This is a genomic window from Roseateles saccharophilus, from assembly GCF_031458095.1.
GTDB classification, from domain to species: domain Bacteria; phylum Pseudomonadota; class Gammaproteobacteria; order Burkholderiales; family Burkholderiaceae_C; genus Pelomonas; species Pelomonas saccharophila_A.
Genome location: NZ_JAVDXU010000005.1, coordinates 1 through 113,322, shown reverse-complemented (window position 1 = coordinate 113,322; position 113,322 = coordinate 1). Strand labels below are relative to the sequence as shown.

The 113,322-nt window shown below is 68.0% G+C and carries 99 protein-coding genes (1 of these 99 only partly in view); 46 read left to right on the top strand and 53 right to left on the bottom strand.

Going from position 1 to position 113,322, the window contains the following annotated elements; translation table 11 throughout:
* The 6 genes in view from hisH to J2X20_RS25875 are tightly spaced (at most 58 nt apart) and all read right to left on the bottom strand, a layout consistent with a single transcriptional unit that may run on beyond the window.
* Positions 1–399 carry the 5' portion of an imidazole glycerol phosphate synthase subunit HisH gene (hisH, locus tag J2X20_RS25900; RefSeq protein WP_310271800.1) on the bottom strand. It extends 249 nt beyond the left edge of the window, so only the first 399 of its 648 coding nucleotides appear in the window; the start codon lies at positions 397–399; the stop codon falls past the left edge of the window.
* On the bottom strand, positions 396–992 hold the full coding sequence (hisB, locus tag J2X20_RS25895; RefSeq protein WP_310271797.1) for an imidazoleglycerol-phosphate dehydratase HisB: 597 nt from the start codon (positions 990–992) through the stop codon (positions 396–398). Before hisB ends, hisH begins: the two co-directional genes overlap by 4 nt.
* Positions 989–2,071, bottom strand: coding sequence for a histidinol-phosphate transaminase (gene hisC, locus J2X20_RS25890; RefSeq protein ID WP_310271795.1), 1,083 nt, complete (start codon positions 2,069–2,071; stop codon positions 989–991). The genes hisB and hisC overlap by 4 nt, the downstream gene beginning before the upstream one ends.
* Complete coding sequence (locus tag J2X20_RS25885; RefSeq protein ID WP_310271792.1) at positions 2,068–2,499, bottom strand: PIN domain-containing protein; 432 nt, start codon at positions 2,497–2,499, stop codon at positions 2,068–2,070. The genes hisC and J2X20_RS25885 overlap by 4 nt, the downstream gene beginning before the upstream one ends.
* Positions 2,496–2,714, bottom strand: coding sequence for a CopG family transcriptional regulator (locus J2X20_RS25880; RefSeq protein WP_310271789.1), 219 nt, complete (start codon positions 2,712–2,714; stop codon positions 2,496–2,498). The genes J2X20_RS25885 and J2X20_RS25880 overlap by 4 nt, the downstream gene beginning before the upstream one ends.
* A 58-nt stretch (positions 2,715–2,772) precedes the next feature.
* A complete protein-coding gene (locus J2X20_RS25875) occupies positions 2,773–3,624 on the bottom strand; it encodes a substrate-binding periplasmic protein (protein ID WP_310271787.1) in 852 nt (283 codons plus the stop codon).
* Positions 3,625–3,713: 89 nt separating this feature from the next.
* Here J2X20_RS25875 and J2X20_RS25870 point away from each other — a divergent pair, with 89 nt between their 5' ends.
* On the top strand, positions 3,714–5,015 hold the full coding sequence (locus J2X20_RS25870; RefSeq protein ID WP_310271784.1) for a GNAT family N-acetyltransferase: 1,302 nt from the start codon (positions 3,714–3,716) through the stop codon (positions 5,013–5,015).
* Between the two features lie 167 nt (positions 5,016–5,182).
* Here the strand turns inward: J2X20_RS25870 and hisD are convergent, their stop codons facing one another.
* The 5 genes from hisD to J2X20_RS25845 all read right to left on the bottom strand — a co-directional run bounded on the left by hisD (position 5,183) and on the right by J2X20_RS25845 (position 9,127).
* Positions 5,183–6,490, bottom strand: a complete 1,308-nt coding sequence (hisD, locus tag J2X20_RS25865; protein ID WP_310271780.1) for a histidinol dehydrogenase — start codon at positions 6,488–6,490, stop codon at positions 5,183–5,185.
* Positions 6,487–7,143 (bottom strand): ATP phosphoribosyltransferase, encoded by a 657-nt coding sequence (gene hisG, locus J2X20_RS25860; protein ID WP_310271777.1) that lies wholly within the window; start codon positions 7,141–7,143, stop codon positions 6,487–6,489. The genes hisD and hisG overlap by 4 nt, the downstream gene beginning before the upstream one ends.
* Positions 7,140–7,379: a BolA family protein gene (locus J2X20_RS25855; RefSeq protein WP_310271774.1), complete on the bottom strand. Its 240-nt coding sequence runs from the start codon at positions 7,377–7,379 to the stop codon at positions 7,140–7,142. Before J2X20_RS25855 ends, hisG begins: the two co-directional genes overlap by 4 nt.
* A gap of 75 nt (positions 7,380–7,454) precedes the next feature.
* Positions 7,455–8,210 carry an ABC transporter permease gene (locus J2X20_RS25850; RefSeq protein WP_310271772.1) on the bottom strand — a complete coding sequence of 252 codons (756 nt, stop codon included), beginning with the start codon at positions 8,208–8,210 and terminating at the stop codon, positions 7,455–7,457.
* Entirely contained in the window at positions 8,207–9,127 is a 921-nt protein-coding gene (locus J2X20_RS25845; RefSeq protein ID WP_310271769.1) for an ABC transporter ATP-binding protein, read from the bottom strand. The genes J2X20_RS25850 and J2X20_RS25845 overlap by 4 nt, the downstream gene beginning before the upstream one ends.
* Positions 9,128–9,188: 61 nt before the next feature.
* On the opposite strand from J2X20_RS25845, the gene J2X20_RS25840 reads away from it, so the two are divergent.
* The 5 genes from J2X20_RS25840 to J2X20_RS25820 all read left to right on the top strand — a co-directional run bounded on the left by J2X20_RS25840 (position 9,189) and on the right by J2X20_RS25820 (position 12,043).
* Positions 9,189–9,851 (top strand): TetR/AcrR family transcriptional regulator, encoded by a 663-nt coding sequence (locus J2X20_RS25840; RefSeq protein WP_310271767.1) that lies wholly within the window; start codon positions 9,189–9,191, stop codon positions 9,849–9,851.
* A gap of 13 nt (positions 9,852–9,864) precedes the next feature.
* Positions 9,865–10,638, top strand: coding sequence for a tetratricopeptide repeat protein (locus tag J2X20_RS25835; protein ID WP_310271763.1), 774 nt, complete (start codon positions 9,865–9,867; stop codon positions 10,636–10,638).
* 138 nt (positions 10,639–10,776) lie between these two features.
* Positions 10,777–11,115, top strand: a complete 339-nt coding sequence (locus tag J2X20_RS25830; protein WP_310271761.1) for a hypothetical protein — start codon at positions 10,777–10,779, stop codon at positions 11,113–11,115.
* Positions 11,116–11,233: 118 nt separating this feature from the next.
* Entirely contained in the window at positions 11,234–11,578 is a 345-nt protein-coding gene (locus tag J2X20_RS25825; RefSeq protein WP_310271759.1) for a hypothetical protein, read from the top strand.
* A gap of 108 nt (positions 11,579–11,686) precedes the next feature.
* Positions 11,687–12,043, top strand: coding sequence for a hypothetical protein (locus J2X20_RS25820; protein WP_310271757.1), 357 nt, complete (start codon positions 11,687–11,689; stop codon positions 12,041–12,043).
* A 158-nt stretch (positions 12,044–12,201) separates the two neighbouring features.
* On the opposite strand, the gene J2X20_RS25815 is transcribed toward J2X20_RS25820, so the two are convergent.
* Positions 12,202–13,602: a wax ester/triacylglycerol synthase family O-acyltransferase gene (locus tag J2X20_RS25815; RefSeq protein ID WP_310272561.1), complete on the bottom strand. Its 1,401-nt coding sequence runs from the start codon at positions 13,600–13,602 to the stop codon at positions 12,202–12,204.
* A 119-nt stretch (positions 13,603–13,721) separates the two neighbouring features.
* Between J2X20_RS25815 and J2X20_RS25810 the strand changes: the two genes are divergently transcribed.
* Positions 13,722–13,973: an acyl-CoA-binding protein gene (locus tag J2X20_RS25810; RefSeq protein WP_310271754.1), complete on the top strand. Its 252-nt coding sequence runs from the start codon at positions 13,722–13,724 to the stop codon at positions 13,971–13,973.
* Between the two features lie 172 nt (positions 13,974–14,145).
* Here the strand turns inward: J2X20_RS25810 and J2X20_RS25805 are convergent, their stop codons facing one another.
* Entirely contained in the window at positions 14,146–14,475 is a 330-nt protein-coding gene (locus tag J2X20_RS25805) for a polyhydroxyalkanoic acid system family protein (RefSeq protein WP_310271752.1), read from the bottom strand.
* A gap of 133 nt (positions 14,476–14,608) precedes the next feature.
* On the opposite strand from J2X20_RS25805, the gene J2X20_RS25800 reads away from it, so the two are divergent.
* The 3 genes from J2X20_RS25800 to J2X20_RS25790 are packed head-to-tail and all read left to right on the top strand — an operon-like array spanning position 14,609 to position 16,664.
* Positions 14,609–15,376 carry a tetratricopeptide repeat protein gene (locus J2X20_RS25800; RefSeq protein ID WP_310271749.1) on the top strand — a complete coding sequence of 256 codons (768 nt, stop codon included), beginning with the start codon at positions 14,609–14,611 and terminating at the stop codon, positions 15,374–15,376.
* Positions 15,377–15,378: 2 nt separating this feature from the next.
* Positions 15,379–16,341 carry an aldo/keto reductase gene (locus J2X20_RS25795; RefSeq protein WP_310271746.1) on the top strand — a complete coding sequence of 321 codons (963 nt, stop codon included), beginning with the start codon at positions 15,379–15,381 and terminating at the stop codon, positions 16,339–16,341.
* A 5-nt stretch (positions 16,342–16,346) separates the two neighbouring features.
* A complete protein-coding gene (locus J2X20_RS25790; protein WP_310271743.1) occupies positions 16,347–16,664 on the top strand; it encodes a hypothetical protein in 318 nt (105 codons plus the stop codon).
* Between the two features lie 5 nt (positions 16,665–16,669).
* Here J2X20_RS25790 and J2X20_RS25785 read toward each other — a convergent pair whose 3' ends face one another.
* From J2X20_RS25785 to J2X20_RS25770, 4 genes are all read right to left on the bottom strand, one after another.
* Positions 16,670–17,203, bottom strand: coding sequence for a GNAT family N-acetyltransferase (locus tag J2X20_RS25785; RefSeq protein ID WP_310271740.1), 534 nt, complete (start codon positions 17,201–17,203; stop codon positions 16,670–16,672).
* Positions 17,169–18,257, bottom strand: a complete 1,089-nt coding sequence (locus tag J2X20_RS25780; RefSeq protein WP_310271737.1) for an aminopeptidase — start codon at positions 18,255–18,257, stop codon at positions 17,169–17,171. The genes J2X20_RS25785 and J2X20_RS25780 overlap by 35 nt, the downstream gene beginning before the upstream one ends.
* Before the next feature lie 43 nt (positions 18,258–18,300).
* Positions 18,301–20,286 carry a M30 family zinc metallopeptidase gene (locus J2X20_RS25775; protein WP_310271734.1) on the bottom strand — a complete coding sequence of 662 codons (1,986 nt, stop codon included), beginning with the start codon at positions 20,284–20,286 and terminating at the stop codon, positions 18,301–18,303.
* A 167-nt stretch (positions 20,287–20,453) separates the two neighbouring features.
* Positions 20,454–22,460 carry a molybdopterin-containing oxidoreductase family protein gene (locus tag J2X20_RS25770; RefSeq protein ID WP_310271731.1) on the bottom strand — a complete coding sequence of 669 codons (2,007 nt, stop codon included), beginning with the start codon at positions 22,458–22,460 and terminating at the stop codon, positions 20,454–20,456.
* Between the two features lie 245 nt (positions 22,461–22,705).
* Between J2X20_RS25770 and J2X20_RS25765 the strand changes: the two genes are divergently transcribed.
* From J2X20_RS25765 to J2X20_RS25720, 10 genes are all read left to right on the top strand, one after another.
* A complete protein-coding gene (locus J2X20_RS25765) occupies positions 22,706–23,896 on the top strand; it encodes a methyl-accepting chemotaxis protein (protein ID WP_310271728.1) in 1,191 nt (396 codons plus the stop codon).
* A gap of 11 nt (positions 23,897–23,907) precedes the next feature.
* Positions 23,908–24,276 carry a response regulator gene (locus J2X20_RS25760; RefSeq protein WP_310271725.1) on the top strand — a complete coding sequence of 123 codons (369 nt, stop codon included), beginning with the start codon at positions 23,908–23,910 and terminating at the stop codon, positions 24,274–24,276.
* Between the two features lie 73 nt (positions 24,277–24,349).
* Positions 24,350–24,670 (top strand): STAS domain-containing protein, encoded by a 321-nt coding sequence (locus J2X20_RS25755; RefSeq protein WP_310271723.1) that lies wholly within the window; start codon positions 24,350–24,352, stop codon positions 24,668–24,670.
* Positions 24,660–26,861 carry a chemotaxis protein CheA gene (locus tag J2X20_RS25750; protein WP_310271720.1) on the top strand — a complete coding sequence of 734 codons (2,202 nt, stop codon included), beginning with the start codon at positions 24,660–24,662 and terminating at the stop codon, positions 26,859–26,861. Before J2X20_RS25755 ends, J2X20_RS25750 begins: the two co-directional genes overlap by 11 nt.
* Positions 26,862–26,886: 25 nt before the next feature.
* A complete protein-coding gene (locus J2X20_RS25745) occupies positions 26,887–28,530 on the top strand; it encodes a methyl-accepting chemotaxis protein (protein WP_310271717.1) in 1,644 nt (547 codons plus the stop codon).
* Positions 28,531–28,549: 19 nt separating this feature from the next.
* Entirely contained in the window at positions 28,550–29,068 is a 519-nt protein-coding gene (locus J2X20_RS25740) for a chemotaxis protein CheW (protein WP_310271714.1), read from the top strand.
* Positions 29,065–29,868 (top strand): CheR family methyltransferase, encoded by an 804-nt coding sequence (locus J2X20_RS25735; RefSeq protein ID WP_310271711.1) that lies wholly within the window; start codon positions 29,065–29,067, stop codon positions 29,866–29,868. The genes J2X20_RS25740 and J2X20_RS25735 overlap by 4 nt, the downstream gene beginning before the upstream one ends.
* Before the next feature lie 4 nt (positions 29,869–29,872).
* The gene (locus J2X20_RS25730; protein ID WP_310271709.1) at positions 29,873–30,364 is read left to right on the top strand and encodes a chemotaxis protein CheD; all 492 of its coding nucleotides are present in this window, start codon (positions 29,873–29,875) and stop codon (positions 30,362–30,364) included.
* A complete protein-coding gene (locus tag J2X20_RS25725; RefSeq protein ID WP_310271705.1) occupies positions 30,361–31,458 on the top strand; it encodes a protein-glutamate methylesterase/protein-glutamine glutaminase in 1,098 nt (365 codons plus the stop codon). The genes J2X20_RS25730 and J2X20_RS25725 overlap by 4 nt, the downstream gene beginning before the upstream one ends.
* Positions 31,458–32,687 (top strand): EAL domain-containing response regulator, encoded by a 1,230-nt coding sequence (locus tag J2X20_RS25720; RefSeq protein ID WP_310271702.1) that lies wholly within the window; start codon positions 31,458–31,460, stop codon positions 32,685–32,687. Before J2X20_RS25725 ends, J2X20_RS25720 begins: the two co-directional genes overlap by 1 nt.
* 13 nt (positions 32,688–32,700) lie before the next feature.
* On the opposite strand, the gene J2X20_RS25715 is transcribed toward J2X20_RS25720, so the two are convergent.
* The 3 genes from J2X20_RS25715 to J2X20_RS25705 form a co-directional block, all read right to left on the bottom strand.
* Positions 32,701–33,456, bottom strand: coding sequence for a substrate-binding periplasmic protein (locus J2X20_RS25715; RefSeq protein WP_310271699.1), 756 nt, complete (start codon positions 33,454–33,456; stop codon positions 32,701–32,703).
* Positions 33,457–33,553: 97 nt separating this feature from the next.
* Positions 33,554–34,942 carry a sensor histidine kinase gene (locus J2X20_RS25710; protein ID WP_310271697.1) on the bottom strand — a complete coding sequence of 463 codons (1,389 nt, stop codon included), beginning with the start codon at positions 34,940–34,942 and terminating at the stop codon, positions 33,554–33,556.
* Positions 34,939–35,595: a response regulator transcription factor gene (locus J2X20_RS25705; RefSeq protein WP_310271695.1), complete on the bottom strand. Its 657-nt coding sequence runs from the start codon at positions 35,593–35,595 to the stop codon at positions 34,939–34,941. The genes J2X20_RS25710 and J2X20_RS25705 overlap by 4 nt, the downstream gene beginning before the upstream one ends.
* 77 nt (positions 35,596–35,672) lie before the next feature.
* Here J2X20_RS25705 and J2X20_RS25700 point away from each other — a divergent pair, with 77 nt between their 5' ends.
* From J2X20_RS25700 to J2X20_RS25690, 3 genes are all read left to right on the top strand, one after another.
* Complete coding sequence (locus J2X20_RS25700; protein ID WP_310271692.1) at positions 35,673–36,908, top strand: ABC transporter substrate-binding protein; 1,236 nt, start codon at positions 35,673–35,675, stop codon at positions 36,906–36,908.
* A complete protein-coding gene (locus J2X20_RS25695; RefSeq protein WP_310271689.1) occupies positions 36,905–37,966 on the top strand; it encodes an ABC transporter ATP-binding protein in 1,062 nt (353 codons plus the stop codon). Before J2X20_RS25700 ends, J2X20_RS25695 begins: the two co-directional genes overlap by 4 nt.
* Positions 37,967–38,068: 102 nt before the next feature.
* Positions 38,069–38,959: a DUF4394 domain-containing protein gene (locus tag J2X20_RS25690; protein WP_310271684.1), complete on the top strand. Its 891-nt coding sequence runs from the start codon at positions 38,069–38,071 to the stop codon at positions 38,957–38,959.
* Here the strand turns inward: J2X20_RS25690 and J2X20_RS25685 are convergent.
* Positions 38,956–40,485 carry a hypothetical protein gene (locus J2X20_RS25685; RefSeq protein WP_310271681.1) on the bottom strand — a complete coding sequence of 510 codons (1,530 nt, stop codon included), beginning with the start codon at positions 40,483–40,485 and terminating at the stop codon, positions 38,956–38,958. The genes J2X20_RS25690 and J2X20_RS25685 overlap by 4 nt on opposite strands.
* 205 nt (positions 40,486–40,690) lie before the next feature.
* On the opposite strand from J2X20_RS25685, the gene J2X20_RS25680 reads away from it, so the two are divergent.
* The 3 genes from J2X20_RS25680 to J2X20_RS25670 all read left to right on the top strand — a co-directional run bounded on the left by J2X20_RS25680 (position 40,691) and on the right by J2X20_RS25670 (position 45,031).
* Complete coding sequence (locus tag J2X20_RS25680; RefSeq protein WP_310271677.1) at positions 40,691–41,758, top strand: PEP-CTERM sorting domain-containing protein; 1,068 nt, start codon at positions 40,691–40,693, stop codon at positions 41,756–41,758.
* Between the two features lie 166 nt (positions 41,759–41,924).
* Positions 41,925–43,595 (top strand): GH39 family glycosyl hydrolase, encoded by a 1,671-nt coding sequence (locus J2X20_RS25675; protein ID WP_310271673.1) that lies wholly within the window; start codon positions 41,925–41,927, stop codon positions 43,593–43,595.
* 17 nt (positions 43,596–43,612) lie between these two features.
* Entirely contained in the window at positions 43,613–45,031 is a 1,419-nt protein-coding gene (locus J2X20_RS25670) for a c-type cytochrome (protein WP_310271670.1), read from the top strand.
* Here the strand turns inward: J2X20_RS25670 and J2X20_RS25665 are convergent.
* From J2X20_RS25665 to J2X20_RS25640, 6 genes are read right to left on the bottom strand one after another with little or no spacing between them, the layout of a single operon-like run.
* A complete protein-coding gene (locus tag J2X20_RS25665) occupies positions 44,985–45,542 on the bottom strand; it encodes a hypothetical protein (protein ID WP_310271667.1) in 558 nt (185 codons plus the stop codon). The genes J2X20_RS25670 and J2X20_RS25665 overlap by 47 nt on opposite strands.
* A 14-nt stretch (positions 45,543–45,556) precedes the next feature.
* Entirely contained in the window at positions 45,557–46,480 is a 924-nt protein-coding gene (locus J2X20_RS25660; protein WP_310271664.1) for a glycoside hydrolase family 16 protein, read from the bottom strand.
* Between the two features lie 41 nt (positions 46,481–46,521).
* Positions 46,522–47,859, bottom strand: coding sequence for a GH1 family beta-glucosidase (locus J2X20_RS25655; RefSeq protein ID WP_310271662.1), 1,338 nt, complete (start codon positions 47,857–47,859; stop codon positions 46,522–46,524).
* Positions 47,860–47,869: 10 nt separating this feature from the next.
* Complete coding sequence (locus J2X20_RS25650) at positions 47,870–48,751, bottom strand: carbohydrate ABC transporter permease (protein WP_310271659.1); 882 nt, start codon at positions 48,749–48,751, stop codon at positions 47,870–47,872.
* Positions 48,748–49,644, bottom strand: a complete 897-nt coding sequence (locus J2X20_RS25645; RefSeq protein ID WP_310271656.1) for a carbohydrate ABC transporter permease — start codon at positions 49,642–49,644, stop codon at positions 48,748–48,750. The genes J2X20_RS25650 and J2X20_RS25645 overlap by 4 nt, the downstream gene beginning before the upstream one ends.
* Positions 49,644–50,912 (bottom strand): ABC transporter substrate-binding protein, encoded by a 1,269-nt coding sequence (locus J2X20_RS25640; protein WP_310271653.1) that lies wholly within the window; start codon positions 50,910–50,912, stop codon positions 49,644–49,646. Before J2X20_RS25640 ends, J2X20_RS25645 begins: the two co-directional genes overlap by 1 nt.
* A 325-nt stretch (positions 50,913–51,237) precedes the next feature.
* Between J2X20_RS25640 and J2X20_RS25635 the strand changes: the two genes are divergently transcribed.
* From J2X20_RS25635 to J2X20_RS25570, 13 genes are all read left to right on the top strand, one after another.
* The gene (locus J2X20_RS25635; RefSeq protein WP_310271650.1) at positions 51,238–53,016 is read left to right on the top strand and encodes a glycosyl hydrolase family 18 protein; all 1,779 of its coding nucleotides are present in this window, start codon (positions 51,238–51,240) and stop codon (positions 53,014–53,016) included.
* A gap of 80 nt (positions 53,017–53,096) precedes the next feature.
* Positions 53,097–54,713, top strand: coding sequence for a chitinase (locus J2X20_RS25630; protein ID WP_310271647.1), 1,617 nt, complete (start codon positions 53,097–53,099; stop codon positions 54,711–54,713).
* Between the two features lie 299 nt (positions 54,714–55,012).
* Positions 55,013–56,665 carry a carbohydrate-binding protein gene (locus J2X20_RS25625; RefSeq protein ID WP_310271642.1) on the top strand — a complete coding sequence of 551 codons (1,653 nt, stop codon included), beginning with the start codon at positions 55,013–55,015 and terminating at the stop codon, positions 56,663–56,665.
* 45 nt (positions 56,666–56,710) lie between these two features.
* Complete coding sequence (locus tag J2X20_RS25620) at positions 56,711–58,114, top strand: carbohydrate-binding protein (RefSeq protein ID WP_310271639.1); 1,404 nt, start codon at positions 56,711–56,713, stop codon at positions 58,112–58,114.
* A 316-nt stretch (positions 58,115–58,430) separates the two neighbouring features.
* Positions 58,431–59,480, top strand: a complete 1,050-nt coding sequence (locus J2X20_RS25610) for a LacI family DNA-binding transcriptional regulator (protein WP_409034205.1) — start codon at positions 58,431–58,433, stop codon at positions 59,478–59,480.
* A 639-nt stretch (positions 59,481–60,119) separates the two neighbouring features.
* Positions 60,120–63,152 (top strand): TonB-dependent receptor, encoded by a 3,033-nt coding sequence (locus J2X20_RS25605; RefSeq protein ID WP_310271636.1) that lies wholly within the window; start codon positions 60,120–60,122, stop codon positions 63,150–63,152.
* Positions 63,153–63,323: 171 nt separating this feature from the next.
* Positions 63,324–64,856: a tryptophan halogenase family protein gene (locus tag J2X20_RS25600; RefSeq protein WP_310271634.1), complete on the top strand. Its 1,533-nt coding sequence runs from the start codon at positions 63,324–63,326 to the stop codon at positions 64,854–64,856.
* On the top strand, positions 64,853–65,563 hold the full coding sequence (locus J2X20_RS25595) for a SapC family protein (RefSeq protein WP_310271631.1): 711 nt from the start codon (positions 64,853–64,855) through the stop codon (positions 65,561–65,563). Before J2X20_RS25600 ends, J2X20_RS25595 begins: the two co-directional genes overlap by 4 nt.
* A gap of 4 nt (positions 65,564–65,567) precedes the next feature.
* Complete coding sequence (locus J2X20_RS25590; protein WP_310271628.1) at positions 65,568–66,575, top strand: cupin-like domain-containing protein; 1,008 nt, start codon at positions 65,568–65,570, stop codon at positions 66,573–66,575.
* Positions 66,572–68,116, top strand: a complete 1,545-nt coding sequence (locus J2X20_RS25585; RefSeq protein WP_310271626.1) for a tryptophan halogenase family protein — start codon at positions 66,572–66,574, stop codon at positions 68,114–68,116. Before J2X20_RS25590 ends, J2X20_RS25585 begins: the two co-directional genes overlap by 4 nt.
* Positions 68,117–68,452: 336 nt before the next feature.
* The gene (gene fusA, locus J2X20_RS25580) at positions 68,453–70,468 is read left to right on the top strand and encodes an elongation factor G (RefSeq protein WP_310271623.1); all 2,016 of its coding nucleotides are present in this window, start codon (positions 68,453–68,455) and stop codon (positions 70,466–70,468) included.
* A gap of 231 nt (positions 70,469–70,699) precedes the next feature.
* Entirely contained in the window at positions 70,700–72,568 is a 1,869-nt protein-coding gene (locus J2X20_RS25575) for an alpha/beta hydrolase family protein (protein ID WP_310271619.1), read from the top strand.
* Positions 72,569–72,810: 242 nt separating this feature from the next.
* Positions 72,811–73,314 carry a hypothetical protein gene (locus tag J2X20_RS25570; RefSeq protein ID WP_310271616.1) on the top strand — a complete coding sequence of 168 codons (504 nt, stop codon included), beginning with the start codon at positions 72,811–72,813 and terminating at the stop codon, positions 73,312–73,314.
* 6 nt (positions 73,315–73,320) lie between these two features.
* On the opposite strand, the gene J2X20_RS25565 is transcribed toward J2X20_RS25570, so the two are convergent.
* Positions 73,321–73,596, bottom strand: coding sequence for a hypothetical protein (locus tag J2X20_RS25565; RefSeq protein ID WP_310271614.1), 276 nt, complete (start codon positions 73,594–73,596; stop codon positions 73,321–73,323).
* A gap of 166 nt (positions 73,597–73,762) precedes the next feature.
* Here J2X20_RS25565 and J2X20_RS25560 point away from each other — a divergent pair, with 166 nt between their 5' ends.
* The gene (locus J2X20_RS25560) at positions 73,763–75,898 is read left to right on the top strand and encodes an acyl-CoA dehydrogenase (protein WP_310271612.1); all 2,136 of its coding nucleotides are present in this window, start codon (positions 73,763–73,765) and stop codon (positions 75,896–75,898) included.
* A gap of 1 nt (position 75,899) precedes the next feature.
* Here J2X20_RS25560 and J2X20_RS25555 read toward each other — a convergent pair whose 3' ends face one another.
* The 7 genes from J2X20_RS25555 to J2X20_RS25525 form a co-directional block, all read right to left on the bottom strand.
* A complete protein-coding gene (locus J2X20_RS25555) occupies positions 75,900–76,760 on the bottom strand; it encodes a spherulation-specific family 4 protein (protein WP_310271609.1) in 861 nt (286 codons plus the stop codon).
* Positions 76,761–76,775: 15 nt separating this feature from the next.
* Positions 76,776–77,648 carry a spherulation-specific family 4 protein gene (locus tag J2X20_RS25550; RefSeq protein ID WP_310271606.1) on the bottom strand — a complete coding sequence of 291 codons (873 nt, stop codon included), beginning with the start codon at positions 77,646–77,648 and terminating at the stop codon, positions 76,776–76,778.
* Between the two features lie 23 nt (positions 77,649–77,671).
* Positions 77,672–79,615 carry a DUF4832 domain-containing protein gene (locus J2X20_RS25545; protein WP_310271603.1) on the bottom strand — a complete coding sequence of 648 codons (1,944 nt, stop codon included), beginning with the start codon at positions 79,613–79,615 and terminating at the stop codon, positions 77,672–77,674.
* A gap of 122 nt (positions 79,616–79,737) precedes the next feature.
* The gene (locus J2X20_RS25540; RefSeq protein WP_310271600.1) at positions 79,738–81,618 is read right to left on the bottom strand and encodes an NPCBM/NEW2 domain-containing protein; all 1,881 of its coding nucleotides are present in this window, start codon (positions 81,616–81,618) and stop codon (positions 79,738–79,740) included.
* Complete coding sequence (locus J2X20_RS25535; RefSeq protein WP_310271598.1) at positions 81,615–84,287, bottom strand: alpha-galactosidase; 2,673 nt, start codon at positions 84,285–84,287, stop codon at positions 81,615–81,617. The genes J2X20_RS25540 and J2X20_RS25535 overlap by 4 nt, the downstream gene beginning before the upstream one ends.
* Entirely contained in the window at positions 84,284–85,381 is a 1,098-nt protein-coding gene (locus tag J2X20_RS25530) for an amidohydrolase family protein (RefSeq protein WP_310271595.1), read from the bottom strand. Before J2X20_RS25530 ends, J2X20_RS25535 begins: the two co-directional genes overlap by 4 nt.
* Positions 85,381–88,197, bottom strand: a complete 2,817-nt coding sequence (locus J2X20_RS25525) for a TonB-dependent receptor (RefSeq protein ID WP_310271594.1) — start codon at positions 88,195–88,197, stop codon at positions 85,381–85,383. The genes J2X20_RS25530 and J2X20_RS25525 overlap by 1 nt, the downstream gene beginning before the upstream one ends.
* Positions 88,198–88,581: 384 nt before the next feature.
* On the opposite strand from J2X20_RS25525, the gene J2X20_RS25520 reads away from it, so the two are divergent.
* Genes J2X20_RS25520 through J2X20_RS25495 form a run of 6 tightly spaced genes read left to right on the top strand, consistent with a single transcriptional unit; the run spans position 88,582 to position 94,266 of the window.
* Positions 88,582–89,493, top strand: coding sequence for a DMT family transporter (locus J2X20_RS25520; protein WP_310271591.1), 912 nt, complete (start codon positions 88,582–88,584; stop codon positions 89,491–89,493).
* Entirely contained in the window at positions 89,490–90,773 is a 1,284-nt protein-coding gene (locus J2X20_RS25515; RefSeq protein ID WP_310271588.1) for a D-tagatose-bisphosphate aldolase, class II, non-catalytic subunit, read from the top strand. The genes J2X20_RS25520 and J2X20_RS25515 overlap by 4 nt, the downstream gene beginning before the upstream one ends.
* Positions 90,774–90,775: 2 nt before the next feature.
* A complete protein-coding gene (locus tag J2X20_RS25510; protein WP_310271586.1) occupies positions 90,776–91,969 on the top strand; it encodes an SIS domain-containing protein in 1,194 nt (397 codons plus the stop codon).
* Positions 91,966–92,922 (top strand): N-acetylglucosamine kinase, encoded by a 957-nt coding sequence (locus tag J2X20_RS25505; RefSeq protein WP_310271583.1) that lies wholly within the window; start codon positions 91,966–91,968, stop codon positions 92,920–92,922. The genes J2X20_RS25510 and J2X20_RS25505 overlap by 4 nt, the downstream gene beginning before the upstream one ends.
* 44 nt (positions 92,923–92,966) lie before the next feature.
* Positions 92,967–93,773, top strand: coding sequence for a DeoR/GlpR family DNA-binding transcription regulator (locus J2X20_RS25500; RefSeq protein WP_310271579.1), 807 nt, complete (start codon positions 92,967–92,969; stop codon positions 93,771–93,773).
* A gap of 37 nt (positions 93,774–93,810) precedes the next feature.
* The gene (locus tag J2X20_RS25495; protein ID WP_310271577.1) at positions 93,811–94,266 is read left to right on the top strand and encodes a DUF3592 domain-containing protein; all 456 of its coding nucleotides are present in this window, start codon (positions 93,811–93,813) and stop codon (positions 94,264–94,266) included.
* A 348-nt stretch (positions 94,267–94,614) separates the two neighbouring features.
* On the opposite strand, the gene J2X20_RS25490 is transcribed toward J2X20_RS25495, so the two are convergent.
* The 18 genes from J2X20_RS25490 to J2X20_RS25405 all read right to left on the bottom strand — a co-directional run.
* Positions 94,615–95,028, bottom strand: coding sequence for a RidA family protein (locus J2X20_RS25490; protein WP_310271575.1), 414 nt, complete (start codon positions 95,026–95,028; stop codon positions 94,615–94,617).
* On the bottom strand, positions 95,025–95,462 hold the full coding sequence (locus J2X20_RS25485) for an acyl-CoA thioesterase (RefSeq protein ID WP_310271572.1): 438 nt from the start codon (positions 95,460–95,462) through the stop codon (positions 95,025–95,027). Before J2X20_RS25485 ends, J2X20_RS25490 begins: the two co-directional genes overlap by 4 nt.
* On the bottom strand, positions 95,462–96,163 hold the full coding sequence (locus tag J2X20_RS25480; RefSeq protein WP_310272557.1) for an ABC transporter ATP-binding protein: 702 nt from the start codon (positions 96,161–96,163) through the stop codon (positions 95,462–95,464). Before J2X20_RS25480 ends, J2X20_RS25485 begins: the two co-directional genes overlap by 1 nt.
* A gap of 5 nt (positions 96,164–96,168) precedes the next feature.
* Positions 96,169–96,954, bottom strand: coding sequence for an ABC transporter ATP-binding protein (locus J2X20_RS25475; protein ID WP_310271569.1), 786 nt, complete (start codon positions 96,952–96,954; stop codon positions 96,169–96,171).
* Positions 96,914–97,864 (bottom strand): branched-chain amino acid ABC transporter permease, encoded by a 951-nt coding sequence (locus J2X20_RS25470; protein WP_310271566.1) that lies wholly within the window; start codon positions 97,862–97,864, stop codon positions 96,914–96,916. Before J2X20_RS25470 ends, J2X20_RS25475 begins: the two co-directional genes overlap by 41 nt.
* Positions 97,857–98,777 carry a branched-chain amino acid ABC transporter permease gene (locus J2X20_RS25465; RefSeq protein ID WP_310271564.1) on the bottom strand — a complete coding sequence of 307 codons (921 nt, stop codon included), beginning with the start codon at positions 98,775–98,777 and terminating at the stop codon, positions 97,857–97,859. Before J2X20_RS25465 ends, J2X20_RS25470 begins: the two co-directional genes overlap by 8 nt.
* 631 nt (positions 98,778–99,408) lie before the next feature.
* Positions 99,409–100,575, bottom strand: a complete 1,167-nt coding sequence (locus J2X20_RS25460; RefSeq protein ID WP_310271561.1) for an ABC transporter substrate-binding protein — start codon at positions 100,573–100,575, stop codon at positions 99,409–99,411.
* A gap of 23 nt (positions 100,576–100,598) precedes the next feature.
* A complete protein-coding gene (locus J2X20_RS25455; protein WP_310271558.1) occupies positions 100,599–102,203 on the bottom strand; it encodes an AMP-binding protein in 1,605 nt (534 codons plus the stop codon).
* Between the two features lie 3 nt (positions 102,204–102,206).
* Complete coding sequence (locus tag J2X20_RS25450; RefSeq protein WP_310271555.1) at positions 102,207–103,343, bottom strand: acyl-CoA dehydrogenase family protein; 1,137 nt, start codon at positions 103,341–103,343, stop codon at positions 102,207–102,209.
* A 2-nt stretch (positions 103,344–103,345) separates the two neighbouring features.
* Positions 103,346–104,185: an enoyl-CoA hydratase family protein gene (locus J2X20_RS25445; RefSeq protein WP_310271551.1), complete on the bottom strand. Its 840-nt coding sequence runs from the start codon at positions 104,183–104,185 to the stop codon at positions 103,346–103,348.
* Positions 104,182–104,664 (bottom strand): MarR family winged helix-turn-helix transcriptional regulator, encoded by a 483-nt coding sequence (locus J2X20_RS25440; RefSeq protein ID WP_310271548.1) that lies wholly within the window; start codon positions 104,662–104,664, stop codon positions 104,182–104,184. Before J2X20_RS25440 ends, J2X20_RS25445 begins: the two co-directional genes overlap by 4 nt.
* Positions 104,664–105,395, bottom strand: coding sequence for an SDR family NAD(P)-dependent oxidoreductase (locus tag J2X20_RS25435; RefSeq protein WP_310271545.1), 732 nt, complete (start codon positions 105,393–105,395; stop codon positions 104,664–104,666). The genes J2X20_RS25440 and J2X20_RS25435 overlap by 1 nt, the downstream gene beginning before the upstream one ends.
* The gene (locus tag J2X20_RS25430) at positions 105,392–107,725 is read right to left on the bottom strand and encodes a bifunctional salicylyl-CoA 5-hydroxylase/oxidoreductase (protein ID WP_310271542.1); all 2,334 of its coding nucleotides are present in this window, start codon (positions 107,723–107,725) and stop codon (positions 105,392–105,394) included. The genes J2X20_RS25435 and J2X20_RS25430 overlap by 4 nt, the downstream gene beginning before the upstream one ends.
* A 77-nt stretch (positions 107,726–107,802) precedes the next feature.
* Entirely contained in the window at positions 107,803–108,510 is a 708-nt protein-coding gene (locus tag J2X20_RS25425; RefSeq protein ID WP_310271539.1) for a polysaccharide deacetylase family protein, read from the bottom strand.
* 2 nt (positions 108,511–108,512) lie between these two features.
* On the bottom strand, positions 108,513–109,823 hold the full coding sequence (locus J2X20_RS25420) for an MFS transporter (protein ID WP_310271536.1): 1,311 nt from the start codon (positions 109,821–109,823) through the stop codon (positions 108,513–108,515).
* Positions 109,820–111,367, bottom strand: a complete 1,548-nt coding sequence (locus J2X20_RS25415) for a hypothetical protein (protein WP_310271534.1) — start codon at positions 111,365–111,367, stop codon at positions 109,820–109,822. The genes J2X20_RS25420 and J2X20_RS25415 overlap by 4 nt, the downstream gene beginning before the upstream one ends.
* An 18-nt stretch (positions 111,368–111,385) precedes the next feature.
* A complete protein-coding gene (locus J2X20_RS25410) occupies positions 111,386–113,080 on the bottom strand; it encodes a glycoside hydrolase family 9 protein (protein ID WP_310271530.1) in 1,695 nt (564 codons plus the stop codon).
* Positions 113,080–113,322, bottom strand: a 243-nt coding sequence (locus J2X20_RS25405; protein ID WP_310271527.1) for a hypothetical protein, incomplete at its 5' end; no start/stop codon positions are given. The genes J2X20_RS25410 and J2X20_RS25405, both read right to left, overlap by 1 nt.

Here is a 113,322-nt window from a genome sequence, read left to right as displayed (position 1 = left end):
CCAGCCCATCTGCGGCACCTTGTAGCGGCTGCCGTCCTCCTGCAGCCGGCCTTCCAGGCGGAAGCGCTGCACTCGCCCCGGAATGAGGCCCAACCCAGGGGTGTCCTGCTCCTCGCTGTGGTCCAGCAGCATCTGCATGCCCACGCAGACACCCAGCAGGGGCTTGGTGGCGGCGGCCTCCAGCACGGCCTCCTTGACGCCGGAGTCGGCCAGCTCGCGCATGCAGTCGCGCATGGCGCCCTGGCCCGGCAGCACGACGCGCTCGGCGGCACGCACCACCTCGGGGTCGCAGGTGATGGCGACGTCATAGCCCTGGCCCTCGGCGGCATGGATGACGGCCTGCGACACCGAGCGCAGATTGCCCATGCCGTAGTCGACGACGGCGACGGTTCGGCTCATAGCGAGCCCTTGGTCGACGGGATGACGCCGGCCGAGCGCGGATCCGGCGTCGTGGCCATGCGCAGGGCGCGGCCGAAGGCCTTGAACATGGTCTCGGCCTGGTGGTGGGCGTTGTGGCCCTTCAGGTTGTCGATATGGATCGTCGCCAGGGCCGCGTTGGCAAAGCCCTGGAAGAATTCGAAGGTCAGCTGGGTGTCGAAGGCGCCGATGCTGCCGGCCGTGAACTTGCAGTCCATGTGCAGGCCGGGGCGGCCGGACAGGTCGATGACGACGCGCGACAGGGCCTCGTCCAGCGGCACATAGCTGTGGCCGTAACGCGTCAGGCCGGCCTTGTCGCCCACGGCCTTGGCCACCGCCAGACCCAGGGTGATGCCGACGTCTTCCACCGTGTGGTGGCCGTCGATGTGCAGATCGCCCTCGCAGTGGATGTCCAGGTCGATGAGGCCGTGGCGGGCGATCTGGTCCAGCATGTGGTCGAAGAAACCGATGCCGGTCTGCAGCTTGGACTGGCCGCTGCCGTCGAGGTTGATGCGCGCGGTGATGCGCGTCTCGCGGGTGTTGCGGGTGACTTCGGCAGTTCGGGGAGTGGTCATGACAGACAGCTCGGGAGTTCAGCCAGCAGGCGGGTGTTTTCGTCGGGCGTGCCGACCGTGAGGCGCACACAGTTCGCGAGCAGCGGGTGCATGGCCGAGACGTTCTTGATCAGCACGCCGCGGGCCTTCAGCGCCGCGAAGGTGGCGGCCGCGTCCTGCACCCTGGCCAGGATCATATTGCCCTGGCTGGGCCAGGGCGTGATGCCGGGCATGGCCTGCAAGGCTTTGAGGAGGCGCTCACGCTGCTGGCGCAACTCGGCAGCCTGGGCGGCATAGACCTCGGCATGCTCCAGTGCAAAGAAGGCCGCCTCGGCATTCAGCACGCTGATGTTGTAGGGCGGGCGCAGCTTCTCGACCTGCTCGACCAGTTCCGGCGCGCCCAGCAGATAGCCGATGCGCACGCCGGCCAGGCCGAACTTGCTCATGGTGCGCATGACCAGCACATTCTTCTGGCGGGCCATCAGGGCGAGGCTGTCGGCGCTGGCGAAGGGTTGGTAGGCCTCGTCCATGACGACGATGCCAGGCGCAGCTTTCGCAATGCGCTCGATGACGGCCGCGTCCCACAGGGTGGCGGTCGGATTGTTGGGATACGCCAGATAGATCAGCGCCGGCTGGTGCTTGGCGATGGCGGCCAGCATGGCGGCCTCGTCCAGCTCGAAGTCGTCGGCCCGCAGCGGGACGCCGATGAAGTTGAGCTGCTGCTGGCGTGCCAGGGCTTCGTACATGACAAAGCCGGGCAGGGGCGCCAGCACCGTGGCGCCGGGCCTGGCGACGGCGATGGTCAGCAGGCCGATCAGCTCGTCCGAGCCATTGCCCAGCGTGACGCCGACGTCGTCGCCCACGCCGGCGTGGCGGGCCAGAGCGCGCCCCAGCTCGGCGGTGCGCTCGGCCGGATAGCGATTCAGCGCGACGGCGCCCAGGCGCTCGCCCAGGGCCTGCTGCAGCTCGGGCGGCAGCCGGTAGGGGTTCTCCATCGCGTCCAGCTTCAGCAGGCCATGGCTGGGCTGCACCACATAGGCATGGGCCGCGCGCACGTCGGGGCGGATTTGGGCGAGAGCTTGGTCCAGGGCAGGGGTCATGGCGCGGAGACAAGAGGGTTGAGGACTTGCACGCTGTCGTAGACGGCGTCATGCGGCAGGGCCAGGCTGAGCAGGCGGGTGCAGCCCTGGGCCTTGGCGCTGGCGACGACGAGGGCGTCGGCGAAGGGCAGGCCGAAGCGGCTTTCCAGCGACCAGGCGGACTCCACTGTCGCCTGGTCGGGCGACCAGGGCCGCCAGTGCTGGTAGCGCCGCACCTCGGCCCGCACATCGCCCTGGGGCATCGGGGGGCTGATCTGGCGCGTGGCCAGCAGATAGAAGTCGTTCAGCACCTGCACCGAGACGCGGCCGGTGCGCGTGGCCCACAGCTGGCGCAGCCAGGCGAGCACCTGCTCGCGCTCGGCCGGGCGGGCACCGTCCTCGCTGAAGAGCAGCACCGAGGTGTCGACAAAGACGGGCTCCGGCTTCAAACCACACCTCGCCCCGGGTAGGGCTGGCCGTCAGACGCCCAGGAGCGCTCGCGGTGCAGCCAGTCCTGCAGGGCGCGCTCGTAGGCATCGTCGTGCTGCATCTTCTCGGCCAGCAGCTCGCCGAGCAGGCGGGAGACGCTGGTGTTGCGCCGCGCCGCCTCCAGCCGGGCCCATTCGGCCACGGCGTCATCCATGGACACGGTGACGTTCTTCATGGGCCGAAGATTACACGAAGTTCGTGTTCCACGAACTTCGTGTCGAAATAACCCGCACTTACGGCCGGTACCAGAGCTCGGGCTTGTCCAGCGGCGTCGACGACGGCAACAAGGGGTTGCGCAGCCCGATGATGCGCCTCGATCCAAGCCCGGCGCGGCCCAGATCGTCTCCGTGGTACTTCATGAACAGGCTGTCGAAGGCGCCGCTGGCGCGCAGGCGCTTCAGGCCCAGCTCGATGGCGGCAGCCAGCTCGGGCTCCTCGTAGGCGACGAAGTAGTAGATGGCGGCCGGGTAATGGAGGCAGAGATGGGGCACGACGGTCAGGCCCTGGCCGTAGCGGTCCAGCTCCCACCAGATCTCCTCGACCGAGCGTGGGAAGGCGTCGGCCCGGCCCAGGCGCAGCTGCTTGAACATGGCGTCATAGCTGGGCGACACGACGACCTTGAGGCCGTTGGCCTGCAGGATGCCGGTGTCGGGCCATTCCAGGCCCTGCACCATGGAGAACTGCTGCAGCTCGTTCAGCGTCTGCACCTCGCGCATGCGCGTGGCCACCTCCGGCGTGGCCAGCAGCAAGCGCCAGCCGTACAGGCCCTTGAAGAGGGGCACGCGGATGGGCTGGGCCTGCTGCTCGCGCTCGACCGAGGTCATGGTCCAGAGCACGTCCAGACGACGGTGCCGGCCCAGCTCCTGCAGGGCGCGGTTCTGCGGGATCAGCTCGGGCGTGGGTTCCAGCGTGACCGGCGTGCCCGCCGCGGCCAGGGCCTGCTCCAGCAGCACCGCGGCATAGCTGCTCTGCAACTCGGCCTTGGGCGAGACATGGGGGATGCGCAGGCGGCGCGGCGCGCCCTGGGCGGCGGCCAGGGGAAGGACGGCCGAGGACAGCAGCAGATCGCGGCGACGCAGGGGCATGCACCAGCGTAGCCGAAGCGACGCAGCCCATCCAATCACCTCGCTGTCGACTGCGTTAGCCTTTGCATCCCGTCGTCACCCCTTCATCGATGCCCATCCCACCTCTCGCCAAGAAGCCCCTGCAAGCCACCGTCGCCAAGCTCAAGCGCACCGGTCGGGCCCTGGGCAAGCTCAAGCCCCAGCCGGTCAACCCCGTCCAAGCCCTGCAGGACATCAAGGCCAGGCGCGTCGCCCGGCGGACGACCTCGGGCCTGCAGCTGGTGCTGGCCGACCGTATCGACTTCGTGAACCCGCTGCACTGGGACGCCCTCGCGGCCCAGACGGTCTTCCTGTCGCGCGACTACCTGCGCGTGCTGGAACAGCATGCGCCCGACAACCTGGAACCGCGCTATGCCATGGCCTACGCCGACGGCGAGCCCGTCGCCGCGATGCTGCTGCAGCGCGTGGCCGTCGGCGGTGCCCAGCTGCGCAAGCCCGGCAATAAAAAGTTGGTCGACGCGCCCATGGCCGGGCTCAAGGAGCATCTGCTGGTCTGCGGCAATCTGCTGGTCTGGGGCGCTCGCGCCATGGCGCTGGCACCGCATGCCGACGAAGGCCAGCTCTGGCATGGCATCTGCGAAGCCATCTACCGCCTGCGCCGCGCCGACAAGCTGGACGGCCAGTCCGATTTCGCGCTGATCAAGGATCTCGGCATGGCCGTTGGCGATGTACCGCCGGCGCTGCGCCTGCTGGGCTACCGCAGCGTCGAGACCGAGCCCGACATGGTGCTGACGCTCAGGCCAGAATGGCGCAGCTGGGACGACTACCTGGCGAGCATGACCTCGGGCTATCGCAGCGCGGCCAAGAAGTTGATCAAGGACTGCGCCGCCGCCGGCCTGACCCTGCGCGAGGCCGGTGCCGAGGAGATGGCGGCGCGCGCCGACGAACTGCACGCCCTCTACGGGCAGGTGCACCAGGCCCAGGGCCTGCGGCTGGCGACGCTGACACCCGGCTATCTGCCGGCCATGGCGGCCGCGCTCGGCCCGCGCTTTCGCTGCCGCGTCGCCGAACATGCGGACGGCCGCTGGCTGGGTTTCGTCACCAGCGTGCACGACGGCGCGACGGCCCTGGGCTACTACATCGGCTACGACCGCGCGGCGAATGCCGATGCGCCCATCTATCTGTCGCTGCTGCAGTCCACCGTGCAGGACGCCATCGCCTTTGGCTCGACGCGGCTCAGCCTGGGCCGCACGGCGCTGGAACCCAAGGCCAAGATGGGCTGCAAGCCCGAGCCGCTGAGCTGCGCGGTGCGCCATCGCGTGTCGGCGCTGAACTGGATCACCACGGCCCTGACCAAGACGGCCGAGCACGACGAGCCACCGGAGCGCAGCCCGTTCAAGGCCGTGGCCTGAGAGCCCCTCGCCCAGTGCGCCGCGCTGAACGCGGGCACCCTGGTCGGTCCCCCGAGGGGACGACGATGCTCGCCGGATCGACCGGCAAGCACATCGTCAGAGCGGGCCGGCTAGGGAGCGGCCCGGCGCTCGGCCCGCGCACAAGCGCGCGGACACGTGTGCGCCGCTCACTTCAAGCGGAGTTCGGCTGCACGGGCGTGGGCTTGCAGGCCCTCGCCGTGGGCCAGCACGCTGGCGATGCGGCCCAGTTCCTGGGCACCCTTCTCGCTGACCTCGATGAGACTGCTGCGCTTCTGGAAGTCGTAGACGCCCAGCGGCGACGAGAAGCGCGCCGTGCCGGCGGTGGGCAGCACATGGTTGGGGCCGGCGCAGTAGTCGCCGAGCGACTCGCTGGTGTAGGCGCCCATGAAGATGGCGCCGGCGTGGCGCAGCAGCGGCTCCCAGCGCTGCGGCTCGGCGGCGCTGATCTCCAGATGCTCGGGCGCGATGGCGTTGCTGATCTCGCAGGCCTCTTCCATTGAGCGCGTCAGGATCAGCGCGCCGCGGCCCGCCAGCGAGGCGCGGATGACGGCCTCGCGCGGCATTTCCTCGACCAGGCGCTCCATACTGGCACTGACGGCATCCAGGAAGGCAGCGTCGGGGCTGAGCAGGATGCTCTGCGCCAGCTCGTCATGCTCGGCCTGGCTGAACAGGTCCATGGCCACCCAGTCGGGCGGCGTCGTGCCGTCGGCGATGACGAGGATCTCGCTGGGGCCGGCAATCATGTCGATGCCGACCTGGCCGAAGACATGCTTCTTGGCCGAAGCCACATACGCATTGCCCGGGCCGGTGATCTTGTCGACACGCGGGATGGTGGCGGTGCCCTGGGCCAGGGCCGCGACGGCCTGCGCGCCGCCGATGGCGAACACGCGGTGCACACCGGCCACCGCGGCGGCGGCCAGCACCAGCGGGTTGCGCACGCCCTCCGGCGTGGGCACGACCATGATGATCTCGCCGACGCCCGCGACCTGTGCGGGAATGGCGTTCATCAGGACGCTGCTCGGATAAGCCGCCTTGCCGCCCGGCACATAGATGCCGACGCGGTCCAGCGGCGTGACCTTCTGGCCGAGCAGGTTGCCTTCCTCGTCGCGGTAGCTCCAGGAGAGGCCGCAGGCCTGCAGCTGGCGCTCGTGATAGGTCCGCACGCGCTTGGCGGCGGCCTGCAGCGCATCGCGTTGCCCGGGCGTGATCGAGGCCAGCGCCGCCTGCAGTTCGGCCTGGCCGATCTCCAGCGCGGCAACGCTGTCGGCCTGCACGCGATCGAAGCGGGCGGTGTAGTCCAGCACGGCGGCATCACCCCGCTGACGCACATCGGCCAGGATCTCGGCGACGCGGGCTTCGATGGCGGCGTCGTCGGCAGCCGACCAGTAGCGCAAGCGCTCGAACTCGGCCGCGAAGTCGGCGTCGGCCGTGGAGAGTTGGCGAACGAGCTTCATGCGATGGCCCCGGCAAAGGCGTCGATGAGGGGCCGCAGCGCGGCGCGCTTCAACTTCAGCGCGGCCTGGTTGACGACGAGGCGCGAGGAGATGTCCATGATCTGCTCCACCTCGACCAGCTTGTTGGCGCGCAGCGTGCCGCCGGTGGAGACGAGGTCGACGATGGCCTCGGCCAGACCGGTCAGCGGCGCCAGCTCCATGGAGCCGTAGAGCTTGATGAGGTCGACGTGCACGCCCTTGTCGGCGAAATGCTGGCGGGCGATCTCGGTGTATTTGGTGGCGACGCGGATGCGCGAGCCCTGCTTGACGGCGGCGGCGTAGTCGAAGTCGGCGCGCGTGGCCACGCTCATGCGGCAGCGCGCGATCTTCAGGTCCAGCGGCTGGTACAGGCCATGCGAGCCGCCCTGGGCCAGGGCCTGCTCGTGCAGCACGTCGCGGCCGGCCACGCCGAGGTCGGCCCCGCCGTATTGCACATAGGTCGGCACATCGCTGGCGCGCACCAGCACCACACGCACGCCCTCACGGTTGGTCGGCAGGATGAGCTTGCGCGAGGTTTCGGGGTCTTCCAGCACCTCGATGCCAGCGGCGCGCAGCAGCGGCAGCGTCTCTTCGAAGATGCGGCCCTTGGACAGGGCCAGGGTCAGGCCGGTCATTGCGCCCACTCCTCGGGTGCCAGCGTCTTCATGGACAGCGCGTGGATCTGCTCGCGCATGCGCTCGCCCAGGGCGGCGTAGACGCGCTGGTGCCGCTTGATGCGGGACAGGCCGACGAATTCGCTGGAGACGATGGTGGCGAAGAAATGGCGGCCGTCGCCCTCGACTTCCAGATGCTCGCAGGGCAGGCCTGCGGCAATGAAATCGCGCACTTCTTGCGGGGTCGGGTCGGCCATCACTGTCCTTCTGGAAAACCCCACATTTTAGGGAAGGGTGGGCGCGGCCCCCTTCGGGGCTGCGAAAACCATCCTTTAGGAGCGGATCTTGTAGCCCCGCTTCAGCAGCGATAAAGCGAGGCCCGCCGTGACCGCGAAGCTGGTCGCGACCACCGCCAGGCTCAGCCACGGCGACACGTCGCTGACGCCGAAGAAGCCGCGCCTGAAGCCGTCGATCATGTAGAAGAAGGGGTTCAGGTGGCTGATGCCCTGCCAGAAGCCCGGCAGGCTGTGCACCGAATAGAAGACGCCCGACAGGAAGGTCATGGGCATGATGATGAAGTTCTGGAAGGCGGCCAGCTGGTCGAATTTCTCGGCCCACAGGCCGGCGATGAGCCCAAGCGTGCCCATCAGGCCGGCGCCGAGCACCGTGAACAGCAGCACCCACAGGATGTTGTCCAGCCCCGGCGGCGCAAACCAGGCGGTCACCAGCAGCACACCGGCGCCCACCGCCAGGCCACGCACGATGGCAGCGCCCACATAGGCGACAAACCAGGCCGTGGGCGACAGCGGCGTCAGCAGCAGGAAGATCAGGTTGCCGGTGATCTTGCTCTGGATCAGGCTGGACGAGCTGTTGGCGAAGGCGTTCTGCAGCACGCTCATCATCACCAGGCCGGGGATGAGGAACTGCGTGTAGCCCACTGTGTCGTAGACCTTCACATGGTCTTCCAGCGTGTGGCCGAAGACGAGCAGGTACATCACCGCGGTCAGCACGGGCGCGCAGACGGTCTGGAAGGCGACCTTCCAGAAGCGCAGCACTTCCTTCTTGAAAAGGGTGGAGGCGCCATTCATGCGTGCTCTCCCTGCATGATTTCCAGGAACACGTCCTCGAGGTCGGCACGGCCGATCTCCAGGTCTTCGACGGGCACGCCCGCGGCGCGCAGCGTGGCCAGCGTGGTCTCCACCTCGGCGGCGTCATGCGCCGTCACCTGCACGATGCGCCCGGTCACCCGGGCTCGTGCCGCAATGTCGGGCGGCAACCCCACGTCGGTCTTGAAGCGCAGCATGGTCGAGGCCGTGCCGGCGAGCAGCTGCGAGGTGCGGTCAAGTGCCACGATGCGCCCCTGCTTCAGCATGCCGATGCGCTGGCACAGGGCCTCGGCTTCCTCCAGATAGTGCGTGGTCAGCAGCACCGTGTGGCCTTCCTTGTTGAGACGGGCGATGAACTGCCACAGGGTCTGGCGCAGCTCCACGTCGACGCCGGCCGTGGGCTCGTCCAGCACGATGACGGGCGGGCGGTGCACCAGGGCCTGGGCTACCAGCACGCGGCGCTTCATGCCGCCGGAGAGCTGGCGCATATTGGCGTTGGCCTTGTCGGCCAGGCCGAGGTTGCTCAGCAGCTCGTCGATCCAGTCGTCGTTGCGGTGCACGCCGAAATAGCCGCTCTGGATGCGCAGCGATTCGCGCACGCTGAAGAAGGGGTCGAACACCAGTTCCTGCGGCACCACACCCAGGGCCTTGCGGGCGGCGGCGTAGTCGTCGACAACGTCGTGGCCCATGACGCGCACCCGGCCTTCGGTGGCCTTGGCCAGGCCGGCGAGCACGCTGATCAGGGTCGTCTTGCCGGCGCCATTAGGGCCGAGCAGGCCGAAGAACTCGCCGCAGTGGATGTCGAAACTGACGCCGTCCAGCGCCCTGACCTGCCCTCCCCGGTATGTTTTCTTGACGTTCTCGAAGGAGATGGCAGGCGGGGAGGTCTGATTCGGCATGGGGCGTCATTCTAAAAGTTGACCCTATTTCGGTGCAGATCGCTGCCAGAATGACCCGCGCATGCCCACGCCCAAACGCCCCCGCCGCACCGCCGAGCGCATCCTGGAGGTCACCCTCGACCTCTTCAACGCGTTTGGCGAGCCCAATGTGTCGACGACGCTGATCTCGGCCGAACTGAAGATCAGCCCGGGCAATCTCTACTACCACTACCCGGCCAAGGACGAACTGGTCAACGCCCTGTTCGGGCGCTACGAGGCCGAGCTCAGCGAGCTGCTGGCCGCGGCCGACAACGTGCGCAACGTGGAAGACGCCTGGCTGTTCTTCCACATGCTGTTCGAGCTGATCTGGAAGCACCGCTTCCTGTATCGCGACCTGAACGACCTGCTGTTCAAGAACCGCCGCCTGGAGACCCATTTCCAGAGCCTGCTGGCCGCCAAGGAGCAGGCCATGCGCCATGTGCTGTCGGGCCTGCACCTGGGCGGGGCGCTGAAGATGGAGCTGCGCGAGGCCGCGCCGACGGCCAATGCCATGGTCGTGGTGGTGAGCTACTGGCTGAGCTACGAATACGTGCGCGACCCGCGCCACGCGCTGGAGCCCGGCCGTGCCGGTGCCGCCCTGATGCGCGGCGCCTTCCACGCCCTTTCCCTGCTGCTACCCTACCTCGAGCCTGCGTCCAAGGACCACCTCTTCAAGCTCGCCGGCCAATACCAATCAACACCCTGAAGGAGACAACGCGATGGCCAAGTGGACCGCCTTTCCCTACGACAACAGCGCCTTTGTCTACACGCCGGCCACGCTGAAGAAGCACTGGGCCCGCCTGCATGCCGGCGATGCCGAGCCCTTCCCCAAGGACGCCGACGTCGTGCAGGCCTGGATCCACTTCCATGCCGGTGATTTCCAGGCCGCCTATGACGCCGGTCTGGCCGCCGGCGGCGCGGGCATCACGGTCGCCAACAAGGCCCAGGGCATCTACGCCAACTACCTCGAGAAGAAGGAGAAGGCGAAGCTGGAGATGTTCCTGGAGATCTCCGAGCGCGCGGAAGCCCAGCAGGGCGAAGAGCCCAAGAACGCCAACGCGTACTACTGGCAGGCCTATGCCCTGGGCCGCTACGGCCAGGGCATCAGCGTCGCCAAGGCGCTGGCCCAAGGACTGGGCACCAAGGTCAAGGGCGCGCTGGAAACCACCATCGAGCTGGCCCCCAAGCACGCCGATGCCCACATCGCCCTGGGCGCCTTCCACGCCGAGGTCATCGACAAGGTCGGCAAGCTGCTGGGCCGCACCCAGGGCGCCGACACGGCCACCGGGCTGAAGATGTTCGAGCAGGCCCTCAAGCTGAACCCGACCAGCGCCATCGCCATGATCGAACGCGCCAACGGGCTGGTCATGCTGGAGGGCGACAAGCGCATGAAGGAAGCCGAGAAGCTGTACGCCGACGCGGCCGCCTGCGAGGCCATGGACGCGATGGAGCTGCTCGATATCGAGCTGGCCAAAGAGGAGCTCGAGGAGTAATCGAGCAATAGTTCACGGCCCGCCGACCGGGTCGTGAACTCCGTCACGACCCGATCTCCCGCGCCTCCGGGGGTGCAAGCCGGCACATCGCGGCGTAAGCTTCGTCCCCATCACTCACCCCCCACACGAGACCGCGCCATGAAGTTCCTGATCCCCGCTTTCGCTGCCGTCACTGTCTTCGCCGCCCAGGCCGCGAACAACGCCACGCCCGAGCAGGCCGAACTGCGCGCCGAGTGCGCCAAGAGCTACACCGAGACCAGCAGCATCGCCACGCCGGTCGCGGCCAACGAATACCAGTTCGTCTACGCCAACGGCAAGTACAAGGGTGAAGCCAAGCCCGGCAAGCTGCTGGCCTGCACCGAGCAGCAATACGCCGCCTACCTGGACAAGGCCGACCCGGCCAAGGTGATGGCCGCCTACCCGACCGCCGCCGGCCGCCCGACCGCCAAGAAGAAGGCCGAGCCCTTCCGTCTGTAAATCAAGCCTGGACGTTTCCAAACGTCAGCCGACCAAGGCGCTCTTCGGAGCGCCTTTTGTTTTTGCGGCGCAGCCGACCTAATGTTCAAACTCACCGGACATTCCAAGGAGACATGCCGTGAAGATCCTTCTCGCCACCCTCGCCTGCCTGAGCTGCATTCCCGCCCTCGCGGACGATGCCGACATGCACAAGGCCCGGCAGGAATTGCGCGCCGGCTGTGCGCAGAGCTACGCCAGCTTCATTGCCCATCATCCAGCCGGCAACGCCCCCGAGTACCGCGGTGACAAGCAACCCGGCGACAGCAGCTACTACGCCGACGCCAAGCCCTGCAGCGAAGCGCATCTCGCTGCCTATCTGGACAAGGCCGACCCCGCCCTCGTAATGCGCGCCTATCCGAGCGCCGCCGGCCGGCCCAAGGCCAAGACGCCAGCCACCAGCGCATCGGCACCCGCCAAGCCCTGAGTCGACGCCAGGCGCCCGCGGGCGCTTTGCAGATTGATGCAGTGCGGCGTGCATTTGCTTGCACTTAGGCGTAGTCTTTCACCACCTTCAGCAGCAAGGAGGTCAGCCATGAGAACCCTCGCAGTCGTCATTGCGTCTCTGGTTGCCGCGCTGCCGGCCCTTGCGGCCGACACCCCGGCCACCCACGCCCAGGCTGTGTTGCGCGACGGTTGCGCCCAGGCCTATGCCAGCCACATCGCCACCTACTACGCCGCGGGCGCGGTGGCGCCGGCCTTCGCAGGCGAGCGCGCCAAGGGCGACAACCGCTATTACAACGACGCCAAGCCCTGCGACGAAGCGCAGTACGCGAGCTATCTGGAAAAGGCCGACCCGGCCACGGTGACGATGGCCTACCCCACCGCCGCCGGCAAGGCCAAGCCGAAGAAGCCCTCGACCAGCGCCACCGCCACGACGAAGTCCAAGTAAGGTTGGCGCTCCGGTTTTGCGGGCCGAGCGCCGGGCCGCTCTCTAGCCGGTCCGCCCTGGGGCGATGTGCTTGCGGCTCGATGCCGCAAGCATCGCCGTCCCTTCGGGCGACAGAACACAGTTGCCCGCGTTCAGCCAGGCAAGACTGGGCGAGGGGCTCAGTTTTCCCAGGGCATCATCAACGACAGCAACAAGAGCTTCTCGAACTCCGGTGCGAAGTTGGCGATGATGGCCTCGGGGTCGGGGCACAGGCCCGTGTCGGTGATGAGGCCGAACTGCACGCGGCCGGCATAGGTCAGGATGCTGACACCCATGCCGATGTCGCCTGACTGCGGCACCCAGAACATCACCTTTTCTACCGTCGAGCCGCAGAACTTCAGCGCCTGGGCCGGGCCGGGCACATTGGTCATGACGGCCGTCGCCTTCTTGGCGAAGAGGTTGAGCATGGCGTGCTGCACCGGCTTGATCAGCAGGCCGGCCACCGACAGCAGGCCGAAGGCCATCACCGGCTGGAAGCTGCCCTTGAGCTCGCTCATGCGCGCCCGCACCGCGAACAGCCTCTCGATGGGGTTGGCGATGCCGATGGGCAGCACCAGCGGCACCAGGCCGAAACGATTGCCGAGCTGCCAGGCCTGCTCCAGCGGCCGCAGGTTGACCGGCACCATGGCGCGGATCTCCTTGCCCGCCGGGTCTTCGCCCTTGTCGGCGAGGTACTTGCCGATGGCGCCGGCCGCGCAGGCCAGCAGTACGTCGTTGATGGAGGCGCCCAGGGCCTTGCCCACCGCCTTGACCTCATCCAGGGCCAGGCTGTCGTCCCAGGCCACGGTCTTGCCCACGCCGGGCTTGCCCTTGAGGCGGGTCGGCGAGTCGTCGGGCATCAGCGCGAAGGCGGCCACGTCGGACACGGCCTGATAGCCCATGCGGGCCATCTCCAGGGATGAATCCATGGGCGTGTCGCCGCGCATCGCCAGGTCCACCCCCTTGGCCACGCCCTTGCCCGTCATGCCGATGGCCTTGACGGTCAGGTTGGTCATGGGGCGCAGGAAGGCGTCGAGCAGCCAGTCGGCCTCCTCAGGCTCCTTGGGCGCGCGCTTGGGTGGCGCCTTGCCGCCGTCGGTGATGGACAGCATGACGGCGATCAGCGCGATGCCATCGGCAATGCAGTGGTGGATGCGGGCGATCAGGGCGCTGGTGCCGTCGCCCATGTCCTCGATGAGCTGGAACTGCCACAGCGGGTGGGCCGGGTCCAGCGCTTCAGAGCACAGTTCGCCGACGCGCTCGCGCAGCACCTCATCGCGGCTCTGGCCACGCAGCGGCAGCGGCACCTCGGCAACGACATGGCGAGCGATGTCGAAGTCCTTGTCGGCCACCCACTCGGCGCCGATCAGCGCGTCCTCGACGACCTTCTGCCGGAAGCGCGGGTATTGCAGCAGCCGCTCGGCCACGCGCTCGCGCAGGGCGGCCAGGGTGATGCCGGGGCGGATGGACCAGACCCCGATGATCATCATCAGGTTGGCGTCGGTATCCATGCGCAGCCAGGCGGTATCCACCTTGGACATGCGTTCGCTGTGTGGGGCCAAATCGGTCTCCTCGATGCCTTCTTTTGCGGGCCTAAACTCCGTGGCCCGTCGTTCGATTGTCACCAGTCGAACCCCTCGAATCAGCCCTGGAGAACCCCGTGAGCCTGAAAGACCAATTCGAAGCTGCCGTCGCCGATTCGAAGAACCTGCCCGAGCGGCCGGACAACATGACGCTGCTGAAGATCTATGCCCTGTACAAGCAGGGCAGCGCCGGCGATGTCGACGGCAAGCGTCCCGGCTTCACCGACATGGTCGGCCGCGCCAAGTGGGATGCCTGGAACGAGCTCAAGGGCACGTCGACCGACGACGCCATGCAGCAGTACGTCGACCTGATCGAATCCTTGAAATAGTGGCCCCTCGCCCAGTCTGGCCGCGCTGAAGGCGGGCCAGCCTGGTCGGTCCCCCGAGGGGACGGCGATGCTTGTCGGATTGACCGCCAAGCACATCGCCAGAGCGGTCCGGCTAGGGAACGGCCCGTCGCTCGGCCCGCGGTTCAGGCACTACGCTCCCCAACAAACCGGCTCAGGCCGGTTTCTTTTTGGCCGGCGCCTTCTTCTTGTTGTTGGCGGCCAGCAGGGCGTCCAGTTCCTTCTGGATTTCGCCCTCGATGGTCTTCTTGAAGGCGCCGAGCAGGAAGCCCAGCTGGGCCACCAGCTCAAAATGGTCGGGCGCCACCGTCAGCTCGCCCTTCACGCCGCTGCGCGTGAACTCCACCGTGTCGCTGAATTCACCCTCCAGCACCGTGCATTCCATGTCGAACTTCTCTTCGACCTGCTCGGCCCATTTCCAGGCGATCTCGCGAGCCTTCTTCAGGCCCAGTTCGTGGTCTCGGTGAATGCGGATCTCGGCCATCGGGGGCTCTCCTTTGTCTCGTGCACCCCACTCTAAGCGAGAAGGCCTGCGCCGCCTGCAGCGAGCCGTTTGCACGCATACTCCCGCCGCGAATAAGCCTGGCGCCAAGCCAGCTGAAGTCCAGGGAGGATCCATGCGCCTTGCCGACCCCGACCCGCTCGTCCTCGACCCGCTGATGGAGGGGCTGTTGCATTTCCGAGCGCCCGAGCCCGACCATGAGCAGGCGGTCTACTGGTTCCGCGTCGCCGCCGACGCCGGGGACGCCGAGGGCATGGCCATGCTGGCCTTCTGCCAGCTCGAGGGCACCGGCCTGCCGCGCGACCCCGAGCAGGCCCGCGAGCGCCTGGAGCGCGCCAGCGCCGAGGGCAGCCTGACCGCCAAATTCCATCTCGGCCGCATCCTCGTCGCCGGCTGGGGCGGCGCCCCCGACGCGCCGCGCGGCGTGGCCCTCTATACCGCCGCCGCGGCCATGGGCCATGCCGACGCCACCTTCAACCTGGCCAGTTGCCTGGAAGCCGGCTGGGGCTGCCAGCCCGACCGCCTCGCCGCCAAGGCCCTCTACCTGCGGGCCCGCGCCATGGGCAGCCCGCTGAAGGCGCCGGGCCTGCGCATCCGCGAGCGCGAGCTGGACGCGGTGCGCGAGCTGGCGCGGCGGCTGGAAAGCGGCAGCGAACTCGCCCGCATCATCGAAGAGCGCCAGCACGAGATCATGCTGATCCACGACCTTGCCGAGAACCCCAAGCGCAAGGCCATGCTGAGCGCCAGGCAGCGGCGCCGACTGCTGCACCTCGCCAGCATCACGGCCGTCATCGCCGGCATCGCCGCGGCCCTGGCCGGCCTGTTCGGCTGGCGCAACAACCACCCGCTGGCGCATGATTCCGGTCCTACATCGATAGCTTGAACATGACCCGACCCCTGCCCCTGAACGCCCATCTGATCGACGTCGGCCCGCTTGTCTACGGCTGCATGGCCTTGGGTGGCGACTGGGGCGGCGGCCCGATCACGGAGGCCGACATCGCCCACGCCCACGCCGCCGTCGAAGCCGCCCTGGACATCGGCATCAAGCTCTTCGATCACGCCGACATCTACCGCCGCGGCAAGGCCGAGGCCGTCTTCGGCGAACTGCTCAAGCGCGATGCAGGTCTGCGCGCCAAGGTACGGCTGCAGAGCAAATGCGGCATCCGCTTCGCCGACGATGCCAACCCGGGCCGCTATGACCTGAGCGCCGGCTATATCGAGGAAAGCGTCACCGGCATCCTGCAGCGCCTGGCCGTCGAGCGCATCGACATCCTGCTGCTGCACCGCCCCGATGCGCTGATGGAACCCGGCGAGATCGCCCGCGCCTTCGGCCGGCTCAAGGCGGCGGGCAAGGTCGGCCACCTGGGCGTGTCCAATATGCATGCCGGCCAGATGCGCTGGCTGCAGATGGCCCTGCCCGAGCCCCTCGTCGCCAACCAGCTGGAGCTGAGCCTGGCCAAGCTGGACGCCATCGAGGTCGGCACCACCTTCAACGACCCGCAGGCCACCACGCGGCCCGGCTGCGTCGCCTGGGCCGGCACGCTGGAATACGCCCAGCGCCACGGCGTGCAATTGCAGGCCTGGGGCTCGCTGGCGCAGGGGCGCTTCAACGATCCAGCAGCCTCGCCGGCAGCCAAGGTCGTGCACGAGATTGCCGAGGCCCACTGCACGACGGCCAACGCCGTGCTGCTGGCCTGGCTGCTGCGGCATCCGGCGGGCATCCAGCCCGTCATCGGCAGCGGCAATGCGGAGCGCATCCGGGCTTGCGGCGATGCGACGCGGATTCAGCTGAACCGGGACGAGTGGTACCGGCTGTATGTGGCGGCACGGGGGCAGGCGTTGCCGTGACGCGCATGGCTCGCGCTTACCCCGTTCCGACTTTGGCGACCCAGATCGAAACGGAATGGGCCGCAGAACTCGCCTCGCACTTTGGCCGCACCGCAGCCGAGATACTGCAACCACTCCGGCCTTGGTTCGACTTTCCGCAAGGGCAGTTGCGCATTGAACTGATGGATGGTTCCACCATGCAGTTCGTCCACGCATTCCACCTCGTCAACGAGCCCAAGCGGACGATCGCGGTTTTCACCGAGCACTGCGGCCACCATCTCTATCCGTACCACGAGGCACGCATCTTCAGGGACGATGTACTGATCTACGCGCAGTCGACTTGACGGCATCAGCCGGGCGCCGCGCGTACCAACGGCTGCCTCGGATGCAGCCTCGCCATCGCCAGCGCATCCACATAGACGCCATCGCGCAGCGCATAGGCCTTGTGGCGCCCCTCATGCTCGAAGCCATACCGTTCGTACAGGCGGATGGCACGCTCGTTGTCGCTGAAGACCGTCAGCTCGACGCGCAGCACCTGCGCCCAGTTGTCGGCATAGTCCAGCAGCGCCTTCATCAAGGCGCTGGCCACGCCCTGGCCCTGGGCTTCCGACAGCACCGAGATGCCCATCATCATGGCGTGGCGCCGGCGCAGCTGGGTGGCCGCGGGATGCAGGCCGGCGCTGCCGATGACGCGGCCTTCGCGCTCGGCGACCAGGAAGAGTTCGGCCGAGCCCGCCACCGGCGGCGTGTTCAGGCGCTGCTCCCACAGCTCCACATGCGCATAAGGCACCTGCAGCAGGCCAGGAAAAATCTCGGGGTCGGCCAGTTGCTCGGCGACCGCCTGGGCGTCACTGGGCCGTGCGCGTCTGAGGATCAGGGACATCGGAACCTCCTTGGCCCCGCAATGTAGCCCGGCGCTCCTCGCGTTCCAGCGGCTTGAGCTTCTCGACAGCGGCGTGAAACTTCACCCAGTCGCCGCCCTCGCGCTCGAACAGGCGCATGAAGGCCGGCACCAGGTCGTCATAGGCCGACAGGATGGCGAAGCTGGCGTTGTTGGCACGCTGGAACCAGGCCTCGTAGCCCGGCGCCTCCCGAGGCGCACGCTCGCGCAATTCGGCCATGACGGCGGCCTTGGCCTCGGCACGCAACTCGGCCGGGCCGGCATAGACGGCCTTGAGCTTGTCGCGCCCCTCGCGGGCCAGTGCCAGGAAGCGCGCCCGCCTGGCGCGGCCCGCCTCGAAGGCGGCCAGGGCCTCGGGCTTGGCCGCCAGCCATTGGCGGGCGCCGAGCATCTCGACGGCGCTGGCATAGGCCTCGTTGAAGCCGGTGTCGTCGCTGGTGTAGACGCGCTGGTGGCTGAGCTCGTGGAAGATCATGGCCGCCAGCTCGCCTTCGGGGTAGCGGATGAAGGTGTTGAGCAGCGGGTCGCCGCCGAACCAGCGGCTCCAGCCCAGCGTCGAATAGGCGGGAATGGGCTGGACCTGCACCTCCCAGCCCTCGGCCTTCAGCTCGTCGGCATGGCGCTGGGCGGCGTCGCGGTCGAACCAGCCCTGGTAGCCGGCGCAGCCCATGATGGGATAGCACCAGGTCTTGAGCTGGAAGCCGAACTCGGGTGCGGCGACGATGTTCCAGACCACCGCCGGGCGGCCGAGGTCGGCATAGCGGCGGTAGCTGTTGTTGTCGGGCAGGGCCAGCTGCGCACTGGCGAAGTCGCGCATCTGCTGCGACATCCTCAGGCGTTCGGCCAAGTCAGGGGGCGTGGCCGGATCGGCCAGCCAGACCGGCACCGGCTTGGCGGCACGGATGATGCCCAGGTGGCCGCCCGCGGCCTGGCCCCAGTGGCCGACGACGCTGCAGCCGCTCAGGGACAGCGAGGCAACGGCAATCAGCAATGGGCGTGCAGAGATCAAGCGCAGCGTCGATGCGGGTGGAGCCACGATTGTCACCACCCGCGCCGGTTGCGAAAGTAACCGCCCGTCCTCAGCGCACCACCACGGTCAGCACCGTGCCGGCAGGCACGCGCACGCCGCGACGCACATAGCGCGTCGCGCCGGCGGGCACCACGTCGTCCAGATAGCTGTGGCTGGTGCTGCCGAAGCGGGTCAGGCCGTTGACGGGCGCCAGCTTGCGCGACCCGGCCAGCTGTGCGGTGTCGGTCCCCATCAGCCAGAAACCGTCCCACTGCACCTGCGGGAAGCCATAGCCCCAGGGCGCGTGGCGCTGCGGCATGCCGCCGAACAGGCTGCTGCCCAGGCGCTCCCATTCATCGGCCAGCCCGGCGCTGCCGGCGCGCTTAAGCAGCATGTCCAGGCAGCTGTAGCTGTCGTCACCGCATTCGCTGACCAGCTGCTTGATCCAGCCGCTGCCATAGCGCCGGTTCAGGAAGGCTGCCAGGCTGCCGCCGGCACCGTAGTCGGTGCTGCCGGCACTGTCCAGCCAGTCGATCATGGACGTGATGCCACCGGAACGCAGATAGCTGGGCAACCGCAAGTTGATGATCTTGTTGACGCCCGGCGTGATGGTCTCGGCCAGCAGGTCCTCGATGGCCATGGCCGACGACTCCTCCAGCCAGACGTCATGCAAGACGTTGCGCTGGATGGTGCGCTGGTGGTAGTTCACCATGTGGGTGAGCTCGTGAACCAGCGTGGAGGCGTAGTAGCTGGGATTGCTGGCCAGGCCCGTGCCGCTCATGAAGAAGGCCAGCGCCTCATTGGAATTCGCATAGCGCGCGCCGCGCCAGCGGTAGGAGTTGTTGAGGCCGTAGAAATAGCCGGCGAGGGAGGCACTGTCCGCACCCATGTGGTTGGTGACCACGATGTTCACGTCCTGCGGCTGCGCGGCGCTTTCCTGGATCAGCCACGACCGCCTGGCCACTTCGGTGCCGCCCCAGACATCGCCCATCAGCGCGATGACGCGGGCAAAGCCGCCCTGGTCACCGCAGAAGCTGCGCTTGAGCGGCTCGACCTGGGCCGCCTCGACGGTGCGCGCGGTGGTCAGTTCCTGGTCCACCCAGAAGACGAGGCGACGGTTGGTCCCGGTGCTGCAGGTGCTGAGCACGGTGGCGGTGAAAGGCACCGGCTTGGTTTCATCGTCGTAGAGGTCGTTCCAGACCCGCTTGCTGCCGACGTCGGCGGCCGCGAGCGCGCGGCGCAGCGGCTCGGCGGCACGGGGTGCCTGTGGGCGCCGCTGCTCGTCGCGCAGGTCGTCCTGCCATTGCTGGCGCAGCTGGCCCAGCATGCGGGCGTGCTGGGCGTCCTGAGCGACCTCGCCGGCCGCACCCTGCGGCTCCTGGCCTGCCTGGATGCGGGCGCTCGGCGCTGCACCCAGGCTCGCCAGCAGCGCACTGCCGCTCTTGGGCAGTTCGGCGGCATCCTTGCTCTCGCCATTGCTGAAGACCAGCGTCACCGCCTGGCCGGCCTGCACATTGCCGATGTCCACGTCGATCAGCTGGGACGTGGCGCCGTCGTTGCGCAGGCGCCAGACACCCACACCGCTGCCGGCATAGCGCCCGTCGGCGGCCACCGCGCAATGCAGGCCGCTGCAGCCTGGCTGCAGCGTCGTGCCGGAGGCTCGCGCCACCGGCGCGGGCGCCGCCTCGACCTGCACGCTGGTGCTTGCACGCACCGTCACGCCGGCGCTGTTCTGGGCCACGGCCGTGGCGGTGAAGTTGCCCGTCTGGGCCAGCCGCCTCTCCACGCTCAAACCTTCGGCCGTCGTGCCGTCGCTGAACTCCCAGCGCCAGCTGACGCCGCTCTGCAGGTCGCCCGCGGTGAACTGCACATATTCGCCCGCATAGAGCTGGGTGGCCGAGGCGCTCGGGTGCACGACCGGATCGGGGATGACGGGCGCGGGCGGCGGCGGCGGCGTGCCACCACCCCCGCCGCCTCCACCGCCGCAGGCGGCCAGCAGCACGAGTGCACAGGCCGCCGCCACATGGCGCAGCCCACCGTTGAAACGGCTTTTCATGGTTCTCCCTGTCCTGGATCTTCTGGGCGCTCCAGCCTCGTGCCGGCGCCAAGGCGCGGATTGTGCCGGCCCGCGGCCGCCGCGCCGCCCCGCGCACCGCCTGGTTCAGGGGTTAAGAATCACCTCTAGACAAACGCCTCTAAACCCGACTTTGGCGAGGCCCCGGCTCAGGCGGCCTCGACCTGCACCAGGCAGTCGTAGAAGGCCGGCGCATTGCCCATGTCGGTCAGACGCTGGTGGGTGACCTCGTTGACGTTGGTGCCCTGCGTGCCGAGCTTGCGCCACCACACGCCCAGGCCGTTGACGACGCCGGGCCGCGCGCGCGGGCTCACCTTGAGCCTGGCGACATAGCGGCCACGGTCGTTGAAGGCGGCCACCAGGGCGCCATCGGCCAGGCCGCGCGAAGCCGCATCGTCGGCATGCATCTCGATCAGCGGCTCGCCCTCGATGTCGCGCAGGCTCTTCACGTTGACGAAGCTGCTGTTCAGGAAGTTGCGTGCCGGCGGCGAGATCATGGCCAGCGGATAGCGGGCGGCCAGCTCGGGCGAGGTCTGCACGCTTTCGTAGTTGGGCACGAAGTCGGCGCCGCCCGCCTGGGCGCGGCCATTGGGGGTGCGGAAGCCCCCTTGGGCAAACGGCGCCTCGGCGATGGGCAGGGGCTGCCAGCCTTGCTCGCGCAGCAGGCCCATGTCGATGTCCGACGTGAAGGCCTGGGCAGCCAGTTCCTCGTCGGTCTCGCTGAATGCAGGATCGGTCAGGCCCAGGGCCGCGGCCAGCTCGCGGAAGATCTGCGTGTTGGTCTTGGCCTCGCCCAGCGGCTGAATGGCCGGCAGGTTCATCAGTACGTCGGTGTGGCCGTAGGAGGTGTGCACGTCCAGGTGCTCGAGCTGGGTCGTGGCCGGCAGCACATAGTCGGCCAGGTCGGCCGTGTCGGTCATGAAGTGCTCGAGCACGACGGTGAACAGGTCCTCGCGCTGGAAGCCCTTGACCACCTTGGGCGACTCGGGCGCCACGGCGACCGGGTTGCTGTTGTAGACGATCAGGGCCTCGATGGGTGGGTCGGCCTGCAGCAACGCGTCGCCTATGGTGCTCATGTTGACCATGCGCGGCATCTTGTGACCATGGCCGGCGAGCAGGTCGGGGCGCTCCAGGTTGGCATTCTTGAAGGGCGCGTTCCAGCCCGAAGCCGACAGCAGCACGCCACCGCTCTGGTGGCGCCAGGCGCCGGTCAGGCAGGGCAGCAGCGCGATCAGCCGCACCGCATTGCCGCCGCCGCGCACGCGCTGCAGGCCGTAGTTCATGCGGATGGCAGCGGGCTGGGTGGTGGCGTAGTCGCGGGCCAGGCCGCGCACCTCGTCGGCGCTGATGCCGCAGACCTCGGCGACGCGCTCGGGCGGCCAGGCCAGGGCCTTGGCGCGCAGCTCGTCCCAGCCGTCGACGTAGTTGTCGATGTAGGCCTGATCCAGCCAGTCGTTCTGGATCAGCTCATGCATCAGGCCCAGCGCCAGCGCGCCGTCGGTGCCAGGCAGCACGGCGATGTGCTGGTGGCATTTGTCCGCTGTCTCGGTCTTGCGCGGATCGATGCAAACCAGCTTGGCGCCTTCGCGCTTGGCCTGGTTGGCATAGGTCCAGAAATGCAGATTGGACGTGATGCTGTTGCTGCCCCAGATGATGATGAGCCGGGCGCCGGCAAAGTGGCGCGTATGCATGCCCAGCTTGTGGCCATAGGTGGCCGCCAGGCCGGCACCGCCGGCGGAGGCGCAGATGGTGCGGTCCAGGCGCGCCGCGCCCAAGGCATTCCACAGGCGGCCGGCCATGGCTTCGCCCTGGATCAGGCCCATGGTGCCGGCGTAGCTGTAGGGCTGGATAGCCTGGGGGTCCTTGATGGCTTTGAGCTTGGCGGCAATGTCGGCGATGGCCTCGGCCCACGTCACCTGCACGAACTGCGGCGCCTCGGTCTTTTTGCTGACTCTCTTGAGCGGATGCAGCAGGCGCTCGGCGTGATAGGTGCGCTCGGGATAACGCGATACCTTGGTGCACAGGGCGCCATGGGTGCTGGGGTGCTCGTGGCGCCCCTGGACCTTGATGACGCGCTCGTTCTCGACGGTGATCTGCAGCGCGCAGGTGTCAGGGCAATCGTGGGGGCAGGCGCCGAAGACGGTACGGGTGGTCATTTCAGTCGCAAGGTGAAGAACGGTGATTGTCGCAAGTCGTTGAAAGACCCGCACAGGGCGGGCCCTCGCCGTCCGTCCAGCATGGGAGCGCCGCTTGCCGCATCGCCTCGGGCTAACCCTGCAGGGAAATGGACGGATTGCGCCTGAAGATTCACATGTTGGCGATCCCGACTGCCGCTAAGCTGGCAGCTGATTCCAAGACCAGGCCGGAATTTACCGAGCGGGCAAATCAACGGAGGCGGTGCATGCAAATTCACGACAGCCCGGCCCATGTCATGGCGTCCGCGCCGGCCGCCTGGCAGCGCTGGGCGCCGCTGGGTCTGGGTGTGGTGGCGGCAGTGGCCGTGCTGGGCATCGGCGGCCTGGGCTTGCTGCCTGCCGGCGTGGCCCTTGTGCTGCTGGCCGCCGGCTTCGCGCTGACGCGCAGCCTCACCCAGTGGCAGGCCGGCCTGCGTGCCGAAGTCCAGGCTCATCTGGAAGGCGAGCGCCAGCTCGGCGAGACCCTGCTGCCGGTCTGGAGCGGCCACATCGAATCCAGCCGCACCCAGGTCGAGACGGCCATCTCGGCTCTGGCCGAGCGCTTTGCCGGCATCGTGCAGCAGCTCGACGAGACGGCCCGCCTGTCCGACATGGCGGCCGACTCCATCGCCAGCGGTGATGGCGGCCTGGTCGCCGTCTTCGCCCAGGGCGAGCGCGATCTTGGCCAGGTCGTCAGGTCGCTGGAAGTGGCCATGGGCGCCAAGGCCGAGATGCTGGGCAAGATCCAGGCGCTGGAGCAGTACATCGACGAGCTGCAGGGCATGGCGGCCGACGTGGCCCGCATCGCCCAGCAGACCAATCTGCTGGCCCTGAATGCCGCCATCGAGGCCGCAAGGGCCGGCGAGCAGGGCCGCAGTTTCGCCGTCGTGGCGCAGGAGGTCAGGCAGCTGTCCCAGGCCTCCGCCGAAACCGGCCGCCACATCGCCGCCAAGGTGACGACGATCAGCGAGGCCATCACCGCCACCAGCAAGGCTGCCGTCCAGTCGCGCGTGCAGGACGATGCCGCCACCAAGCAGTCGGCCGAGATCATCGACGGCGTGTTGCAGCAGTTCCGCCGCTCCACCGACGCCCTGGTCGAGTCCGGCAGCCACCTGAAGAGCGGCCGCGACTATCTTCAGCAGGAGATCAGCGAGGCCCTGGTGCATCTGCAGTTCCAGGACCGCATCAGCCAGGTCATGAGCCATGTGCGCGACAGCATCGATGCCGTGCCAGCGGCCCTGCACGAGCTGCTGCAGGACTATGAAAGCAGTGGCAGATTGCGCGCCCTCGATGCCCGTGCCCTGCTGACGGCCCTGGAGAAGACCTATGCCATGGCCGATGAACGCAAGATTCACCGCGGCCAAGGCGCTGCCGGCGCGCCGGCGCCGGCCGCCGCGGACGAGATCACTTTCTTCTAGGAAGGCCCAGCATGAGCAAGACGATCCTGGTGGTGGATGACTCCGCCTCGCTGCGACAGGTGGTGGGCATCGCGCTGAAGGGCGCGGGCTACACGGTCATCGAAGGCTGCGACGGCAAGGATGCGCTGTCCAAGCTGAACGGGCAGAAGATCCACCTCGTCATCAGCGACGTGAACATGCCCAATATGGACGGCATCAGCTTCGTCAAAGCCATGAAGGCCATGCCGGCCTACCGCTTCACGCCGGTCATCATGCTGACGACGGAGTCGGCCGAGGCCAAGAAGGCCGAGGGCCAGGCGGCGGGCGCCAAGGCCTGGGTGGTCAAGCCCTTCCGGCCCGAGGTCATGCTGAACGCGGTGCAAAAGCTCGTGCTGCCATGAGCGCCACGCCGGGCCGCCCCAGGCAAGCGCGCCCCCGCCTGGTGGGACGGCGCGCAGCGCGAAGGGGGCATCCATGAGCGCTGCCACCTTGGCTCTCGACGGCGAGCTGAGCATCTACCGCGCCGCGGAGCTCAAGCCGCTGCTGCTGCAGACGCTGGCCAAGGCCGATGCCGGCCTGGAGATCGACCTGTCCGGCGTCACCGAATTCGACACCGCCGGCCTGCAGCTGTTGATGCTGGCCAAGCAGCAGGCCCGCGCGCTGCAGCGCGAACTGCACCTCGTCGGCCACAGCCCGGCCGTGCTGGAAGTGTTCGAGCTGCTCAATGTCGCCACCTTCTTCGGCGACCCGCTGATCGTGGCCGCACCCGCGGCGGGAGGCCGACATGGATCTTGACGCCGCCCTGCAGACCTTCATCGTCGAGTGCCGCGAGCTGCTAGCCGACATGGAGAGCGCCCTGCTCGGCATCGAGCAGTCCAGCGCGCCCGACGAAGCGGTCAACGCCATCTTCCGCGCCGCCCACACCATCAAGGGCTCGGCCGGCCTGTTCGGCCTGGACCATTTCGTCAGCTTCACCCACGTCGTGGAGAGCCTGCTGGACGAGGTCCGCGACGGCAAGCTGGTCATCAATGACGAGCTGGTCGTGCTGCTGCTGTCCTGCTGCGACCATCTCACGGTGCTGATCGACCGCCTGGAGGCCGGCCACACCGACGAGGACGCCGCCAGCGCCCAGAACGCCCAGTTGCTGATGGCCCAGCTGCGGCGCTGGATGGAGCCCGGCACGCCAACTTCTTCCGGATTGGCCCTGGACGTGCCGCTGGCCGAGGTCGAGCGCATCCACCGCCACGACGGCGCGAGCGCGACGACGGAGGAGCTCTGGCACCTCTCGCTGCGCTTCGGCCGCGACGTGCTGCGCATGGGCATGGACCCGCTGTCCTTCATCCGCTACCTGGGCCAGATCGGCCGCATCGCCGCCCTGGTCACGCTGGCCGACGCCCTGCCCGCCGATGCCGACGAGATGGACGCCGAGAGCTGCTACCTCGGCTTCGAGATCGCCCTGCAGAGCAGCGCCGACAAGGCCGCCATCGAGGGCGTGTTCGAGTTCGTGCAGGACGACTGCAGCCTGCGCATCCTGCCGCCCAACAGCCGCATCGAGGACTACGTCGCCCTCATCAAGGGCCTGCCCGAGGAACCGGCGCGGCTGGGCGAGATCCTCGTCAGCTGCGGCAGCGTCACCGCACGCGAGCTGGAGGCGGCGCTCGCCGCCCAGGCCGAGGCCAGCGCCGCCGGCAGCACGGAAAACAAGCTCGGCGCCATCCTCATCGAGCAGCAGGCCGTGCCGCCGGCCGTCGTCGACGCCGCCCTGGCCAAGCAGCGCCAGAGCACCGAGACGCGCAGCCAGGAAAGCCGCTCCATCCGCGTCGATGCAGACCGGCTGGACCACCTCATCAACCTCGTCGGTGAACTCATCATCGCCGGCGCCAGCGCCGACCTGCTGGCTCGCCAGGTGCAGTACCCCGAGCTGCAGGAGAGCACCTCGCGCATGGCCGGCCTGGTGCAGGCCGTGCGCGACGGAGCCCTGCAGCTGCGCATGGTCAAGATCGGCGCCACCTTCAACAAGTTCCAGCGCGTCGTGCACGACGTGTCCCGCGAGATCGGCAAGGACATCGCCCTGCAGGTCAGCGGCGAGGACGCCGAGCTGGACAAGACCGTCGTCGAGAAGATCGGCGACCCCCTGCTGCACCTGGTGCGCAACGCCATCGACCACGGCATCGAGCCGGTCCAGGCGCGCATCGCCCGCGGCAAGCCGGCCAAGGGCCTGGTCAAGCTCAATGCCTTCCACGACTCCGGCAGCATCGTCATCGAGGTCAGCGACGACGGCGGCGGCCTCAAGCGCGACCGCATCCTGGCCAAGGCCCTGGAGCGCGGCCTGGTCGACCCGGGCGCCAGCCTGAGCGACTCCGAAGTCTTCGAGCTGATCTTCGAACCTGGCTTTTCCACCGCCGAGCAGATCACCAACCTGTCGGGCCGCGGCGTCGGCATGGACGTCGTCAAGCGCAACATCACCGCCCTGCGCGGCACCGTCAGCATCCGCAGCACCGAAGGCCTGGGCACCACCGTCAGCGTGCGCCTGCCGCTGACGCTGGCCATCATCGACGGCTTCCTCGTCAAGGTCGGCGACTCGGTCTTCGTCGTGCCGCTGGACCTGATCGAGGAGTGCATCGAGTTCAGCGCCGAGACCGGCCACGACTACTGCAATCTGCGCGGCGAAGTGCTGCCCTTCGTCAGGCTGCGCAGCTTCTTCGACATCGACGCCCCCGTGCCGCGGCGCGAGAGCGTCGTCGTCATCCAGCACGCCGGCCAGCGCGCCGGCCTCGTCGTGGACGCGCTGCTGGGCGAGTTCCAGACCGTCATCAAGCCGCTCTCGCGCGTCTTCCAGCAGGTCAAGTGCATCAGCGGCTCCACCATCCTCGGCAACGGTGCCGTCGCGCTGATCCTGGACATCGCCGCCCTGCTGCACCAGACCGGCCAGCGCCACGCCCATCACGCCTCCTCCCACGCAGTACCCGTCTCCCGAGCCCACTGAGTCGCCACCTTCGAAAGGAAGACAAATGCTCAACAAGATGACCGTCGCCATGCGACTGGGCCTGCTGGTCGCCGTCATGGCGATTGCGATGCTGCTGATCGGCCTGGCCGGTCTGCGCGGCATGGAGTTCAGCAATGCCAAGCTGAAGACGGTGTACGAGGATCGCACCGTCGCCCTGGTGCAGCTCAGCAAGCTCAGCGACGCGGCCTACCAGATCCGCATCAATCTGCTCAAGCTGGCGCGCGTCACCAGCGCGGCCGATGCCGAGCCGCTGCTGCAGCGCATTGCACGCGAGGACGGCGTGTTCGAAAAGAACAGCAAGGCCTATCTCGCCACGACGCTGACCGCCGAGGAAAAGAAGCTGGCCGACGAGTTCATGCCCGCCTGGACCGCCTACCGCGAGGCCGGCGGCCGCGCCATGACCCAGCACAGGGAAGGCAACAATGCCGCCGCGCTGGAGACCGTCTCCAAGGCCGACGACCAGTTCCGCGTCGCCCGCGGCTTCCTGGGCAAGCTGCAGGAGCTGCAGGAGAACGTGGCGGAAGCGGACTTCAACGAGGCCACGGCACAGGCCGCGTCGACCACCAGGATGAACATCGGCCTCATCATCGGCGGCCTCGTCATCGGCGTCGCGCTGGCCTTCGTCATCATCCGCAACCTGCTGGCCCAGCTCGGCGGCGAGCCGGACTACGCGGCAGCCATGGTCACCGAGGTGGCCGCCGGCAATCTGACGGTGGACATCCAGACCAAGCCCGGCGACACCAAGAGCCTGCTGGCTGCGATGAAGGCCATGGTCGAAAAGCTCAGCCAGGTCGTCTCCGAGGTCAGCAGCGGCGCCGAGGGCATCACCGGCGCCGCCGAGCAGGTCAGCGCCACGGCCCAGTCGCTGTCGCAGGCCACCAGCGAGCAGGCCGCCGGCGTCGAGGAGACCAGCGCCTCCGTCGAGCAGATGACGGCGTCCATCGCCCAGAACACGGAGAACGCCAAGGTCACCGACGCCATGGCCAGCAAGGCGGCCACCGAGGCGGCCGAGGGCGGTGAGGCGGTCAAGTCCACCGTGTCGGCGATGAAGCAGATCGCCAAGAAGATCGTCATCATCGACGACATCGCCTACCAGACCAATCTGCTGGCCCTGAATGCCGCCATCGAGGCCGCCCGCGCCGGCGAGCATGGCAAGGGCTTCGCCGTCGTGGCGGCCGAGGTGCGCAAGCTGGCCGAGCGCAGCCAGGTCGCGGCCCAGGAGATCGGCGAGGTCGCCAGCAGCAGCGTCGAGCTGGCCGAGAGGGCCGGCCAGTTGCTGGACGCCATCGTGCCCAACATCAAGAAGACCTCCGACCTGGTGCAGGAGATCACGGCCGCTTCCGAGGAGCAGTCCAGCGGCGTGGCGCAGATCAACTCCGCCGTCGGCCAGCTCAGCCAGACGACGCAGCAGAACGCCGCCGGCTCCGAACAGCTGGCCGCCACGGCCGAGGAGATGAGCAGCCAGGCCGAGGAACTGCAGGCCACCATCGCCTTCTTCCGCGTCGAGGGCGCCGGACGCGGTACGCCCCTGCGGCGCCGCGCCCCGGCGCCGGCCAGGCGGGCGGCCGCGCGGCCCGGCCAGCCGGCCGAGGCCAAGGGAGGCTTCAGCGACGCGGAGCCGGACGAGTCCCTGTTCGTCAAGTATTGATACCCGCTGAATCGCGCCCATGAACGCCCTCGTCCCCCAGGCCGGCGGCCGCTCCGCCACCACGGAACCGCAGCAATACCTGACCTTCATGCTTGGCGGCGAAGTCTTCGCCATCGGCATCCTGGCCATCAAGGAGATCATCGAGTACGGCGGCATCACGCCCGTGCCGATGATGCCCAGCACCATCCGCGGCGTCATCAACCTGCGTGGCGCCGTCGTGCCCGTCATGGACCTGGCCGCGCGCTTCGGCCGGCCCAGCGCCGAGGTCAGCAAGCGCACCTGCATCGTCATCGTCGAACTGCGCCTCAATGACGAGCAGCAGGTCATCGGCGTCATCGTCGACTCGGTCAACGCGGTGCAGGAGATCGCCCCTGCCGACATCGAGCCCGCACCCGGCTTCGGCATGCGCGTCGCGCCGCAGTTCATCGCCGGCATGGGCAAGGTGGGCGGCAAGTTCGTCATCCTGCTGGACATCGAGCAGGTGCTGTCCCTGCACGACATGGAGCAGCTGCAGGCCCTCACCGCGGCAGGTTCATGATCGAACTGGGCGACCAGGAATTCGCACGCTTCCAGTCCTTCATCTACGAAGCGGCCGGCATCAGCCTGTCGAACAGCAAGAAGGTGCTGGTCAGCGGCCGACTGGAAAAGCGCCTGCGCCACCACCGCCTCAACAGCTACGGCGACTACCTGCAGCTGATCAGCCAGCCCGGCCAGGCGGCGGAACGCCAGGTCGCCATCGACCAACTGACGACCAACGAGACCTATTTCTTCCGCGAGCCGCGCCATTTCGAGCTGCTGCGCGAGTGGGCCGGGGCGGCGCGCGACGCCGGGCGCGGCCTGCGCGTCTGGAGCGCCGCCTGCTCCAGCGGCGAGGAGGCCTACAGCATTGCCATGGTGCTGGCCGACTGCCTGGGCGAGAGCCGCCCCTGGGAGGTCGTGGCCTCGGACATCAGCAGCCGGGTGCTGCAGCGGGCGCGCTTCGGCCACTACCCGGTCGAGCGCACCACCCACATCCCGCTGGCGTATCTGCAGCGCTTCTGCCTGCGCGGCACCGGTCCGCAGGCGGGCACCCTGCTCGTGCAGCGTTCGCTGCGCCAGCGCGTGCAGTTCACGCAAATCAACCTCGACCAGACCCTGCCGCCCCAGGCTCACTTCGACCTGATCTTCCTGCGCAACGTGATGATCTACTTCAGCAACGACACCAAGCGGCGCGTCGTCTCGCGCCTGGTGGGCCAGCTGAAGCCCGGCGGGCATCTGCTGATCGGGCATTCCGAGACGCTCAACGACGTCAGCAGCCAGGTCCGCCCGGTGATGCCTTCGGTCTACCGCAAGCCCTGATGCCATGCCGGACGCCAAGACCATTGTTCTCCTCCCCGGCCAGCATTTCGCCGGAGACGAGCGCTACCGCATCAGCACCCTGCTGGGGTCCTGCGTGTCCATCGTGCTGTGGGAGGCGCAGCGGCGCCTGGGTGCGATGTCCCACTTCGTGCTCGCCGGCGGGCCGTCCTCCTCACCCGATCGGGGCCTGAGCGGCCGCTACGGCGACGAGGCGCTGGCCTTGATGCTCGCTGATCTGCAGGCCCTGGGCGTCACGCCGGCGGACTGCGTGGCCAAGGTCTTCGGCGGCGGGGCGATGTTCGAGCCCGGCAGCGGGCTGCCCGACGTCGGCCGCCAGAACGGCGAGGCGGCACGGACCCTGCTGCACCGCCATGGGATTCCCATCGTGTCCGAGAGCCTGTTTGGCGGCGGCCACCGGCAGATCATCTTCAGCATCCGCACCGGCGAAGTCTGGATGCGCCACGCCAGGCAGACCGCGGGGAGAGCCATGACATGAGCATCAAGGTCATGGTGGTCGACGACTCCGCCGTCGTGCGGCAGGTGCTGTCCGGCCTGCTCAACGCCGCGCCCGGCATCGAGGTGACGCATGCCGTGGCCGACCCCCTGCTGGCCATGGAGCGCATGAAGACCGTGTGGCCCGACGTCATCGTGCTGGACGTCGAGATGCCGCGCATGGACGGCATCACCTTCCTGCGTCAGATCATGGGTGAGCGGCCGACGCCGGTCGTCATCTGCTCGACGCTGACCGAGAAGGGCACGCAGACGTCCATGGATGCGCTGGCCGCCGGCGCCGTGGCCATCGTCACCAAGCCCAAGCTGGAGCTGAAGAAGTTCCTGCAATCCAACGCCAGTGAACTCGTCGGCGCCGTGCGTGCCGCGGCGGCGGCCAATGTGAGCCGGCTGGCCCCGCGCGCGGCTGCCGCCGTGCCCGTCCCCCGCGTCAAGCTGACGGCCGACGCCGTGCTGCCGCCGGGCGAGCCACGCGCCATGGCCCAGACCACCGAGCAGGTCGTCGCCATCGGCACCTCCACCGGCGGCACCCAGGCCCTGGAGGAAGTGCTGACCGCCCTGCCCCGCGTCTGCCCCGGCATCGTCATCGTGCAGCACATGCCCGAGAAGTTCACGGCCGCGTTCGCCGCCCGCCTGAACTCGCTGTGCGAGATCGAGGTCAAGGAGGCCGCCAGCAACGACCGCGTGCTGCCCGGCCGGGCCCTCATTGCGCCTGGCGGCAAGCACATGATCATGCGCCGCAACGGCGCCCAGTATTTCGTCGAGGTGGCCGACGGGCCGCTGGTCAACCGCCACCGGCCGTCGGTGGACGTGCTGTTCCGCTCCGTCAGCCGCTGCGCCGGCGCCAATGCGCTGGGCATCATCATGACGGGCATGGGCGACGACGGCGCCAACGGCTTGCTGGAGATGCGCCAGGCCGGCGCCCGCACGCTGGGTCAGGATGAGCGCAGCTGCGTCGTCTACGGCATGCCCAAGGAGGCGGTCAAACGCGGCGCCGTCGAGCGCAGCCTGCCGCTGAGCGCCATCGCCGCCGAAATCGTGCAGCAGATGTCGCGCACCGGCGGGCGGGGAGAGTCCTGATGACCGACGAAGCCCTGCGCCAGCTGGTGGCCCTCGTCGTCGAGGACAGCGCCGTGCAACGTGGCCATCTGGTGTCGCTGGTGCAGGAGCTCAAGATCGGCAAGGTGCTGCAGGCCGGCGACGGCCTGGAGGCCTTGCGGCTGCTGGAGCAGCAGCCCGGGCAGCGCATCTTCCTCGTCATCACCGACATCGACATGCCGGGCATGGACGGCATCGAGCTGATCGGCCGCCTGGCCGAGGGTCGCCAGGTCGAGAACCTCATCGTCACCAGCGCACGCGACCCACGCCTGCTCGAGACCGTCGAGAGCATGGGCGCCGGCGAAGACCGGTTGAAGCTGCTCGGCACCCTGCCCAAGCCGGTCACGGCCGCGGCGCTGGCGCGCCTGCTGGAGCAGGCCCAGCCGCGCAAGGGCGGCGGCGGGCCGAGGCCGCAATTCGAACCCGACGAGGCCGAGATCTGCCGGGCCCTGGGCGCCGGCGAATTCATCCCCCATGTGCAACCCAAGGTCGGCATCGCCACCGGCCTCGTCAAGGGCGTCGAGGCGCTGGCGCGCTGGCAGCACCCCGACCACGGCCTGCTGGGGCCGCAGACCTTCATCCCGCGCATCGAGGGCACGCCGTTGATGGCGCGCTTCACGCTGTCCATGGTCGACCAGGCCCTGCGCCATCTGCGGGAATGGACGCGCGCGATGCCCGCGCTGACGCTGTCGCTGAACCTGTCGGCCGACGACCTGGCCGAGCAGGCCTTCATCGACCGGCTGACCGAGCTCGTCGCCCAGCACGGCGCCGCCCCAGCCTCGGTGATCTGGGAGGTCACCGAGACCATGATCATGAACAGCCACTCCCTGGCCAACCTGGCGCGGCTGGGGTTGAAGGGTTTCGGCCTGTCGATGGACGACTACGGCATCGGCTACTCGTCGATGCAGACCCTGTCGCGCAGCCCCTTCACCGAGCTGAAGATCGACCGCATCTTCGTCAACGGCGCCAGCGAGCGCAGCAACCGCCGCGCCATCCTCAACAGCTCGCTGGACATGGGCAAGCGCCTGGGTGTTTGCACCGTGGCCGAGGGCGTGGAGACTGTCGAGGACTGGAAACTGCTGGCCGAACTGGGCTGCGACGTCGCCCAGGGGTATCTGATCGCCAAGCCCATGCCGGCGAATGAGCTGATCGGCTGGTGCCGCAGCCAGCGCGGGCGGCTGCGGGCGCTGGCGGCCGGCAAGGCGGTTTAGGGCCTGGCCGGGCTCAGGGTTGCTGGTGGTAGTGGCGCACGATGGCCGCCAGTTCGCCGCTGGCCTCCAGGCGCTCAAGCCCGCGCGCGATGCCTTCACGCTGCGCGGGCGACAGCTGCTGGCTGGCCCACAGGTAGATGGGTTCTTCGGCAAACACGGTGGGCAGCAGGCGCAGGCGCTGCGTCAGCTGGGCCTGCTGAATGCTGCGCCACAGCGCCTGCTCGCCGCCGTAGATGAAGCGCGCGCGACCGGCCAGCAGCTTGCGCAGATTGGCCTGGTAGTCGCCGGTCGAATCGTCGACCTTGAACCCGGCCTCGCGCAGCATGGCCGGGTAGGCCGACCCGCGCGTCACGATCACCGCCTGGTCGCCCGACAGCACCAGCAGGTCCGCCAGCGACCGCGGGTTCGCTTCGTCGTCGGCACGCACCGCAACCCGATGCCTCACGCGATAGAGCGGCGGCAGCAACCGGGTCGCATAGGCATGGCGCTCCGCACGCTCAAGCAATCCGCAGGCCGCGCCGACATTGCCGTTGCGCAGGCCAACGTCGATCAGCGGCAGCGACAGCGCGCTGCCATAGCCGTGGAAGCGCAAACCGGGGTCGAGGCGTTCCAGCGCGCGCAGCAGGTCCGGGCAGATGCCGCTCGGCTGCGGGCCGTCAAGGATGAACTTGTGCGGCGCCTTTTCCTGCGCCGGCACATGGATGGACGGCGCGGCCTGCGCAAGCTCCAGCAGGCCGAGCAAGGCCCAGCAATACAGAACGGTGCGCAAGGCGGCGGTCATTGAGGTCCCGGGCTGGGACCTCCAACCTTACCGCAGCTCGTCACAAGCGCGAAGCGCAGGAGGACCAGGTCGACGGCGTCGGCCGCTAGGTTTGAAGGATGGGCAGGGTCAGCCGCGCGATGCAACCGTGGGGCGCGGCTGGCAGCAGTTCGGCGCTGCCGCCATGGCGCTCGGCGATCTCGCGAGCTATGGCCAGGCCCAGGCCGCAGCCTTCGCCCGTCGTCGCGCCCCGCACGAAGCGCTCGAAGACGCGTTCGCGCAGCCCGGGTGCCAGGCCGGGGCCGTTGTCCTCGACGTCCAGCCACACGTCGTCGCCGGCGCGGCGCAGCTTGACGGTGATGGTGGCGGCTTGCCCGGCGTAGCGCAGGGCGTTGTCGATGAGGTTGACCAGGGCCTCGCGCAGCAGCAGCTCGACGCCCTGCACCTTCAGCCCTTCGTTGACGACGTCCACGCCGAGGTCGCAGCCGGCGGCCAGCGCGCGCGGCACCCAGTCGGCCGTCACCTCGTGCACGAGCCGGTCGCAGTCCACCGTCCCCCAGCCCTGGGCGGTGAAGGCCTCGGGTTCCGCGCGGGCCAGCACAAGCAATTGCGACACCAGCCGCGCGCCGCGCACGGCGCTCTCGTGCACGCGCTCCAGGCGCTGGCGCAGGGCCGGCTCGGTGGTCGCATCCAGGGCCAGCTCGGTCTGGCTCTTCAGCCCGGCCAACGGCGTGCGCAGCTGGTGGGCGGCATCGCTGATGAAGCGGCGCTGCGTGGCCAGGCTGTGCTGCACCTGGCCCAGCAACTCGTTGACGGCGCCGGCCAGGGCGCTGACCTCGGGCGGGGCGGCGCGCAGCTGCACCGGGTCCAGCGCATCGGCACGCCGACCCTCGACCTGCTGCTGCAGCTCGGCCAGCGGCTTCAAGCCCCTGCGGATGCCGGCCCAGACCACCATGCTCATCAGCGCGATCAGCAGCGACAGCGGCAGGGCCGTGTCCAGCAGCATGCGCCGCGCCAGCAGCTCGCGCGGTGCGCTGGAGCGGGCGATCTGCACGCGCAGCGTCGAGTCGGCCGCGCCGGCGGCGCCCAGGTGCAGGTCCAGGGACACGACCCGCATCGCCTCGGGCACCGTGGCATTGAAGAACACCGGCTCATTGAGCTCCGGCGTGCCCGGCGGCTGCGGCAGGCGCGCGTCGCCCAGCAGCAGCTGGCCCGGCGGCGAGCTGACCATGTACATCACGCGGTCGTCGGGGTCGGCGGCCAGGATGTCCTGGGCCGAGCGCGGCAGGTCGACGAAGAGGCCGCTGGACGTGGGCTTGATCTGCCGAGCCAGCGCGCGGGCGGCCTGCAGCAGGCTGGCATCGACCAGCTCGTCGGCATGCTTGCTGGCCAGGCGATAGGCGCCAAAGGCCGCCACCAGCCACAGCACGATCTGCGGCAGCAGCAACCACAGCAGCAGTTGCCGGTGCAGCGAGCGGCCGGCCGGCGTGGTCACGATGAGCTGGCTTCGAGCAGATAGCCCAGGCCGCGCACCGTGCGCACGGCCAGGCCCGAGCCTTCGAGCTTCTTGCGCAGGCGGTGGATGTAGACCTCGATGGAGCCGCCCTCGTCGGCGCCCCAGGCCTCGACGATCTGGGCCTTGGTGACGACGCGATCGCGCTCGGACACCAGCAGATCCAGCAGCGACCACTCGCGCGGGCTCAGCTCCAGGGCCTCACCACCGATGCTGGCGCGCCGCGCCGTGCGGTCCAGGCTCAAGCGGCGCAGCTGCTGGCTCTGCGAGGCCGGGCGGCCGCGGCGCATCAGCGCATGCAGGCGCGCCTCCAGCTCGGGGAAGTCGAAGGGCTTGGTCAGGTAGTCGTCGGCACCGGCCTGCAGGCCGGCGACGCGGTGCTCCAGCGCGTCCAGGGCCGTCAGCACGAGGATGGGCAGGGTCCGGCCCGCCTCGCGCACACGCTTGAGCACGGTCAGGCCGTCCACCATGGGCAGGCCGAGGTCGAGGATGGCGACGTCGAAGTCCTGCTTCTTCAGCAGGTACTCGGCCACGGCGCCGTTCTCGGCCCATTCGACCTTGAACGAGGCATTCAGCAGCTGCTGCTGCAGGGCGTCGGCCAGCAGGGCGTCGTCTTCGGCAAGCAGCAGGTTCATGGCTTGCGACTTTAGCGGCGCCCGGGCTTATGGTTAATACGATATTAAGTTTCTTAATTGTCGGTAATGATGCCCGCATGCTGCGCGCCCTGCTCCGTGTCGCCCCTGCCCTGCTGGCCGCCGCGGCCCAGGCCGGGACGCCGACCGACGTCGTGCATTGGTGGACCTCGCCGGGCGAGATTGCCGCCCAGCAAGCCCTGGCCGAGGCCTACCGCGCGGCCGGCGGCCAGTGGCGCGAGCTGGGCGTCGGCGCCTCGGAGCAGGCCCGCGCCGTCGTGTTCGGGCGCATCGCCGCGGGCAACCCGCCCATGGCCGCCCAGTTCAATCCCTCGCGCGCCCTGGTGCGCCTGGCGCGCGAAGGCCGGCTCAACGCCATCGACGACGTGGCCGCCCAGGGCCGCTGGGCCGAGGTGCTGCCGGCCGTGCTGCTGGACGCCGTCAAGGTGGACGGCCATGTCTATGCCGCCCCTGTCAGCATCCACATGCCGGTGTGGCTGTGGAGCTCCAAGGCGGCCCTCGCCAAGGCCGGCGTCAAGGTCGAGCCGCGCAGCGTGGACGAGCTCTTCGCCACGCTGGACAGGTTGCAGGCCGCCGGACTGATCCCGCTGGCCCATGGCGGCCAGCCCTGGCAGGACCTCAATCTCTTCATCGCCCTGCTGGCCAACCAGGGCGGCCGCGACCTGTATCTCGCCGTGCTGCGCGACCGTGACGCAGCGGCCGTGCAGGGCGAGGCGCTGCGCCAGGTGCTGTTGAGCTACAAGAAGCTGCGCCGCTACGTCGACCCGGCCTCGCCCGGGCGCAGCTGGGCCGACACGACGGCCCTGCTGGTCAATGGCCGCGCCGGCCTGCAGTTCATGGGCGACTGGGCCAAGGGCGAGTTCGCCCAGGGCGGCCAGCAGCCCGGCCGCGACTACGGCTGCGCGACGGGCCTGGGGCCGCGTCCGCCCTATATCGTCAGCGGCGATGTGCTGGTGTTCCCGAAGGACAGGGACGGCAGCGCCCGCCCCGCCCAGGCCCTGCTGGCCCGCGTCGCCACCGCGCCCGCGACCCAGCTCGCCTTCAGTGCCCGCAAGGGCTCGGTGCCGGTGCGCACCGACCTCGACACCCGCACGCTGGACGCCTGCGCCCAGGCCGGTGCCGCGGCGCTGCGCGATGCCGGGCGTCTCGTGGGCAACACCGAATTGCTGCTGGCCCCGGCGCAGCTGACGGCGCTCGAACGCGCCGTCAGCGACTATTGGAACCGCGACATCCCCGTGCAGACGGTGCAGCAGACCTTCGCCAAGATCTTGCAGAACACAGGAGACCCACCTTGACCCGCGTACACATCCAGGACCTCAGCATCCGCTTCGGCAACCACGAGGTCATCAAAGGACTGGACCTCGACGTCAACAGCGGCGAGTTCCTCGTGCTGCTGGGCCCCTCGGGCTGCGGCAAGTCCACGCTGCTGCACACCATCGCCGGACTCAACCAGGTCAGCGGCGGCAGCATCCACATCGGCGAGCAGGACATGACGCGCGCCGAGCCCAGCCAGCGCGGCGTCGGCATGGTGTTCCAGAGCTATGCCCTCTACCCGACCATGACGGTGAAGGAGAACCTGGCCTTCCCGCTGAAGATGGCCAAGACGCCCAAGGCCGAGCTCGAAAAGCGCGTGGCCGCCGCGGCCGACATGCTGCAGCTCGGCCCCTTGCTGGAGCGCCGGCCCGCGCAGCTGTCCGGCGGCCAGCGCCAGCGCGTCGCCATCGGCCGGGCCGTCGTGCGCGAGGCCAAGGTGCTGCTGCTGGACGAGCCCCTGTCCAACCTCGACGCCAAGCTGCGCACCGATCTGCGCCGCGAGCTCAAGCTGCTGCACACGCGCCTGGGCAACACCATGATCTACGTGACCCACGACCAGGTCGAGGCCATGACGCTGGCCACCCGCATCGTCGTCATGCACCAGGGCGTCATCCAGCAGATCGGCACGCCGGCCGAGGTCTACGAAAAGCCCAACAACCTGCGCGTGGCCGGCTTCGTCGGCTCGCCGGCCATCAACCGCATCGAGGGCCAGATCGGCGAAGGCAGCCTGTTCGTGTCGCCGGCACTCAACCTGCCGCTGCCCAAGGCCCTGGCCTCGCGCCCGCAGGGCGAGGTGCTGACGCTGGCCGTGCGGCCCGAGAACGTGCGCCTGGGCGCCGACCAGCCCTTCGCCGCCGAGATCCAGCTGGTCGAGCCGCTGGGCAACCAGCATGTCGTCTGGCTGAGCTGCGCCGGCTCCACCGTCTCGGCCGTGCTGCCGGGCCAGCCGGAGGTGGAAGACGGCGCCCAGGTCCGCTTCGGCTTCGAGGCCGCCAAGACGATGTGGTTCGATGCGGCGGGGGAAAGGCTCGAAGTTTGAGGAGGGCGCCCCCTCAGTCGGGGGGCGTTTTCTGAACTAGGTGTCGACGCTGGGAAGGCCAAAAACTAACTTGGCCCACTTTCCAGCGCCACCGGAGTGCCCATGTCGACTTCACGCCTTGCCTTCGCCCTGCTCGCGACCGCTCTCGCCGCCAGCCTGCCGGCCCAGGCAGAGACCGTCTACGGCCTGACGGCCGGCGCCACCACCACCCTGGTCAGTTTCGACTCCGCCAACCCGGCCAGCCTCAGCGTCATCGCCCCGGTCAGCGGCATCATCAACGGCCTGTCGCTGAAGGCCATCGACTTCCGCCCGGCCGACGGCCTGCTCTACGGCCTGGCGACCTCCGGCAGCCAGGGTCAGCTCTACGTCATCGACACGCACAACGGCGTCGCCTCTTCAATAGGCCGCGGTTTCAGCTTTGCGGCGGACGCCGGCCTGTCGGTGTCCATCGACTTCAACCCCGTCGTCGACCGCGTGCGCGTCGTTGCCGACAACGGCCTGAACCTGCGCCTCAACCCCAACACCGGCGTCATCGCCGGCTCGGACACTTCGCTGTCGGCCGCCGGCATGGGCGACGTGGCTTATGCCAACAACCATGTCGGCGCCACGCTGACGACGCTCTACGGCTTCAACGGTTCGCAGCTGGTGACCATTGGCGGCCCCAATGGCAGCCCCAGCCCCAACAGCGGCCTCGTCAACGTCGTCGGCCCGACCGGCGTGACGGCCTGGGACAACCTCAACGTCGGCTTCGACATCGGCAGCTCGGGCTCGGCCTATCTGTCGCTCGACGACGCGGCCTCCAGCAGCTTCGACTCCGAGTTCTACAAGATCAACCTGAGCACCGGCGCCACCCAGTTCGTCGGCAAGCTGCCGGTGGCCATGCTGGACATCGCCGTGGCCGCCGTGCCCGAGCCCGAGACCACCGCGCTGTGGCTGGCCGGCCTCGCCGTCATGGGCCGGGTGGTCTGGCGCCGCCGGGCTGCGCGCGGCTAACGCGTCGGCGTCGAGAACCGGTAGTCCAGCCCCACAGCCAGGTTGTCGGCCTTGAACTGGCCGCCGCCGGCGCTGCGCGCCTCGATGCGGCCGACGCTGAAGTTCAGGGCCAGGCGCTCGTCCAGCAGCCAGCGCACACCCGCGCTGGCCTTGGCGGACTTGCCGTGCACATTGGCGCCGGCCATCAGCTGGGCAAAGGCCTGCAGGCGTTCGCCCGGTGTGGCCAGGGTCTGCACCCCCAGGCCGCCAAGGATCTCGGCATAACCCGGATAACCCAGATAGGCGTTGTAGGCCGCCGAGGCCTGCAGCGGCAGATACCAGCGCTGGCCGACCGGAATGTCGAGCTGCAGGCCAAGCATCTGCAGCGCCGGCCTGTCCGTGCCGCGGTAGCTGAGGTGCAGGTCGGTCTGGTGCAGCACCGACAACCGCAAGCCTTCGTAGTGGGCCGGGCCTGTGGCTTCGCCGCTGCCGCCGGAGCGCAGATGGCGTGTCAGGCTCAGGCCCCAGGTCTGGTTGCGCGAGCTGCCCTTGGGTGCCGTCATGGTGCCGACGGAGAGCGCCAGCCCGAGGTCGCGCGTCAGTGAATACTCAGCGCTCAGCTTGGGATAGACCAGCAGGCCGGAGGCGGTGTCGATGACCTCCGACGAATAGCCGCCCGAGCCCAGGCCGAGCTGCGCATAGAGCGTGAGGTCGCGCGTCAGGCGCCAGCGCTGGCCCAGGCCGCCCAGCAACTGGTTGTACAGAGGCAGGCCGTGATAGCCCATGGCCAGGGACGCGAACCAATAGCTGTCGGTGCCGAAGAAGTGGGCGTACTGCAGGTCGGCCACGCCGATCGTGCCCTTGTTCGACCCTTGCGGTGAACGCTGGCGGTAGTTGTCCAGCGACAGCGTCAGCATGTTCTCGCCCATCTCCGCGCCGGCGCGGCGGTCGTCTGCCGGCGCCAGGGGCTGGCCGTGCCCGGAGAAGGGCCCGGTGAGATAGCTGAAGGGCATCTCCAGCATCAGACTGGCCTGGGTGCCGTCGATGATGGCCTGGCGGAACTTCAGCCTCGAGACGTTGGCTGCAAGGCTGAAGCCGCCGAAGTCATAGCCCAGCCCGGCATAGGCCTTGGCGAAGCCGCCGCTGCCCGACAGCAGCTTGCTGTGCTCGACGCTGCGCCCACCGCCGCCACCGCCGGCCGACAGGCCGGCCATCGCAAACAGCGGCCCGGCCAGCGGCCGCCTGAGGTGAACGCCCAGGTCCGCGGCCACGAAACCCCCATAGGCACCCTGCAGCAGCGGCGCATGGAAGCCGCCCCCGAGGTACACGCCGTCCATCACCTTCTGGTAAGCATGAAAGCCCAGCAGGTCGATGGCGCGGTCGCCTGGCACCTTGACGGTCTGGTATTCCAGCGTCAGCAGCGCCTCGTTGCGGCGCAGGGCGGATGTCTCCGAGGGCGAGGCGCCCGGCGTCTGCGCCAAGGCGCTACCGGCCGCGCACAGGCACAGGGCGATGAAGGCGTTAGGGCTGGCGAAGGAGCTGGACAAGATGCGAGAGGGCGTTGACGCGATTGCCGCCGGCGAGCGGCGCGCGATGCTCTCACGAACCCCGCCGGGGCGATGAAGCCAAACTCGGGTGCTTCGCGCCTCGCCAGACCCGCGGGGCGACGGAGCGCCCGGCAGTTGTAGGGGTGACGCCAAGCCTTGCCCCCTCCTAGCATGCACCGGCCGTCCAGCGGCATGGAGCACAGCAATGAGCAGGCAGACATCCCTTCAGCGGTCCGAGCGCCGCCACCTCATCGCATCGGCACTGTGGTTGTGCATCGCCTGTGGAACCGGCCAGCCGGCCCAGGCGGCACAGTTGCAGGCCTACGCCGGCGCGGTCGGCGGCATCGCCTCCGGCACGGGTGGCGTGTTTGCCTGCGCCACCAGCGGTCCCACCATCGGCAATGGCTGGTTTGCCGGTGTGGCGCTGCCCACGGAAGGCTTCGCCGCCTGCAACCTGGGCGGCAGCATCGATGACAGGACCGCAACCACCGGCCCGCTGAGCGCCCTGGCCAGCGTCAACGCCCCCGTCGGCGGCGGCAGCTTTGTCGGCCAGGCCAGCGCCAAGGCCGGCTATGGCCGCCTCGGCGTGGCGGCCAGCGGCACCATGACCGGCGAGTCCACACCCTTCACCTACCGCCAGACGGCGGGCTTCGCGCGCTTCCAGGACACGCTGACGCTGAGCAATCCCGGCATCGCCACCGGCACCGCCGGCTCCCTGGACTTCGCCTTCCTCATCGATGGCCTGCTCAAGAGCCTGCCCAACGCTCCCTACACCCAGCAAGGCGACATCGCACTGGGCATCCGTACCGGCAGCGGCGTGGGCAATGCGGCCCGTGGGCCGTGGTTCTCGTTCATGGGCACGGTCGTCAACGACGGCATCCCCTACGTGCGCGGCGGCGGCACCGGCATGCCCGGCGCCTTCGTGCTGGCGCCGGGCAGCATGCAGGGTTCGGCCAACGTGCTCAGCACGGCCAATTTCGAGTTCCGCTGGGGCGAGCCGCTGGAGATTGAAGTGGCCCTGCTGACCTCGGTCTCGCCCTGCTGCTGGGGCAGCTCGATCGATTCGTCCTTCATCAGCAGCGCAGTGCTGACGGGCATCAGTGCCCGCGCCGGCGGCATCCCGGTCACCGAGTTCTCTGTGCTGTCCGCCTCCGGCACCGCCTATGGGCCTGGCGGACTGCTGCCCGTTCCCGAGCCGGCCAGCGTGATGCTGTGGGCCGCTGGTCTGGTGCTGCTGGGCCTGCGCCATCGCCGCAGCGCGATGAAGCCCTAGCGCTCTTCAGCCATCCAGCAGCCGCCTCTGCGCAGCGCCCTGGAGCGCTGGGCGGGCGCGCTTGCGCCGATATCAATTCCGGCATCGAAGCGCTTGGAAAAATGACTGGCTTTCGCGCGGCGTCCCCGCCTATGGTGCGCCACCCAGCACAACGAAAACCAGAGACATGAAAAGCCAGATTCTCGCGGCCTGCCTGCTGCTCGCTTCACCGCTATGTTTCCCGCAGGCCGCGCCGGTCAGCTTGCAGGTCAAGCTGAATGAAGACAAAGGGCCGCTCAAGCCGATGTGGGCCTGGTTCGGCTACGACGAACCCAACTACACCTACATGAAGGACGGCAAGAAGCTGCTGTCCGAGCTCGCGGCGCTGAGCCCGGTGCCGGTCTATGTCCGCGCCCACAACCTGATGACCTCGGGCGACGGCACGCCGGCGCTCAAATGGGGCTCGACGGGCATGTACAGCGAGGATTCCAACGGCAAGCCGATCTACAACTGGACCCTCGTCGACAAGATCTTCGACAGCTATGTCGAGCGCGGCATGAAGCCACTGGCTCAGATCGGCTTCATGCCCGAAGCGCTGTCGGTCAAACCCCAGCCCTATCGCCACCACTGGGCCCCCGGCACGCCCTACCCCGAGATCATGACCGGCTGGGCCTATCCGCCGAACGACTACAAGAAGTGGGCCGAGCTGATCTACCAGTGGGTCCGGCACAGCGTCGAGCGCTACGGCCAGAAGGAAGTGGAGAGCTGGTACTGGGAGCTCTGGAATGAACCGGACGGCTTCTATCTGATCGCGCCGAATGTCGAGCAGGAATATTTCAAGATGTATGACTACGCCGCCGACGCGGTGAAGCGCGCGCTGCCGAGCGCGCGCATGGGCGGCCCGCACACGGCCCATGGCGGGAAGTTCTTCGATCACTTCATCCAGCATTGCCTGAACGACCGCAACCACGCCACCGGCGCCAAAGGCGCGCCCGTCGATTTCCTGGCCTATCACGCCAAGGGGCGGCCGACGCTGGTCGACGGCGTCGTGCAGATGAGCATGAAGACGCATTTCAAGAACATCGACGACGGCCTGGCCATCGTGGCGTCCTACCCGCAGCTCAAGGGCATACCGGTCATCATTGGCGAGTCCGACCCGGAAGGTTGCGCGGCCTGCGGCATGTCGACCAACCCCGAGAACGCCTATCGCAACGGCACCCTATATGCCAGCTACACCGCGGCGTCGATTGCGCGGGAATATGACCTGGCCTCGGCCCGCGGCGTCAATCTGGTGGGCGTCGTGAACTGGTCCTTCGAGTTCGAGGACCAGCCCTGGTTTGCCGGCTTTCGCGACCTCGCCACCAACGGCGTGAACAAGCCGGTGCTGAACGTGTTTCGCATGCTGGGCATGATGACGGGCAACCGGGTTGGCGTCGGCGGCGACGGCGCCTACGACGCCGCGTCCATCCTGAAGTCGGGCGTGCTGGGCAAGCGCACCGACATCAACGCGCTGGCCGCCAAGAGTTCCAAGGGTGCGACCGTGCTGCTCTGGAATTACCACGACAAGGACATCATCGACGCCGGGTCGCCGGTCAGCGTCACCATCCAGGGCATCCCCGCCAGCCAGGTCGTGATGACGCATTACCGCATCGACCAGGAGCACAGCAATTCCTATGCGGCCTGGAAGAAGATGGGCTCGCCCGCCCAGCCCAGCGCGGCGCAGATTGCCGAACTGCACAGGAGCAGCCAGCTCGCCACCCTCGGCAACCCGCAGACGCTGCAGGTCCGCGACCAGCAGGTGGTCGTCGAGATGCAGCTGCCGCGCCAGGCGGTGTCCTTCATCCAGCTGAGCTACTGATGCGCAGGAGCGCATCCTTGCGAGCGACGGGGCTGGGCCTGTGGGCCTTGCTGGGTGCCGGCATCGGCCAGGCCGCGGCGGCCGCCGACGGGTCCAGCGTCTATGCCCAGAACTGCCTGCAATGCCATGGCGCGAACCGCGAAGGCGGCATCGGCCCGAACCTGACGGGCGCGCACTGGAACAGGGTCCGGCCCAATCCGCAGAGCCTGGCCCGCTTCATCGCCCAGGGTTCGACCGATGGCCGCATGCCGGGTTGGAGCAAGCGCCTGACGCCCCAGCAGATTGGCGCCGTGGCCGACTATCTGCTGAAGCCGCCGCCCGCCAGTGACGGCGACCATGCCCTGCGCGCCTCGGCCGAGCCCTATCCGGAATTGAAGGACTTCCGCCTGCCTCCCGGCTTCTCGATCGCGGTCTACAGCGACAAGGTGCCGAGCGCGCGCGGCATGGCGGTGGCAGAGTCCGGCATCGTCTACGTCGCCTCACGCACCGCAGGCAAGGTGTTTGCGCTGGTCGACGGCGGCCGCCAGGTCGTGACCGTGGCCAGCGGCCTGGATGCACCGATCGGCGTGACTCTGCTGAACGGTGCTCTGTTCGTGTCCGAGCGCTTCCGCGTGCTGCGCTTGGACGACATCGCCCACAGCTACGACAGGTCGCCACCCTTGCACGTGGTGAAGGACGACTTCCCCAAGGACGCCTGGCACGGGGAGAAGATCATCAAGGCCGGGCCGGACGGCAAACTCTATGTGCCCATCGGCGCGCCTTGCAACAGCTGCGACCGCGAGAACGAACCGCACGCCAAGATCCATCGCATGAACCCGGACGGCTCGCAGTTCGAGGTCTATGCGCGCGGCGTGCGCAATTCGGTTGGCTTCGGCTGGCACCCGCTGACCCGGGAGTTCTGGTTCACCGACAACGGTCGCGACATGCTGGGCGACAACATGCCCTCCGACAAGCTCAACCATGCGCCCAGGCCGGGCATGCACTTCGGCTTTCCCTACTGCCAGGGCGGCGTGCTGCCCGATCCGGAATTCCACGCCGGCCGTCAGTGCAGCGAGTTCACCGAGCCGGCCGCCAAGCTGGGGCCGCACGTGGCCTCGCTGGGCCTGCACTTCTACACCGGGCAGCAGTTCCCCGAGGCGTACCGGAACCAGCTCTTCATCGCCGAGCACGGCTCCTGGAATCGCAGCCAGAAGATCGGCTATCGCGTCGCGCTGATCACCTTGTACGGCGACAAGGTGGTCAGCGACACCGTCTTCGTGGAAGGCTTTCTGCAGCGCGAGAAGGTGGTCGGCCGGCCGGTGGACATCGCACAGCTGCCCGACGGGTCCATGCTGATCTCCGACGATTTCGCCGGGCGCATCTACCGCGTCAGCTACCAGGCTCCGGCCGTCACTGCTGCGGTGCCGAAGCCGCCGGCGCCGGCAACGTCCAGGTGAACCCTTCGACGCCTTTTGCGAAGGCGTCCATGGTTTCCCTGTACGGGCTGTCGTTCGGCCCCTTGAGCAGCACGATGAGGCGGTAGCCGCTGTTGACGGCCACATAGCTGATGGAGCGCAGACCGTTGGGCAGCTTGCCCTCGTAGCGCCCGCCTTCCACGCCGCCCAGGGACACCGGCCTGGCGGCGTCGCGGGTCAGCTTCTTGTCGAAGGGGTTGCCGAACTTGACGGCGCCGTCCAGCGCGTCATAGGGCTTGGCCGGGTCGGGCTCGGCATGGCCCCAGACGACGATGAAGACGGCCTTGGGGTCGTCGGTACGCGAGTAGACCGCCATGCCGGTGGGCTTGCCGGCCTTGTCGGGCTTTTCTTCGCGGTTCACCGCGGAAACGCCATCCGGCGCAGCGAAGCTGCCGAAGGCGGTCTTCACCTCGACGGCACGGGCCGGCAGCGCACCGGGCAGCGCGATGCACAAGGCCAGGATGGACGGCAGGCTTTGCAGGCTGGGGCGCATGGCGTCCTCCTCCTTCAGTCCTCTTTGTAGATCCGCACCCAATCGACCTTCATCTGCGCCGGGAAGACGGTGGCCGCATCCGGCGAGCCAGGCCAGTCGCCGCCCACGGCGAGATTGAGGATGACGAAGAAGGGCTTCTCGAACACCCAGCTGCCGCCCGCGGGCAGGCTGGCCGGCGTGAGGCGGTGGTAGTCCTTGCCATCGACCTGCCAGATGATCTCGTTGGCGCGCTTGATGATGGTGTAGGTGTGGAAGTCGCCAGACACCGCGGTGCCCAGGTCGTAGGGCTTGTTGATGCCCTGGGCACCCGAGTAGCCGGGCCCGTGCAAGGTGCCGTAGACGGTGTTGGGCGTCTTGCCGACGAACTCCATGATGTCGATCTCGCCGGACTTGGGCCAGCCGGCCGTCGCGAGGTCGGTGCCCAGGGCCCAGAAGGCGGGCCAGATGCCGGCGCCGGCCGGCAGCTTCATGCGCGCCTCGACCTTGCCATAGGTGAAGCCGACCTTGCCGTTGGTGTGGATGCGGGCCGACGTGTACTCGCAGGGCTTGCCGTTCCAGCAGGGGCCGGGGTTGCTGGCCTTCTCTGCAGTGATGACGAGCATGCCGCTGCCGTCCGTCTGTGCATTGCGGGCGCTGGACGTGTAGTACTCCAGCTCATGGTTGCCCCAGCCGTCGGCCTCCTTGTTGCCGAGGTCGTAGTTCCAGTTGGCGGCCTTGGGCACGGTGCCCGCAGCGTCGTCGAACTCATCGCTCCACACCAGCGTCCATTGGTTGGACGGAGCCGGCGCGGGGGCCGGTGCAGGCGCGGGCGCGGGCGCAGGAGCGGGAGATGGCGCAGCCGTGGCCGAACCGCCGCCACCGCCACAGGCGGTCAGCACGGCGGCGATGGCGGGCAGCGCGTGGCGCCAGGGGCTGGGGGCCGGGATGATCTTGTTCATGTTTGTCTCCAGAGTTCGATTTGTTTTTTCGTGTCGGCGAATCAGCCTCGCCAGTCACGCAGGAAGTCGCGATACCACTCGGCACTGGCCTTGGGCGTGCGGGCCTGGGTCTCGTAGTCGACATGCACGATGCCGAAGCGCTTCAGATAGCCGCTGGACCATTCGAAGTTGTCCATCAGGCTCCAGACCATATAGCCGGCCATGGGCACGCCCTGCTGCATGGCGCTGGCCACGGCGGCGATGTGGTCGCGCAGATAGGCGATGCGGTCGTCGTCCTGCACACGGCCGCCCACGACGTTCTGGTCCTTGAAGGCGCCGCCGTTCTCGGTCACGTAGACGGGTGGCAGGCCGGGGTAGTCGCGGTGCAGCAGACACAGCAGGTCGTCCAGGCCCTGGGCATAGATCTCCCAGCCCATGTCGGACACGGGCAGGCCACGCTCCGCGGGCTTCCAGTCGGCGCCGCTGGCCGACACGACGCTGCGGGTGTAGTAGTTGACGCCCAGGTAGTCCATGGGCTGGGCGATGACCGCCATGTCGCCGGCATGCACGATGGGCGCGTCGGCGCCGAGCTCGGCCAGCACCTCCTCGGGATAGCTGCCCTTGAACAGCGGGTCGGCATACCAGCGGCGACTGCGCGCGTCGGCCATGGCCGCGGCGGCGATGTCCTCCGGCATGGCCGTGGCCGGCACCGTGGACGACAGGTTGAGCACGACGCCGAGCTGGCTTTTCGCGCCATCGGCACGCAAGGCCTGCAGGGCCAGGCCGTGGCTGAGCAGCAGGTGATGGCAGACCTGGGTGGCGATCCTGCGGCTCTTGATGCCGGGCGCGAAATTGCCCTGCTCGTGGCCCAGCACGGCGATGACCCAGGGCTCGTTGTGCGTGGTGAGGCCGTCCAGGCGGTCACCCAGGCGGGCATTGACGTGACGCGCGTAGTCGACGAAGCGGTGCACGGTGTCGCGGTCGTTCCAGCCGCCGCGGTCCTGCAGGCCTTGTGGCAGGTCCCAGTGGTTCAGCGTCGCGAAGGCCTGGATGCCGCGTTTCTTGAGGCCGTCGACCAGGCGCTCGTAGAAGTCCAGGCCCTTGGGGTTGAACTCGCCATGGCCCAGGGCCTGCACGCGCGGCCAGGCGATGGAGAAGCGGTAGCAGTTGACGCCCAGCGAGGCGATGAGATCGAGGTCTTCCTCGAGGCGGTGGAAGTGGTCGCATGCCACTTCGCCGTTGCTCGCGTCGGCGATGGCGCCGGGCTGCTTGCAGAAGCGGTCCCAGATGGACTCGCCCTTGCCGTCCTCATGGGCGGCGCCCTCGATCTGGAAGCTGCTGGTGGCCACGCCCCAGACGAAATTGGGCGGGAACTGGCGATGCAGGGGGGCTTGAGACATTGTTTTTGCTTTACTTGACGGCGCCGGCTGTCAGGCCTGCGATGAGCTGGCGCGACGAGATGACGAAGAGGACGAGCAGGGGCAGGGTCGCGATGGCCGAGCCGGCCATCAGCGCGCCCCATTCGGTACTGGTGGTGCTGAAGAGGCTGCGCAGGGCCAGCGGCAGGGTGTAGTTCTCGGCCGTGCGCATGACGATCAGCGGGTTCATGAAGTTGTTCCATGAACTGATGAAGGTGATGAGGCCGAGCGTCCCGAGGGCCGGCTTCATCAGCGGCAGCGCGATGCGCCAATAGATGCCAAGCTCGCTGCAGCCATCGATGCGAGCCGCGTTGATGAGTTCGTGCGGCACCGTGGAGGCGGCGAACTGGCGCATCAGGAAGATGCCGAAGGCGCTGGCCGCACCGGGCAGGTACAGCGCCCGGTGGGTGTCGATCCAGCCCAGGGTGTCCATGACCATGAAGCTGGGGATCATGTTCATGAAGGCCGGCACCATCATGGTCCCCATGACGAGGGCGAACAGGGCCTTCTTGAAGCGGAACTCCAGCATCGCGAAGGCATAGCCGGCCATGGAGCAGAACAGCAGCGTCAGGGCCGTCGACATCAGGCCGACGTAGAGGCTCCAGCCGACGTTCTTCCAGAACGGCAGCCGGGTGGTGAGCACCTTGATGTTGTTCAGCAGCTCGCCGCTGAACCACAGCGGCGGCGGCACGTTGAAGATGTCGGTGCGCGACTGGGTCGCGAACACGAACATGAAGTAGAAGGGCGCCAGCATGATCAGCGCGCCGATGCCGACGATGGCGTAGGCCAGCAGCTTGGAGGTGTGGTTCACCGCCACTCCCTTCGCGGTGCGCGCTTCACGGCCTAGCGGCAGCTTGTGCAGCACGGCGCTCATGCCTGCACCCTCCGGTCGGCGAAGGCCTTGTTGGTCAGCCAGGTCAGCAGGGCGATGACGCCAAACATGATCCAGGCCAGGGCGCTGGCGCCGCCGAAGTCGCTGAAGTCGAAGGCCTCGCGGTAGAGGTACATGGCCACCGTCATGGCCTGCTGGTCGGCACCGCCCTTGCCGTTGGTCAGGATGAAGGGCTCCTCGAACAGCTGCAGGCCGCCGATCAGGGACAGCGTGACGCCGAACAGGATCATGGGCTTGAGGCCGGGCAGGGTGATGCGCCAGAACTGCTGCCAGGCATTGGCGCCGTCGAGCTTGGCGGCTTGATACAGGTCATTGGGGATGGTCTGCAGCGCCGCGAGATACAGCACCACGTTGAAGCCCACATAGCGCCAGAACACGATGATGGCCACGGCCGGCTTGACGGCATCCGGCGAGCGCATCCAGTTGATGTGCTCCATGCCGAACAGGGCTTCGAGCGCTTGGTTGACCATGCCGTAGTCGGTTGAGAAGAGGGACCCGAACAGCATCGCGATAGCGACCGTGGAGGTGATGTAGGGCAGGAAATAGGCGCCCGAGAACAGGCCGCGCCAGCGCCCGAAGGAGCGGTGCAGGAAGACCGCCAGCGGCAGGGCGACGAGGTGCTGGGGCACGCCCGAGGCAAAAGCCAGCCACAGCGTGTTGCGCAGCGCCTTCCAGAACCAGCCGTCGGTCAGCGCGAAGACGAAGTTGTCCAGGCCGACGAAGCGCATCGAATCGATGCCGCTGGTCGGCTCCCAGGACTGGAAGGCCAGCCAGGCCGAGAACACCAGCGGGAACAGGCCGAAGACGGCGAACAGGATCAGGAAGGGGCTGACCAGGATGTAGGGCGCCCAACTGGCCGGGATGCGCAGCTTCATCAGCGGTTGGCCCTGTGCACGAGCAGGGCCTGGGCGTCTTCCAGGGCCTGGGGGATGGGCTTGCCGTACTCGAGCACGTTGTCGAGTTCGGCGTTGATGACCTCGTCGGCGAACTTGTGCTGCTTGTGCATCTTGACGACGGGGATGCGCCGCGCCGCCTCGCGCCACAGCACGCGGGCGTGCTGGCCGCCGAGGAAGGGCACGGGCTGGTCGAAGAAGGCGTCCTGCTGCGCGTCCAGCAGGGCCGGGAAGGCGTCCTGGGACTTGAAGGCCTCGAGCTGGCGTGCGCGATCCAGCGTCAGCTCCTGCACCAGCTGCCAGGCGAGCTGTTTCCTCTCCGGCGCCGAGCGGCGCGGGATGGCGTAATAGGTGCCGCCGTAGGAGCAATAGGTGTTCTCGGGCAGCTGGGCTACGCGCCATTTGCCGGCCGTGCCAGGCGCCACCCAGTTGGCCATCTGGCCGGCCATCCAGCCGCCCGACAGTTCGGTGGCCAGGCGGCCGCGCTTGAGCATCTCGGCCCAGTCGTTGAACCAGACCTCGACGCGCGCATCCAACTTCTGGCGCCTGACCTTCTGCGCCAGCTCGAAGGCGCGTACGAAGCGCGGCGAGGTGATCTGCGCCCGGCCCTGGTTGTCGAAGAACTGGCCCTCGCCGGGCGGTGTGCCGCCGCGCACGATGATGTCCTTGAGCAGGCGCACGTCGCCGATCAGGTAGGCGCCGGTCTTGGCCTTGAGCTGCAGGCCGGCGTCGACATAGGACTCCCAGGACTGCGTCAGGTCGGCCTCCTTCAGGCCGGCCTGGGCCAGCAGGTCGGTGCGATAGAACAGCGAGCCTGGGCCGATGTCGGTGGGCAGGGCGACGATGGCACCCTCGCGGTTGCGCGCCGTCTCGATGGCGAAGGACACGAAGCGGTCCTTGAAGCGCTCGGCGCCGAAGGCCGGGGCCGATAGATCCTCCAGGCCCGTGCCCAGCGAGAAGCGGCCCAGGTAACTCGTCTCCAGCGCGATGACGTCGGGCAGATGGCCGGAGGTCGATAGCGCTGTCGTCATCGCGGTGTGGTGATCGTCGTACTGGCGGCTGATGACCTCGGTGCGGATCTCGGGGTGGCGCTGGCTCCAGCCCTTGAGCACATCCTTGGCAATCACGTCGACCAGTGGGAAGGCCGCCACCGTCAGCGGCGCCTGCCCCTTGGCATGGCCCAGGCCCGCCGCGCCGCCAAGGGCGGCGGCGAGCAGATGACGGCGATGGAGGGAGGGGGAATCCAACATGGTTTGAAAGCGCTTTCAAGATTGTGCTTCGAGCCAGTACAGCGCCCCAGCAGCACAAACCCTAGGACAACTCCAGACGAAGGCTCGCCCTCCCTAGAAACCCGAGACAGCAACGTTTTGACACCCGAACACCGGGTTTCCACCGGTGACGCGGGAATCACTGGTGGCAAAGTGGTATTCAAGAGGTGGTAGCAGTCGCAAACTGGATGCATACCAGTTAGAACCAGCTCCAAAGAGCCTGCACGGAGAGGCAGGCCAGCCGCCGGAGAGCCCCCGTTGGGACTCTCCTTTTCAACGAGCTCTTGCACAGACCAGGACGTCTCACATGAAGCAGCCCTCATCCAGCATCCCGATGCATCAATTGCGTCGCCTTGCCGCCATCACCGCCACCGCCTTCGCCCTCGGTGCCAGCGCCACCGCGGCCCTGGCCCAGACCTACCCCGCCTGGGCGCCCGACGTCTACTACGCGGCCGGCACCGTCGTGACCTACCAGGGCCACAACTACCGTGCCCTGGTCAACCAGACCGACTACTCCAGCACCGGCTGGAACCCGACCAATGCGTCGCTGTGGACCGACCTCGGCCCCGCCTCCGGTCCGGCCCCCTCGCCCGCGCCGACGCCGGCGCCCACGCCTGCACCGACGCCTGCCCCCACGCCGGCCCCGTCGCCTGCACCCAGCCCCGCCCCCGCTCCGAGCGGCACCTGCGCACCGGTCTGGGTCGCCTCCACCGCCTACAACGGCGGCGCCATCGCCAGCAAGGGCACGACCAACTACAAGGCCAACTGGTGGACCCAGGGCAATGACCCGGCGACCAACAACGGCCCCGTCGGCTCCGGCCAGCCCTGGACCTCGCAAGGCGCCTGCACGACCGGCCCCGCGCCGAGCCCCAGCCCCAGCCCGTCTCCCAGCCCCTCGCCTTCGCCGTCGCCCAGCCCGAGTCCTTCCCCGAGCCCGGCCCCCTCGCCCGCCCCGGCACCCGGCCTGAGCGACCCGAACGCCAAGTCCGCCAATCAGAACGGCCGCGCCTACACGGTCTACTACCCGAGCTGGAGCGACAACTGGTTCGACGCCACCGGCAAGTCGATGAACGAGGTCTTCGTCGCCAGCAACTTCGCGCGCATCCCGGCCAACTACACCCATGTGGTGGCGGCCTTCGCCCAGCCCAACTTCACGTGGGGCGGCATGGCGGCCAACAACTGGTCGGGCACCGGCATCAACTTCAACGGCCGGCCGTCGGACATCAAGGCCGCCATCGACGTGCTTCACGCCCGCAACATGAAGGTCATCCTGGCCGTCGGCGGCGCGACCTACAACAGCTGGGGCACACTGTCCGCTGAAGGCCATGCCGGCAGCGGCCCGACCATCACGGCCCTGTCCAACATCATGAAGGACGTGGGCTTCGACGGCCTGGACGTGGACTACGAGGTCGATGGCATCACGACCGACGCCTACGCCGGCGCCGTCAAGGCCATGCGCAAGGCCGTGGACCTGGCCGGCGGCGGACGCATCCTGACGGTGGCCGCCTGGTCGTCCGGCTCGGACTGCACCGCCTCCACCGGCAGCGACCCGCAGTGCAATGGCGTGGGCACCAGCTACTGGGGCGGCAAGGCGGGCGGCGAACGCCTGCTCGTCAACGCCTACCCGGCGCTGAAGACGGCCTTCAACATCGTCAACATCATGACCTACGACGCGCGCTTCGAGCACTTCGACGGCGTGACCGCCTGGAAGTCCTACCGCCAGATGTTCCCGAGCAGCACCATCGTGTCCATCGGCTTCGAGACGTCGCCGGAAGGCTGGAGCGGCGCGAACCTGGTGGTGAACAACGCCGACGCGCAGTGCACGGGCTCCGTCATCCTGCAGAACAGCTACGGCGCCAACATCAACCAGCCCTACTCGGTGGAGCGCTATCTGAACGCGGTGACGACCAGCACGCTGGCCAACAAGAACCCGCGTGACGGCGCCATGCTGTGGCAGGCCCTGAAGACGGCGAGCGGCAGCTGCGGCAGCGCGCCGCTGGCTTCGCCGGGCGCCATCGGCAAGAAGGCCGCCGGCCTGCTCAACCTCGTCGACGACCCGGCGCTGCAGAACGCGCCCTGGAAGTAAGCAGCTCTCGACCTGAGCTGAACGCCGCCGCGCCGGACTGCCGGGCGGCGGCCTTTTCCATCCACGCTTCGGAGAACCTCATGATCTCGCGCCCGCCCCTGCCGCGCGCGGCCAAGCCCTGGCTGCTCGCCGGCGCCCTGGCCCTCAGCACGGCCGCCTTCGCCCAGACCTATCCCGCCTGGAAGGCCGACACCTATTACGCGGCTGGCACCATCGTCAGCTACAACGGCCACAACTACAAAGCCCTGGTCAACCAGACCGACTACGCCAGCACCGGCTGGAACCCGACCAACGCCTCGCTGTGGACCGACCTCGGCGCAGCTTCCAGTCCGGCCCCCGCGCCGACGCCGGCGCCCACGCCTGCACCGGCGCCTGCTCCTACACCCGCGCCCACGCCGGCCCCCTCGCCCGCCCCTACGCCCGCCCCTACGCCCAGCGGCAATTGCGCGCCGGTCTGGGTCGCCTCGACGGCCTACAACGGCGGCGCCATCGCCAGCAAGGGCACGACCAACTACAAGGCCAACTGGTGGACCCAGGGCAACGACCCGGCCACCAACAACGGCCCGACGGGCAGCGGCCAGCCCTGGACCTCGCAGGGCAACTGCAGCGGCGCTCCCAGCCCCGCGCCGTCTCCTGCACCGGCACCTGCTCCCACGCCTGCGCCGACACCGGCCCCCACGCCCGCCCCTTCGCCCGCGCCCACGCCCGCACCGTCCCCCAGCCCTGCCCCTGCGCCTGCCGGCAAGCACCAGCTGATCGGCTACTGGCACAACTTCACCAACCCGTCGGGCCCGCCCTTCCCGATCAGCGATGTGCCGGCGGCCTATGACGTCATCGTCGTGGCCTTCGCCGACGACGGCGGCAACGGCAACATCACCTTCAACCTGGATGGTGGCTCCGGAGGCGAATCACGCTTCATCGCCGACATCGCCGCCGCCCGCGCCAAGGGCAAGAAGGTGGTCCTGTCCTTCGGCGGCCAGAACGGCACGGTGACGCTGAACAACGCGACGCAGGTGACCAACTTCGTCAACAGCGTCGAAGCCATCATGCGCAAGTACGGCTTCGATGGCATCGACATCGACCTGGAGAGCGGCGCCGGCGTGTCCTGGGGCGCGGCGGTGCAGGCCAACCTCGTCACCGCCGTGAAGCAGCTCAAGGCCCGCATTGGCAGCGGCTTCTATCTGTCGATGGCGCCGGAGCATCCCTATGTGCAGGGCGGCTATGTCGCCAGCAGCGGCATCTGGGGCGCCTACCTGCCCATCATCGACGGGCTGCGCGACGAGCTGTCGGTGCTGCATGTCCAGTACTACAACAACGGCGCCGTCTACACGCCCTACTCCACGCAGGGCCTGGCCGAAGGCAGCGAGGACATGCTGGTGGCCGCCAGCCGCATGCTGATCGAGGGCTTCACGACCAACAACGGCACCGGGACCTATGTCTTCCGTGGCATCCGGCCCGACCAGGTCGCCTTCGGCCTGCCCTCGGGTCCGTCGTCGGCCAACTCGGGCCTGGCCAGCGTCGCCACCATCACGGCAGCGTTGAACTGCCTGACCAGGCTGACTCAGTGCGGCGCCATCAAGCCGCCGGTGGCCTATCCGAGTCTGCGTGGCGTCATGACCTGGTCCATCAACTGGGACAAGAAGGACGGACAGTCGTTCTCGAACGGCGTCCGGAATGCTCTAAACGCCTTGCCCTGATGGTTTGACCCCCGGCGCTTTGCGGGCCGAGCGCCGGGCCGCTCCCTAGCCGGCCCGCCTTGGGCGATGTGCTTGCGGCTTGATGCCGCAAGCATCGCCGTCCCCTTGGGGGACCGACTGGGCTCGCCCGCGTTCAGCCGGGTGAGACCGGGCGAGGGGCAAACCCGCCCTGGGGTCCACCCGTCCCTGAGTTCTGGCACACGCCCGTGTTGCCGCCAAGGTGCCCGTCCGCTTAATCTTGAAAGCGCTTTCAGCTTGGCGGTAAACGGCGGTCAGCACCTCAACCCTGGAGATTTCCGATGAGTCTGCTTCGTCCCCTTGCCGCCGCTCTCGTCATGCTCGGGCTGGCCGGCACCGCCTTCGCCCAGACCAAGGTGGTCGGCTATATCCCGTCCTACAAGGGCCTTCGCGCCGTCGCCGACCGCACGGACCTGGCCAAGCTGACCCACATCAACCTTGCCTTCGCCAACCCGGCGCCGGGCGGCAGCTTTCTGAACGGCGGCAGCCCGGCCTGCATGGAAGCGGCCACGGGCGCCGACATCAGCTATGTGGTGCAGAAGGCCCATGCGGCCGGGGCCAAGGTGCTGGTGTCGCTGGCCGGCGGCGTCATCCCCGCCTGTTCCGGCAACTGGCAGACCCTGCTGCAGCCGGGCACGCGCGCCACCGTCGTCAACAACCTGGTGCAGTTCGTCAACAGCTTCGGCCTGGACGGCGTGGACGTCGACATCGAAGGGGCGCTGCTGACTTCCATCGACAACGCCGGCAACTACACGCCCTTCATCCAGGCCCTGCGCGCGGCCCTGCCCGGCAAGCTGGTCACCGCGGCCACGGCCACCTACGAGGGCGGCATGATCCCGACCTCGTCGCTGGCCTCCTTCGACTTCGTCACGCTGATGGCCTACGACGCGGTGGGCCCGGGCTGGGGCACGGTGGGCACCGAGCACTCGACCTATGCGATGGCGCAGAGCCACATCGCCACCTGGCAGGCGCGCGGACTGCCCAAATCCAAGCTCGTTCTCGGCCTGCCCTTCTATGGCTATGGCTTCAACGGCTATGCGGCCAACTATTCGTTCGCGGACATCGTCAACCAGTTCGGCGCCGCCGCGGCGCAGAGCGACCTGATCGGCACAGCCTGCGCGAGCTGCGCTTACATCACCTACAACGGCATCCCCACCATCAAGGCCAAGACGCGGCTGGCCCTGCAGCAGGGCGCGGGCGTGATGATCTGGGAGCTGTCGCAGGACGGCACGGGCGCCAACAGCCTGCTGAGCGCGGTGCGCGCCGAGATCGGCAGCACGCCCAGCGGCGTGGCGACCGTCTATCAGGATTGCAACTACGGCGGCTACTCGGCGCCGCTGCCCGAGGGCAGCTACACGCTCAGCCAGCTGCAGTCGCGCGGCGTGCGCGACAACGACCTGTCGTCGCTGCGCGTGAATGCCGGCTACCAGGTGCAGCTTTTCGACGGCGACAACTTCAGCGGCAGCAGCGTGACCCGCAGCGGCGACACCGGCTGCCTGGTCGACCAGGCCTTCAATGACCGCGCCAGCTCCGTCATCGTTTCCAAGACCACCACGGCTTGGTCACGGCAGATCGAGGCCGAGAACTACAGCAACCAGAGCGGCGTGCAGACCGAGGCCTGCAGCGAAGGCGGCCTGAATGTCGGCTGGATCGATGCCGGCGACTGGATGGCCTACGCCAACGTCAACTTCCCCACCAGCGGCAGCTATCGCGTCGAGTACCGCGTCGCCAGCGTCAACGGCGCCAGGCTGTCGCTCGACCTCAACGCCGGCAGCATCCAGCTTGGCCAGGTCAACGTCCCCGCCACCGGCGGCTGGCAGACCTGGACCACGGTGTCGCACACCGTGACCATCAATGCGGGCACCTACAGCGTCGGCATCTATGCGCCGGCCGCCGGCTGGAATCTGAACTGGATCAAGTTCACCAAGCTCTGAGCCAAGCACTCGGAGCATTTCCCTCCCCACGACACAGGAGACAACATGAGATCGTTGAGATTCATTGCCGCCGCCTTGCTGGCCGCGGCCAGCAGCCTGGCCCACGCCCAATGGCAGCTCGTCTGGAGTGACGAGTTCAACGGCAGCATCGGCCCGAACTGGGTCTTCGAGACCGGCGCCGGCGGCTGGGGCAACAACGAGTTGCAGTACTACCGCCGCGAGAACGCCACCATCGAGAACAACGCCCTGGTCATCACGGCCAAGCGCGAGAACTTCGGTGGCGCTTCCTACACCTCGGCGCGCATGAAGACGCAGGGGCTCAAGACCTTCAAGTTCGGCCGCATCGAGGCGCGCATGAAGCTGCCCGCCTTCCTGGGCGCCTGGCCGGCGTTCTGGATGCTGGGCGCCAACCTGCCCCAGGTCGGCTGGCCGGCCTCCGGCGAGATCGACGTCATGGAGCACGTCAACGACGAGCAGAAGGTCTACGGCACCATCCACTGGCAGGACAACAACGGCCAGTACGCCCAGTACGGCGGCAACATCGGCACCACCGTGACCGACTGGCATGTCTATGCCGTGGAGTGGGACGCCAATGCCATCCGCTGGTACGTCGACGGCACCAAGTACCACGAAGCCAACATCGCCGGCGGCGTCAACGGCACGGATGAATTCCAGAAGGACTTCTTCCTGCTGCTGAACTTCGCCATCGGCGGCAACTGGCCCGGCTTCAACGTCAACACGGCCGCCCTGCCCGCCAAGATGTATGTGGACTATGTGCGCGTCTACGCTCCGGCGGCCGGTGGTGTGGCCACGGTCTACCAGGACTGCAACTACGCGGGCTATGCGGCCGCCCTGCCTGAAGGCAGCTACACGCTGACCCAGCTGCAGGCTCGTGGCGTGCGCGACAACGACCTGTCGTCGCTGCGCGTGAATGCCGGCTACCAGGTGCAGCTGTTCGACGGCGACAACTTCACCGGCACCAGCGTGACCCGCACCGCCGACACCGGCTGCCTGGTGGACCAGGGCTTCAACGACCGTGCCACGTCGGCCATCGTCTCCAAGGTCACCACCGCCTGGTCGCGCCAGATCGAGGCTGAGGCCTACAACGCCATGGCCGGCGTGCAGCTGGAGGCCTGCACGGAAGGTGGCCAGAACGTCGGGTATATCGATAACGGCGACTGGATGGCCTACAACAGCGTCACTTTCCCGAGCAGCGGCAGCTACCGCGTCGAGTACCGCGTGGCCGCAGCCGTGGGCGGCACCCTGTCGCTGGATTTGAACGCCGGCAGCATCCAGCTCGGCCAGGTCGGCGTGCCCAACACCGGCGGCTGGCAGAACTGGACCACCATCTCGCACACCGTGAACATCAATGCCGGCACCTACAACGTCGGCGTGTTCGCGCAGCAGGGCGGGTGGAACATCAACTGGATCAAGTTCACCAAGCTGTAGGACTGTTAGCCCCTCGCCCAGACTGGCCGCGCTGAACGCCGGCCAGTCTGGTCGGTCCCCCGAGGGGACGCCGATGCTCGCCGGTTCGAGCGGCAAACACTTTGGCCAAGGCGGGCCGGCTAGGTGAACTGGAGTCGGACACAAACAGTCCCTGCGGACTGTTTGTGCCTACGGAAGGCCATGAGCCTCTGGCTCATGGCAGGCCCGGCGCTCGGCCCGCGTCCGTGCACGACGGCCGCGGGCGACAAGAACAACGGCCCGGCCAAATCAGGCTTACAGCCGCGCCTACACTCGCGACTTCGCCCGCCCATTTGTGATGAACGCCAAGCCGACCCCCGCCAAGAAAGCGCCTTCAACCCGTCCTGACGGCGTCGTCACGCTGGAACAGGTGGCGGAGCTGGCCGGCGTGTCGCCGAGCACGGTATCGCGCATCCTGAACGGGACGGCGGCCGTCAGCCAGGCCAAGAAGGACGCCGTGCAGGCCGCCATCCAGGAGCTGGGCTTCCGGCCCAACCCGGTGGCACGCGGCCTGGCGGGCGGGCGCACGCTGTCGGTGGGCGTCGTCACGCAGATCATCTCCAGCCCCTTCTACGGCGAAGCCCTGCTGGGCATCGAGCGCGAGCTGGAGCGAGCCGGCTATGTGCCGCTGTTCGTGTCGGGCAACTGGCATGAGGATGACGAGCGCGAGGCCATCGAGACCCTGCTGTCGCGCCGTGTCGACGGCGTCATCGTGCTGGCCGGCCGCATCGCGGACGCCGAGCTGACCAAGGTCTCCGACAGCCTGCCCGTCGTCGTCGTCGGCCGCCAGCTGTCCGGGCCGCAGCTGTTCAGCTTCAGCTTCGACAACCGCGCCGGTGCCCGCCTGGCCACCCAGCATCTGATCGAGCAGGGCCACCGCCGCATCGCCTTCATCGCCGGCGACCTGATGCACGACGATGCCGTCGAGCGCCAGAACGGCTATCTGGATGCCCACGCCGCGGCAGGCATCCCTGTCGATCAGAACCTCATCGTGCAGAGCGACTACACCGAGGCCGGCGGCATGCTGTCGGTGACCCGGCTGCTGGAGCGCGATGCTCATTTCACGGCCCTGTTCGCCTCCAACGACCAGATGGCCATCGGCGCCTGTCTGGGTCTGCACCGGCGCAATCTGCGCGTGCCGGACGACGTGTCGCTCGTCGGCTTCGACGACCTCATCATGGCCCGCTACTCCATGCCACCACTGACCACGGTGCGCCAATCGGTCTACGAGATCGGCGTCGAGGCCGCCACGGCCATGCTGGAGATGCTGCGCGGCGGCAAGCCCAGGGCGCAGTTGCCCGAGCCCGAGCTCGTCGTGCGCGAGAGCACCAGACGCATGCAGCGGTAGCTGAATTCGGCATTGCGGGCCGAGCGCTGGGCCTGCCATGGGCCGGAGGCCCATGGCGTTCCGTAGGCACAAGCAGTCCGCAGGGACTGCTCGTGTCCGACTCCACCTCGCCGAGCCGGCCCGCGTTGGGCGATGTGCTTGCCGGTCAATCCGGCAAGCATCGCCGTCCCCTCGGGGGCTGAGGCCGGACACGGTGAGTCCAGTGGACTCGCCGTGCCTGCCGAAGAGCTGCGGCACTGCCGCAGCGCGGTCTGCAAGACCGATCGGACTTGCCCGCGTTCAGCCGGGCAAGACCGGGCGAGGGGCCAATTGTTGTTCCGCTCGGGTAAACCATGTGGCCGATCACCGTGACGCGACGCATCATTATTTGAAAGCGCTTTCATTGCTTTCAACAGGTCATCGCTTTTCAACCCAGAACTACCCCTAGACCCCTCGCCTTCTGGCGCCGCGCCCCATGGGAGCGGTCACATGAGGCGATGTGCGGGGTAGCCGTCCCCAGCCTCGTTCAGCGTTGCCGCCAAGCCGCAGACCGAGGGTGTTGCCTAGGTTGAAAGCGCTGCCAATGGCATATGCTTGAAAGCGCTTTCAGCTCGCCATCGAGCGTCACTCGACAAGATTCATAACTCTGGAGACAAGTGAATGAGACAGCCTCGTCCTGCCCTTCGCCTCACAACCCTGGCCACTGCCAGCGGGCTGCTGTTTGCCAGCGCCGCCGCATGGGCCCAAGGCGGCCCTGGCCAGGGCCCCGCGAATCCCAACGCCGGCCCCACACCGTCCAGCTCGGTGCCGCAGGCGCTGGCCAGCACGACGCAGCTGGAAACGGTCATCGTCACCGGCATCCGCAAGTCCCTGGAGACTTCGGTCAACCTGAAGCGTTCTTCTTCCGGCCTGGTCGACGGCATCGTGGCTGAAGACATCGGCAAGTTCCCCGACACCAACCTGGCCGAGTCGCTGAGCCGCATCAGCGGCGTGTCCATCGACCGCAGCAACGGCGAAGGCACGCGCATCACGGTGCGCGGCATGGGCCCGGACTTCAACCTGGTGCTGCTCAACGGCCGCCAGATGCCCGGCGCCAGCGTCGACGGCAGCGCCCCCAGCTCGCGCTCCTTCGACTTCTCCAACCTCGCCTCCGACGGCGTCGCGGCCCTGGAGGTCTACAAGACCAGCCGCGCCAGCAGCCCGACCGGCGGCATGGGCGCGACCATCAACATCCGCACGCCGCGCCCCTTCGACACCAAGGAGACGATCGCCCAGGTCGGCGTCAAGCTGGTCAGCGACCAATCGGCCCGCCGCCTGCCGGGCGAGGAGCAGGGCAAGAATGCCACGCCCGAGCTGAGCGGCATCTACAGCACGCAGACCAACGACGGCACCTTCGGCATCGCGCTGATGGGCACCTACCAGGTGCGCGACTCCGGCTATTCGCAGGCCAATGTCAGCAGCGGCTGGAAGACCTTCGACGGCATCGTCGACAACGACTGGGGCGGCTCGCATGCCGCCTGGGGTGGCCTGCCCCCGGCCTCGCAGGCAACCGAAATCAAGAACCGTCCGGCCATCGGCTCCATCTATAGCGTGCCGCAGAACCTGAACTACTCGTTCACGGGCGTGCACCGCGAGCGCCTGAACGGCCAGCTGGTGATGCAGTTCAAGCCCACCAAGGATCTGGTTGGCACGCTGGACTTCGTCATGTCGGAGCAGAAGTTCCGCCAGCGCCGCAACGACATCTCCGCCTGGTTCAACTACGGAGGTCAATTCGGCGAATTCCAGACCGGCTCACCCTCCTCGCCCATCATCTACGGCGAGCACATGGCCAATTCCGACCTGGCCATGGGTGCCTCGCGCATCCAGACCAAGAACAAGAACCAGCAGATCGGCCTGAACCTGAAGTGGAAGGCCACCGATGCGCTGAGCTTCGACATCGACGCCCACCACTCCACCGCCACTTCGGGTGCCAACGATCCGCTCGGCACCAGCGTGACGCTGGCCACCGCGTCGTTGAACCGCGGCGACACCTTCGTCGACTTCAGCAACAAGTTCCCGGTGCTGAACATCAAGGGCGCGACGCTGGACCCGACCAAGCAGGAGCTGCAGGGTTCGGTCTTTGGCAACAGCTACCAGAAGAACCAGGTCGACCAGTTGCAGACCAAGGGCAACTGGAAGCTCAACGAAGACAGCAGCCTGGACTTCGGCCTGACCTTGACCAACGTCAAGAACCGCTCGGCCTTCGCCAACGTGCAGCGCGACACCTGGGGCGCCAACGCCGCTGGCGGCCCCGCCGCCATGCCGGACGACATCTGGCGCGCCGACTCCATCAGCAAGTACTTCAGCCGTATCCCGGGCTCCAACGATCCGCGCCTGTTCAACCAGTTCTTCTATTTCAACTTCGAAGACCTGCGCGGCGCGGCCATCAAGGCCCTGGGTTCCGACGCTCTGCTGAAGGCCTCCTTCGATTGGCAGGACGACTACCGCACGACGGAAAAGTCACAGGCCGTGTTCGGCCAGTACAACCTGAACTGGGAATGGGGCGTGCCCATGGAAGCCGCCATCGGCGCCCGTTATGAGCGCACCAAGGTGCACTCGCCATCGGTCGAGAAGATTCCGGTCTCCGTGGCCTGGGTGGCCGACAACGAGATTCCCATCAGCTTCAACGGCACCCGCTCTGCGTCACGTGACGGCAAGTACGGCTACTTCCTGCCGTCCATCGACCTCGCCGCCGATGTGACCAGCGACACCAAGCTGCGTGTCAGCTATGGCCAGACCATCGGCCGCCCGGGCTGGAACGCCATCCAGGGCGGACAGCGACTGGACCCCCTGGCCCGTGTTGATGGCGGCTCGGCCTCGGTGGGCAACCCCGACCTGAAGCCGCTGCACTCGAGCAACTTCGACTTCTCGGCCGAGCACTACTACGCCAAGAGCAGCTACATCGCGGCGAGCTACTTCCGCAAGTCACTCAAGGACTACAACGAAGCCATCATCTCCAACGTCAACCTGTTCGGCCTGCACACGCCGGTCGGCAATGCGATGTACAACCAGGCCATGACGGCTGGGGGCTGCGGCGCCAACTCGGGTTGCATCCGCCAATACATCTTCACGAACTTCCCGAACGCTCCGGGCGTCGCACCGGGCAATGGCCCGGGCCTGGGCACCATCACCGCCCAGCCCAACGATCCCCTGCTGATGTTCAAGCTGGGCTCCTACATCAACAACCAGCGCACCAGCAAGCTCAACGGCATCGAGCTGAACGCCCAGCACATCTTCGGCAACAGCGGCTTCGGCGTGTCGGCCAACTTCACCAAGGTGCGCTCCAACCTCAGCTACGACAACAACAAGGCGGGCGCGCAGACCGATGTGCTGGTCGGCCTGGGTGACTCCGGCAACCTGGTGGGCTTCTTCGAGAACGAGACCTTCACGACCCGCCTGGCCTACAACTGGCGCGGCAAGTTCCTGGCCGCCAACTTCGGTGGCACGGACGGCGCGCAGCCCCTGTACGTGGAGCCCTATGGCCAGCTGGACCTGAGCGTGGGCTACAACTTCAACTCCCACCTGCGCTTCCAGCTCGAAGCCATCAACCTGACGGACGAGTACACCCGCACGCATCTGCGCAACGAAAACCAGGTGGGTGCCGTTACCCAGCTCGGCCGTCGCGTCATGATCGGTGCTCGGTACAAGTTCTAAGCGAGAGCCTCGGGGGCCGGCTGCGGCAGGCCCTCAAGGAAAGTCGGGACTTCCCGGCTCTTCCTGCTGAGGCAAAGTCTGGTTCGGCGGCGCTCGCGCTCTGGGGTGCCGTCCTTGTTCGCCGTTTGGCGAGGCCGCGCGAGCGGCCCTTTTTACTTCTGGGACCAGATCGTGAACGACAGACTTCGTGACGTGGTGGTGCTGGGTGGCGGCTCGGCCGGCTGGCTTGTGGCCGGCCTGCTGGCGGCCGAGCATGGCGAGTTGCGCATCACGCTGATCGAATCCAGCGACGTGCCGACCATCGGCGTCGGCGAAGGCACCTGGCCGTCGATGCGCGACACGCTGCGCCGCATCGGCCTGTCCGAACCCGACTTCATCCGCCGCTGCCAGGTCTCGTTCAAGCAGGGCTCGCGCTTCGACGGCTGGGTCCGCGGCGCGGCGGGCGCCGCGGGCGACCGCTACTACCACCCCTTCATGCTGCCCGTCGGCTATGGCGACGTGGACCTGGTGCAGCCCTGGCTGGCCAGGCAGGCAGACCGTCCCTTCGCCGACGTCGTCAGCCCCTCGGTGCAGGTCTGTGAAGCCGGCCGTGCACCCAAGCAGGTGCAGACGCCCGAATTCGCGGCCGTCGCCAACTACGCCTATCACTTCGACGCCGGCCTGTTCGGCCAGTTGCTGCGCGAGCACGCGATTGCCAGGCTCGGCGTCCACCATGTCATCGACCATGTCGATGCCGTCGTGTCGCATGAGAACGGCGACATCGCCGCACTGCAGACGCGCGAGCACGGCGACCTGAAGGCCGACCTCTTCATCGACTGCTCGGGCCTGGCCTCCCGCCTCATCGGCCAGCACTTCGGCGTGGCGCTGAAGAGCGAGCGCGACGTCCTCTTCAACGATGCCGCCCTGCCCGTGCAGGTGCCCTACGCCCAGCCCGACGCGCCACTGGCCTCGGTCACCATCGCCACCGCCTGGGCCAAGGGCTGGATCTGGGACATCGGCCTGCCATCGCGGCGCGGCGTGGGTTGCGTCTACTCGCGGGCCCATGCCAGCGACGACGAGGCCCATGCGGCCCTGCAGGCCTACCTGGACGCCACCGGCGCGCCAGCCGAGCGCCCCGCGCCCCGCTCCATCCGCTTCGACCCCGGCTACCGCCAGCAGTTCTGGGTGCGCAACTGCGTCGCTATCGGCCTGTCCTCGGGCTTCATCGAGCCGCTGGAGGCCTCGGCCCTGGCCCTCGTCGAGCTGTCGGCCCAGCGGCTGTGCGACGAGCTGCCGATGACACGGACCTCCATGGACGCCGTCGCGCGCCGCTTCAATGACGACTTCAGCTACCGCTGGGCCCGTGTCATCGATTTCCTGAAGCTGCACTACGCGCTGAGCAGCCGCACCGACAGCGACTACTGGCGCGCCCACCGCGACCCGGCCACCTGGCCCGAGCGCCTGCGTGAACTGTTGCCGCAGTGGCAGCTGCGCGCACCGGCGCGCCACGACTTCGGCCGCAACGACGAAGTCTTCCCTTCGGCCAGCTACCAGTACGTGCTCTACGGCATGGGTTTCCGCCCTGACACCCAGCCCACCTCCGCCGCCAAACTACAGGCAGCACAGGCCGCGTTCGACGAGGCCGCCCGCCAGGCCCGCCGCTTCGTCCCTGGCCTGCCAGGCCACCGCAGCCTGATCGACCATATCTACAAGACCGAGACATGACCCGCCCCGCCCTGCTAGACAACGTCACCCATCGCCAGCTGCGCATCCGCACCGAGCGCTCCGCCGCTCTGGGCGACGCCCGCCAGTCGGCCCTGGCCCTGCCCGCGGAGTTCCGCCAGCTGCAGGCCCACTACCCCATCGTCTTCCAGCTGGTCGACGGCGAGGTCGGCTTCCAGCCCGTGGCCCTGTTCGGCCTGGAGGAAGGCCAGAACCTCTTCCTGAAGGAGGGCGGTTGGGACGCCCCCGTGGTGCCCATGGCCCTGCAGCGCGACCCCTTCTTGATCGGCCGCGCCCCCGACGACGGCCTGCAGCTGCACATCGACATGGACAGCCCGCGCATCGTGCGGCCCGAGGAGGGCGAGGTCGGCACCGCCCTCTTCATGCCGCATGGCGGCTTCAGCGACCACCTCGACCATATCGTGCAGCTGATGGAGCATCTGCACGCCCAGGCCCAGCACCTGCCGGTCTTCATCGAGGCCCTGACCCGCCACCAGCTGCTGGAGCCCTTCGTCATCGACATCGAGACGCCGGGTGGCGAGCAGAGCCGGCTGTCGGGCCTCTTCACCATCCACGAGGAGCGCCTGGCCGCCCTGCCCGGCGCCGCGCTGGAGGCCTTGGCGCGCGAAGGCCTTCTGTTGCCCATCTACATGCAGATCGCCTCGCTGCAGCAACTTCAAGGCCTGGTCGAGCGACAAAGCCGGCTCTGACCCCATGCGAGCAGTACCCGCCTGGACCGGGCCGTTCGACCCGGACAACATGCCCGCCGAGCTTCTCGCCGGGGACCGGCCCCATGTCGTGCGCGGCGGCTTCGCGCATTGGCCGGTTGTTCAGGCCGCACGCCAGTCCGACGACGCCCTGGCCCGCTATCTGATGGGCTTGTACAACGGCGTGCGCGTCGGCCTCTTCCAGCTGGCGCCCGAGGCCCGGGGCCGGGTCTTCTATGCCGACGAGACGCTGACCGGCTTCAACTTCAACCGCTATGCCGCCACGCTGGACCAGGTGTTGACCGGCCTGCTGGGCGTGGCCCGGACGTCCGAGCCACCGGCCCTGTATGTCGGCTCGACGACGGTGGAGGCCGTGCTGCCCGGTTTCCTGGATGCCAATGTCATGGGCCTGGGTGCGCGGGACGCCCTGGTCAGCCTGTGGCTGGGCAACCGCACCCGCATCGCTGCCCACTACGACCTGCCGGACAACCTCGCCGTCGTCGCTGCCGGCCGGCGCCGCTTCACGGTCTTCCCGCCCGAGCAGATCCACAACCTCTACATGGGCCCGCTGGACCCGACGCCGGCCGGCCAGCCCGTCAGCCTCGTCGATTTCGCGAAGCCCGACTTCGAACGCTTCCCGCGTTTCGCCCAGGCGCTGGAGGCCGGCGAGGTGGCCGAACTGGAGCCCGGCGACGCCATCTTCATCCCCAGCATGTGGTTCCACCACATCGAGGGGCTGGAGCCCGTCAACCTCCTCATCAACGCCTGGTGGCGCCAGACGCCGGACTACGTCGACTCGCCGCTCTCCACCCTGCACCTGGCGCTGATGACGCTGCGCGACCTCCCCGAGAAGGAGAGACGCGTCTGGCAGCACCATTTCCAGCATTTCGTCTTCGGTGCCGATGACACGACCTGGGCCCACATCCCCGCGGCCGCGCGCGGCCTGCTCGGTCCCATCGACGACACCGCCTCGCGCAAGGCCCGCGCCCAACTTCTGAGTCAACTCAAAAGATGAACACCTCCAACAAGCCTCCGCGCCGCGTCGTCATTGCCGGTGGCGGCACCGCCGGCTGGATGATGGCCGCCCTGATGGGCAAACTGCTCGGCAAGCAGCTCGACATCAAGCTCGTCGAATCCGAGGAGATCGGCACCGTCGGTGTCGGCGAGGCCACCATCCCGGCCCTGCACACCTTCCACAACCTGCTCGGCATCAACGAGGCCGAGTTCATGGCCGCGACCAACGCGACCTTCAAGCTCGGCATCAAGTTCGAGGGCTGGAAGGACATCGGCCAGGACTATTTCCACTCCTTCGGCACCACCGGCAACGACCACTGGAGCGCCGGCTTTCAGCATTTCTGGCTCAAGGGGCAGGCCGCCGGCATCGCCCGCGAGTACACCGACTACAACCCCGAGACGGTGGCCGCGTATGCCGACCGCTTCGCCCATGTGCCGCGCAGCGGCCTGAACTACGCCTACCACCTTGACGCCGGCCGCTACGCCAAATACCTGCGCGCCATGAGCGAGAGCTACGGCGTGCAGCGCATCGAGGGCAAGATCGCCGCCGTGCTGATGGACGGCCCGCAAGGCAGGGATGGCGACATCACCGCCCTGCAGATGCAGGACGGCTCGCGCATCGACGGCGACCTCTTCATCGACTGCACGGGCTTTCGCGCCATGCTGATCGGCGAGGCCCTGGGCGTGGGCTACGAGGACTGGTCCTACTGGCTGCCCTGCGACCGCGCCGTCGCCGTGCAGACCGCCTCGGTCCGCGAGGCCTGGCCCTACACCCGCTCCATCTGCCACCCCTTCGGCTGGCAATGGCGCATCCCGCTGCAGCACCGCGTCGGCAACGGCCTGGTCTACAGCAGCAAGGAACTCAGCGACGCCGACGCGCCCGACGTGATCCGCAACAACGTCGAGGGCGAGTTGCTGATCCAGCCGCGCGTCATCAAGTTCCTGCCCGGCCAGCGCCACAAGGTCTGGCATCGCAACTGCATCGCGGTCGGCCTGGCCAGCGGCTTCATCGAGCCGCTGGAGTCCACCAGCATCCACCTCATCCAGCGCTCGGCCATCCGGCTGATGCAGCTCTTCCCGACCCAGGGCGTCAATCCTGCCGACGTGGATGAGTTCAATCTGCAATGCGAGCGTGAGCTGACCCATATCCGCGACTTCATCGTGCTGCACTACCACGTCACGAAGCGCAGCGATTCCGCGCTTTGGAACCATGTGCGCACGATGGAAGTGCCCGCGACGCTCAAGCACCGCATCGAGTTGTTCCGCGAGAGCGCCCGCGTCTTCCGCCCCAGCGACGAGCTGTTTGCCGAGAACTCCTGGATCCAGGTCATGATGGGCCAGGGCATCACGCCGCAGAGCTACCACCCGGTGGCCGACCTGATGGGCCGCGAGGAGCTGGCGCGCTTCCTCGGCGACATCCATCTCAAGGTCTCGCGCACCGTGGCCGGCCTGCCCCAGCACCAGGCCTATGTCGAGCAGCTGTGCGCGCCCTACCGCCATGCGACGACGGCCCAGCTGGCGGCCACGCCGCTGCGGGCTTGAAAGCCCCACAACCGGCCCGACATTTCGCAGCACGGATAATTCGCCCCATCATGAAGCTCAACCACACGATCCAAGCCCGCCTCAACCACTGAAGCGCCCTTCGACCGTGTTCGGAAGGCGCCAGCCTTCCGGTCAACCCAACCCCGGCAGGCTCGTCCCTCCGGGGTTTTGTTTTTCCTGAGTTCAACCATGCGCACCCGCACCTTCGACAAGCTGATCGCCACGATTCCCGAGCGCCGGAGCGCGGCTTCGTCGCGTCTGCGCTTCGGCGTTCTGCCTTCGCGCTAGTCCCGTGATTCCACGGGGCTGGCCTGCCACTCCGAATCAGGAATCACCATGAACTCGAACAATCTTTATCGCAAGCTGCGCAATATCGGTGTCATCGCCCACGTCGACGCCGGCAAGACCACGACCACCGAACGCATCCTGTTCTACACGGGCGAAAACCATCGCATTGGCGACGTCAACGACGGCAATACCGTCATGGACTTCGATCCCCAGGAACGTGCACGCGGCATCACCATCCACAGCGCGGCCACGACCGTGCACTGGAAGGGCACGCAGATCAACCTGATCGACACGCCCGGGCACATCGACTTCAACATCGAGGTCAAGCGCTCGCTGCGCGTGCTCGACGGTGCCGTCGTCGTCTTCGACGGCGTGGCCGGCGTCGAGCCCCAGACCGAGACCAACTGGCGCCTCGCCGACGAGTACCGCGTGCCCCGCATCGCCTTCGTCAACAAGCTGGATCGCGTCGGCGCGGACTTCCCGCGCGTCGTCGCGATGATGCGGGAGCGCCTCGGTGCGCACGTGCTGCCGCTGCAGCTGCCCATCGGTTCCGAGGCCGAGTTCCGCGGCGTCGTGGACCTGCTCGCCATGCAGGCCCTGATCTGGGACCGCGACGACGCTACCGAGCCTGTGCGCGTGACCGAGATTCCGCCTGAGCTGCTGACTGCTGCCCAGGCGGCCCGCGCGCGCCTGGTCGAAACCGTCGTCGAACGCGACGACGCGCTGCTGGACGCCTGGCTGCGCGGCGAGAGCCCGTCGGTCGAGGCGCTGCGCGCCGGTGTGCGCTCAGCCACCCTCGCCGGTGAACTCGTGCCCGTGCTGGCCGGCTCGGCCTTCCGCAACCGCGGCGTCGAGCCGCTGCTGGACGCCGTGCTCGCCTATCTGCCCAGCCCTGGTGAAGCCGCGGGTGCCGTGGATACGGCCGGCCCGCTGTCCGCCCTCGCCTTCAAGCTGACTGCCGACGACCACGGCGCGATGGTGTTCGTGCGCGTCTACAGCGGCCGGCTGGCCCGCGGCGACACGGTCTTCAACGCCAGCACCGGCAAGGCCGAGCGTGTGGCGCGCCTGTACGAGATCCATGCCGACCAGCGCGTCGAGCGCGACGAACTCGTCGCGGGCGATATCGCGGGCGTCGTCGGCCTGAAGGACGTGCTGACCGGCCACACGCTGGCCGATCGCAAGGACGCGCCGGTGTTGGAAACCATCGTTGTGCCCGAGGCCGTCATCGACGTGGCCATAGAAGCCCGCCACCAGGAAGGCGCTGCGGCCCTGGCCAAGGGCCTGGCCGTGCTCGTCCGCGAGGACCCGTCCCTGCGCTTGCGCCAGGACGCCGACTCGGGCCAGACCCTGCTGTCCGGCATGGGCGAGCTCCAGCTCGAGGTGGCCGTGGAAAAGCTGCGCTCGCGCTTCGGCGTGGCAGTGCAGGTGGGCCGGCCCCAGGTCGCCTACCGCGAGACCATCGCGGCAGCGGCCGAGGTGCACCATCTGCATCGCAAGCAAAGCGGCGGCCCCGGCCAGTTCGCCGAGCTGACGCTGCGCGTGGCGCCCTTGCCGCGCGGCACGGGCATCCGCTTTGAAAGCACGGTGGTGGGCGGCGCGATCCCGCGCGAGTTCATCCCGGCGGTCGAGGCGGGCATCCGCCGCGCGGCCACGGCCGGCCCGTTCGCAGGCCATCCGCTGGTGGACTTCGAGGCCACGCTGGTCGACGGCAGCCACCATGTGCGCGACTCGTCGGCCCTGGCCTTCGAGCTGGCAGCGGCGCACGCGCTGCGCGAGGCTGTGCTGAAGGCGTCGCCCGTGGTGCTGGAGCCGGTCATGGCCGTCGAGGTCATCACGCCGGCCGAATCGCTGGGCGACGTCATCGGCGACCTGCTGCGCCGGCGTGGCCATGTGCAGGGGCAGGACGCCCGCGGCAACGCGGTCGTCGTGACTGCCCATGTGCCGCTGGAGCGGATGTTTGGCTACATCGGCCACCTGCGCGCCCTCAGCTCGGGCCGGGCGCAGTTCACCATGCAACTGGACCATTACGCCGAAGTGGCGGCGAAGGCGGCTTTGGCTGCTTGAGTGCAGAGCGGGGGCGCCAGGGCGAATCGCCTTGGCGCCCCTTTTTCCCCCGCCGAGGCGCCGCTACCATCAGCGTGACAGCGCCGCGACAACAGGCGCAGGGGAGGTACTGGCATGAGCGCAATGACCTGGCGCGCCGTCGTTGGCGCATGCCTGCTGGCCGCGGCATTGGCAAGCGGAACCAGCAGGGCGGAGGAAGCAAAACCGCCGCTGACGCCCCGCGCGGCGGCGATGAAGAAGCTCATCATCGAGATGACCGACCCGCTGGGCGTGACTGCCATGGAGCTGTCGCCGGACGGCAAGCACATCGTGGTGATTGCCTGGACGGGTCGCGCCAACGCGCTGATGCTGATCGAGACGACCACGTGGGAGACCCGCCTCCTCGTTGCGCCACAGTTCCTGCCCGGCTGGACGGGCCCCATCCAGCCGCTTCGCGTGCACTGGATCTCCGACGCCCTGCTGGCCGTGGACTTCAGCGATGGGCATTGCTCGGTCGTCGGCTTTGATGGCCGCCGCGGCCGAGTCCTGGGCGGTCACTTCATGCGCATGATCGCCCCCGACAAACCGGGCGAGCTGCCCCAGTGGGCGATCGTGAGCACACAGGGTTTCCTCGTCGGCACCGGCATCCGCCGCATCAACATCGTCACGGGTGAAAAGGTCACTGTGCCCATCGGGCTGCCGGGCGACCTGGTCAGCGCCGTTTTCGACCGCAGCGGCCGCTTGCGCGCCGCGAGGACGCGCGAGACGAAATGGTTCACGCCGGGCGCCAAGATCACCAACTGGTACCGGCATGACGAAGCCTCGCCCTGGCAGCAGGTCGCGCAGGCCTCGATGACGGAAGACCTTTGGACACCGCTCGGTCTGCCGGACGATTCCGACACCCTGGTGGCGCTGTCGCGTGAGGGGCGTGACACCTGGGCGATGTTCGACTTCGATGTCGCGACGCGAAAGCTCACCAATCTGCGTGTCGGTCATCCCACCGAGGACCTGATCGGCACGCAAGAGGATGCCGGGCTGAACGCCATCCAGGCGACGACGCACGGACTGAAACCCACAACCTACTGGTTCGACGCGCGCTGGGACCATCTGCAGCGTTCCATCGACAAGGCGCTGCCGGACACGGTCAACATCCTGCGCGGCAACCCGCAGGGCAAGGTCCTGGTGTTCTCCTATTCCGATCGCGATCCTGGACGCTGGCTGTTCCTCGATACCGAGAAGATGTCGCTGCGCGAGGTCTCCGGGAGCAGGGCCGGCATCGAGCCTGGCGCCATGCGGCCCATGCAGATGCTCAGCTACGCGGCAGCAGACGGCCTGACCATCCCGGCCTACCTCACCCTGCCGGATGACGGTCCGGCCAAGCCTCGCCCCATGGTCGTGTACATCCACGGTGGGCCGGTGGCGCGTGACAACTGGATCTGGGACTTCGACGTGCAGTTGCTCGCCGCCGCGGGCTACGCCGTCTTCCAGCCGCAGTTCCGCGGTTCATCCGGCTTCGGCCGCAAGTTCGAGCACGCGGGCTATCGCCAGTGGGGCCTGGCCATGCAGGACGACGTCACCGCGGGTGTGAAAGCCATGATCGACCAGGGCATTGCTGACCCGTCGCGCATCTGCATCTACGGCGCCAGCTACGGCGGCTATGCCGCGCTCTGGGGCCTGGTCAAGACGCCGGAGCTTTTCAAGTGCGGGATCAGCCTCGCCGGCGTGACCGACATCGGCGAACGCTTCACGGACTGGTCGGACACCAATTCGACCGAAGCGGGGCGGGAGTGGCTGCGCTTCGCCGTGGGCGACATCAACACGATGGCGGCTCAATTCCAGGCTGTGTCGCCCGAGAAGCACGCCGCACGCATCCGCGTACCGGTCCTGCTGGCGCACGGCACTGAAGACAAGCGCGTGCCCATCGGCCATTCCAAACGCATGGCGTCCGCGCTGAAGGCGGCGGGCGCCAGCGTCGAGACCCACTGGTATGAAGACGAGGAGCACGGTCTGCGGTCCATCGCCAATATCCAGAAATTCAACGCCGCGCTGCTGGACTTCCTGGACCGCAACATCGGGCCCGCTTCGCCCATGGCCGCCGCGGCAAGTGCGCCGTCGAATTGACGCAGGAGCAGTCTTGCGGCTCCAAGCTGCGTCAAAACCCCGGGGCAACTGTGACCAACGGCATCGGGACGCCCTGCAGCGCCCCGAGGGCCGAGATGCATTTCAGCGGCGCTTTCCTGCAGGCCATCGTAGGCGGCCTGCATTCCATCGCTGGCGAATAGGACCCTCAGGGCCATGAACCTAGGCTGAGGTCTGGTCGAAACGCTGTTGTTCCGGCCTCTCGCAACGCTCAGGAGTCCGCCATGTCCCAAGTCCTTTCCATCGCTCGCCGCCAACCCGCCCGCAGCACCCTCGCAAGCGTGACTTTCGCCATCGCGGCGCTGGCTGCAGGCCCGGCCCTGGCCGATCCCGCCAGCGAGCTGACGCGAGTCGAGGTGCAAGGGCGCACGGTCGAAGCACCGGTTCGCTATGACGTGCATGCCGCCTGCGCGGGCTTCGAGACGCAGCTGCAGGACGCGCTGCAGACGGCCTGGATCCGCGAGCGCTACACCGGCAATGTGATGGTCCAGTTCGTCATGGAAGGCGGCCAGATCAGTGCGGTCAAGGCCCGCGCCGCGACCTTCAGCGCGCAACGCTCGGTCAGCAGGGCCGTCCAGGACCTCCAATGCGGCGCGCAGGCCAAGGCACAGCCGCAGATCTACCGTTTCCGCGTCGATTTCATCGATCCGGACAGCCAGCCCTATCGTGGCGACACGCAAATCGCCGGCGCGTCTTCGGCCGTGCGCATCGCACGCGTGGGGAACTGAGGCGGCTCAGGGCGCGGCAATGCCGTCGATGCGCTCCAGGCGCACGATGATGCGGCCGTATTGCTGGTTGCGCATCTCCACCCATTGGCCTGGCTCGATGCGCGTCACCGCGCCTGAGATCGTCTGCCCGGCCACATAGAGGGTGATGCCGCGCTTGTCCTGCAGGGCGACGGTGAGGGCCTGTTCCATGCCCTGGAGGGCCTCCGTCGCAAGGGCTGCGGGGGCGGCAAGGGCGCAGGTGACGACGAGGGCGGCCAGCGCGGCGCGGGGAAGGGAAGGCATGTCAGGGCTCCTGGATGACGAGGTGATGCATCGTCACTGTGCCCGCCGCCGGTCGCAAGACGGTTTCAGGCCCGGCGGAGTTTTGTTTCGTTTGTTCAAAATCAGACTCGGCTGACGCCGTGCCGGGTGCATCGCGAGCAGCATGGTCCGCAAGGAGACCGCCGCCGTGATTGCAAGCCTGCTTGGACACTGGGCGTTTGAACCGTTTGCCAAGGCCCTGCCCCAGATGGGCGACACCGAGCGCGCGGCGCTGGAAGCGGGCACCGTGGGCTTCGAGGGCGCGCTGTTCCGGGGCCGGCCGGACTTCGACCGCCTGATGGCCGTGGCCCCCAACCACCTGACGGCCGAAGAACAGGCCTTCCTGGACAAGGACGTCGGCGAGTTGATCGCCCAGCTCGACGATTTCGCCATCGACGAGGCGCGCGACCTGCCGCCCGAGGTGTGGCGCCTGCTGCGCGAGCGGCGCTTCTTCGGCATGATCATCCCGCGCGAACAGGGCGGCCTGGGGTTCAGCCACTTCGCCCATGCCGCCGTCGTCACCCGTATCGCCACCGTCAACGTGGCCGCCGCGGTGACCGTCATGGTGCCCAACTCGCTGGGCCCGGCCGAGCTGCTGCTGCGCTATGGCACGCAGGCGCAGAAGGCCCACTACCTGCCGCGCCTGGCCGACGGCCGCGACCTGCCCTGCTTCGGCCTGACGTCCCCCTATGCCGGCTCCGACGCCGCTGCCATCCCGGATACCGGCGTGCTGACCGAACGCGTGGTCGATGGGCGCAGCATGCGCGGCTTCGTCGTGCGCTTCGACAAGCGCTACATCACCCTGGCACCGGTGGCCACCGTCGTCGGCCTGGCCTTCCAGGCCGTGGATCCATCGCGTCCCGAAGGCCAGCAACAGCTCGGCATCACCTGCGCGCTGATCCCGGTGCCCACGCCGGGGCTGCAGATCGGCCGCCGCCACCGGCCGATGAACTCCGCCTTCATGAACGGGCCCATCCGTGGCGATGACGTCTTCGTGCCCATGGACTGGATCATCGGCGGCGAGGCCCGGGTGGGCCAGGGCTGGCGCATGCTGATGGAATGCCTGGCCGCGGGGCGTGCCATCTCGCTGCCGGCCCTGGGCGCGGCCATGCAGCAGACGGCGCTGCATGTGATGACGGGCTACGGCCGCATCCGCGAGCAGTTCGGCCTGCCCATCGCGCGCTTCGAGGCTATCGCGGGGCTGATCGCGCGTACCGCTGCAGACCTGTACGCGTCCGACGCCGCGCGCCGCTACACGGCGTCGGTGCTCGACGCCGGCGAGCGCCCCAGCGTCGCCAGCGCCATCCTCAAGGTGCAGCTCACCGAGGCCGGCCGCCGCGCCGTCACCACCGGCATGGACGTGCTGGGCGGCAAGGGCATCATCAGCGGGCCCGGCAACCTGCTGGGCGTGGCCTACCGGCATGCGCCCATCGCCATCACGGTGGAGGGGGCCAACCTGCTGTCGCGAGCCCTCATCATCTTCGGCCAGGGCGCGGTGCGCTGCCATCCGCATGTGATGGCCGAAATGGCGGCCGTGCAGGCCAGGGATGAGAACGCGCTGGGGCGGGCCCTGCTGGCCCATGCCGGCCACGTGCTGCGCAACCTCGGCGCCAGCCTGTTCGGCGCCGGGACCCAAGGCCGCGTGCCGCCAGGGCTGGAGAAGGAAGCCCGCCTCATCGCCCGCGTGTCGGCCAAATACGCGCTGACGGCCGACCTCGCCATGGGGCTGCTGGGCGGCCGCCTCAAGCGCATGGAGCTGCTGTCGGCGCGCCTGGGCGATGTGCTGTCCCACCTCTATCTCGCCGCGGCCAGCGTCTGGCGCTTCCATGTCGAAGCCGACCCGCAGCTGCTGCCCTTTGCGCGCGCCGCCATCCGCTTCCAGCTCGAAGCGGCCGCGGCCACGCTGCGCGATCTGCACGCCAACATGCCGTCAGGCCTGTTGAAGGCGCTGTCGCCGCTGCTGTTGCAGGGCACCCGACACCTGGCCCCGCTGCGCGACCGCGACCTCGTCGCGTTGTCGGAAGCGCTGCGCACCGACCCCAGCCTCGTGGCCCGCCTGTGCCCCGACTTCACCCCGCCGGCCACCGGCGGCCTGCACGACCTGGCCGAAGCCCTGCGCCTGGCCGACGCCCTCGGCGACGAGGTGGCCGAGCTGAACCGCGCGCTGCGCCGCACGCATTCGCTGGAGGCCGCCGCGGCGAAGTCCCGCGACCCCGAGGCGGCCCTGGCCTATCTGCGTGCGGCGGACAAGCTCATCCAGGTGGACGATTTCCGCGCCGGCTGACCTAGCTCGAGCGGCGACGCCTCAGCACCGCGAGCAGCGCCAGGCCCACCGCCAGCAGGGCCGCCTGTCCGGGCTCGGGCACGGCAGCAGCCGTCACCTCCGCCTGCCAATAACTCGGCAGATGCAGATAGGGATTGCTGCTGGCCATCGTGCCGTCGGTGACATAGATGGCGCCCAGGCCGTACTGCCTGGCCAGGCCCATCACCTCCTGCATCTGCGCCACCGTCGCCACGCTGTGCACGATGGCGCCGGTCGATGCGGCATTCGTGAGGCCGCTCAGGAAGGAGCCGTTGACGAAGTCCGTATACGAACCCTCGAAGCTCATCAGCGTGTTCGCCACCGCCGTGTAACCCGCGGCGGGCGCGACGCCCGGGTTGCCGACGATCTTCCAGCCCGGATGGGCTGAGCGCAGGCTGCTGCTGACCGTCTGGTAGAAGGGCAGCGCGCTCGTCTGCGTCGACATCTCGTCCAGGAAGACACCGTCCACGCCATACCAGCTCGCATAGCGCTGCGCGTCGGCCAGCACGTCCGCCGTCGAACGCGTCGCCGGCACTTCGGGAGTGCAGAGATTGACGCCGTAGCAGGTGTAGTCGTAGCCCAGCACCTTGCCGCCTGCCGCACGGAAGGCGTTCACGGCCGTGACGTAGTCGCTGTTGGATGCCGCACCAGGCCCGTTGCCCGGGTTCATGATGGCCGTGATCTGCACACCCTGCGAGGCAGCGGAGGTCAGGTTGAGCCACTCGTTCTGCGATGGCATCCAGGACGGATAGAAATAGGCCGGCACGATGATCTCGATGGCCGACGCAAAGGGTGCCGCCGTGGCGAGGGCCAGCGTGGCCAGCAGGGTTTTCAGGCGTTTCATGTCGGGAGTCTCCGTTCAGCAGCTTGCGCCAGCCTTAAGGTTCTTCAAGCACCAGCGCTCGGAGCCCGACAGCGTCTCATTGCCCCAGTAGGTCGGCGTGTAGTTCCAGATCGGGCCGCCCCAGGGCAGGCTGGGGTTGTAGGTCATGCTGGTCACGTAGACATAGTTGGCCGCCGAGCCCGTCAGCGCTGTGCGCATCTCGGCCTGGGTTGCGGAGTGCACCAGCAGCCAGGTCTTCACACCCAGCGATGCCGCCAGGCTCTGTACGCCGCCGTTGAGCCAGCTGGCCGCGGCCGCATAGTCGCTGTACTTGGCCTCGTAGATGACGATGTGCTCGCCATAGCCGGCCGCGTTGACGAAGCAGCTGCTGGCACCCGGCCAGCCGGCGTTCCACACCACCGTGCCGCCGGTGCCGGTGGCCGCCATCTTGGCGCGCACGGCGCTGAACTTGGGCCCCGTGCCATTGCACTTCTGCGTGTCGGTCAGGGCCGCGTCGTCAAAGGCGGCCTCGTCGAAGAAGAAGCCGTCCACGCCGCCCAGCGTCGTCTTGTAGGCCGTCAGGTTGGCGTCGATCGCGTTGTAGCGGGCCTGTTCATCGGCGGTGTTGGTGTCGTAGCCGGTGGCCACATAGCCCAGCACCTTGCCGCCCTGGGCGCGGATGTTGGCAATGACGGCCTTCCAGTTCGTCACCTGGCCGGCGCTCAGCCCCGTGGCGCCGCTGTTGGGGTTGATGACGACATAGGCGCCGCTGGGGATCTGGCCGCCATAGGTGCTGGCGGTTTCGCCCCAGTAGGCCACCATGCCAAAGCCGGTGGGGGCGGCGGTAGCCAGCGTGGCACCGAGGCTCAGCAGGCTCGCGGCAGCGAGCTTGAATCGAAGGTCGGACATTCGTTTCTCCTGGAGAAGTTGCTTCAACGGACGGTCAGCGTCGTGCCGGCGCGGAAGGCGCCCAGCGTCGCGTCCCAGGCCTGGGCCTTGGCGGCGTTGTCGGCGTTGGCGGGACGCACGCTGTAGCGCACGTCGGTGCTCAGCGATGTGGCGCCGTCGGGCAGGGCGAGCAGCACGTCATAGGCGCCCGTCGGCGTCCCCGCGGGCACGGTGAAGCCTGCCGACGCGGTGCTGGTCGCGTTGGGCAGCCAGGTGCGCGGATCGACCGACGGCAGTGCGATGCGCACGACGGCGCCACTGGTCTTGTGCTTGAGCAGCAGCTGCACCGCGCGCGGGTTGAAGGCGCGCGCCCAACCGCTGTTGCGCACCGTGAGCAGCAGGGTGCCCGACTGCCCGGCAGCCACCGCATCGCTGTGACGCAGGGTGGAGAGCTCGAAGCGATAACCCATGCTGCGCTTGACCTCGGCCATGCAGCCCTGCTGCTCCCACTTCGTATGGAAGAGATCGCGGTAGTAGTCGTTGTTCAGATAGGTGAGGTTGAATTGCTTGCCCTCGGCCAGGATGTCGGTGCAGCTGGTGCGCGGCACGGCGCCCTCCTCGTCGGCCGGATTGCAGGTCTCCGCACCAAAGGGCGCCACGCCTGACAACGCGGCGGTGTAGTTGCGCTCGTTCTGGCGGGTTGCGGTGTCCTCGCTGTAGGTGCCGACGTCGGTGGCCGAGGCCAGGAAGCAGTCGTTGTGCACACCGATGCGCGAGGCGGCCGACCCATCGCGCCAGCTCGGCACCTGTGCCGCCCACTGCATCAGATAGGGCGGATAGCGCAGCTGCAGGAAGCGATCGGTCGGCAGGGCGTTCAGCAGTGCATCGCGGATCTGCGTGCGCGGGCTGACGGCAGTCAGGTTGTTGGACGAGGTGTGCCATTCGCCCCAGGCGCCGATGAAGCCGGCCTGCAGATAGGCGATGACGTCGGCATTGGCCGTCAGCACGGGCTTGAGCTGGTCGATATGGCCGAGCACGCGCGCCAGCGGCGCATCCTTCACGTTCTGGTACTCGGTCTCGTTCTCGGGATAGTTGTAGAGAAAGCGCGGCACCAGCTTCAGGCCGGCGCGGCGCGCTATGGCGAATGCGCTCGAGAGCTGCGTCAGCACGCTCGCGGGCAGCGTGGTGTTGGCATAGGCGTCCAGGCGCACCGGGGCATAGACGACGCGATAGCCGGCCTGGAACTGCGCGTCCGCATTGGACTGCGTCCACAACAGCAGGTTGTCGGCGGCCCAGGTGTACATGCCGCGCTCGGGATTGGCGATCTCCGCAGTGCTGACGGTGAAGCTGGTTTCTACCGGTGCCGGTGCAGGCGTGGGTGCTGGCGTGGGCGCGGGTGTCGGGGCCGGAGTCGGCGCTGGTGTGGGCGCGGGAGTCGGGGCCGGTGTCGGGGCCGGCGTGGGAGCTGGCGCAGGTGTCGGCGTCGGCGCCGCGATCCGCCACGCCTGGTTGGCATTGCTCGCGTTGCAGATCGCAACCGAGAAGCCCACCTGGGCCAGCTGGGTCGGCGCGGTCAGGCAGAGGTTGTTGGCCGCGAGCTTGAGCTGGGACGTCGAGCCGCCCGCCAGCGCCACCACCGAGAAGCGCTGGCCGGTCTGGCTGGGCTGACAGGTGTTCAGCTCGACGAAGGACCCGGAGCTGGTGCCGGTGGCCGAGACGCACAGATTGGCCTGGGCGTTCTTGAGCATGTAGATGCTGCTGCCCGTGCTGACCGGCGTGAGGCCGAAGTCCTGCGCAGCGCTGCCATTGCAGGTGGCGAGGCGGATATCCCAGGTGTCGACCTTGGTTTCCAGGCAGGCACCCAGGGGGTTGGACACCAGGGGCGCCGCGGTCGCGGCGGCAGGCCAGGCGGCGATCAGGGCGAGCGGGAAGGCAAGCTTCAGCCCGGTACGGGAGCGGGGGGAAGGGCAGGGACGCATGCAAGGCATCGGGTTCTCCTCATGAACGACTGAGCGCTGGAAGGGAGGGCCGGTCCGCGTCAGCGCGAGCGCGGCCGGGGCACCGGCGCGACCGGTGCCAAAGGCGATGGATTCGGGTACTGCGGGGGCGGCTACTCGATGCGAGCCTCGCCCCAGGTCACGACGACGGGGCCGGCGGTATCGGCCCCGTGCTGGCGCGCGATCAGCTCGATCAGCCTCACGCCACGCAGGTCGGCGCTGAGTTCGCGCGCCGCCTGGTTGAACTTCATGGGCGCGGTCGCGGCGAGCCGGCGGCCATCGCCCCAGACCTCGAAGCTGACGGCCGCGGTCTTGCCGCGCGTCGAGTCGTCCACGCCGGCGCGAGCGACGAAGCGCTGCGCGCCGGGCGCCACTTGCACCTGCAGACGCGAATCGGCCAGGGCGCCGATGCCATGTCGGAAGGTCTGGCGCTGCACGCTGAGGGCCTGGTCATAAGGCGTTGAATCCGCACGCGGACCGCCCCAGCCCGCATAGGCCGGGCGCGTACCGCCGTTGTCGGTGGTGGACCAGGACGCCAGCGCGCGGTAGCCGATCGGATCCTGCTCCAGCGCACGAATGCCATCTCGCGCCACGTAGACGCTGCCCGGTCGCTCGGAGACAAAGTAGCCGCGCGGCAGCAGGTGCTTGCCGGTGGCGGTGAACAGCAGCGCCTCACGCGGCTTCAACTCGAACTCGCGCTGGCCGGTGAACGCACCCGCATCCGCGCGCGTCCAGGCGTTGCGCAGCGCGACGGGTGCCGTCGCATCCATCTTCAAATGCTCGGCGGTCAAGGTGAACTTGGCGGGCGCATCGGTGCGGTTGAACAGCAGCACCGCCTTGCGACCATCGGCCAGCGTCTTGACGAGGATCTGCCGGTCGCTGTCGGCATAGGCGAGCACCCCCTGGTGGCCGGCCGGGTCCTGGTTGATGGCGACCACTTCGGGCGCCTTCAGGATGTCGATGACCGCGGGCGAGACCTTGGACAGGTCGGTGCCGATCATCAGCGGTGCGGCCGCGATGGCCCACAGGCCCATATGGGTGCGGGCTTCGAGCAGGTGATTGCCATCGAATTCGCCGTTGCCAATCTCCAGCATGTCGGGATCGTTCCAGCGGCCTGGTCCGGCATAGAACTCGCGCGTGGCGACGCTGTCGAAGTTGTGCACCATCTGCGAGAAGCTGTTGGCGATGTCGCGGCTGGTGCGCCACATCGTGCCGGCGTCCTGGCCCCAGCTGCGGACATTGACCGTGCCCCACAGGCAGACCGACAGCACATAGTCGCCGCGCGGGCGCACGTCGTGCAGGGCCTGCTTCAGGCCGACGTAGAGCTGCTTCGTGCCCTCGACGTCGGACTGGTTGATGTTGCCTTCGACGATGGTGGGCTTGTATTCGCGGTACTGGCCCGAGGCCACGTGGGCCCGATCGGGGCCATAGGAAGACAGGCCGCAGCCGTCCACCTTCAGATAGTCGAAGTTCCAGTCGCCGAAGAAGAGCTTCACGTCCTGTTCGACAAAGCCCATCAAGCCCACTTCGCGCTCGGCATGCGTGCCCTCGGGCAGGTTGGGGCTGTCGGCGTCATAGGCCTGGGAGCAGGCATTGCGGCCGATGTCGGTGTAGAGCCCGGCCTTCAGGCCCATGGCGTGGATCTTGTCCGTGAAGGGCCGCAGCGAGGTGTCCTTGCCCTTGGCCGCACTCGGGAAGAGTCCGGTGCGCACCTGCAGGCGGCCGTCGCTCGTGCGGCGCTTCAGCCACCAGCCGTCGTCGACGTTGATGCTGCGATAGCCCGCCTGTGCCAGGCCGGAGTCGACGATGACGCGAGCCGAGTCCAGCACCTTCTGCTCGGTGATGTCGACGCGGAAGGCGTTCCAGCTCGACCAGCCCATGGGCGGCGTCGGCGCGCTGCCCACCGGCTGGTGCAGCCAGCGCCCCGTGGGCTCCAGCGGCTGCTGGGCCTGGGCGGACAGCGCGACGAGAAGGGCGAGGGCAGGCAGTTTCATGCGGCGGGCAGCAGGCGGCCGAAGGCGGTCGGCACGTGGAAGTCGGGCGTGGCGGTCCGGGTCGGGCTCCAGGCGGAATAGACGCGGCCTGCGCCCTGCCCTTCGACGCGGAACAGGTTGAGGCGCCAACCCTCCTCCGCACCGCGCATCGGCACGGCCAGCTCGGCCGTCCAGACCTTCGCTTCGGCATCGATGTGCGCCTTGGCGCGGCTCTCGCTGGCAATGCGCTTCTTGCCGGAAGCCTCGACGGCGATCTCCAGCAGCAGGCCGTTGGGCGACACCTCGACCTCGCGGTAGCTCTTCAGCCCCGCTCGGTCCGGTGCCTGCAGGAAGACCTCGACGACGTCGCGCTCCCACAGCGGCCAGATGTCGGTGGCCGAGCCCGCACGGTCAAACGTGTTCAGCGCCTCGTACTTGCAGATGAAGCGCAGATAGAGCTGGTTCGCGCCGCGCAGCAACTGCACGCGGGTGGACTGCGGGCCGGCGAGCACCCTACCCTGCCAGTCGTGGCGGAAGAAGGTGGTGGGCGCATCGGCCCATTGCGAAGCGAGCGGGAAACCGTCGGCGCCCATGTGCGACACGGGGCCGGCAAAGGCGACGGGCAGGGTATCGGGCAGCACGGGCCGTGCCTCGATCAGCAGGCTGTGGGTGAACCGGACAGGCAGCGTCGGCTTGTCGGCCGAGATCTGGCCCAGTTCCTTGCCCGTCAACACGTCGCGCAAGGTCCAGCGACCGGCCCCGAGGCCACGCAGCGTGACCGGGCCGTCCCAGCGCTCGGCATAGAAGGCGTAATGCAGCGCCCCGCCCTGCTCGATGACATGCGTCTCCGGCTTGTCGAACCCCAGGTCGTAGAGCTCGCCGCGGTAGCGGCCCTCGGCCAGGCGCTGGCGGTTGTAAAGGTCCACCCACTGGCGCCAATGCTGCTCGCGCTCGGGCGTCAGCAAAAAGCTGTCCTTGGGCTTGGGGTCCACCGGCCAGGTGAACTTGGTGGCCACGACAGCACCGATGCCGACGCTGGACGCGAAGTCCTGGCCACCGGTGCTCAGCTCGACATGGTCGCCGGCGTAGGCCGACCAGGGCCCCATCAGCGCCTTCAGCGTCTTGCCCTTGTGGCGCACCTGCCAGCTCGACAGCGGGTCGGACGCCGGCGCCTGGTCCATGAAGGGCATGTTGTGAAAGGCGTAGCCGGTGCCGCAGGGGCAGACTTCGACGACGGCCTCGGGGTTGGCCGCGTGGGCCGCGGCGTGCATGACCTTGTAGAGGTCGGCGAGTTTCTCCACCGCGTCTTCCGGTCGCGCATGCTTGTGCGCCGGGTTGAAGCAGGGCGCCACGCCATTGAGATGCTGGCCGTCGACCTTGAGGCCGTCGAAGCCCCAATCGCCGATGATCTTCTTCACCGTGGCGGCCAGGCGGGCCTGGGTCTTCCCGTAGGCCGGGCAGAGGTAGAAGCTGTTCCACCAGGTCACGTTCTGCACCGCGCCATCCTTGTCCAGCAGCAGCAGATCGGTGTGGTCGTGCAGCTCGTCGCTGCCGGGTGCGACCGCCAGCGGCGCGATCCACAGCCGTGCCTTCATGCCGCGGGCGTGGATGTCGGCCACCAGCGCCTTCATGTCGGCTTCGCCCTGGGGAAACTTGGCGAGGTCGGGCGTCCAGTCGCCCGTCTTCACCTGCCAGCCGTCGTCGAGCACGGCCCACTTGAAGCCCAGGTCCTGCACCTTGGGCAGGGTGGCGCGCACATAGTCGAGTGAGAAGTCGCGCTCATAGCCCCAGGCGCACCACTGTGCCTCGTAGGCGCTCTGCGGCGGCTGCGGTGCGGCCAGGCCCTGGGCAGCCATCAGGCGGCGGTAACGGTCCAGCGGCACGAAGAAGTCGCCGCGGTGCACGGCGAGGAAGGTCGGCAGTGTTTTCAGCGTGGCGCCTGGCGCCAGCGTCTGCGGCTCCTCGCCACGCAGAGAAATGTCGACCTGGTCGCCGCTGGCCTTCACGGGCAGCGCGACGAGCTGCGGTTGAAGGGCCAGGTGGCCGACGGCCAGGCCGACATCCCGTCGCCAGACATCGACGACGGGCGTGCCGCCGCCGTAGTCCGACGCATTCATGCCCATGAAGTTGCGCTGCTCCAAGCTGCGCTTGACGGGCTGCACCCAGTCGCGCCGGTCGGCATGGCTGGCGCCGGAATAGGTCCAGTAGCCGCCGGCATGGCGTGGCGCGGCGGCCAGGCGGTGGGCGGCGTTGACCCAGGCGTCGATGGCGATGGGCTTGTCGCTGGTGTTGACATAGGCGACGTCCAGCAGCGCGACGCCGGAGTGTTCGTCCAGCAGCGTGACGGTGACGCGCTTCTCGATGCCGTCGACGGAGCGCCCGACCAGGCGCAGCGTCTGGGCCGCACCCAAGGGCGTCGCCGCCTTGCCGGGCTCGGCCTTCTGCAGCACGAAGCGGGACAGCGGCCGGCCCTTGACGATCAAATGCTCGCTCGCATCAAAGCCCGTCAGTTCGACCGGCTGCTTGCCCAGCATGCTGACGACGCGGCAGCGCATCTGATCGTCGAACTGCAGCGACAGCGCAGCGTCCTGCACGCGCACATGGCCCTTGCCCTCAGCCTGGGCAAGCGGCAACTGCGTGACCAGAGGCGCCGCGCCCAGCCATTGCAGAAAGGCCCGCCGTGCCGTCATCGCTGGCCATCCCAGGCCGTGGGGAAGGTGCGCTCGGCGTTCCGGTGGTAGAGCTTGTCGACCACTGCACGCGGCAGAGCCAGGCCCTTCACCGGTTGGTCGAGGTCGGCCACTTTGAAGCTGTCCGACGTATTGAAGTAGCGCCAGTGCATGCGCCACACGCCTTCGGCCACCTTGGCCAGCGCGGCACCATCCTGGCCGGGCTCCTGCGACATGTCGCTGCCGTACATGAGGCGGTCCTGGTATTTGATGAAGAAACGGCGCACGCGTTCGCGGTCCTTCTGGCTCTGGTATTGCAGCTGGCCGATGCGCGCGGCCACGTCGACCATGGCACTCGGAAACTTGTCGAGGAAGGCGGCGAGCTCGTCGACATCGCGCTCAAGAGATGCCAGGTGCACACCGATGAAGCGCAGGCCCGGGTGGGCTGCCACCATGCGGTCGCGTGCCGCCATCTGGGCTTCCCAGCTGGGCATCTCGGGGTGCAGAGCCATGTGGTACTGCGGGTGGGCCTTGAAGTACTCGCGGTCATTGTTGACCGTCATCTTGTCCAGCGGCAGCCAGCAGTTGTGGGGCTCGCCCTGGTGGCCGAGCAGCGGGATGCCCTGTTTCGCGAAATCGGCGAACAACGGCGCAAAGCGGGCGTCGTCGATCATGAGCAGCTTGTCGTCGGCGCCCTTCAGGCTCATGCCGATGTTCTTCCACACCTTCACGCCAACGGCGCCGGCCTTCATCGCAGCCGCGATGCGCTGGCGCGTCGCCGGCAGCCATTCCGGCTTGTCGGAACCATCGACCGAGAAGCTGGCCGCCCAGGCCACATCCTGAGGGAACTGCTTCTGCAGCTCGATGGCCACGCGCTGCTGGTCGTCCAGTGGCGGGAAGTCGGGGTAGTCGACGTTGATCGTCAGCACCTTGAAGTTCTGGCGCCTGGCCGCCGCCATGAAGGCCGGCGCCGGGTTGTGCAGATGCATGTGCACGTCCACCTTCACGACGCGGCCGTAGTCCGCCATCGTGTAGGGCTTCGGCTCGGCCGCCGGTCCGGAGGAGAAAAAGGCCGCCCCGGCAAGCAGGGCGGCAACACGGAGGAGAACTTTCATCAGAACTTCAGGCTTGCACCCAAGGTGAACGAACGGCCGTAGCGGTAATAGCCCTGGGGCAGCTTCACGCTGTCATTGCCCAGCGTGTACTCCTGCGTCGCATCGGTCAGGTTGTTGCCTTCGATGCTGATGCGCAGCCACTTGTTGACCTCGTAGGCGATCTGGGCCGTCGCCCAGGTCACGGCCTTGGCGCGCTCGTTGAAGCCGGCACCCAGCACATTGGTGGCGGTGACGAAGGCGTCGGTGTGGTCGGCGGTGGCGCTCATGCTCCAGGGGCCCTTCTCGTACAGCACGCCGAATGACGACGTGGCCGGCGCGATGCCTTCCAGCGCACGCTCCTCGCCGCCCACCCAGCTGCGCGACTTGTTGCGGGTGTACTGGGCCCGCACGCCGAAGCCGTTGTCGAACAGATGCTGCAGGCCGATCTCGAAGCCGCGCGCGGTGGCCTTGTCGCCGTTGATGGGGCGGCTGACGTTGAACAGCCGGCCACCCGGGGCCCCGATGTTCTGGCCGGTCAGGTACTCGCTGGTGATCTGGTTCTTGATGTTCTTCTGGTAGACGGCGAAGTTGAGCGCCGAGTCCTTGGCGTAATACCACTCCAGCGACACATCGGCCTGGCGGGCGCTGTAGGGCTTGAGATTGGCGTTGCCGCCGAAGACCTGCGTGAAGTCGCCCCAGGAGATGCTCTGCGTCGTGCTCGTCGGCGCCAGCTTGTCCACCGACGGCCGCGCCATGGTCTTGGCCGCGCCCAGGCGCAGTTGCAGATCGTTGGTGATCAGCCAGGTGAAGTTGACCGAGGGCAAGGCGAAGTTGTAGCTCGACTCCTGCTGCACGACGGACGGCGGCGCGTAGACGGCCGTGTAGTTGAAGGCGCCGTTCTCGATGATGTCGAGGATCTTGGCGTCCCAGGCCTGGGACGTCGTCTTGGTCTTCACGAAGCGCACGCCGGCGTCCGCATTCCAGCCGTCGCCCGACAGGTCGGCCTGCACGAAGGCGGTCGTCGTCTTCTCCGTCACGCGGTAGCTCTCGAGCGGGTTCCAGGCCGGCGCCGCTTTGCTGAAGTCATAGGTACCGCCCCCCGGGCGCGGCTTGCCGTCGTAGGCCTTCAGCGCCTGCAGGTAGTTGTTGATGTCGAAGCCCAGGAAGCTGCGCGGGAAGTTGCCGCTGACACCGTCCATGAAGCCCGACGGGCTCAGCGTCTGGTTGATGACGTTGCCGCCCAGCGCGCCGACGTTGATGGCGTTGGCGCCCGAGTAGTGGCCATCGCCCGCATTGAAGGCGTTGTTGATGAGATCGCGCGACTTCTTGCGGTGGGTCTCACTCAAGCCGAATTTCAGCTGGTCGATGCTGAAGCGGTCCACCTTCCATTCGAGATTGCCGGTGGCGCCGCTGATCTTGTCGTCGATATTGTCGCCGGCCAGGCTGAAGTAATGGGTGTTGAAGTCCTTGGCCGTGAACAGGCCCTGGGCCAGGCCGGTCTGCAGGTCGCGGCCATCGTTGAAGGTGGTCTTCACGTCGGGCACGGCCGAACCGGTCAGCTGGATGCGCGTGATATTGGGCTGGTTCATGCGCAGCACGACATAGCTGTCCTGCCCGCCGGAGTGGCGCTTGGAGGTGGACTCGTAGATGTCGCCCGTTGCCTTCAGCGTGGGCGACAGCTTCCATTCCGCATTGGCGCCGTACATCGCCGTGTCGACGACGCGGTACTCGGTCTTGTTCAGCAGCTCGGGGTTGAGGGCCAGCTCCGGGTTGGGATTGGCCAACGTGAAGTCGGTCACCACGCCGTTGGTGATCTTCATGTTGGACCAGCGGCCCGGCGCATACAGCGGGTAGAAGGACAGCTGGTAACCCACCTGCGGCGAGTCCAGCCGCGTCTTGAAGCCGTCGACGACGACCTTGAGGTCATTGCTCGGCCGCCACTCCACCTTGCCCGACAGGGCCATGCGCTCCTTCTTCTCCATGATGGTGCCGAAGCGGAACTGGCCCGGGCCGATCAAGCCTTCCTCGTCCGGATCGAGCTGACCGTTGCCGTTGGGGTCGATGGCGCCGCCCCAGGTGTTGCCCCAGGGCCAGAACAGCTCGGGCTTGTTGGGCGCGGGGTTGCGCGACCAACCGCCGTCGTTGCCGGCCGTGTCGGTGCGCACGTCGCGCTTGGCGTAGACGACACCCAGCAACACGCCGACCTGATCGCCGAAGGTATTGCTGTAGGTGCCCGACAGCTTCGTGCCGTTGAGGCTGCTCATCTGGTTGCGGTCGGCCTCCACGCGCAGCAGGCCGCGCTGGCCCTTCTGGTCGAAGGGGCTGGCCGAGCGCAGGTTCACCAGGCCGCCGATGGCGCCTTCGATGAGGGAGGCCTGGGTGGACTTGATGACGTCGGCACCGCTGATGACGTCGGCGGGCAGCACGTCATAGGCGAAGTAGCGGCCGGCGCTGTCGGTGCCCAGCAGGCGGTTGTTGAACGTGGTGATCGTGTACTCGGGGCCGAGGCCGCGGATGCTGACCTTCTGGCCTTCGCCGCCGGCCGTGCGCGAGATGGACACGCCGGTGATGTGGCTCAGCGAGTCGGCCACGTTGTTGTCGGGGAAGCGCCCCAGCTCGGTGGCGCTGATGCTGTCCTGCACGCCGGCAGCGTTGCGCTTCAACGCAAGCGACTTCTGCAGGCTGGCGCGGGTACCGGTCACTTCCACGCGGTCCAGCGTGTTTTCAGGGTCGGTCTTGGCGGCTTCTTGCGCAAAGGCCGGGGCGGCCAGGGCCATCAGGCCGGCCAGCGTCAGCGGGTGCAACGGGAAACAACGGGGTTGCAGGCGAGGACTCATCGAACAGTTCCTTTGATCTTGTGTGTCGGGGCTGCCGTCAGGGCAGCGCGATGTCATCTGCTTTGGATGCCGGGGCAGCTCTCCCCCGGTGCGTGCTGCCGGCTCCTCGGATGCCCTCGAACCGGCTTGCCGCAAGTCTACGAATTCTTTCGTTTGATTTCGTATATGGTTTTCACGGATGTTGAATGCTTTCGTTGAAGCATGCCACGAAAGCCTTCCACGGGGCTGACATAGAGAGTACGACCTGAGCTATATGGAGTTTTGCCCCTCACCTGCGGGATTTGGCATACGAAAGCGTTTCCGCCGTTGTGTTTTCGTTTTTGTTCGTTTATGCTTTCGCTCGAAAGTCGCAAAGACGCTTCCCGACTCCACGAAAGACTTCCGATGCAGAGCACCTGGCTCCTCTACACGCTGATCACGACCCTGCTCTGGGGCGTATGGGGCGCCTTCACCGGCCTGCCCTCCGAGCACGGCTTTCCGGACACGCTGATCTATGTCGTCTGGGCGCTGACGATGGTGGTGCCCGCCGTCATCGTGCTGGCGCGCAACGGCTGGCGCATCGACCGTGACCGCCGCTCCGTCGTGCTCGGCCTGGCCGTGGGCCTGCTGGGCGCCGGCGGCCAGATGCTGCTGTTCCGCGCGGTGCAGTCGGGCCCGGCCTATCTGATCTTCCCCATCGTGTCGCTGTCGCCGGCGCTGACCATCGCGCTGTCCTTCGGCCTGCTGGGCGAGCGCACCGGCAGGCTCGGCGTGGCGGGCATCGTGCTCGCGCTGTGCTCCCTGCCGCTGTTCGACCTGCAGCTCGGCCAGGGCGGCCAGGGCATGGGCTTGTGGTTCGTGCTCGCCCTGCTCGTGCTGGTGGCCTGGGGCCTGCAGGCCTATTTCATCAAGCTGGCCAATGCGGGCAGCAGCGCTGAAAGCATCTTTTTCTACATGGCCGTCGGCGCGGTGGCCTGCGCACCGGTGGCGCTGTGGATGACCGACTTCTCCCAGCCCATCAACTGGGGCTGGAGCGGTCCCGGCCTGTCCGCCGTCATCCAGGTGCTGAACGCCGTCGGCGCGCTGACCCTCGTCTATGCCTTCCGCTACGGCAAGGCCCTGGTCGTCTCGCCCCTCGTCAATGCCGGCGCGCCGCTGCTGACGGCCGTGTTGTCCATGGCCCTCAGCGGTGCTGCGCCCAACGGCTCCAAGCTGGCCGGCGTGGCACTGGCCCTGCTCGCGGCCCTGCTGCTGGCCCTGCAACCCGAAACCCCTTCTTCTTCCTCTTCCCAACCCGTTCAAGGAGACGCCGCATGAAGCTCATGCTCGACCTCGTGCGCCGCCACAAGCAAGCCGCCCATGGTGATGTCGCCATCGGCATTCCCTCGGTCTGTTCCGCCCACCCCGTCGTCATCGCCGCCACGCTGCGTGAATGCGCCGCCCAGGGCCGCCCGGCCCTCATCGAAGCCACGTCCAACCAGGTCAACCAGGACGGCGGCTACACCGGCATGACGCCGCTGGACTTCCGCCGCTATGTGCAGGGCCTGGCCGAGGCCGAAGGCCTGGCGCCCGAGCTGCTGCTGCTCGGCGGCGACCACCTCGGCCCCAACGCCTGGCGCAAGCTGCCGGCCGGCGCGGCCATGGCCAAGGCCGAAGTGATGGTGGCGCAGTACGTGGCCGCGGGCTTCCGCAAGATCCACCTGGACTGCTCCATGAGCTGCGCGGGTGACCCGGTGCCGCTGCCAGAGCCCGAGATCGCCGCCCGCGCCGTGCTGCTGTGCCGCGCGGCCGAGATGGCCTGGCTGCAGTCGCCCGAGCGCGGCGACCCGCCGGTCTATGTCATCGGCACCGAAGTGCCGGTGCCCGGTGGCGCGCATGAAGACCTGGGTGAATTGGAAGTGACTTCGCCCGACGCAGCCGCGTCCACGCTGGAGTTGCACCGGGTCGCCTTCCAGCGCGCCGGCCTGGAGGCTGCCTGGGAGCGCGTCGTCGCCATGGTGGTGCAGCCGGGCGTGGAGTTCGACCATCACAAGGTCATCGACTACCGGCCCGAGAAGGCCCGTGCCTTGAGCGCCTTCATCGAGAGCCAGCCCGGCCTGGTCTTCGAAGCCCACTCGACCGACTACCAGACCCCCGAGCGCCTGGCCCAGCTGGCCCGCGACCACTTCGCCATCCTCAAGGTCGGCCCCGGCGTGACCTTCGCGCTGCGCGAGACGCTGTGGGCCCTGGCCGCCGTCGAGCGCGAGTGGATGGGCGAAGGCGACGGCCTGGTCGACACCGTGCTGGGCGTCATGCGTGCCGAGCCCGAGCACTGGCGCGGCTACTACCAGGACCCGAAGCGGCTTGATGTCGACCTCGCCTACTCCCTGAGCGACCGCATCCGCTACTACTGGGCCCACCCCGCCGTGCGCGAGGCCTGCCGGACCATGCTGGCCCGCCTGGACGCCGCGCCGCCGCCGCTGACCCTGCTCAGCCAGTACCTGCCCCGCCAGTACGAAGCGGTGCGCGACGGCCGAATTTCGACACACACGGACGCCTTGCTGCGAGACGGCACCGTCCAAGCCCTGCGCCCCTATCTGCACGCCTGCGCTGCCTGAACATGACCCTGCTCCACCTCGACCCCACCGACCTCGACCACCGCGGCGCCGCGCACACGGCCCGCGAGATCGCCCATCAGCCGGCTGTCTGGCAGACCGTCTACGAACAGCTGCAAGCCGAGCGCCCCGCCCTCGACGCCTTCCTGGCACCCCTGCTCGCCCTGCCTCAGCTGCGCATCGTGCTGACCGGCGCCGGCAGCTCGTCCTTCATCGGCCAATGCATCGCGCCCGCGCTGCTGCGCCACCTCGGTGCCCATGCCGGCATCCGCATCGAGGCGCTGGCCACGACCGACATCGTCTCCAGCCCCGAGCAATGCCTGCAGCCCGAGGTGCCGACCCTGCTCGTGTCCTTCGCCCGCTCCGGCAACAGCCCCGAAAGCCTGGCCGCCGTGGAACTGGCGGACCGCTTCGTCAAGACCTGCCACCACCTCGTCATCACCTGCGCCGCCGACGGCACGCTGAACCGCCGCATGGCCGGCCAATCGCATGTCCAGGTGCTGCTGCTGCCCGACGAGACCAACGACCGCGGCTTCGCCATGACGTCCAGCTTCACGGGCATGCTGCTGGCCGCGGCCTGGGCCTTCGGCCTGCCGCTGGCGCCCGTGACAGCGCTGGCGCATGCCGCCGCCGCGTTGGTGGAGGCTGAAGCCGACCGCCTCTACGCGCTGACCGACAAGCCCTTCGAACGCGTCGTCTACCTGGGCAGCAACACCCTGCTGGGCCTGGCCCGCGAGGCCGCGCTGAAGCTGCTGGAGCTGACCGACGGCAAGCTCGTCGCCATGGCCGACTCGACGCTGGGCTTCCGCCACGGCCCCAAGACCATCCTCAACGACAGGACCCTGGTCGTCATCGTCCTGTCCAACGACCCCTACACCCGCCAGTACGACCTCGACCTGCTGCACGAACTGCGCAAGCAGGGCCCGGCCCGCGTGCTGGCCTTGAGGACATCCGGCACGCCCTCGCTGAACGGCGCCGAGGCCCCGCATGCCGATGATGTGCACTTGGCCCTGCCCGCCAGCGCGCCCGACCTGGCCCTGGCGCCCGTGGCCCTGGTGTTTGCGCAATGCCTGGCCCTGCTGGCCTCGCTGCAGCTCGGCATCACGCCCGACAACCCCAGCGCCTCGGGCACCGTGACCCGCGTCGTCAGCGGTGTCACCATCCATCCCGTGAACCCCGACGCACAGCAAAACCCATGAGCGGCCTTTTCCTCGGCATCGACGGCGGCGGCACCAAGACCGCCTTCGTCCTCGTGGACGAGATCGGCCGCCTGCTCGCGCGCCATGAGTCGACGACGAGCTACTACATCGAGATCGGCTTCGACGCGCTGCGCGCCTTGCTACGTGATGGCGTGCAGGCCGCGCTGCGCCAGGCCGGCGTGAACGCGAGCGACATCGCCCACACCTTCGCCGGCCTGCCCGCCCATGGCGAGGACAGCGAGCTGTTCGGTACCTTCGATGCGCTGCTGAAAGACGTGGTGCCACGCAGCACCGTCGGCAACGACATGGTCTGCAGCTGGGCCGGGTCCCTGGCCGGTGCCGACGGCATCAGCCTCGTCGCCGGCACCGGCTCCATCGCCTATGGCGAATGGATGGGCCGCGGCGCGCGCTGCGGCGGCTGGGGCGAAGTCTTTGGCGACGAGGGCTCGGCCCACTGGCTGGCCCGCGAGACCCTGGCCCTGTTCTCGCGCATGGCCGACTGCCGCGCCGAGCCCGGTCCCCTGCTCGGCCTGGTGCGCGAACACTTCGCACTCCAACACGACCTCGACCTCTGCGGCGAGATCAACGGCAGTGCCGCGCGCAGCGAGCTGGCCCAGGTGGCCCGCCTGGCCACCGCTGCGGCCAACGCCGGCGACGTGCAGGCCCGCCAGCTGCTCGTGCGTGCCGGCGACGAGCTGGCGGCTCTCGCCGCCGGGGTCGCGCGCAACCTCGGCGTGACTGGCATTCAGGCCGTACCCGTGTCCTACTCCGGCGGCGTGTTCGCAGCCGGCGAGCTGGTGCTGGGGCCCTTGCAGGCCGCGCTGGCGCGGCGCCTGCCGGGCTCGGTGCTGAAGACGCCGCGCTTCGGTCCCGAACTGGGCGCCGCGCTGTATGCCGCCCGCCTGGCCGGCCGGCCGCTGTCGCCGGCGGCGCTGGCCCGGCTCGACGGCTGAGCGGTCGATATCATTCGAAAGTCGGCCCCGCCTTCCCCTCCCGCATGCCCACCTCCGTCTCGTCGTCCGCGAAAACCGAAAGCCCGTTGCTCATCGACGAGCGGCGCCGGCTGATCCGCGAACTGGTGCAGACGCAAGGCCGGGTGACGGTGGACGAACTGGCCGACCGCTTCGGCACCTCGGTCGTCACCATCCGCAGCGACCTCAACGCCCTGGCCTCCACCGGCGCCGTGCTGCGCACCCACGGCGGCGCCCTGGCCCAACGCGACACCGAGGAAGTGCCCATCGGCGTCAAGCAGAAGCTGCGCCATGAGCAGAAGGCCCGCATCGCCGCCGAGGCCGTCAAGCTCATCAAGGACGGCGAAACCATCCTGCTTGATTCGGGCTCCACCACCGAAGAAATCGCCAAGCAGATCCGCGGCCTGCGCCTGACGTCGCTGAACGTCATCACCAACGCGCTGAACATCGCCGCCCTGCTGGCGCCGGTGTCCCACATCAACCTCATCATGCCGGGCGGTCAGTTGCGGCCGAACTCGTTCTCCTTGTCCGGCCCCCAGGCCGTGGCCGCGCTGCAAGGCCTGTATGCCGACCGGCTGTTCCTCGGCGTCGACAGCCTCGACCCCGACATCGGCCTGATGACGCCGCATCTGCTCGAAGCCCAGCTCAACGCCCAGATGATGAAGATCAGCCGCCAGGTCGTCGCCGTGGCGGACGCGTCCAAGCTGATGAAGCGCAACCTGTCCGTCATCGCACCGGTGGAGCAGCTGGACATGCTGATCACCGACAGCGGGGCGGATCAGGCCATCGTGGATCAGTTGCGGGGGCGGGGGATTGAGGTGGTGTTGGCTTAGGCTGCACAGCGCCAGCTAGCAGCATCTCAGTCGATCAATGCTCACTCGCGAGTTTTCCGCGACAACCAATCACCGGATTGGTAAGGGCCTGCTCTGGCTTGCTGCGTGCCTTGCGCTGCTGGCCATGTGGAGGTGGGTCGTGGAAGCACGATTTCTCGAAGCTGCATACCTGAGCTACGGTGAAGTTGTTTCCGTGAACTCGAAACAAGACGACGCCAAGGTTGTCTTCCACGACGCGGCAGGCCATCCCCGCACCGCGTCGCCCTGGGTGAAATCATCCTCACGTAAATATCGTGTAGGTGAACGTATCGCCGTGCTGGTCAACCCAAGTGACCCGACGACAGCAAAGTTCAACGAGCCTATGCAGATTTGGGCAAATACCCATCTGTGCCTCTATCTATCTGGCATCGCAGGAGTGATTGGACTTCTTGTCATCAAGAAGGTCCTAGTGATAGGCCCGCTTCGACAGAAGTCCTTCCGGATTGGCATGTAGGACCGTGAGCTTTTGCTGGAGTCGCTGTCAGTTGGCTGAACAGGCTATGCCAAGTCTGGCACCTTGAGCCACCCCGTCAGGCGGTCCAGGAAACACCGGACCTCAACGCCTGCTCCGCGTTCCGGTAGTAGGCCGCGTTGAGCGGCTACCGCACAAGATCGCCGCGCTTGCGGTCCTCGGCGGTCATCAAGTCCACCAGGCAGCCGATGCCGGCACCAGCCAGCACCAACTGCGATCCCGTCCCCCCGTACGCAAGCATTGACAGCGTGATCTCGCAGCGCTCATCCACTGCACTTCGCAGCGGCTACGGGTCCAGGCTGCGAGGCTAAGCGAAGCCAATCGGCTGATTCAAACGGCCGCGTCCGGCACCACCGCCGTCACCTCAATCTCCACCTTGGCCCTGTCCTCCATCAGCGCCGACACCTGCACGGCGCTCATGGCGATGCCGTAGTCGCGGCCCAGCACCTCGCGATAGGCCTGGCCCACCTCGCGGCCGCGGGCGATGTATTCGCGCTTGTCGATGAGATACCAGGTCATGCGCACGATGTGCTCGGGCGCAGCGCCGGCTTCGGCCAGCACGGCGCGGATGTTGAGCAGGGCCTGGCGCACCTGGGCGATGAAGTCGTCGCTGTCGAACTCGCAGCGCTCGTTCCAGCCGATCTGGCCGGCGACAAAGACCTGGCGGCCGCTTGCGGCAACGCCATTGGCATAACCGCGCGGTTGGGTCCAGCCGGCAGGCTGCAGGATTTGCTTGTTGCTCATGGGGTTGTCTCCTGTTCTTGTGCGGCGAGCGAGCGCTCCAGCGCGGCACGTAGGTCGTCGGGAAAGGCTTGCGGCTTGTGGGTGGCGAGCGAGGTGCAGACCAGCACCTGCGTGAACTCGACGCGCGTACCGTCGTCACCCACGAAGGCGATGTTCAGCTTCAGCGAGCCGCCGCCCAGGCGTTCGATACGGATGGTTTGCTGCAAGCGGTCGCCATGGCGGCTGACACGCAGGAAGCGGGTGTCCAACTGGGCCGTCGGCATGCCGACCCGGCGCTGGCCGATCAGCAGATCAAAGGGCAGGCCCAGGTCGTGGGCGAACCAGTCCTCGATCAGCTCGTTGAGCATCTCGAAATAGCGCGGGTAGAAGACGATGCCGGCCGGATCGCAGTGGCCGAAGCGCACGAGTTGCTCGCGTTGGAATGCGTTGCCCATCAGACCCCCAGATGCTTGTGCCAAAGCTCGGGCTCGGCCGCGAGAGCGGCAGACGAGCCCGCCCAGGCCACGCGGCCGCGCTCGACCACGGTGTGGTGGTCGGCCAGGCGGATCAGCCGCTGCACATATTTGTCGACGACAAGGATGGTCTGGCCCGCAGCGCGCAGCAGGTCCAAACACCGCCAGATCTCCTCGCGCACCAGCGGCGCCAGGCCTTCGGTGGCTTCGTCCAGCACCAGCAGGCGCGGGTTGGTGACGAGAGCCCGGCCGATGGCCAGCATCTGCTGCTCGCCGCCCGACAGCTGCTGGCCCAGGTGGCCGGCGCGTTCGGCCAGGCGGGGGAAGAGGCCGTAGACGCGCTCCACCGTCCACGGCTCGGCTGCGCCGCTGCGGTTGGCGGCGAAGGCGCGCAGATGCTCGTGCACACTGAGGTTGGGGAAGACCTGCCGCCCCTCGGGCACCAGGGCCAGGCCCAGCCGCGCGATGCGGTCGGCCGGCCAGCCGGTGATGTCCTGGCCGCAGAAGACGATGCGGCCGCTGCTGGGCGCCATCCAGCCGCACAGGCAACGCAGCAGCGTGCTCTTGCCCATGCCGTTGCGGCCCAGCAGCGTCGCCACCTCACCGGCCTGCATCGACAGGTCCAGGCCGAACAGTACCTGGCTGGCACCATAGCCGGCCTGCAGGTCCTTGATTTCGAGCAAGGCGGTCACGACACGGCCTCCAGCTCGTCGCCAAGATAGGCGCGCTTGACCTCGGCATGCTCGCGGATCTCGGCGGGCGTGCCGCTCGCGATGACACGGCCGGCCACCAGCGTGGAGATGCGGTCGGCGAGGCGGAAGACGGCGTCCATGTCGTGCTCGACCAGCAGCAGCGTCAGGCCCTCGCGCTTGAGTGCCTGCAGCAGCTCCACCATGCGCGCCGACTCGTCCGGCCCCATGCCGGCCAGCGGTTCGTCCAGCAGCAGCAGCCGCGGGCGCGCGGCCAGGGCGAGGCCGACCTCAAGCTGGCGCTGCTCGCCGTGGGCCAGCTCGCCGGCGACGCGGTCCTCCTGAGCCGTGAGGCCGACGCGCGCGAGCAGGGCGTCCGCCTCGGCGTGCGCAGCCGCATCGGCGCGCGCGCTGCGCCACCAAGACGGCGCACCTTCGCGCCGCGCCAGCACGGCGAGCACGAGGTTGTCGCGCACCGAACAAGGCTTGAAGAGGTTGGTGATCTGGAAGCTGCGCACCAGACCCGCCTGCACGCGGCGGGCCATGCCTTGCCGCGTGACGTCCTGGCCCTCGAAGACAATGGCGCCTGAGTCCGGCGCCAGCGCGCCGGAGATCTGGTGGATCAGCGTCGTCTTGCCAGCGCCGTTGGGGCCGATCAGCGCATGCAGCTCGCCCGCGCGCACCTCGAAGCTCGCGCCATCGGTCGCGGCCAGAGCGCCGAAGCGCTTCACCAGCTGTTGGACTTCAAGCACGGCGCCACACTCCTGCGAGGCCACGCGGCGCATACAGCACGACGAGCAGCAGCAACGCACCCAGGCCCAGCTGCCAGTGCAGGGTGTAGCCCGACAGCAGTTCCTCCAGCAGCAGCAAGGCCGCCGCTCCCAGCGGACCGCCCCACAGCGCCCCGGCGCCACCGATGATGACCATGACCATCAACTGGCCCGACTGCGACCAGTGCATCAGATGCGGCGACACCAGGCCGTTCAGGTTGGCCAGCATGGCGCCCGCCAGGCCCGCGATGGCGCCCGCGAGCACAAAGGCCTGCCAGCGCAGCGCAAACACGGGGCCGCCCGCGGCAGCGACTCGCACCTCGTTCTCACGCGCGCCTTGCAGCAGCCAGCCGAAGGGCGAGTTGACGAGGCGCTGCAGGCCGACCATGACGATGGCGAACAGCACGAGTGCGACCCAGTAGAAGCTCGCGTCGTCCTTCAGGTCAAGGCCGAAGCCGAAGCCCGAGCGCTGCGCCAGGGACAGCCCGTCATCACCGCCATAGGCCTTCAGCGAGACTGCCAGGAAATAGAACATCTGGGCAAAGGCCAGCGTGATCATGATGAAGTAGACGCCGCGCGTGCGCAGGCTGATCGCGCCGATCAAGGCCGCTGCGATGGCGCTGACCAGCATCGCTGCCGGCCACGCGATCCAGGCCGAGGCGATGCCCGCATCCATCAGCACGCCCACCGTGTAGGCGCCCAGGCCGACATAGGCCGCGTGCCCGAAGCTGACCAGCCCGCCGAAACCGAGGATGAGGTTCAGGCTGGACGCCGCGACGGCGAAGATCAGGATGCGGGTCGCGACGACGGTATAGAACTCGAGGCCCACGAGCTGCAGCAGCGGCGGCAAGGCCGCAAGGGCGGCAAGCACAAGCCAGAGCCAGCGCCCCAGGCCACGATGGTGAAGATCGCGGGATTCAGCCATGGGCGGGGAAGAGGCCTCGCGGCTTCCAGAACAGGATGGCGGCCATCAGCACATAGATGAGGATGGACGCCAGTGCCGGGCCGAGGTTGGACGCGACCTCGGGCGAAGCGAGTTGACGTAGCAGAGCCGGCAGCAGCGTGCGGCTGGCGGTGTCGACGACGCCGACCAGCAGCGAGCCCACCAGGGCGCCGCGCACCGAGCCGATGCCGCCGACAACGATGACGACAAAGGCCAGGATGAGGATGCTTTCGCCCATGCCAACCTGCACGGCCAGCAGAGGCCCGAGCAGCGCACCGGCCAGCGCGCACAGCGCCGCGCCCAGGCCGAACACGGCGGTGAACAGCTTGCGGATGTCGATGCCCATGGCCGTGGCCATCTGACGGTTGGACGCACCGGCGCGAACCCACATGCCGGCGCGGGTGCGCGTGACGAGCAACCACATCAGCAGCGCGACCGCGAGGCCGACGCCGATGATGAGCAGGCGGTAGGCCGGGTAGAACAGGCCTGGCAGCAGCTCGACGGGGCCGGACAGCGCGGCGGGCGTGTTCAGCATCAGCGGCTGGTCGCCCCAGAGGATGCGCACGCCTTCGTTGAGCATCAGGATCAGCGCAAAGGTGGCGAGGACCTGGCTGAGGTGGTCTCTTGCATACAGGCGCCGGAGCAGCGTGACTTCGAGGGCCATGCCGAGGATCGCGGTGCCCAAGAGTGCGGCGAGGACGGCGAGCAGGAAGGAGCCGGTCGCGGAGGCCGTGGCGGCGGCCAGGTAGGCGCCGACCATGTAGAGCGAACCGTGCGCGAGGTTGATCATGTCCATGATGCCGAACACGAGGGTCAGTCCGGCGGCGAGCAGGAAGAGCATCAGGCCGAACTGGAGGCCGTTCAGCGCTTGCTCGGTGATGAGGATCCAGTCCATGGATGCGCTGTGCTCGCTACTGCGGGGTGTTGGCCAGTGCGGTGCCGGGAGTCCCGCCCGGCGGCGGGGTAACTTTCTTCTGCGGCGCCAGAAGAAAGTCACCAAAGAAGAAGCGCTGAACCGCACACCATCGCGACGACGCCAGGAGCGTCGCGCGAAAACAGCCAGCGGCGTTGCGCATAGACGCGACCCGCTTCGCTCTCGCTGCTGTCCCTATGACGAGCACCATTGCTCGCCTCTTCACGCCGCTTAACGCCGGCTGCACGCCGGGCTCATCAGGGAATACCGCGTCGCCCGAGCGACGCTGCATTGGTTTGTTTTCTCGTGAGCACGGCGTGCAGCCGCGCGTCGGACGGCTCGCGGGTTCGATGGAGGGTGGTCGTGAAAAGTCAGACGCGAGAGCGCAGCGGGTCGCCTGGGGGCGCACTCCAGTCCGAGCATCGCGAGCGCTTGATCCCACTCGAGTGCGGATTGCATTGAGCGCTCCTCTTTTGGTGACTTTTCTCTGGCGCGTCAGAGAAAGCCGAAGGCTTCGCCAAAAGTTACCCGCCCTCGCGGGGCGGATTCCCGCGGCACTGCACCGGGTCATGAAGGCTCCTCGCACAAGCAACCAACTGCCATCACACCCACTTCAGTTCATCTTGCAGGCGGAGGCATACGCGTCTTCATGCTGCGTGAAGATCTTCCCCAACGTCCGGTTCGTCACCCTTCCCTGCCCATCCTTGGTGATCACACGCAGGTAGTAGTCCTGGATCGGGTACTGATTCCGATTGAACTTGAACGGCCCCCGCACCGACTCGAACTTGGCCGCCTTGATCGCCTTCAACACCGCCGCCTTGTCCTCGACCTTGCCCTTCACATCCCTCACCGCCGCGTTCATCAACAGCGCCGCGTCATAGCCCTGGCTCGCATACAGCGACGGCAGCCTTCCGTAGTCCTTCACAAAGTCGGCAACGAACTTCTTGTTGGCCGGGTTGTCCATGTCATGCGCCCAATGCGAGCTGTTGAACATGCCCAGCATGGGTTCTCCCACGGCCTTGATGACGTCCTCGTCGGCCGAAAAGCCGGGGCCGAACAGCGTCACGTCCTTGGACAGACCGGCGCCGACGAACTGCTTGATGAAGTTGATGCCCATGCCGCCGGGCAGGAAGATGTACATCGCATCCGGTTTGGCGGCGCGCGCCTGAGCCAACTCGGCGGCGTAGTCGAGCTGGCCCAGCTTGGTGTAGATCTCCTCGACGACGGCGCCCTTGTAATAGCGCTTGAAGCCCGTCATCGCGTCCTTGCCAGCCGGGTAGTTGGGCGCCAGCAGCACCAGCTTCTTGAAGCCCTTCTCCGTGACCGTCTTGCCGACAGCCTCGTGCAGGTTGTCGTTCTGCCAGGCGACGTTGAAGAAATAAGGGTTGCACTGCTCGCCCGCGTATTGCGACGGGCCGGCGTTGGCGCTGATGTAGGGAATCTTGGCATCGAAGACCGCGGGGCCGACGGCCAGCATGATGTTGGAGAACACGATGCCGGTCATGAAGTCGACCTTGTCGCGCTTGATGAGGCGCTCGGCGCTCTGCTTGGCGACCTCGGGGTTCTGCTGGTCGTCGGCCATGACCATCTCGACGGGCAGGCCGCCGAGCTTGCCGCCGCTGTGCTTGAGCCCGAGCGCAAAGCCGTCGCGAATGTCCACGCCCAGCCCGGCACCGGGGCCGGACAGCGTGCTCAGAAAGCCCACCTTGAGCTTGTCGGCGGCCTGGGCGGCGGGCAGCAGGGCAAGGCTGATGGCGACGGCGGCGAGGGTCTTCTTCATGAGCGGGCTCTCCGGTGAAAGGGTCAGCGAGTGTCTCTGAGACGGAAGCGTTGCAGCTTGCCGGTCTCGGTGCGCGGCAGGCTGGTACGGAACTCGATGGCGCGCGGGTATTTGTAGGGCGCGATGGTCGCCTTGACGTGATCCTGCAGAGCCTTCACGTCGCCGGCATGGCCCTCACGCAGTACGACAAAGGCCTTGACCAGCTGACCCCGCTCTTCGTCGGGCACGCCGATGACGCCGCATTCCGCCACGGCGGGATGGCTCAGCAGTGCGGCCTCGACCTCGGGGCCGGCGATGTTGTAGCCGCCCGAGATGATCATGTCGTCGGTGCGGGCCTGGTAGACGAAGTAGCCTTCATCGTCGATCAGATAGGAGTCGCCGGTCAGGTTCCAACCGTCCTGCACATACTGGTGCTGGCGTTCGTCGGCCAGGTAGCGGCAGCCGGTCGGGCCCTTGACGGCGAGGTGGCCGACCTGGCCGGCGCGCAGCGGCTGGCCGGCGTCGTCGAGGATGCAGGCCTGGTAGCCGGGCACGGGCTTGCCGGTGGCGCCGCCCTTGGCGGTCTCTTCGGTATGCGAGATGAAGATGTGCAGCAGCTCGGTGGCGCCGATGCCGTCGAGCAGCTCGATGCCGGTCGCCTGCTTCCACAGCGCGCGCGTCGCGGCCGGCAGGGCCTCACCGGCGCTGACGCATTTGCGCAGCGACGAGAGGTCATGCTGGCCCACCAGCGGCGTCATCGCCCGGTAAGACGTCGGCGCCGTGAAGCAGACCGTGGCGCGGTGCTGGGCGATGGCCGCCAGCAGCAGTTCAGGCGCGGGCTTCTCCAGCAGCACCGTCGACGCGCCCACGCTCATCGGGAAGAGCAGCAGGCCGCCCAGGCCGAAGGTGAAGGCCAGCGGCGGGCTGCCGATGAAGACGTCGCTTCCTTCAGCGCGCAGGCAATGCACCGGCCAGCAGCGGCAGATGGCGATGACGTCACGATGGAAGTGCATCGTGCCCTTGGGCTGACCGGTCGTGCCGGAGGTGAAGGCGATCAACGCGCAGTCGTCGCTGGCGGTGTCGACATTCGTGAAAGTGGCGGGCTGGCGTGCGGCGCGGGCTTCCAGGCCGTCGGGCTCGCTGCTGCGGTAGCGGCAGATGCCGCGCAGCACCGGGTTCTGCAACTGCGCCGCCGCGAGTTCGTCGGCCAGGGCCGCGTCGCACAGTGCATGCGTGACCTCGGCCTTGGCGATGACCTTGCCCAGCTCGACGGCGCGCAGCAGCGGCATGGTCGCGACCGCGATGGCGCCAGCCTTGATGACGGCGAACCAGCAGGCCGCCAATTGCGGCGTGTTGGCGCCGCGCAGCAAGACCCGGTTGCCGGGCACGACGCCAAGTTCGTTGACGAGGACATTGGCGATGCGGTTGGCCTCGGCCTGCAGTTGCGCGTAAGTCCAGCGCACGCCTGCACCCTGAACGCAGGGCCGATCGCCCTGGCTTTGCTCGACCCAGCGGTCCAGCAGCTCGGTCGCCGCGTTCAGCTTGGGGCCAAACTGCAATTCGGGAAGATCAAACACCAGCTCCGGCCACTGGTCCTGCGGCGGGAGGTGATCTCTTGCGAAGGTATCCAGATGGGCCGATGGGTGCATGGTTCAGGCCTTGAGCAATTCGCGACCGATGATCAGTTGCTGCACTTCGCTGGCGCCTTCGTAGATGCGCAGCGCACGGATTTCGCGGTACAGGGACTCGACGATCTCGCCCCGGCGCACGCCGCGGCCGCCGAAGAGCTGCACGGCCGCGTCGATGACCTGCTGGGCGCCTTCGGTCGCCATCAGCTTGGCCATGGCGGCTTCCTTGGTGATGGTCCTGCCTTGATCACGCAGCCAGGCGGCGCGGTAGACCATCAGCGCGGCCGAATCCACCGTGCAAGCCATGTCGGCCAGCTTGGCTTGCGTGAGCGGCAGGTCGGCCAGGCGGGCGCCGAACATCGGGCGCTCCTTGGCCTGCTTCAAGCCTTCCTGCAAGGCGCGGCGCGCAAAGCCCAGGGCCGCAGCGGCGACGGAAGTGCGGAAGACGTCCAGCGTGCGCATGGCCAGCTTGAAGCCTTCGCCGGGCGCGCCCAGCATCTGGCTCTTGGGCACGCGGCAGTTGGTGAAGCGCAGGCGAGCCAGCGGATGCGGTGCGATGACGTCAATGCGCTCGGCAATCTCGAAGCCCGGCAGACCCGCGTCGACGATGAAGGCGCTGATGCCGCGCGAGCCAGGGGCTTCGCCGGTGCGCGCAAACAGCACATAGAAATTCGCGATGCCGCCGTTGGAGATCCAGGTCTTCTCGCCGTTCAGCAGATAGGCGTCGCCGTCTTCGGTGGCGCTGCATTGCATGGCCGCGACGTCGGAACCGGCCTCCGGCTCGGACAGCGCGAAGGCCGACAGCGCTTCGCCACGAGCGACACGCGGCAGATAGCACTCGCGCTGGGCCGGCGTGCCCTGCAGCGAGATGGCACCCGATCCCAGCCCCTGCATCGCAAACGCGAAGTCGGCGAGGCCGTCGTGCTTGGCCAGGGTCTCGCGGATCAGGCAGATGGCGCGGGTGTCGATGGCCTGGCCTTCACCGGCCACGGCATGGTTCAGCCAGCCGGCAGCGCCGAGCTGGGCCACGAGGGAGCGGCATTGCGCATCGATGTCGCCGTCGTGGTCGACATGCTGCAGGTGCTCGCCGCACCAGGCGTCCAGCGCAGACGCCAGCTCGCGGTGCTTGGCGTCGAAGAAGGGCCAGTCCAGATGTTCCATGGTCAGTCTCCCTGGAACACGGGCTTCTGCTTGGCCACAAAGGCCTCGTAGGCGCGATGGAAGTCCTTGGTCATCATGCAGATGGCCTGGGCCTGGGCCTCGGACTCGATGGCCTCGTCCACGCCCATGGACCATTCCTGGTGCAGCATGCGCTTGGTCATCGCATGGCCGAAGTTGGGGCCTGCCGCAATGTCGCCAGCCCACTTCAGCGTCTCGTTCAGCAGCTGCTCAGGCTCGACCATGCGGTTCAGGAAGCCCCAGCTCAGCGCCTCCTCGCCGCCCAGGCTGCGGCCGCTGTAGAGCAGGTCAGAGGCCCGCCCCTGCCCGACGATGCGCGGCAGCATGGCGCAGGCGCCCATGTCGCAGCCGGCGAGGCCCACGCGCGTGAACAGGAAGGCCGTCTTGCTGCGCGCCGTGCCGACGCGCAGGTCCGACGCCATGGCCATGATGGCGCCGGCGCCGGCGCAGACGCCGTCGATGGCCGCGAGGATGGGCTGGGGGCAGGCGCGCATGGCCTTGACGAGGTCGCCCGTCATGCGCGTGAAGGCCAGCAGGTCGGGCATGCTCATGCTGGTCAGCGGGCCGATGATCTCGTGCACGTCGCCGCCCGAGCAGAAGTTGCCGCCGGCGCCTTCGATGACGATGGCCTTGACCTCGTCCACATAGGACAGCGCGCGGAACAGGTCGCGCAGCTCCGCGTAGGACGCGAAGGTCAGCGGGTTCTTGCGCTCGGGCCGGTTCAGCGTGATGACACCCACCGATCCCTGCTGCTGCCAGAGGAAATGCTGGGCTTCATGCCCGATCAGGCTCAGATGGTTGCCGGAGGCGAGGTGGGGCGTCATGGGGCGTTGTCCTTGGACAGATGCGTTTTCAGTTGCGCGAGCAGCTCGTGGACCTGGGTCTTCTGCGTCGGCGTCCAGCCGGCGAAGAGCTCGACGATCCAGCCTTCGTGGGTGGCCGCCATGCGCTTGAACTGACGGCGGCCCTGGGGCGTGAGCTTGACGATGAAGCTGCGGCGGTCATCGGCGCGGGTCTCGCGCAGCACCAGGCCTTCGGCTTCGAGCTGGTCGGTGATGCCGGTGACATTGCCGCCGGTCACCATCAGGCGCTTGGACAGCTCGCGCATGGTCAGGCCGTCGGGGTGGCGCTCCAGCTGGGCCAGCAGGTCAAAGCGCGGCAGCGTGGTGCCGAAGTCGGCCCGCAGGCGCTGGCGGATCTGGTCTTCGACGCGCGTCGTGCAGGACAGCAGGCGCAGCCAGAGCTTGAGGGCCTGGTGGTCGTCGTCGGACAGCCGGGTTTCGAAATCCATCTCGTCGGCCATCACATCGTCTCCCCGCCGCAGACGGCAATGGCCTGGCCGTTGACGCCCGGACTGGCGGCCAGCCACGCCACCGTGTCGGCAACGTCCTCGGGCTGGATCAGGCGGCCCTGCGGATTGGCCTTGGCCAGCTCCGCCTTCGCCTGCTCGGGCGTGCGGCCGGTCTTGGCGACGATGGTGTCGACCGCGTTGGCCACGATGTCGGTCTCCGTGTAACCGGGGCAGACGGCGTTGACCGTCACGCCCTTGGTCGCCACTTCCAGCGCCATCGCGCGTGTCAGGCCCAGCACGCCATGCTTGGCAGCGCAATAGGCCGCCACATAGGCATAGCCCTTGAGCGCCGCCGTGCTGGCGACGTTGACGATGCGGCCGTCCTTGCGCGCCAGCATGCCGGGCAGCACGGCGCGGCTGCACAGGAAGGTGCCGGTGAGGTTGACGTTGAGCAGGCGCTGCCAGAGCTGCAGCGAAGTCTTGTGCAGCGGTGCGGTCTCGACCTGGCCGGCGTTGTTGACCAGGAGGTCCACGTCGCCAACCGCCGCAAAAGCGGCCGCGACGCTGGCTTCGTCGGACACATCGCAGACCTGGAGCGCGACGTCGCCCAGTGCGGCTTGCTGTGCCTGAAGGCGCTCCAGGCTGCGCCCCATCAGCGTGACGCGCCAGCCGTCGGCCAGCAGCCGCTTCGCCACCGCGGCACCGATGCCGCTGCCTCCACCCGTGACGACTGCCTGCTTCATACGCCCAGCGCCTTGTTGGCCTGCTCCGCCGCGGCCACGCCTGTCGAGCGCTGGCGCTCGAACTCGCGCTCCAGCTGGCTCTTGCCGGACAGGTATTGTTTTGGCCATTCCAGGCCGATGGGGCCGCGGTAGCCGATGCGTGCGGCCTCGGTCAGTGTCCAGGCCGGGTTGGCCAGATGCGGTCGCGCGATGGCGCAGAGGTCGGCGCGGCCCGAGGCAACGATGCTGTTGACATGGTCGGCCTCGGAGATGGCGCCGACGGCCATGGTGGCGATGCCGACGCGGTTGCGGATGCTTTCGGCAAACGGCGTCTGGAACATGCGGCCGTAGACCGGCTTCTGCGCCTTGCTGACCTGGCCGGAGGACACGTCGATGAGATCGGCGCCAGCTTGCTTGAACGCGGCGGCGATGGCGACGGCGTCCTCCGGCGTCGTGCCGCCGGGCACCCAGTCATGGGCCGAGATGCGCACGGACATGGGCCGGTCCAGCGGCCAGACCTCGCGCAGCGCCGTGAAGACTTCCAGCGGGTAGCGCAGCCGGTTTTCCAGCGAACCACCGTAGTCGTCGTCGCGATGATTGGTCAGTGGCGAGATGAAGGCCGACAGCAGGTACCCATGGGCGCAGTGCAGCTCCAGCCAGTCGAAGCCTGCATCGGCCGCACGGCGGGCGGCATTGACAAAGTCTTCTTGCACGCGGTCCATGTCGGCGCGGGTCATCGCGCGAGCCGTCTGGCTGATGCCTGCGAGGTATTGCTGCGGCGAGGCCGAGATCAGCGGCCAGTTGCCGGCGGGCAGCGGATGGTCTTCGCCTTCCCAAGGCACGCGGGTCGAGCCCTTGGGGCCTGCATGGCCGAGCTGCATGGCGATGCGCGCGCTGGTGTGGGTATGCACGTACTCAACGATGCGCTGCCAGGCCGCGCCCTGGGCGTCGTTCCACAGGCCCGGGCAGGCGGGCGTGATGCGCGCATCGGGCGACACGCAGGTCATCTCGGCAAAGACCAGCCCTGCCCCTCCCAAAGCCCGCGCGCCGAGGTGGGCCAGGTGATAGTCGCCGGGAATGCCGTCCTCGCAGCTGTACTGGGCCATGGGCGATACGACGACGCGGTTCTTCAGCGTGACGCCGCGCAGCTTGAAGGGCGTGAACATCGGCGGCACTTGGGCATCCACGCCAGCTTGACCAGCCAGCCAGCGCTCGAACTCGCCGACGTAGCTGGCATCGCGCAGCCTCAGGTTCTCATGCGAGATGCGCTGGGAGCGCGTCAGCAATGAATAGGCGAACTGCTCGGGCGCCAGGCGGGCATGGCGCTCGACGTTCTCGAACCACTCGGTGGAGTTGCGTGCGGCGTTCTGGATGCGCAGCACCTCGATGCTGCGCGTGGCCTCATAGGCATCCAGCGCCTTCTGCAGGCCGCCATGGGACTGGATGTCACGCGCCAGGTCAATGGCGTCTTCCAGCGCCAGCTTGGTGCCCGAGCCGATGGAGAAGTGAGCCGTGTGCGCGGCATCGCCCATCAGCACGACCGGCGTACCGCTCTCGTTGCGGTGCACCCAGGTCTTGCAGACGACGCGCGGGAAGCGGATCCAGGATGCCGAGCCGCGCAGATGGCTGGCGTTGGAGATCAGTGGATGGCCGTCCAGCACCTTGGCGAACAGTTTTTCGCAGAAGGCGATGCCCTCCTCCTTGCTCATGGCCTCGATGCCGGCGGCGCGCCAGACGTCTTCGGGCGCTTCGACGATGAAGGTCGAATGGGTTGCGTCGAAGCGATAGGCATGGGCCTGGAACCAGCCCCACTCGGTCTGCTGGAAATCGAAGGTGAAGGCGTCGAAGAGTTTCGTCGTGCCAAGCCACACGAAGCGGCAGGCGCGCAGGTCGACGTCGGGCTGGTAGGTGGCGACGTACTTCTGGCGGATGCGGCTGTTCAGGCCGTCCGCCGCGATGATGAGATCGGCGTCGATGCCAGCGTCGTCGGGCACGTCAGTCTCGTAGACCAGCTCGACGCCCAGCGCTTCGCAGCGCGCCTGCAGGATGTTGAGCAGCTTCTTGCGGCCGATGCCGCAGAAGCCATGGCCGCTGGAGACGATGCTGCGGCCCTTGAAGTGGACGGCGATGTCGTCCCAATGATTGAAGGCGTCGCTGATCTCTTCGGCCGTCTCGGGGTCGGCCTCGCGCAGCGCGTCCACGGTCTGGTCGGACAGCACGACACCCCAGCCAAAGGTGTCACCCGCGCGGTTGCGCTCCAGCACCCGCACCTGGTGGGCCGGGTCGGCCTTCTTCATCAGCAGGGCGAAGTAGAGGCCGGCGGGTCCGCCGCCAATGCAGGTGATGCGCATGGCACCACTTTAGAAATCAATAGTTCAAACGTCAAGCAATTGGACGAACGCCCGGGCGGCGGACAAACCCTGAGTCTTTATTGCCAGTTCAGATGCACGACGCGATAGCCGTTGGCCTTCAGCGCCTGCAACAGAAACGGCAGCGCCCTGGCCGTCTGGTCCTGGGCGTCGTGCAGCAGGATGATGCCGCCGCCGCTCTTGGCGAGCTGGCACAGCAGCTTGGTCGCAAGCATCTGCGGCGTCTGGTCGGGCAGCCAGTCCTCGGCGCCGGCATCGACGGACATGACCGTGATGCTGCGTTCGCCCAGGGCTTTCAGCAGCGTGGGCGTTTCCTCGAGGAAGGGAAAGCGCCAGGCCGGCGGCTCGGCGCCGAGAGCCGCACGGTAGGAGGCGACCATCGCCTCCAGGTCGGCCAGTTGTGCAGCCGGCGGCAGCTGCGAGAAATGTTCATGCCGGTCACCATGCACGCCCACCATATGGCCGGCGTCGCGCACCTGGCGGGCCAGGGCCGCATGCTGACGCAGCGGCTCGCCGTTCATGAAGAAGCTGGCCTTGACGCATTGGTCGGCCAGGGCCTTGAGCACGACGGGCGTGGACTCGGGGCGCGGGCCGTCGTCAAAGGTCAGCACGACTTCCTTGGGCACCAGCCCGGGCAGCGCCGCATGTTGCGCCTTGCCCCAGGCCGCGGCCTCGCGCTTGAGGGTCAGCGTGCGGGAAGTGCCCAGCGCTTCGGACGGGCAAGCGGGTTCGGCGGCGGCCAGGGCCATGGCGAGCAGCAAGCTCATCGTCAGTGCGCGCCGACTGGGGCTTCGTTGCCCTCGGGCGCTTCCTCATGGTCGTGGGGGAACGGCGCCAGCCAGGCCAGGATCACCGGCGGGATGGAGAAGATCAGCACCCAGCCGAAGAAGCTGACGTACTGGTGGTTGACGTAGTTCCACAGCAGGCCGCTGACGCTGCCCGTACCCCATTTGGTCAGGGCCATGACGCCGGTGGCCATCGCGTAGTGGGCCATGCGGAAAGGGCCGGGGGCGATCTGCTGCATCATGTAGAGCATGTGGCCGACCGAGCCCATGCCGAAACCGAACTTCTCGAGGGAGACGATGACGGCGATGGTGACCGCGTCGGTCGGCATCGACTGGGCCAGGTAGAAGTAGGTCAGGTGCGGGATGTTGAGCACCAGGGCCAGCGTGAAGAAGCTGCGCGGCAGCGTGCGCCTGGCCACCAGGAAGCCGCCCAGGAAGGCGCCGGCAATGAAGGTCAGCGTGCCGACGGTGCCGTTGATGTGGCCTAGCGTCTCGTTGTCCAGCGCCAGACCGCCGGCGGTGCGCGCGTCCAGCAGGAAGAGCGGACCGAATTTCTCGATGAAGCCTTCGCCGAAACGGTAGAAGAAGATGACGGCCAGCATCATCCAGATCTGCGGCTTCTGGAAGAAGCTGACCCAGATCGTCACGTTGGCCCTGAGGCCGCCCACGAAGCCCTCGCCATGGCGGGTCGGGGGCGAGCCGGGCGGCAGCACTCGCGCATGCCACAGGCCGAAGGCGGCCATCGCGCCGCCGGCGATCAGCACGACGACGGTCCAGCACTGCACCCAGTTCAGGCCTGCGTGGTTGTGCAGATAGCCCGTGAGCGACACGAACAGGCCCGAGGCCACGACGGCACCCATGTTCCAGCACATGCCCTGCAGACCGGCATAGCGGGCCTGGTCCTTCTTGGAGGCCGTGGTCATGAAGACGCCGTCAGCGCAGGTGTCCTGCGTGGCCGAGGCGAAGCCGACGATCCAGAAGAAGGCGAGCGAGAGTTTGAAGAAGTCGGCCAGCGGCAGCACCAGCGCGATGAGGCCGAGCGCGGCGGCCATCGTGAACTCCATGCTGATGACCCAGAAGCGCTTGCTGCGGTAGGCCTCCAGCAGCGGCGCCCACAGCGGCTTGAGCACCCAGGGCAGGTAAAGCTGCGACGTGTAGAGCGCGATGTCCTCGTTGGACACGCCGAGGTTCTTGTAGATGATGGCGGCGACGACGCCCACCATGACGTTGGGCAGGCCCATGGCCAGGTAGAGCGAGGGCACCCAACTGAGCAGGTGGCGGGAGGGCTGGTTCATGGTGTGGTGGGTTTCTTCGTGCCGTTCAGCAGGGCGAGAACGGTGGGGGCGTCCTGGTTGGACTGCAGGGCTTGCAGCGCAGCGCGGGCCCTTTCGGTGCCCTCGCCGCCATGCGGATTGCTGGCGAGCGACTGCAGGCCGCGCAGGGCCTTGTCGCGGTTGCCGGATTCCAGGTGCACGGTGACGGCCAGATAGGCGTAGTCGGGCACTTGCGGTTCGAGCACGTTGGCGCCGTCGGCCAGCTTGCTCAGACTGTCGCTCGGGCCCTTGTGATAGAGCACGCGCGCCAGCTGGTACATCGTTGGCGCATCATTGCGGCGCTGCTTGTAGGCCGCCATCAGGAAGGCGCGGGCCTGGTCGGTGGCCTGGTCGCGCTCGGCGCCGCTGGCTGACTCCGCGACAGCCAGCCAGGCCCAGCCCAGCAGCCGATTGGCCTCGAAGGGCGCGCCGTCCAGGGGCGCCCAGGGCGCCAGGATTTCCAGCGCGCGGTCGGGGTCGCCGTAGCGGACTTCGGCGTAGGCCAACGCCCAACGCATCGTGTCCGGCGCGCGGCCACCCCCCGCCTTGGTGACCCGCTCGCGAAGCCGCTGCAGCACGGCCTTGCCATACGCAGCCTCCGGGCGACCGGCGATGACGAGGGCATCGAACTCCGAGTCGCCCTGCTCACGGGTCATTGGCGTGATACGGACCTCCGCCGGCGCGCTGGCCGGGTAGAGGCTGGCATACAGGTTCTCCATGTAGCGGCGCAGTTCGCCGTTGAGCCTGTTCAGCGCGATGCCGGTGGCCGGCTCGAAGACGGCCAGCGCGTCCTCGCCGGCCGCGACGCGGCGGAAGTAGTCATCGAAACGCTGTGTGCGGCCACGGTCCTTCAGCACGTAGTGCGTCAGCAGCCAGGACTGGGCATAGAAGAGATTGAAATAGCGGTCATCCACGGCCTTGTCGCCCGTGGCGTGGAAGCCCGGTTTGAGGATCTGCTCCGGCGACAGCCAGCTGCGGTCGAGCAGGATGGCCGCGCCATTGTTGGCCGCGCCCACCTCGACACCGTCGTTCGAGAGGCGTGTGGAGCCGAAGAACTCGGCAAAGCCCTCGACGAACCAGGCCGGATAGGCGCCGCGCGCGTACTGCGCCTGCACGCGGTGGGCATATTCGTGGAACAGCACGCTGCCCGAGAACTTCTGGTGCCACGGGTAGTTGACTGCGAAAGCCTCCGAGCCATCGGCGCCAGCGAGGAAGACGCCCGCGAAGTCGCGACCGGCCAAGTGGGGCACGGCCTGGCCGATGATGCCGGGGTCGTCGCTCAGCACGATGGGGAAAGGCGGCCGGACGAGCGTCTCCTTCACGCCCAGCGCCGCCAGCATCGCCTCGTGCACCTGCTCTAGGTCCCGCAGCTTTTGCGTGGCCACCGCCGCGGATGTGCTGGACAGCATCCGGAAATGCTTGCTCTCGGCGCGCAGCCAGTCGGCAGCGGCCGCCGACGCGGTGGCGCCGAACATCGCGGGCAGGAGAAGCAGTGTGGTGACCCGCAGGCGCAGTCGCATCGTCATAGACCTGCCCCTTCTGCCTCAGTGGCCCTTGGGGGTCAGCGCCTGCAGGGCCGCCGAGACATAGACCAGCGGCGCATTCCAGTTGATGGCAACCTCGTTGCTGGCATAGCTGCAGAAATGATCGAGATAGGACAGCGCCGGTTGCGCCGAGGCGTAGGGAACCGGGCAGCGGGTCTTGTCCTGCTGACCCGGGTTCGGGCCGCCAACGAGGAAGCCCGGCACGGGCGGCTCGACGCCATCGGCTTCGGACGGCCGGTGGTGAGGGTGCAGGGGCGGCTTGCTGCCGAAGCCCGTCACCATGGACTGGCCCAGCGGGTTGCGCCCCAGCACATGGTCGAACAGCGCCTGCGCGGCGGCCAGGGTGTCGGGCTTCGGACTCAGGCGATACGCCTGGATCAGCATCAGCGCCTGGTTCAGCACCACGGCGTTGCTGCCCCAGACGTAGTCGCGCGAAAGCATGCCGACCCGGTAGGCCGAGCCGCGCCAGTTCGCCACGAGTTCATCCGCAAGTTCCAAAATCCGCGCCTTGACGACAACGCTGTCATTTTGACTCAAAGCCCGCGGATGCTGGCCTAGGGTTACCCATGCCAGCCCCTTCACATCACCCCAGCCGGGCACGCCGATGGCAAGTTTTTTGAGGTCGGGCCGGTAGCGGGCGTCGCCGGTAGCGATCCAGAGTTCGACACCGGCCCAGGCGAATTCATCGTCGAGCTTGTCGTCGCCATAGGCGCCGGTGCGGATGTCGGGCGGCTGCTTGTAGATGTCCTGGGGATGGGTCTGAGCCCAGTCCCAGGCGCGCCTGGACGCGGCCAGCATGCGCTGCGACAGACCCGGACGCTGCTTCTCGAAGGCGGCGAAGACGCGGCTGGCCTGGGCCATGACGGCAGCGAAGTCCAGGGCCGCGGCGGTGGTCTTCTGCACGACGTAGCGCTCGCCCTTGGCATCGGCGGGCATGACGACACCGTCAAAGCCCTTGTTGGTCAGCTTGTGATAGACCCCGCCGTCGGCCGGGTCCTGCATGGCCAGCATCCACTCGAGGTTCCACAGCGCCTCGTTCAGCACATCGGGCAGGCCGTTGCCGCTCTCGGGGATATTGAGATGCTGGGACTTGAAGACAGCCGGGAAATGCTCCCAGGCCGCCAGCAGCGTGTAGACGGTGATGCCGGAGTTGACGATGTATTTGTTGTAGTCGCCGGCGTCGTACCAGCCCTTGGGCGCGGAGATGACGGGACCTTCGGGTCGGCCCGGACTCACGGCCGACGCGTGGACGAGGACATGGTCGTCGGAGTGACCGGCGGACCGCGCCCAGCGGCTGGCGTGGACGCTCAGCAGCGGCGTGCTGGCGCGGTTGAAGTAGTAAGCCTTGATGGCCGCGGCATTCACGGCCGCATAGACGTCAGCCGCGATGTCGAAGGCCGGCGAGTCGGGCTGGCTGTCGACCTGCAGGCGGTAGTGGCCGGGTTTCTTCAGTGCCGAGAAGTCGGCCAAGCGCACGTCCTGGCCGGAGGGCTCCCAGCGTGCGGCGGCCCCGAGGCGGCCGCGCAGCACGATGCGGCCAGTGTCAGCCTCGACGACACGGAAGGCCGTGGACTCGCCGGCTGCCACCGCCGCGACCTTGGCCGCGCCCGGCAGGTAGCCAAGCTGGTTGACGGCGATACCCTCGGCATTGACAGCGCCAGCCGCCGTCAATGCCAGGGACAGCAGGCGGTGCATCAGGCCATCGTCCAGTACAGCGCAGCGCCGTCAACCTGGACGGGGCTGCGCCGGCCGTCGACGTCCAGACACCAGTCGCGCAGCGCACCTTCGCTCACCTCGGCCGCATAGCGCTGGCCCTGGCGGCTGACCGTGCCGCGTGCGGCAACCTTGCCGTCTGCCCCCACCACCGTGAAGGCCACGCTCTTGCCGTCGTCCAGCTCGAACACACGCAGCACCGTGCCGCGGGCGTAGTCGTAGTC

Excerpts from the sequence above, each read along its gene's own strand:
- J2X20_RS25675 (WP_310271673.1), top strand. The coding sequence starts at position 41,925 with ATGAAAAGCCAGATTCTCGCGGCCTGCCTGCTGCTCGCTTCACCGCTA.
- J2X20_RS25525 (WP_310271594.1), bottom strand. The coding sequence starts at position 88,197 with ATGAGTCCTCGCCTGCAACCCCGTTGTTTCCCGTTGCACCCGCTGACG.
- hisD (WP_310271780.1), bottom strand. The coding sequence starts at position 6,490 with ATGAAGCTCGTTCGCCAACTCTCCACGGCCGACGCCGACTTCGCGGCC.
- J2X20_RS25520 (WP_310271591.1), top strand. The coding sequence starts at position 88,582 with ATGCAGAGCACCTGGCTCCTCTACACGCTGATCACGACCCTGCTCTGG.
- J2X20_RS25735 (WP_310271711.1), top strand. The coding sequence starts at position 29,065 with ATGATCGAACTGGGCGACCAGGAATTCGCACGCTTCCAGTCCTTCATC.
- J2X20_RS25640 (WP_310271653.1), bottom strand. The coding sequence starts at position 50,912 with ATGTTGGATTCCCCCTCCCTCCATCGCCGTCATCTGCTCGCCGCCGCC.
- J2X20_RS25510 (WP_310271586.1), top strand. The coding sequence starts at position 90,776 with ATGACCCTGCTCCACCTCGACCCCACCGACCTCGACCACCGCGGCGCC.
- J2X20_RS25705 (WP_310271695.1), bottom strand. The coding sequence starts at position 35,595 with ATGAACCTGCTGCTTGCCGAAGACGACGCCCTGCTGGCCGACGCCCTG.
- J2X20_RS25515 (WP_310271588.1), top strand. The coding sequence starts at position 89,490 with ATGAAGCTCATGCTCGACCTCGTGCGCCGCCACAAGCAAGCCGCCCAT.
- J2X20_RS25425 (WP_310271539.1), bottom strand. The coding sequence starts at position 108,510 with ATGAGCTTGCTGCTCGCCATGGCCCTGGCCGCCGCCGAACCCGCTTGC.
- J2X20_RS25625 (WP_310271642.1), top strand. The coding sequence starts at position 55,013 with ATGAGTCTGCTTCGTCCCCTTGCCGCCGCTCTCGTCATGCTCGGGCTG.
- J2X20_RS25460 (WP_310271561.1), bottom strand. The coding sequence starts at position 100,575 with ATGAAGAAGACCCTCGCCGCCGTCGCCATCAGCCTTGCCCTGCTGCCC.
- J2X20_RS25830 (WP_310271761.1), top strand. The coding sequence starts at position 10,777 with ATGAAGTTCCTGATCCCCGCTTTCGCTGCCGTCACTGTCTTCGCCGCC.
- J2X20_RS25800 (WP_310271749.1), top strand. The coding sequence starts at position 14,609 with ATGCGCCTTGCCGACCCCGACCCGCTCGTCCTCGACCCGCTGATGGAG.
- J2X20_RS25725 (WP_310271705.1), top strand. The coding sequence starts at position 30,361 with ATGAGCATCAAGGTCATGGTGGTCGACGACTCCGCCGTCGTGCGGCAG.
- J2X20_RS25770 (WP_310271731.1), bottom strand. The coding sequence starts at position 22,460 with ATGACCACCCGTACCGTCTTCGGCGCCTGCCCCCACGATTGCCCTGAC.
- J2X20_RS25430 (WP_310271542.1), bottom strand. The coding sequence starts at position 107,725 with ATGCGCATCACCTGCATTGGCGGCGGACCCGCCGGCCTCTACTTCGCC.
- J2X20_RS25465 (WP_310271564.1), bottom strand. The coding sequence starts at position 98,777 with ATGGACTGGATCCTCATCACCGAGCAAGCGCTGAACGGCCTCCAGTTC.
- hisG (WP_310271777.1), bottom strand. The coding sequence starts at position 7,143 with ATGACCGGCCTGACCCTGGCCCTGTCCAAGGGCCGCATCTTCGAAGAG.
- J2X20_RS25855 (WP_310271774.1), bottom strand. The coding sequence starts at position 7,379 with ATGGCCGACCCGACCCCGCAAGAAGTGCGCGATTTCATTGCCGCAGGC.
- J2X20_RS25440 (WP_310271548.1), bottom strand. The coding sequence starts at position 104,664 with ATGGCCGACGAGATGGATTTCGAAACCCGGCTGTCCGACGACGACCAC.
- J2X20_RS25410 (WP_310271530.1), bottom strand. The coding sequence starts at position 113,080 with ATGCACCGCCTGCTGTCCCTGGCATTGACGGCGGCTGGCGCTGTCAAT.
- J2X20_RS25665 (WP_310271667.1), bottom strand. The coding sequence starts at position 45,542 with ATGCGCCCCAGCCTGCAAAGCCTGCCGTCCATCCTGGCCTTGTGCATC.
- J2X20_RS25795 (WP_310271746.1), top strand. The coding sequence starts at position 15,379 with ATGACCCGACCCCTGCCCCTGAACGCCCATCTGATCGACGTCGGCCCG.
- hisB (WP_310271797.1), bottom strand. The coding sequence starts at position 992 with ATGACCACTCCCCGAACTGCCGAAGTCACCCGCAACACCCGCGAGACG.
- J2X20_RS25655 (WP_310271662.1), bottom strand. The coding sequence starts at position 47,859 with ATGTCTCAAGCCCCCCTGCATCGCCAGTTCCCGCCCAATTTCGTCTGG.
- J2X20_RS25505 (WP_310271583.1), top strand. The coding sequence starts at position 91,966 with ATGAGCGGCCTTTTCCTCGGCATCGACGGCGGCGGCACCAAGACCGCC.
- J2X20_RS25650 (WP_310271659.1), bottom strand. The coding sequence starts at position 48,751 with ATGAGCGCCGTGCTGCACAAGCTGCCGCTAGGCCGTGAAGCGCGCACC.
- J2X20_RS25490 (WP_310271575.1), bottom strand. The coding sequence starts at position 95,028 with ATGAGCAACAAGCAAATCCTGCAGCCTGCCGGCTGGACCCAACCGCGC.
- J2X20_RS25755 (WP_310271723.1), top strand. The coding sequence starts at position 24,350 with ATGAGCGCTGCCACCTTGGCTCTCGACGGCGAGCTGAGCATCTACCGC.
- J2X20_RS25840 (WP_310271767.1), top strand. The coding sequence starts at position 9,189 with ATGCCCACGCCCAAACGCCCCCGCCGCACCGCCGAGCGCATCCTGGAG.
- J2X20_RS25765 (WP_310271728.1), top strand. The coding sequence starts at position 22,706 with ATGCAAATTCACGACAGCCCGGCCCATGTCATGGCGTCCGCGCCGGCC.
- J2X20_RS25805 (WP_310271752.1), bottom strand. The coding sequence starts at position 14,475 with ATGGCCGAGATCCGCATTCACCGAGACCACGAACTGGGCCTGAAGAAG.
- hisC (WP_310271795.1), bottom strand. The coding sequence starts at position 2,071 with ATGACCCCTGCCCTGGACCAAGCTCTCGCCCAAATCCGCCCCGACGTG.
- J2X20_RS25605 (WP_310271636.1), top strand. The coding sequence starts at position 60,120 with ATGAGACAGCCTCGTCCTGCCCTTCGCCTCACAACCCTGGCCACTGCC.
- J2X20_RS25870 (WP_310271784.1), top strand. The coding sequence starts at position 3,714 with ATGCCCATCCCACCTCTCGCCAAGAAGCCCCTGCAAGCCACCGTCGCC.
- J2X20_RS25445 (WP_310271551.1), bottom strand. The coding sequence starts at position 104,185 with ATGACGCCCCACCTCGCCTCCGGCAACCATCTGAGCCTGATCGGGCAT.
- J2X20_RS25450 (WP_310271555.1), bottom strand. The coding sequence starts at position 103,343 with ATGGAACATCTGGACTGGCCCTTCTTCGACGCCAAGCACCGCGAGCTG.
- J2X20_RS25635 (WP_310271650.1), top strand. The coding sequence starts at position 51,238 with ATGAAGCAGCCCTCATCCAGCATCCCGATGCATCAATTGCGTCGCCTT.
- J2X20_RS25585 (WP_310271626.1), top strand. The coding sequence starts at position 66,572 with ATGAACACCTCCAACAAGCCTCCGCGCCGCGTCGTCATTGCCGGTGGC.
- J2X20_RS25790 (WP_310271743.1), top strand. The coding sequence starts at position 16,347 with ATGGCTCGCGCTTACCCCGTTCCGACTTTGGCGACCCAGATCGAAACG.
- J2X20_RS25630 (WP_310271647.1), top strand. The coding sequence starts at position 53,097 with ATGATCTCGCGCCCGCCCCTGCCGCGCGCGGCCAAGCCCTGGCTGCTC.
- J2X20_RS25555 (WP_310271609.1), bottom strand. The coding sequence starts at position 76,760 with ATGAAACGCCTGAAAACCCTGCTGGCCACGCTGGCCCTCGCCACGGCG.
- J2X20_RS25620 (WP_310271639.1), top strand. The coding sequence starts at position 56,711 with ATGAGATCGTTGAGATTCATTGCCGCCGCCTTGCTGGCCGCGGCCAGC.
- J2X20_RS25565 (WP_310271614.1), bottom strand. The coding sequence starts at position 73,596 with ATGCCTTCCCTTCCCCGCGCCGCGCTGGCCGCCCTCGTCGTCACCTGC.
- J2X20_RS25845 (WP_310271769.1), bottom strand. The coding sequence starts at position 9,127 with ATGCCGAATCAGACCTCCCCGCCTGCCATCTCCTTCGAGAACGTCAAG.
- J2X20_RS25820 (WP_310271757.1), top strand. The coding sequence starts at position 11,687 with ATGAGAACCCTCGCAGTCGTCATTGCGTCTCTGGTTGCCGCGCTGCCG.
- J2X20_RS25645 (WP_310271656.1), bottom strand. The coding sequence starts at position 49,644 with ATGAAGCTGCGCATCCCGGCCAGTTGGGCGCCCTACATCCTGGTCAGC.
- J2X20_RS25535 (WP_310271598.1), bottom strand. The coding sequence starts at position 84,287 with ATGACGGCACGGCGGGCCTTTCTGCAATGGCTGGGCGCGGCGCCTCTG.
- J2X20_RS25420 (WP_310271536.1), bottom strand. The coding sequence starts at position 109,823 with ATGAACCAGCCCTCCCGCCACCTGCTCAGTTGGGTGCCCTCGCTCTAC.
- J2X20_RS25595 (WP_310271631.1), top strand. The coding sequence starts at position 64,853 with ATGACCCGCCCCGCCCTGCTAGACAACGTCACCCATCGCCAGCTGCGC.
- J2X20_RS25835 (WP_310271763.1), top strand. The coding sequence starts at position 9,865 with ATGGCCAAGTGGACCGCCTTTCCCTACGACAACAGCGCCTTTGTCTAC.
- J2X20_RS25550 (WP_310271606.1), bottom strand. The coding sequence starts at position 77,648 with ATGTCCGACCTTCGATTCAAGCTCGCTGCCGCGAGCCTGCTGAGCCTC.
- J2X20_RS25590 (WP_310271628.1), top strand. The coding sequence starts at position 65,568 with ATGCGAGCAGTACCCGCCTGGACCGGGCCGTTCGACCCGGACAACATG.
- J2X20_RS25455 (WP_310271558.1), bottom strand. The coding sequence starts at position 102,203 with ATGCACCCATCGGCCCATCTGGATACCTTCGCAAGAGATCACCTCCCG.
- J2X20_RS25875 (WP_310271787.1), bottom strand. The coding sequence starts at position 3,624 with ATGCCCCTGCGTCGCCGCGATCTGCTGCTGTCCTCGGCCGTCCTTCCC.
- J2X20_RS25775 (WP_310271734.1), bottom strand. The coding sequence starts at position 20,286 with ATGAAAAGCCGTTTCAACGGTGGGCTGCGCCATGTGGCGGCGGCCTGT.
- J2X20_RS25750 (WP_310271720.1), top strand. The coding sequence starts at position 24,660 with ATGGATCTTGACGCCGCCCTGCAGACCTTCATCGTCGAGTGCCGCGAG.
- J2X20_RS25540 (WP_310271600.1), bottom strand. The coding sequence starts at position 81,618 with ATGAAACTGCCTGCCCTCGCCCTTCTCGTCGCGCTGTCCGCCCAGGCC.
- J2X20_RS25730 (WP_310271709.1), top strand. The coding sequence starts at position 29,873 with ATGCCGGACGCCAAGACCATTGTTCTCCTCCCCGGCCAGCATTTCGCC.
- J2X20_RS25470 (WP_310271566.1), bottom strand. The coding sequence starts at position 97,864 with ATGGCTGAATCCCGCGATCTTCACCATCGTGGCCTGGGGCGCTGGCTC.
- J2X20_RS25530 (WP_310271595.1), bottom strand. The coding sequence starts at position 85,381 with ATGAAAGTTCTCCTCCGTGTTGCCGCCCTGCTTGCCGGGGCGGCCTTT.
- J2X20_RS25475 (WP_310271569.1), bottom strand. The coding sequence starts at position 96,954 with ATGCGCCGCGTGGCCTCGCAGGAGTGTGGCGCCGTGCTTGAAGTCCAA.
- J2X20_RS25785 (WP_310271740.1), bottom strand. The coding sequence starts at position 17,203 with ATGTCCCTGATCCTCAGACGCGCACGGCCCAGTGACGCCCAGGCGGTC.
- fusA (WP_310271623.1), top strand. The coding sequence starts at position 68,453 with ATGAACTCGAACAATCTTTATCGCAAGCTGCGCAATATCGGTGTCATC.
- J2X20_RS25680 (WP_310271677.1), top strand. The coding sequence starts at position 40,691 with ATGAGCAGGCAGACATCCCTTCAGCGGTCCGAGCGCCGCCACCTCATC.
- J2X20_RS25610 (WP_409034205.1), top strand. The coding sequence starts at position 58,431 with ATGAACGCCAAGCCGACCCCCGCCAAGAAAGCGCCTTCAACCCGTCCT.
- J2X20_RS25570 (WP_310271616.1), top strand. The coding sequence starts at position 72,811 with ATGTCCCAAGTCCTTTCCATCGCTCGCCGCCAACCCGCCCGCAGCACC.
- J2X20_RS25495 (WP_310271577.1), top strand. The coding sequence starts at position 93,811 with ATGCTCACTCGCGAGTTTTCCGCGACAACCAATCACCGGATTGGTAAG.
- J2X20_RS25500 (WP_310271579.1), top strand. The coding sequence starts at position 92,967 with ATGCCCACCTCCGTCTCGTCGTCCGCGAAAACCGAAAGCCCGTTGCTC.
- J2X20_RS25660 (WP_310271664.1), bottom strand. The coding sequence starts at position 46,480 with ATGAACAAGATCATCCCGGCCCCCAGCCCCTGGCGCCACGCGCTGCCC.
- J2X20_RS25745 (WP_310271717.1), top strand. The coding sequence starts at position 26,887 with ATGCTCAACAAGATGACCGTCGCCATGCGACTGGGCCTGCTGGTCGCC.
- J2X20_RS25815 (WP_310272561.1), bottom strand. The coding sequence starts at position 13,602 with ATGTCCAAGGTGGATACCGCCTGGCTGCGCATGGATACCGACGCCAAC.
- J2X20_RS25575 (WP_310271619.1), top strand. The coding sequence starts at position 70,700 with ATGAAGAAGCTCATCATCGAGATGACCGACCCGCTGGGCGTGACTGCC.
- J2X20_RS25720 (WP_310271702.1), top strand. The coding sequence starts at position 31,458 with ATGACCGACGAAGCCCTGCGCCAGCTGGTGGCCCTCGTCGTCGAGGAC.
- J2X20_RS25850 (WP_310271772.1), bottom strand. The coding sequence starts at position 8,210 with ATGAATGGCGCCTCCACCCTTTTCAAGAAGGAAGTGCTGCGCTTCTGG.
- J2X20_RS25760 (WP_310271725.1), top strand. The coding sequence starts at position 23,908 with ATGAGCAAGACGATCCTGGTGGTGGATGACTCCGCCTCGCTGCGACAG.
- J2X20_RS25700 (WP_310271692.1), top strand. The coding sequence starts at position 35,673 with ATGCTGCGCGCCCTGCTCCGTGTCGCCCCTGCCCTGCTGGCCGCCGCG.
- J2X20_RS25545 (WP_310271603.1), bottom strand. The coding sequence starts at position 79,615 with ATGCCTTGCATGCGTCCCTGCCCTTCCCCCCGCTCCCGTACCGGGCTG.
- J2X20_RS25880 (WP_310271789.1), bottom strand. The coding sequence starts at position 2,714 with ATGAAGAACGTCACCGTGTCCATGGATGACGCCGTGGCCGAATGGGCC.
- J2X20_RS25435 (WP_310271545.1), bottom strand. The coding sequence starts at position 105,395 with ATGAAGCAGGCAGTCGTCACGGGTGGAGGCAGCGGCATCGGTGCCGCG.
- J2X20_RS25485 (WP_310271572.1), bottom strand. The coding sequence starts at position 95,462 with ATGGGCAACGCATTCCAACGCGAGCAACTCGTGCGCTTCGGCCACTGC.
- J2X20_RS25415 (WP_310271534.1), bottom strand. The coding sequence starts at position 111,367 with ATGACGATGCGACTGCGCCTGCGGGTCACCACACTGCTTCTCCTGCCC.
- J2X20_RS25740 (WP_310271714.1), top strand. The coding sequence starts at position 28,550 with ATGAACGCCCTCGTCCCCCAGGCCGGCGGCCGCTCCGCCACCACGGAA.
- J2X20_RS25690 (WP_310271684.1), top strand. The coding sequence starts at position 38,069 with ATGTCGACTTCACGCCTTGCCTTCGCCCTGCTCGCGACCGCTCTCGCC.